The organism is Rhodococcus sp. SBT000017 (genome assembly GCF_003688915.1).
In the GTDB taxonomy this organism is placed as follows: domain Bacteria; phylum Actinomycetota; class Actinomycetes; order Mycobacteriales; family Mycobacteriaceae; genus Rhodococcoides.
Genome location: NZ_REFU01000001.1, coordinates 288,357 through 402,704, shown reverse-complemented (window position 1 = coordinate 402,704; position 114,348 = coordinate 288,357). Strand labels below are relative to the sequence as shown.

111 protein-coding genes, 3 tRNA genes, 1 other RNA gene and 3 pseudogenes (2 of these 118 running past the window's edge) are annotated in these 114,348 nt (G+C 64.5%); 43 read left to right on the top strand and 75 right to left on the bottom strand.

Annotated elements, in window-relative coordinates:
* Positions 1-741, bottom strand: partial view of a type I glutamate--ammonia ligase gene (gene glnA / locus AYK61_RS01725; RefSeq protein WP_032379097.1) — the 5' portion only. It extends 600 nt beyond the left edge of the window; only the first 741 of its 1,341 coding nucleotides appear in the window; the start codon lies at positions 739-741; the stop codon falls past the left edge of the window.
* 102 nt (positions 742-843) lie between these two features.
* Complete coding sequence (locus AYK61_RS01720; protein ID WP_121869571.1) at positions 844-2,412, bottom strand: alpha/beta hydrolase; 1,569 nt, start codon at positions 2,410-2,412, stop codon at positions 844-846.
* 80 nt (positions 2,413-2,492) lie between these two features.
* Here AYK61_RS01720 and AYK61_RS01715 point away from each other — a divergent pair, with 80 nt between their 5' ends.
* From AYK61_RS01715 to pip, 4 genes are all read left to right on the top strand, one after another.
* A complete protein-coding gene (locus AYK61_RS01715) occupies positions 2,493-4,223 on the top strand; it encodes an NAD+ synthase (RefSeq protein WP_121872341.1) in 1,731 nt (576 codons plus the stop codon).
* Positions 4,224-4,341: 118 nt separating this feature from the next.
* Entirely contained in the window at positions 4,342-5,193 is an 852-nt protein-coding gene (gene panB / locus AYK61_RS01710; RefSeq protein ID WP_121869570.1) for a 3-methyl-2-oxobutanoate hydroxymethyltransferase, read from the top strand.
* A 42-nt stretch (positions 5,194-5,235) separates the two neighbouring features.
* Positions 5,236-5,682 (top strand): hypothetical protein, encoded by a 447-nt coding sequence (locus tag AYK61_RS01705; RefSeq protein WP_121869569.1) that lies wholly within the window; start codon positions 5,236-5,238, stop codon positions 5,680-5,682.
* Between the two features lies 1 nt (position 5,683).
* Positions 5,684-6,640, top strand: a complete 957-nt coding sequence (pip, locus tag AYK61_RS01700; protein ID WP_121869568.1) for a prolyl aminopeptidase — start codon at positions 5,684-5,686, stop codon at positions 6,638-6,640.
* Here pip and AYK61_RS01695 read toward each other — a convergent pair.
* The 5 genes from AYK61_RS01695 to AYK61_RS01675 all read right to left on the bottom strand — a co-directional run bounded on the left by AYK61_RS01695 (position 6,630) and on the right by AYK61_RS01675 (position 10,750).
* Positions 6,630-8,075, bottom strand: a complete 1,446-nt coding sequence (locus tag AYK61_RS01695) for an RNB domain-containing ribonuclease (RefSeq protein WP_397485392.1) — start codon at positions 8,073-8,075, stop codon at positions 6,630-6,632. The genes pip and AYK61_RS01695 overlap by 11 nt on opposite strands.
* Positions 8,063-8,245, bottom strand: a complete 183-nt coding sequence (locus tag AYK61_RS01690; RefSeq protein WP_045194843.1) for a hypothetical protein — start codon at positions 8,243-8,245, stop codon at positions 8,063-8,065. Before AYK61_RS01690 ends, AYK61_RS01695 begins: the two co-directional genes overlap by 13 nt.
* Positions 8,246-8,304: 59 nt before the next feature.
* Positions 8,305-8,746: RNase P RNA component class A (gene rnpB / locus AYK61_RS01685), an RNA gene on the bottom strand.
* A 25-nt stretch (positions 8,747-8,771) separates the two neighbouring features.
* Complete coding sequence (locus tag AYK61_RS01680; RefSeq protein WP_121869566.1) at positions 8,772-10,175, bottom strand: MFS transporter; 1,404 nt, start codon at positions 10,173-10,175, stop codon at positions 8,772-8,774.
* Positions 10,172-10,750, bottom strand: coding sequence for a TetR/AcrR family transcriptional regulator (locus AYK61_RS01675; RefSeq protein ID WP_259467893.1), 579 nt, complete (start codon positions 10,748-10,750; stop codon positions 10,172-10,174). Before AYK61_RS01675 ends, AYK61_RS01680 begins: the two co-directional genes overlap by 4 nt.
* Before the next feature lie 70 nt (positions 10,751-10,820).
* On the opposite strand from AYK61_RS01675, the gene AYK61_RS01670 reads away from it, so the two are divergent.
* Positions 10,821-11,345, top strand: a complete 525-nt coding sequence (locus AYK61_RS01670) for a DUF1697 domain-containing protein (protein ID WP_121869565.1) — start codon at positions 10,821-10,823, stop codon at positions 11,343-11,345.
* The gene (locus AYK61_RS01665) at positions 11,342-12,592 is read left to right on the top strand and encodes an SLC13 family permease (RefSeq protein ID WP_121869564.1); all 1,251 of its coding nucleotides are present in this window, start codon (positions 11,342-11,344) and stop codon (positions 12,590-12,592) included. The genes AYK61_RS01670 and AYK61_RS01665 overlap by 4 nt, the downstream gene beginning before the upstream one ends.
* A gap of 119 nt (positions 12,593-12,711) precedes the next feature.
* Here AYK61_RS01665 and AYK61_RS27720 read toward each other — a convergent pair whose 3' ends face one another.
* Both AYK61_RS27720 and AYK61_RS01660 read right to left on the bottom strand, forming a co-directional pair.
* Entirely contained in the window at positions 12,712-12,834 is a 123-nt protein-coding gene (locus AYK61_RS27720) for a hypothetical protein (RefSeq protein ID WP_259467892.1), read from the bottom strand.
* A gap of 587 nt (positions 12,835-13,421) precedes the next feature.
* Entirely contained in the window at positions 13,422-14,279 is an 858-nt protein-coding gene (locus AYK61_RS01660; RefSeq protein WP_259467891.1) for an alpha/beta fold hydrolase, read from the bottom strand.
* A gap of 93 nt (positions 14,280-14,372) precedes the next feature.
* On the opposite strand from AYK61_RS01660, the pseudogene AYK61_RS27715 reads away from it, so the two are divergent.
* Positions 14,373-14,507: pseudogene (locus tag AYK61_RS27715) on the top strand (MarR family transcriptional regulator); the annotation flags it as partial.
* 323 nt (positions 14,508-14,830) lie between these two features.
* Here AYK61_RS27715 and AYK61_RS27175 read toward each other — a convergent pair.
* Positions 14,831-15,739 (bottom strand): heme A synthase, encoded by a 909-nt coding sequence (locus AYK61_RS27175; RefSeq protein ID WP_374700664.1) that lies wholly within the window; start codon positions 15,737-15,739, stop codon positions 14,831-14,833.
* Between the two features lie 462 nt (positions 15,740-16,201).
* On the opposite strand from AYK61_RS27175, the gene AYK61_RS01645 reads away from it, so the two are divergent.
* Both AYK61_RS01645 and AYK61_RS01640 read left to right on the top strand, forming a co-directional pair.
* A complete protein-coding gene (locus tag AYK61_RS01645) occupies positions 16,202-17,197 on the top strand; it encodes a hypothetical protein (RefSeq protein ID WP_121869562.1) in 996 nt (331 codons plus the stop codon).
* The gene (locus tag AYK61_RS01640; protein WP_121869561.1) at positions 17,187-18,650 is read left to right on the top strand and encodes a hypothetical protein; all 1,464 of its coding nucleotides are present in this window, start codon (positions 17,187-17,189) and stop codon (positions 18,648-18,650) included. The genes AYK61_RS01645 and AYK61_RS01640 overlap by 11 nt, the downstream gene beginning before the upstream one ends.
* 113 nt (positions 18,651-18,763) lie before the next feature.
* Here the strand turns inward: AYK61_RS01640 and AYK61_RS01635 are convergent, their stop codons facing one another.
* The 6 genes from AYK61_RS01635 to cobC form a co-directional block, all read right to left on the bottom strand.
* The gene (locus AYK61_RS01635) at positions 18,764-19,300 is read right to left on the bottom strand and encodes a Uma2 family endonuclease (protein WP_121869560.1); all 537 of its coding nucleotides are present in this window, start codon (positions 19,298-19,300) and stop codon (positions 18,764-18,766) included.
* A gap of 77 nt (positions 19,301-19,377) precedes the next feature.
* On the bottom strand, positions 19,378-19,977 hold the full coding sequence (locus AYK61_RS01630; protein ID WP_121869559.1) for a hypothetical protein: 600 nt from the start codon (positions 19,975-19,977) through the stop codon (positions 19,378-19,380).
* A gap of 34 nt (positions 19,978-20,011) precedes the next feature.
* The gene (locus AYK61_RS01625; protein WP_121869558.1) at positions 20,012-21,130 is read right to left on the bottom strand and encodes a bifunctional RNase H/acid phosphatase; all 1,119 of its coding nucleotides are present in this window, start codon (positions 21,128-21,130) and stop codon (positions 20,012-20,014) included.
* The gene (locus AYK61_RS01620; protein ID WP_121869557.1) at positions 21,127-21,864 is read right to left on the bottom strand and encodes a zinc ribbon domain-containing protein; all 738 of its coding nucleotides are present in this window, start codon (positions 21,862-21,864) and stop codon (positions 21,127-21,129) included. The genes AYK61_RS01625 and AYK61_RS01620 overlap by 4 nt, the downstream gene beginning before the upstream one ends.
* A 158-nt stretch (positions 21,865-22,022) precedes the next feature.
* Positions 22,023-23,144, bottom strand: a complete 1,122-nt coding sequence (locus AYK61_RS01615; protein ID WP_121872338.1) for a Nif3-like dinuclear metal center hexameric protein — start codon at positions 23,142-23,144, stop codon at positions 22,023-22,025.
* Positions 23,145-23,158: 14 nt separating this feature from the next.
* Positions 23,159-24,196 (bottom strand): Rv2231c family pyridoxal phosphate-dependent protein CobC, encoded by a 1,038-nt coding sequence (cobC, locus tag AYK61_RS01610; RefSeq protein ID WP_121872337.1) that lies wholly within the window; start codon positions 24,194-24,196, stop codon positions 23,159-23,161.
* Positions 24,197-24,251: 55 nt separating this feature from the next.
* Here cobC and AYK61_RS01605 point away from each other — a divergent pair, with 55 nt between their 5' ends.
* Genes AYK61_RS01605 through AYK61_RS01595 form a run of 3 tightly spaced genes read left to right on the top strand, consistent with a single transcriptional unit; the run spans position 24,252 to position 26,344 of the window.
* A complete protein-coding gene (locus tag AYK61_RS01605) occupies positions 24,252-24,944 on the top strand; it encodes an HAD-IA family hydrolase (RefSeq protein ID WP_121869556.1) in 693 nt (230 codons plus the stop codon).
* Positions 24,941-25,414 carry a low molecular weight protein-tyrosine-phosphatase gene (locus tag AYK61_RS01600; RefSeq protein ID WP_183130127.1) on the top strand — a complete coding sequence of 158 codons (474 nt, stop codon included), beginning with the start codon at positions 24,941-24,943 and terminating at the stop codon, positions 25,412-25,414. The genes AYK61_RS01605 and AYK61_RS01600 overlap by 4 nt, the downstream gene beginning before the upstream one ends.
* A gap of 18 nt (positions 25,415-25,432) precedes the next feature.
* Positions 25,433-26,344 carry an SURF1 family protein gene (locus tag AYK61_RS01595; protein WP_121869555.1) on the top strand — a complete coding sequence of 304 codons (912 nt, stop codon included), beginning with the start codon at positions 25,433-25,435 and terminating at the stop codon, positions 26,342-26,344.
* Here the strand turns inward: AYK61_RS01595 and AYK61_RS01590 are convergent.
* Positions 26,285-27,253 (bottom strand): cobalamin biosynthesis protein, encoded by a 969-nt coding sequence (locus AYK61_RS01590; protein ID WP_121869554.1) that lies wholly within the window; start codon positions 27,251-27,253, stop codon positions 26,285-26,287. The genes AYK61_RS01595 and AYK61_RS01590 overlap by 60 nt on opposite strands.
* A 355-nt stretch (positions 27,254-27,608) precedes the next feature.
* Positions 27,609-28,514: a LysR family transcriptional regulator gene (locus tag AYK61_RS01585; protein WP_121869553.1), complete on the bottom strand. Its 906-nt coding sequence runs from the start codon at positions 28,512-28,514 to the stop codon at positions 27,609-27,611.
* Positions 28,515-28,626: 112 nt separating this feature from the next.
* On the opposite strand from AYK61_RS01585, the gene AYK61_RS01580 reads away from it, so the two are divergent.
* Positions 28,627-30,120 carry a CoA-acylating methylmalonate-semialdehyde dehydrogenase gene (locus tag AYK61_RS01580; protein WP_121869552.1) on the top strand — a complete coding sequence of 498 codons (1,494 nt, stop codon included), beginning with the start codon at positions 28,627-28,629 and terminating at the stop codon, positions 30,118-30,120.
* A 34-nt stretch (positions 30,121-30,154) separates the two neighbouring features.
* Complete coding sequence (locus tag AYK61_RS01575; RefSeq protein ID WP_121869551.1) at positions 30,155-31,324, top strand: iron-containing alcohol dehydrogenase; 1,170 nt, start codon at positions 30,155-30,157, stop codon at positions 31,322-31,324.
* 3 nt (positions 31,325-31,327) lie between these two features.
* Here the strand turns inward: AYK61_RS01575 and AYK61_RS01570 are convergent, their stop codons facing one another.
* Positions 31,328-32,728, bottom strand: coding sequence for an amino acid permease (locus tag AYK61_RS01570; RefSeq protein ID WP_121869550.1), 1,401 nt, complete (start codon positions 32,726-32,728; stop codon positions 31,328-31,330).
* Positions 32,729-32,856: 128 nt separating this feature from the next.
* On the opposite strand from AYK61_RS01570, the gene AYK61_RS01565 reads away from it, so the two are divergent.
* On the top strand, positions 32,857-33,441 hold the full coding sequence (locus AYK61_RS01565) for a winged helix-turn-helix domain-containing protein (protein WP_121869549.1): 585 nt from the start codon (positions 32,857-32,859) through the stop codon (positions 33,439-33,441).
* Between the two features lie 18 nt (positions 33,442-33,459).
* Entirely contained in the window at positions 33,460-34,401 is a 942-nt protein-coding gene (locus tag AYK61_RS01560; protein ID WP_121869548.1) for an NAD(P)/FAD-dependent oxidoreductase, read from the top strand.
* Positions 34,402-34,413: 12 nt separating this feature from the next.
* Here the strand turns inward: AYK61_RS01560 and AYK61_RS01555 are convergent, their stop codons facing one another.
* The gene (locus AYK61_RS01555) at positions 34,414-35,064 is read right to left on the bottom strand and encodes a nitroreductase (protein WP_121872335.1); all 651 of its coding nucleotides are present in this window, start codon (positions 35,062-35,064) and stop codon (positions 34,414-34,416) included.
* A 128-nt stretch (positions 35,065-35,192) separates the two neighbouring features.
* Positions 35,193-36,596, bottom strand: a complete 1,404-nt coding sequence (locus AYK61_RS01550) for a DUF1254 domain-containing protein (protein WP_183130126.1) — start codon at positions 36,594-36,596, stop codon at positions 35,193-35,195.
* Positions 36,597-36,688: 92 nt separating this feature from the next.
* Between AYK61_RS01550 and AYK61_RS01545 the strand changes: the two genes are divergently transcribed.
* Entirely contained in the window at positions 36,689-37,345 is a 657-nt protein-coding gene (locus AYK61_RS01545) for a TetR/AcrR family transcriptional regulator (protein WP_121869546.1), read from the top strand.
* Positions 37,346-37,381: 36 nt separating this feature from the next.
* On the opposite strand, the gene AYK61_RS01540 is transcribed toward AYK61_RS01545, so the two are convergent.
* The 3 genes from AYK61_RS01540 to AYK61_RS01530 all read right to left on the bottom strand — a co-directional run bounded on the left by AYK61_RS01540 (position 37,382) and on the right by AYK61_RS01530 (position 38,457).
* Positions 37,382-37,453 (bottom strand) — tRNA-Val (locus AYK61_RS01540).
* A gap of 87 nt (positions 37,454-37,540) precedes the next feature.
* Positions 37,541-38,002 carry a peroxiredoxin gene (locus AYK61_RS01535; protein ID WP_121869545.1) on the bottom strand — a complete coding sequence of 154 codons (462 nt, stop codon included), beginning with the start codon at positions 38,000-38,002 and terminating at the stop codon, positions 37,541-37,543.
* A 32-nt stretch (positions 38,003-38,034) separates the two neighbouring features.
* Positions 38,035-38,457, bottom strand: a complete 423-nt coding sequence (locus tag AYK61_RS01530; protein WP_032379129.1) for a DUF3052 domain-containing protein — start codon at positions 38,455-38,457, stop codon at positions 38,035-38,037.
* Positions 38,458-38,724: 267 nt separating this feature from the next.
* Here AYK61_RS01530 and aceE point away from each other — a divergent pair.
* From aceE to AYK61_RS01500, 6 genes and pseudogenes are all read left to right on the top strand, one after another.
* A pseudogene (aceE, locus tag AYK61_RS01525) lies at positions 38,725-41,534 on the top strand (pyruvate dehydrogenase (acetyl-transferring), homodimeric type).
* A gap of 87 nt (positions 41,535-41,621) precedes the next feature.
* Positions 41,622-43,001: a CdaR family transcriptional regulator gene (locus AYK61_RS01520; RefSeq protein WP_230596340.1), complete on the top strand. Its 1,380-nt coding sequence runs from the start codon at positions 41,622-41,624 to the stop codon at positions 42,999-43,001.
* Positions 43,002-43,129: 128 nt separating this feature from the next.
* On the top strand, positions 43,130-44,038 hold the full coding sequence (locus AYK61_RS01515; RefSeq protein ID WP_121869544.1) for an ACP S-malonyltransferase: 909 nt from the start codon (positions 43,130-43,132) through the stop codon (positions 44,036-44,038).
* An 88-nt stretch (positions 44,039-44,126) separates the two neighbouring features.
* Positions 44,127-44,471 carry a meromycolate extension acyl carrier protein AcpM gene (acpM, locus tag AYK61_RS01510; protein ID WP_045199610.1) on the top strand — a complete coding sequence of 115 codons (345 nt, stop codon included), beginning with the start codon at positions 44,127-44,129 and terminating at the stop codon, positions 44,469-44,471.
* A gap of 8 nt (positions 44,472-44,479) precedes the next feature.
* A complete protein-coding gene (locus tag AYK61_RS01505; protein ID WP_032403883.1) occupies positions 44,480-45,730 on the top strand; it encodes a KasA/KasB family beta-ketoacyl-ACP synthase in 1,251 nt (416 codons plus the stop codon).
* Positions 45,731-45,859: 129 nt separating this feature from the next.
* On the top strand, positions 45,860-47,293 hold the full coding sequence (locus AYK61_RS01500; protein WP_121869543.1) for an acyl-CoA carboxylase subunit beta: 1,434 nt from the start codon (positions 45,860-45,862) through the stop codon (positions 47,291-47,293).
* 160 nt (positions 47,294-47,453) lie between these two features.
* Here AYK61_RS01500 and AYK61_RS01495 read toward each other — a convergent pair whose 3' ends face one another.
* From AYK61_RS01495 to AYK61_RS01485, 3 genes are all read right to left on the bottom strand, one after another.
* Complete coding sequence (locus tag AYK61_RS01495; protein WP_121872334.1) at positions 47,454-47,900, bottom strand: cold-shock protein; 447 nt, start codon at positions 47,898-47,900, stop codon at positions 47,454-47,456.
* Between the two features lie 91 nt (positions 47,901-47,991).
* Complete coding sequence (locus tag AYK61_RS01490; RefSeq protein ID WP_121869542.1) at positions 47,992-48,504, bottom strand: DUF3145 domain-containing protein; 513 nt, start codon at positions 48,502-48,504, stop codon at positions 47,992-47,994.
* 144 nt (positions 48,505-48,648) lie between these two features.
* Positions 48,649-49,452 carry a serine hydrolase gene (locus tag AYK61_RS01485; RefSeq protein WP_121869541.1) on the bottom strand — a complete coding sequence of 268 codons (804 nt, stop codon included), beginning with the start codon at positions 49,450-49,452 and terminating at the stop codon, positions 48,649-48,651.
* 85 nt (positions 49,453-49,537) lie between these two features.
* On the opposite strand from AYK61_RS01485, the gene AYK61_RS01480 reads away from it, so the two are divergent.
* The 3 genes from AYK61_RS01480 to AYK61_RS27165 all read left to right on the top strand — a co-directional run bounded on the left by AYK61_RS01480 (position 49,538) and on the right by AYK61_RS27165 (position 53,006).
* Complete coding sequence (locus AYK61_RS01480) at positions 49,538-51,673, top strand: molybdopterin-dependent oxidoreductase (RefSeq protein ID WP_121869540.1); 2,136 nt, start codon at positions 49,538-49,540, stop codon at positions 51,671-51,673.
* 69 nt (positions 51,674-51,742) lie between these two features.
* Positions 51,743-51,816, top strand: a tRNA-Ile gene (locus AYK61_RS01475).
* 611 nt (positions 51,817-52,427) lie between these two features.
* Complete coding sequence (locus AYK61_RS27165; protein WP_183130125.1) at positions 52,428-53,006, top strand: GGDEF domain-containing protein; 579 nt, start codon at positions 52,428-52,430, stop codon at positions 53,004-53,006.
* A 212-nt stretch (positions 53,007-53,218) separates the two neighbouring features.
* Here AYK61_RS27165 and AYK61_RS01460 read toward each other — a convergent pair whose 3' ends face one another.
* The 4 genes from AYK61_RS01460 to AYK61_RS01445 all read right to left on the bottom strand — a co-directional run bounded on the left by AYK61_RS01460 (position 53,219) and on the right by AYK61_RS01445 (position 56,541).
* Positions 53,219-53,818: an EI24 domain-containing protein gene (locus tag AYK61_RS01460; RefSeq protein WP_121869538.1), complete on the bottom strand. Its 600-nt coding sequence runs from the start codon at positions 53,816-53,818 to the stop codon at positions 53,219-53,221.
* Positions 53,819-53,829: 11 nt separating this feature from the next.
* On the bottom strand, positions 53,830-54,180 hold the full coding sequence (locus AYK61_RS01455) for a hypothetical protein (protein ID WP_121869537.1): 351 nt from the start codon (positions 54,178-54,180) through the stop codon (positions 53,830-53,832).
* Positions 54,177-55,967: a TIGR03767 family metallophosphoesterase gene (locus AYK61_RS01450; protein WP_121869536.1), complete on the bottom strand. Its 1,791-nt coding sequence runs from the start codon at positions 55,965-55,967 to the stop codon at positions 54,177-54,179. The genes AYK61_RS01455 and AYK61_RS01450 overlap by 4 nt, the downstream gene beginning before the upstream one ends.
* Before the next feature lie 106 nt (positions 55,968-56,073).
* Positions 56,074-56,541 carry a universal stress protein gene (locus AYK61_RS01445; RefSeq protein ID WP_121869535.1) on the bottom strand — a complete coding sequence of 156 codons (468 nt, stop codon included), beginning with the start codon at positions 56,539-56,541 and terminating at the stop codon, positions 56,074-56,076.
* A 114-nt stretch (positions 56,542-56,655) separates the two neighbouring features.
* Here AYK61_RS01445 and AYK61_RS01440 point away from each other — a divergent pair, with 114 nt between their 5' ends.
* Positions 56,656-57,378: a GAF and ANTAR domain-containing protein gene (locus tag AYK61_RS01440; protein ID WP_121869534.1), complete on the top strand. Its 723-nt coding sequence runs from the start codon at positions 56,656-56,658 to the stop codon at positions 57,376-57,378.
* Between the two features lie 10 nt (positions 57,379-57,388).
* Here the strand turns inward: AYK61_RS01440 and AYK61_RS01435 are convergent, their stop codons facing one another.
* The 3 genes from AYK61_RS01435 to AYK61_RS01430 form a co-directional block, all read right to left on the bottom strand.
* A complete protein-coding gene (locus AYK61_RS01435; RefSeq protein WP_121869533.1) occupies positions 57,389-58,855 on the bottom strand; it encodes a DHA2 family efflux MFS transporter permease subunit in 1,467 nt (488 codons plus the stop codon).
* A 52-nt stretch (positions 58,856-58,907) separates the two neighbouring features.
* Positions 58,908-59,060 carry a hypothetical protein gene (locus AYK61_RS27160; RefSeq protein ID WP_183130124.1) on the bottom strand — a complete coding sequence of 51 codons (153 nt, stop codon included), beginning with the start codon at positions 59,058-59,060 and terminating at the stop codon, positions 58,908-58,910.
* 74 nt (positions 59,061-59,134) lie between these two features.
* Positions 59,135-59,602, bottom strand: a complete 468-nt coding sequence (locus tag AYK61_RS01430) for an NUDIX domain-containing protein (RefSeq protein WP_121869532.1) — start codon at positions 59,600-59,602, stop codon at positions 59,135-59,137.
* Between the two features lie 96 nt (positions 59,603-59,698).
* Between AYK61_RS01430 and AYK61_RS01425 the strand changes: the two genes are divergently transcribed.
* A complete protein-coding gene (locus AYK61_RS01425) occupies positions 59,699-60,532 on the top strand; it encodes an oxidoreductase (RefSeq protein ID WP_121869531.1) in 834 nt (277 codons plus the stop codon).
* A gap of 1 nt (position 60,533) precedes the next feature.
* Here the strand turns inward: AYK61_RS01425 and AYK61_RS01420 are convergent, their stop codons facing one another.
* Positions 60,534-61,211 (bottom strand): VOC family protein, encoded by a 678-nt coding sequence (locus AYK61_RS01420; RefSeq protein ID WP_128644713.1) that lies wholly within the window; start codon positions 61,209-61,211, stop codon positions 60,534-60,536.
* Between the two features lie 96 nt (positions 61,212-61,307).
* On the opposite strand from AYK61_RS01420, the gene AYK61_RS01415 reads away from it, so the two are divergent.
* Positions 61,308-61,949: a ScbR family autoregulator-binding transcription factor gene (locus AYK61_RS01415; protein ID WP_121869529.1), complete on the top strand. Its 642-nt coding sequence runs from the start codon at positions 61,308-61,310 to the stop codon at positions 61,947-61,949.
* On the opposite strand, the gene AYK61_RS01410 is transcribed toward AYK61_RS01415, so the two are convergent.
* The 9 genes from AYK61_RS01410 to AYK61_RS01365 form a co-directional block, all read right to left on the bottom strand.
* On the bottom strand, positions 61,927-62,841 hold the full coding sequence (locus AYK61_RS01410) for an AfsA-related hotdog domain-containing protein (protein ID WP_121869528.1): 915 nt from the start codon (positions 62,839-62,841) through the stop codon (positions 61,927-61,929). The genes AYK61_RS01415 and AYK61_RS01410 overlap by 23 nt on opposite strands.
* A gap of 471 nt (positions 62,842-63,312) precedes the next feature.
* Complete coding sequence (locus AYK61_RS01405) at positions 63,313-63,747, bottom strand: hypothetical protein (protein ID WP_121869527.1); 435 nt, start codon at positions 63,745-63,747, stop codon at positions 63,313-63,315.
* Positions 63,748-64,102: 355 nt separating this feature from the next.
* Positions 64,103-64,957, bottom strand: a complete 855-nt coding sequence (gene istB, locus AYK61_RS01400; RefSeq protein WP_008720604.1) for an IS21-like element helper ATPase IstB — start codon at positions 64,955-64,957, stop codon at positions 64,103-64,105.
* Positions 64,954-66,327: a Mu transposase domain-containing protein gene (locus AYK61_RS01395; RefSeq protein WP_008720605.1), complete on the bottom strand. Its 1,374-nt coding sequence runs from the start codon at positions 66,325-66,327 to the stop codon at positions 64,954-64,956. Before AYK61_RS01395 ends, istB begins: the two co-directional genes overlap by 4 nt.
* A 202-nt stretch (positions 66,328-66,529) precedes the next feature.
* Positions 66,530-66,967, bottom strand: a complete 438-nt coding sequence (locus AYK61_RS01390; RefSeq protein ID WP_121869526.1) for a hypothetical protein — start codon at positions 66,965-66,967, stop codon at positions 66,530-66,532.
* Positions 66,964-67,404, bottom strand: a complete 441-nt coding sequence (locus AYK61_RS27585) for a hypothetical protein (RefSeq protein WP_121869525.1) — start codon at positions 67,402-67,404, stop codon at positions 66,964-66,966. The genes AYK61_RS01390 and AYK61_RS27585 overlap by 4 nt, the downstream gene beginning before the upstream one ends.
* 1,048 nt (positions 67,405-68,452) lie before the next feature.
* Entirely contained in the window at positions 68,453-69,082 is a 630-nt protein-coding gene (locus tag AYK61_RS01375) for a hypothetical protein (RefSeq protein ID WP_147458287.1), read from the bottom strand.
* Positions 69,083-69,141: 59 nt separating this feature from the next.
* Positions 69,142-69,357 (bottom strand): hypothetical protein, encoded by a 216-nt coding sequence (locus AYK61_RS01370; RefSeq protein ID WP_121869522.1) that lies wholly within the window; start codon positions 69,355-69,357, stop codon positions 69,142-69,144.
* A 94-nt stretch (positions 69,358-69,451) separates the two neighbouring features.
* Positions 69,452-70,171, bottom strand: coding sequence for a TIGR02391 family protein (locus AYK61_RS01365; protein ID WP_121869521.1), 720 nt, complete (start codon positions 70,169-70,171; stop codon positions 69,452-69,454).
* A gap of 570 nt (positions 70,172-70,741) precedes the next feature.
* Between AYK61_RS01365 and AYK61_RS01355 the strand changes: the two genes are divergently transcribed.
* The gene (locus AYK61_RS01355; protein ID WP_121869519.1) at positions 70,742-70,933 is read left to right on the top strand and encodes a hypothetical protein; all 192 of its coding nucleotides are present in this window, start codon (positions 70,742-70,744) and stop codon (positions 70,931-70,933) included.
* 27 nt (positions 70,934-70,960) lie between these two features.
* Here AYK61_RS01355 and AYK61_RS01350 read toward each other — a convergent pair.
* Positions 70,961-71,033, bottom strand: a tRNA-Asn gene (locus AYK61_RS01350).
* A 138-nt stretch (positions 71,034-71,171) separates the two neighbouring features.
* Between AYK61_RS01350 and AYK61_RS01345 the strand changes: the two genes are divergently transcribed.
* Positions 71,172-71,417, top strand: coding sequence for a hypothetical protein (locus tag AYK61_RS01345; protein ID WP_032394749.1), 246 nt, complete (start codon positions 71,172-71,174; stop codon positions 71,415-71,417).
* On the opposite strand, the gene dnaG is transcribed toward AYK61_RS01345, so the two are convergent.
* The 7 genes and pseudogenes from dnaG to AYK61_RS01310 form a co-directional block, all read right to left on the bottom strand.
* Positions 71,414-73,330, bottom strand: a complete 1,917-nt coding sequence (gene dnaG, locus AYK61_RS01340; protein WP_037193018.1) for a DNA primase — start codon at positions 73,328-73,330, stop codon at positions 71,414-71,416. The two genes, AYK61_RS01345 and dnaG, sit on opposite strands and share 4 nt — an antisense overlap.
* A gap of 52 nt (positions 73,331-73,382) precedes the next feature.
* Positions 73,383-74,657, bottom strand: coding sequence for a deoxyguanosinetriphosphate triphosphohydrolase (locus AYK61_RS01335; RefSeq protein ID WP_121869517.1), 1,275 nt, complete (start codon positions 74,655-74,657; stop codon positions 73,383-73,385).
* Positions 74,658-75,374 (bottom strand): YdcF family protein, encoded by a 717-nt coding sequence (locus AYK61_RS01330; RefSeq protein ID WP_121869516.1) that lies wholly within the window; start codon positions 75,372-75,374, stop codon positions 74,658-74,660.
* Between the two features lie 55 nt (positions 75,375-75,429).
* The gene (locus AYK61_RS01325; RefSeq protein ID WP_094612772.1) at positions 75,430-76,038 is read right to left on the bottom strand and encodes a response regulator transcription factor; all 609 of its coding nucleotides are present in this window, start codon (positions 76,036-76,038) and stop codon (positions 75,430-75,432) included.
* 12 nt (positions 76,039-76,050) lie between these two features.
* Complete coding sequence (locus AYK61_RS01320; protein ID WP_121872333.1) at positions 76,051-77,160, bottom strand: sensor histidine kinase; 1,110 nt, start codon at positions 77,158-77,160, stop codon at positions 76,051-76,053.
* 46 nt (positions 77,161-77,206) lie between these two features.
* Positions 77,207-78,010, bottom strand: a complete 804-nt coding sequence (locus AYK61_RS01315; protein ID WP_121869515.1) for an ABC transporter permease — start codon at positions 78,008-78,010, stop codon at positions 77,207-77,209.
* Positions 78,007-78,935 (bottom strand): annotated as a pseudogene (locus tag AYK61_RS01310) (ABC transporter ATP-binding protein). The gene AYK61_RS01315 and the pseudogene AYK61_RS01310 overlap by 4 nt, the downstream one beginning before the upstream one ends.
* Positions 78,936-79,063: 128 nt before the next feature.
* On the opposite strand from AYK61_RS01310, the gene AYK61_RS01305 reads away from it, so the two are divergent.
* Positions 79,064-81,115 (top strand): TPM domain-containing protein, encoded by a 2,052-nt coding sequence (locus AYK61_RS01305; protein WP_259467890.1) that lies wholly within the window; start codon positions 79,064-79,066, stop codon positions 81,113-81,115.
* Positions 81,116-81,184: 69 nt separating this feature from the next.
* Here AYK61_RS01305 and AYK61_RS01300 read toward each other — a convergent pair whose 3' ends face one another.
* On the bottom strand, positions 81,185-82,570 hold the full coding sequence (locus tag AYK61_RS01300) for a glycine--tRNA ligase (protein WP_121869514.1): 1,386 nt from the start codon (positions 82,568-82,570) through the stop codon (positions 81,185-81,187).
* 249 nt (positions 82,571-82,819) lie between these two features.
* On the opposite strand from AYK61_RS01300, the gene AYK61_RS01295 reads away from it, so the two are divergent.
* Both AYK61_RS01295 and AYK61_RS01290 read left to right on the top strand, forming a co-directional pair.
* On the top strand, positions 82,820-83,218 hold the full coding sequence (locus AYK61_RS01295) for a metalloregulator ArsR/SmtB family transcription factor (RefSeq protein ID WP_310886810.1): 399 nt from the start codon (positions 82,820-82,822) through the stop codon (positions 83,216-83,218).
* Positions 83,215-83,655, top strand: a complete 441-nt coding sequence (locus tag AYK61_RS01290) for a Fur family transcriptional regulator (RefSeq protein WP_121869513.1) — start codon at positions 83,215-83,217, stop codon at positions 83,653-83,655. The genes AYK61_RS01295 and AYK61_RS01290 overlap by 4 nt, the downstream gene beginning before the upstream one ends.
* A gap of 6 nt (positions 83,656-83,661) precedes the next feature.
* Here the strand turns inward: AYK61_RS01290 and AYK61_RS01285 are convergent, their stop codons facing one another.
* The 4 genes from AYK61_RS01285 to recO are packed head-to-tail and all read right to left on the bottom strand — an operon-like array spanning position 83,662 to position 86,725.
* On the bottom strand, positions 83,662-84,654 hold the full coding sequence (locus AYK61_RS01285; RefSeq protein WP_121869512.1) for an iron-siderophore ABC transporter substrate-binding protein: 993 nt from the start codon (positions 84,652-84,654) through the stop codon (positions 83,662-83,664).
* A gap of 50 nt (positions 84,655-84,704) precedes the next feature.
* Positions 84,705-85,124: a hypothetical protein gene (locus AYK61_RS01280; protein ID WP_121869511.1), complete on the bottom strand. Its 420-nt coding sequence runs from the start codon at positions 85,122-85,124 to the stop codon at positions 84,705-84,707.
* Entirely contained in the window at positions 85,117-85,935 is an 819-nt protein-coding gene (locus tag AYK61_RS01275) for an isoprenyl transferase (protein WP_121869510.1), read from the bottom strand. Before AYK61_RS01275 ends, AYK61_RS01280 begins: the two co-directional genes overlap by 8 nt.
* Positions 85,892-86,725 carry a DNA repair protein RecO gene (gene recO / locus AYK61_RS01270; RefSeq protein WP_008715506.1) on the bottom strand — a complete coding sequence of 278 codons (834 nt, stop codon included), beginning with the start codon at positions 86,723-86,725 and terminating at the stop codon, positions 85,892-85,894. Before recO ends, AYK61_RS01275 begins: the two co-directional genes overlap by 44 nt.
* Positions 86,726-86,797: 72 nt before the next feature.
* Between recO and AYK61_RS01265 the strand changes: the two genes are divergently transcribed.
* Positions 86,798-88,219, top strand: a complete 1,422-nt coding sequence (locus AYK61_RS01265; RefSeq protein WP_121869508.1) for an amidase — start codon at positions 86,798-86,800, stop codon at positions 88,217-88,219.
* A gap of 42 nt (positions 88,220-88,261) precedes the next feature.
* Here the strand turns inward: AYK61_RS01265 and era are convergent, their stop codons facing one another.
* The 8 genes from era to hrcA all read right to left on the bottom strand — a co-directional run bounded on the left by era (position 88,262) and on the right by hrcA (position 96,120).
* Positions 88,262-89,176, bottom strand: a complete 915-nt coding sequence (era, locus tag AYK61_RS01260; protein WP_094612778.1) for a GTPase Era — start codon at positions 89,174-89,176, stop codon at positions 88,262-88,264.
* Between the two features lie 17 nt (positions 89,177-89,193).
* Complete coding sequence (locus AYK61_RS01255) at positions 89,194-90,516, bottom strand: hemolysin family protein (protein WP_121869507.1); 1,323 nt, start codon at positions 90,514-90,516, stop codon at positions 89,194-89,196.
* Between the two features lie 40 nt (positions 90,517-90,556).
* Positions 90,557-91,099, bottom strand: a complete 543-nt coding sequence (gene ybeY, locus AYK61_RS01250) for an rRNA maturation RNase YbeY (protein WP_032394543.1) — start codon at positions 91,097-91,099, stop codon at positions 90,557-90,559.
* Positions 91,100-91,151: 52 nt separating this feature from the next.
* Positions 91,152-92,195, bottom strand: coding sequence for a PhoH family protein (locus AYK61_RS01245; RefSeq protein WP_094612780.1), 1,044 nt, complete (start codon positions 92,193-92,195; stop codon positions 91,152-91,154).
* Positions 92,196-92,288: 93 nt separating this feature from the next.
* Positions 92,289-93,044 (bottom strand): S9 family peptidase, encoded by a 756-nt coding sequence (locus tag AYK61_RS01240; RefSeq protein ID WP_121869506.1) that lies wholly within the window; start codon positions 93,042-93,044, stop codon positions 92,289-92,291.
* Positions 93,041-93,814 (bottom strand): 16S rRNA (uracil(1498)-N(3))-methyltransferase, encoded by a 774-nt coding sequence (locus tag AYK61_RS01235; protein ID WP_121869505.1) that lies wholly within the window; start codon positions 93,812-93,814, stop codon positions 93,041-93,043. Before AYK61_RS01235 ends, AYK61_RS01240 begins: the two co-directional genes overlap by 4 nt.
* A gap of 3 nt (positions 93,815-93,817) precedes the next feature.
* Entirely contained in the window at positions 93,818-94,978 is a 1,161-nt protein-coding gene (gene dnaJ, locus AYK61_RS01230) for a molecular chaperone DnaJ (protein ID WP_121869504.1), read from the bottom strand.
* A 98-nt stretch (positions 94,979-95,076) separates the two neighbouring features.
* The gene (gene hrcA, locus AYK61_RS01225; RefSeq protein ID WP_121869503.1) at positions 95,077-96,120 is read right to left on the bottom strand and encodes a heat-inducible transcriptional repressor HrcA; all 1,044 of its coding nucleotides are present in this window, start codon (positions 96,118-96,120) and stop codon (positions 95,077-95,079) included.
* A 133-nt stretch (positions 96,121-96,253) separates the two neighbouring features.
* On the opposite strand from hrcA, the gene AYK61_RS01220 reads away from it, so the two are divergent.
* Positions 96,254-96,559 carry a type II toxin-antitoxin system VapB family antitoxin gene (locus AYK61_RS01220; RefSeq protein WP_027497503.1) on the top strand — a complete coding sequence of 102 codons (306 nt, stop codon included), beginning with the start codon at positions 96,254-96,256 and terminating at the stop codon, positions 96,557-96,559.
* Positions 96,560-96,569: 10 nt separating this feature from the next.
* Here AYK61_RS01220 and hemW read toward each other — a convergent pair whose 3' ends face one another.
* Positions 96,570-97,781 carry a radical SAM family heme chaperone HemW gene (gene hemW, locus AYK61_RS01215; RefSeq protein WP_121869502.1) on the bottom strand — a complete coding sequence of 404 codons (1,212 nt, stop codon included), beginning with the start codon at positions 97,779-97,781 and terminating at the stop codon, positions 96,570-96,572.
* 336 nt (positions 97,782-98,117) lie between these two features.
* Between hemW and AYK61_RS01210 the strand changes: the two genes are divergently transcribed.
* The 5 genes from AYK61_RS01210 to AYK61_RS01190 are packed head-to-tail and all read left to right on the top strand — an operon-like array spanning position 98,118 to position 103,618.
* Complete coding sequence (locus tag AYK61_RS01210; RefSeq protein WP_121872331.1) at positions 98,118-99,836, top strand: nitrite/sulfite reductase; 1,719 nt, start codon at positions 98,118-98,120, stop codon at positions 99,834-99,836.
* Positions 99,833-100,543, top strand: a complete 711-nt coding sequence (locus AYK61_RS01205) for a phosphoadenylyl-sulfate reductase (RefSeq protein WP_121872330.1) — start codon at positions 99,833-99,835, stop codon at positions 100,541-100,543. Before AYK61_RS01210 ends, AYK61_RS01205 begins: the two co-directional genes overlap by 4 nt.
* Complete coding sequence (cysD, locus tag AYK61_RS01200; protein ID WP_121869501.1) at positions 100,540-101,484, top strand: sulfate adenylyltransferase subunit CysD; 945 nt, start codon at positions 100,540-100,542, stop codon at positions 101,482-101,484. The genes AYK61_RS01205 and cysD overlap by 4 nt, the downstream gene beginning before the upstream one ends.
* On the top strand, positions 101,484-102,788 hold the full coding sequence (locus tag AYK61_RS01195; RefSeq protein WP_094612786.1) for a sulfate adenylyltransferase subunit 1: 1,305 nt from the start codon (positions 101,484-101,486) through the stop codon (positions 102,786-102,788). The genes cysD and AYK61_RS01195 overlap by 1 nt, the downstream gene beginning before the upstream one ends.
* On the top strand, positions 102,785-103,618 hold the full coding sequence (locus tag AYK61_RS01190) for a sirohydrochlorin chelatase (RefSeq protein ID WP_121869500.1): 834 nt from the start codon (positions 102,785-102,787) through the stop codon (positions 103,616-103,618). Before AYK61_RS01195 ends, AYK61_RS01190 begins: the two co-directional genes overlap by 4 nt.
* On the opposite strand, the gene AYK61_RS01185 is transcribed toward AYK61_RS01190, so the two are convergent.
* The 6 genes from AYK61_RS01185 to AYK61_RS01165 form a co-directional block, all read right to left on the bottom strand.
* Positions 103,578-104,633 carry a sulfate/molybdate ABC transporter ATP-binding protein gene (locus tag AYK61_RS01185; protein ID WP_121869499.1) on the bottom strand — a complete coding sequence of 352 codons (1,056 nt, stop codon included), beginning with the start codon at positions 104,631-104,633 and terminating at the stop codon, positions 103,578-103,580. The two genes, AYK61_RS01190 and AYK61_RS01185, sit on opposite strands and share 41 nt — an antisense overlap.
* Positions 104,633-105,433: a sulfate ABC transporter permease subunit CysW gene (gene cysW, locus AYK61_RS01180; RefSeq protein WP_121869498.1), complete on the bottom strand. Its 801-nt coding sequence runs from the start codon at positions 105,431-105,433 to the stop codon at positions 104,633-104,635. Before cysW ends, AYK61_RS01185 begins: the two co-directional genes overlap by 1 nt.
* Positions 105,430-106,323, bottom strand: coding sequence for a sulfate ABC transporter permease subunit CysT (gene cysT / locus AYK61_RS01175; protein WP_183130122.1), 894 nt, complete (start codon positions 106,321-106,323; stop codon positions 105,430-105,432). The genes cysW and cysT overlap by 4 nt, the downstream gene beginning before the upstream one ends.
* A 6-nt stretch (positions 106,324-106,329) precedes the next feature.
* Complete coding sequence (locus tag AYK61_RS01170; protein ID WP_121872329.1) at positions 106,330-107,352, bottom strand: sulfate ABC transporter substrate-binding protein; 1,023 nt, start codon at positions 107,350-107,352, stop codon at positions 106,330-106,332.
* A gap of 203 nt (positions 107,353-107,555) precedes the next feature.
* Entirely contained in the window at positions 107,556-107,645 is a 90-nt protein-coding gene (locus tag AYK61_RS28215) for an Ms4533A family Cys-rich leader peptide (RefSeq protein ID WP_310180897.1), read from the bottom strand.
* 118 nt (positions 107,646-107,763) lie between these two features.
* A complete protein-coding gene (locus tag AYK61_RS01165; RefSeq protein WP_121869496.1) occupies positions 107,764-107,997 on the bottom strand; it encodes a hypothetical protein in 234 nt (77 codons plus the stop codon).
* A 147-nt stretch (positions 107,998-108,144) separates the two neighbouring features.
* Between AYK61_RS01165 and AYK61_RS01160 the strand changes: the two genes are divergently transcribed.
* Entirely contained in the window at positions 108,145-110,136 is a 1,992-nt protein-coding gene (locus tag AYK61_RS01160) for a glycoside hydrolase family 15 protein (protein ID WP_237669195.1), read from the top strand.
* A 10-nt stretch (positions 110,137-110,146) separates the two neighbouring features.
* On the opposite strand, the gene AYK61_RS01155 is transcribed toward AYK61_RS01160, so the two are convergent.
* Entirely contained in the window at positions 110,147-111,154 is a 1,008-nt protein-coding gene (locus AYK61_RS01155) for a nitronate monooxygenase (protein ID WP_121869494.1), read from the bottom strand.
* 151 nt (positions 111,155-111,305) lie between these two features.
* The gene (gene lepA, locus AYK61_RS01150) at positions 111,306-113,153 is read right to left on the bottom strand and encodes a translation elongation factor 4 (protein ID WP_374700594.1); all 1,848 of its coding nucleotides are present in this window, start codon (positions 113,151-113,153) and stop codon (positions 111,306-111,308) included.
* Positions 113,154-113,303: 150 nt separating this feature from the next.
* Between lepA and AYK61_RS01145 the strand changes: the two genes are divergently transcribed.
* Entirely contained in the window at positions 113,304-113,873 is a 570-nt protein-coding gene (locus AYK61_RS01145) for a type II toxin-antitoxin system PemK/MazF family toxin (RefSeq protein WP_121872328.1), read from the top strand.
* Positions 113,874-113,922: 49 nt separating this feature from the next.
* Here the strand turns inward: AYK61_RS01145 and AYK61_RS01140 are convergent, their stop codons facing one another.
* Positions 113,923-114,348, bottom strand: the 3' portion of a protein-coding gene (locus AYK61_RS01140) for a transglutaminase family protein (protein WP_183130120.1). 417 nt of this gene lie beyond the right edge of the window; only the last 426 of its 843 coding nucleotides appear in the window; its start codon lies off the right edge, out of view; its stop codon occupies positions 113,923-113,925.

The window sequence follows — 114,348 nt, the reverse complement described above, 5'->3', positions numbered from 1 at the left end:
GTGCGTGTGCATCGCGGAGCCGGCCTGATCACTGAACGGCTTGGGCATGAACGTCGCGCGCACACCCTCCTCGATGGCGACTTCCTTGACCACGTAGCGGAAGGTCATGATGTTGTCGGCCATCGACAGTGCGTCGGCGTAGCGGAGGTCGATCTCCTGCTGGCCGGGTGCGGCCTCGTGGTGGCTGAACTCGACCGAGATTCCCATCGACTCGAGCGCGTCGATGGCGTGCCTGCGGAAGTTCGGGGCCGAGTCGTGCACGGCCTGGTCGAAGTAGCCGCCGTTATCGGCCGGAGTCGGCGGTGAGCCGTCCTGGGGGGCGTCCTTGAGCAGGAAGAATTCGATCTCGGGGTGCACGTAGCAGCTGAATCCGAGGTCCGCGGCCTTGCTCAACTGACGACGCAGCACGTGGCGTGAGTCGGCCCAGGACGGCGAGCCGTCGGGCATGGCGATGTCGCAGAACATCCGCGCCGAGTGCTGGTGACCCTTGCTGGTGGACCACGGCAGAATCTGGAACGTGGACGGATCGGGCTTGGCCACGGTGTCGGCCTCGGACACCCGCGCAAATCCTTCGATGGCGCTACCGTCGAAACCGATTCCCTCGTCGAATGCCCCTTCGAGCTCGGCGGGGGCGATGGCCACCGACTTGAGGTACCCGAGGACATCGGTGAACCAGAGGCGGACGAAACGAATGTCGCGCTCTTCGAGGGTCCGGAGCACGAATTCCTTTTGACGATCCATGAACGCGAGAGTAAGCAAACGGAGTTAAATCTGTGTTACATCGTGAATTCGGTCTCACTTCGTGAAACTCTCAGCGCCCTTCCCAGGTCGTGAGGTAGTACGTCAGCACCGCAATCCATCCCCTGGCGGAACCAGATCGACGAGGTAGTTCACCAACGGATCGTCGATGCACTCGACGCCCGAGAAGGCGACCGTGTGTTGGGTGCCCTCGTACGTCACCAGATCGCCGCGCAGCTGAGCAGCCAACTCCACACCCGCTTGATAGGGCGTGGCCGGATCGTTGGTCGTCGAGACCACCACCAGCGTCGGCAGTCCCTCGACGTCGACGATGTGCGGATCGCTCGTGTTCGGCACCGGCCAGAAGGCGCACAGGTCGAGTGGCGCGTTGCCCGTCGCCCGGCCGTCGTCCAGATACGGCGCGGCGGCGCGGAACCTGGCGTCTGCCTCGTCGGCCGCTGCGCGATCGGTGGTCGGCGGGCCGTCGACGCACCGAACGGCATTGAACGCGTCGTCGATGTTGGTGTAACTGCCGTCCTCGAGCCGTCCGGAGTAAGTGTCGGCGAGCCGGAGCAGCGTGTCGCCCCTGCCGTCGCGCAGTTCGTTCAATCCGGCCCGCAGCAGACGCCACAGCTGCTGCGAGTACAGCGCCTGCTGGGCACCGGTGATCGCGTCGTCGTAGCTGAGCCCGCGAGGGTCGGTCGTCTCGGCCGGCCGGTCGATCAGCGGTTCCACCAGCGATCGGAACTGCTCGACGGCCTGCGCCGGATCGGTTCCGAGCGGGCAGGTCTCGGTCTGTGCGCAGTCCGCAGCGAACTGATCGAATGCGGTCTGGAACGCCGCTCCCTGGGCGACCGCCTCGTCGACGGGTGACTGGTCGGGATCGAGCGCACCGTCGAGCACCATCGCGCGAACGTTGGACGGGAATTCCTCGGCGTACGCGGTCCCGATCCGGGTGCCGTAGGAGTAGCCGATGTACGTCAGCTTCTCGTCGCCGAGAACCGCGCGGATGACGTCCATGTCTCGCACCACTTCCCGGGTGCCGACGTGCTCGAGCACGTCCGCCCCGGTCCGCTCGACGCACTGCGCGGCGTAGTCCCGATGTTCGGCCTCGGTCGCCGCGATGCCTTCGGGGCTGACGTCCACATCGGGTTCGCGACGCTCCTCGTCGATCTCCTCGGACGTCAGGCACCGCACTTCCGGCTCGGATGCTCCGATCCCGCGTGGGTCGAAGCCGATTCGATCGAAGCGATCGGCGACGGCGGTACCTGCGGCCTGCCCGGCGAGGTAGAGCCCCGACGAGCCGGGCCCGCCCGGGTTCATCAGTATCGATCCGATCTTCTCGCCCGTCGCCTTCGTCCGCGAGATGGCGACCTCGATCGTCGTGCCGGTCGGATCGGCGTAGTCCAACGGCACGGTCACCATCGCGCACTCGACGGCGCTTCCCAGCTCGCTGCCGTCGGTGTTGTACCGGTCGCAGGACTCCCACTCCAGCGTCTGGGTGTAGAACGTCTCGAGCCCTGAAGGGATCGGGCCGACGGCGGATGCCGACGAGGAACTGTCGGGCGCAGCGGAGTTCTCGGGAGTGGCTGTCGGCTCGGAGGTGGAGCAGCCGACGGCCAACACGGCGACCGTGGACAGTGCCACGGCCGTGCTCCTGGTGCGCGTTCTCATGGCTCGATCGTGCCAGGTCTTTCGAGCGCTTCGCTCCCGCTGCCGGGCGGGGACGTCGTCCGAGCACTAGCGTGGACGCAGTGCAGGCACTTCGACTCGCCCTCGCCCAGATCAATTCCGTCGTCGGCGATCTCGCCGCGAATTCCGCGGCGATCGTCGAGTGGACGGTCCGCGCAGCCCACGACGGCGCCAATGTGGTGGTGTTCCCCGAGATGGCGCTGACGGGGTACCCCGTCGAGGATCTGGCTCTGCGACCGTCGTTCGCCGCCGCATCCGCTCGCGCCCTGACCGAGTTGGCGACAGCCTTGGACAGTGCCGGGTGCGGCGATCGCATCGTGGTGGTCGGTTATCTCGATCGCGACGCCGAGGGCTCGCGGAACAGCGCCGCAGTGATCGCCGACGGACGGGTGACGACGCGATACGACAAGCACTCCCTTCCCACCTACCGGGTGTTCGACGAGGCCCGCTACTTCGCTCCGGGATCCGGCCTGAGCATCACGACGGTGAACGGCCTGCGGCTCGGTGTCGTTGTCTGCGAGGACATCTGGCAACCGGGCGGGTCCGTGCCCGCCTATGCCGCGGCCGGGGTGGACATGTTGCTCTGCCTCAATGCCAGCCCCTTCGAGCAGGGCAAGGACGAGGTGCGGCGCTCCATCGCCCTGCGCCGGGCCACCGAGATCGGCGCTCCGATCGCCTATGTCAACGTCGTGGGCGGCCAGGACGAGCTGGTGTTCGACGGGGCGAGTTTCGTCGTCGGGCCGGACGGTTCCCTCTGGGGCCGCTCCCCCCAATTCGTCGAGCATCTCCTGATCGTCGACGTCGATGCCCCGACGGCGCCGCATCCGGATGCCGCCGACGTACCGGGCTGGACCATCGATCGGGTGACGCTCCCCGACGTGGCGGTCACCGGCTGGCAGCGAGCCGAGCCGTTCCTCGCAGAGATCGTGGGCACCGAGGAACAGGTGTGGGGTGCACTGGTGACCGGTTTACGAGACTACGTGCACAAGAACGGTTTTCGATCGGTGGCCCTCGGATTGTCCGGCGGTATCGATTCGGCGGTGGTCGCCGCCATCGCCGTCGATGCTCTCGGTAGCGATGCGGTACACGGAGTGTCGATGCCCTCGACGTACTCCTCGGATCACTCCCGCACCGATGCAGAGGATTTCGCGTCGCGCACCGGTATTCATTTCCGCGTCGAGCCGATTGCCGACATGGTTGCCTGCTACGTAGACCAGCTGCACCTGAGCGGGCTCGCCGAGGAGAACATTCAGGCCCGCTGCCGAGGCATGCTGTTGATGGCACTGTCGAACAGCTTCGGCCACCTGGTGTTGGCCACCGGAAACAAATCCGAACTGGCCGTAGGCTATTCGACGATCTACGGAGATGCCGTCGGCGGCTTCGCACCGATCAAGGACGTGCCGAAGTCGCTCGTGTGGGATCTGGCGCGGTGGCGAAACAAGTCCGCTGCCGACCGCGGGGACATCCCACCGATCCCCGAGTCGAGCATCGACAAACCGCCGTCCGCCGAGCTCCGGCCGGGCCAGCTGGACACCGACTCCTTGCCCGACTACGACGAACTGGACGCCATCGTGTTCCGCTACGTCGACCACGATCAAGGCTTCGCGGACATCGTGGCGGCCGGGTTCGACGCGGCGGTGGTGGCGGACATTCTGCGCAAGGTCGACGCGTCGGAGTACAAGCGGCGTCAGTATCCGATCGGCACCAAGGTCACCTCTCGTGCGTTCGGACGCGACCGCCGCATGCCGATCACCAACGGCTGGCGGGACTACACCGCAGTCGACGAGGTGTGACGAATTGCACTGCCGGTAGCGCTCCGGCAGGTCGCGCGCAGTGGCAGACTCGACCACGTCATCACACCCCATCCCGGGGACCCGCCGAGCGGGCCTCGAGGACCAGAAAGGGACAAAGATGTCCGAAACTGCTGTGTACGGCGGGGCTGCTCAGGAAGCGCCCTCCACCGCCTTGACCCGCAAGACCCGCACCCACCATCTTCTGCAGATGAAGGCCGACGGTGAACGCTGGGGAATGCTCACCGCCTACGACTACTCCAGCGCCCGCATCTTCGAGGAAGCCGGCGTACCTGTTCTCCTCGTCGGTGATTCGGCAGCGAACGTCGTCTACGGCTACGACACCACCGTGCCGATCACCGTCGACGAGCTCCTCCCGCTGGTCCGCGGAGTGGTCCGCGGCGCACCGCACGCCCTCGTCGTCGCAGATCTGCCCTTCGGCACCTACGAGGCCTCGCCGCAGCAGGCCCTCGAAACCGCAGTTCGGTTCATGAAGGAAGGGCTCGCGGGCGCAGTCAAGCTCGAAGGCGGTGAGCGCGTGGCCGCTCAGATCGCCGCGATCACTGCCGCGGGCATCCCGGTGATGGCCCACGTCGGCTTCACCCCGCAGAGCGTCAACACGTTGGGTGGCTTCCGCGTCCAGGGGCGCGGAGACGCGTCCGAGCAGCTTGTGGCCGACGCCATCGCAGTCCAGGAAGCCGGCGCGTTCGCCGTCGTCATGGAGATGGTTCCCGCCGACATCGCCGGCCAGGTCACCCGCAAGCTCACCATTCCGACGGTCGGTATCGGTGCGGGGAACGAATGCGACGCGCAGGTTCTGGTGTGGCAGGACATGGCCGGATACACCAACGGCAAGACCGCGAAGTTCGTCAAGAAGTTCGCCGACGTCGGCGATTCACTGCGGACCGCGGCGACCACCTACCTGTCCGAGGTGCGGTCGGGAGTCTTCCCCGGGCCCGAACACAGCTACTGATCGTCCTCGTCTCTGCCTCGTTCGGGTGGCACACTCTGGGGCATGACACTCAGACGGGGTACGACATCCATTGCCGCGAGAAGCGTAGTCGCAGTAGCAAGCGCGGCTGCGCTTCTCGCCGTGTTGGGGGCGTGCAGTACCGACACCACCAACATCGGTTCGTCATCCACCACGACGGTCGCACCGACCACCACGGTCACCGCACCGCCCGCGGACGCAGTGATCACCGACGCACAGAAGCAGCAGTTGTGCACCGATCTCGAGGCGCAGCTGTCCAATTGGCGTGTTCAGGGGCCCACCCTGGGCCGCGGCGGGCTGAACATCCTGGTGCAGACCTGGGCGGCCCAGAGCGGTGTCATCAACCTGCAGGTGGTGCAGAACCGCGCGATCGTCGACGACATCACGACCGAGACGTGCTCGGACGTGCGGGACGAGGCCATCCGCTCCCTCGATATTCCTGATCTGGCATCCGGTCTGGTGGGCTTCTAGGATGCGGACCCTCTACCCCGAGATCGCGCCCCTCGAGACCGGACACCTCGACGTGGGTGACGGCCAACAGATCTACTGGGAAGTCTCGGGCAACCCCGACGGTGCGCCGGTGGTGTTCGTGCACGGCGGTCCGGGCGGTGCCACCAATCCGTTGCAACGCCGGTACTTCGACCCGCAGACCTATCGAATCGTGCTGTTCGATCAGCGGGGCTGCGGGCAGTCGACCCCGCACATCGCCGACGGAGCCGATCTGTCGGTCAACACCACCCACAGCTTGATCTCGGACATGGAGAAGCTCCGGGAGCACCTGGGTATCGACACGTGGTTGGTGTTCGGCGGATCCTGGGGCTCGACGCTGTCGCTGGCGTACGCGCAGTCGCACCGCGATCGCGTTCGGGGGCTGGTACTGCGGGGGATATTCCTGGTGCGGCCGCCGGAGATCGACTGGTACTACGGCGGCGGGGCAGGCCACATCTTCCCCGATCTGTGGGAGAAGTTTCTCGAACCCATTCCGGAGGACGAGCGCGACGGCGATCTCGTTCAGGCGTACCACCGACAGTTGATGTCCGACGACCGCGAGGCCGCAACCCGAGCTGCGGTGGCGTGGTCCACCTGGGAGGCGGCGACGAGTTACCTGCTGCCGAAACCGGATGCAGTGCAGGACAACTCGGATCCACGGTTCGCCCTGGCATTCGCCGGTATCGAGAACCACTACTTCCGCAACAACTGCTTTCTCGAAGAGAATCAACTGCTACGTGACGCCCACCTGCTCGACGGCATTCCTGGCGTCATCGTGCAGGGCCGCTACGACGTCATCTGCCCGGCAACGAGCGCGTGGGCGCTGCACGAGGCCTGGCCCGGTGCCGATCTGGTGATCGTCGACGACGCCGGCCATTCTGCGGCCGAGCCCGGCATCGTGCATCACCTCGTCGAGGCGACGGATCGTTTCAGGCCGTGACGGCCGGGTAGTCGAACCGGACTGTGCGAGAGTCGGTGTCGGCCCGGGTCAAGCGGACCTTCACCGACTCCCCCGCGGGCGGTTCTCCGTCGCACTTTCCGAGAACGATCGGCTGTGACACCAACACCTCGGCGTCCCGCTTTCCCTCGGCACCGCGCAGCACGACCGCAGAGAACTGCTCGCCCACTCGGTCTTTCAGTACGTGCGCTTCGGTGAGGTCGATGCAGGCGCGGTCCACTTTCGACGCCGCGGAATCCGATCCGCGCATGGTGGCGGGCAACTCCGGCAATGCCTGCGCCGCCCAGTCCGGTACCGACGCTCCGGCCACGACGGCCAGGCACACCTCGGTGGCGAAGCGATCGGACAGCCGACGCAGTGGGGCCGTCACATGCGCGTATGGCGCGCCGATTCCCGAATGCTCGACCGATGCATCACTGTCCACTGGGTTCGTTGTGCGGTCGAATGCGAGGTAGTCCGCACCGCGCAGCAAACCGGTCGCCTGGGTCATCATCGCCAGCGTCGACGGCTCGTCGGTGGGCAGTCCGGCCAGCACTGCCCCGGCGGATGCGCCTGCGGGCCAGTCAATTTCGAGTGCTGCTGCCGTCTTCTTCAGTGTGTCCACGGATTCGGACGAGGCGGGTGGCAGGGTTCGCACGATGCCGATTCCGGCGTCGAGCATGATTCTGGCGGCGCACATTCCCGTCAGCAGCGATACTTCGGCGTTCCACCCGTCCACTGCGGTGCGTGGTTGCAGGACGGTGCGCCAGCCCTGCCCGTCGGGCACCACTTCCTGCTCGGGCAGGGTGATGTCGACGGCTCCGCGTCGTCTGGCCGCAGCTGCGCGCTGGGCCCCGAATTCGGCCAGCGCTGCGATGGACGGATGCGGTGTCCCCGCGTCCACATCGGCTTGCACTGCGGCGTAGTCGAGCCGGGCGGTCGATCGAACGAGCGCGCGGGTGACCGTCCACGCAGCCGCCTCGCCGACGTCGTCGAGTTCGATGGTCCACAGCGCGGCGCAGCGAGTCTGCCCCTCCAGCAGGCTGCCCGAACCCTCCGACAGCTCGCGTGGATGCAACGGAACGGATCCGTCGGGGAGGTAGAACGTCTGGCCGCGTCGACGAGTTTCGGCGTCGAGCGCTCCCCCGGGCGTCACCAGTGCGCCCACGTCGGCGATCGCGTAGTGCACCACCAATCCGTTGGACGTCTTCTCGATGTGTACGGCTTGGTCGAGGTCCTTCGAGCCGAGTGGGTCGATGGTGACGAACGGGATGTCGGTGCGGTCGATTCTGCTGTCGGCGTGCAGGTCTCGGGCTTCGACCGCCTCGCGCATCACGTCCGGGTCGAACGCTTCGGTCAGTGCGAACTCGGATCTGATGGCCTCGAAGTCGAAGCCCGGAGCCCTCAGCCGGGTGAGCAGCACCGTCAGTTGTTCCAGTCGTCGTCGGAATCGGCGGCTTTGTTGCGAGCCGCGGCGATCTTCAGAGCCTGTTCCGCGGTGGCCTTGTCCGGATACGGGCCCATGCGGTCGAGGGCGTTGGTCTGCTTGCCCTGTACGACCTGCTTGGTGCTGATGTCGTAGTACCAGGAGGTGTCGTCGTCGGTCATGACTTCCAGTGTGCCCCATGGAGCGACGCCGCAGGAGAACTGCGGAGAAATAGTGAGTGCGAACGAGTCGGCCTGTAAGCCGGATCCTGTCTGCCGTTCCTGCTTTCGCAGGTTCGACGTCGACGACCATCCATCTGGGCACACCGTTGCCGGGTACCTCGAGCAGTCCACCCGCAGGCTCGGGCGAGCAGCCCTCGAGCACCTGCGCAGCTGCACCACTTTCGAGGTGCAGCCTTCGACCTTGCTCCGGGCGGGGTTTACCTAGCCATCCCAGTCACCTGGGATGCTGGTGCGCTCTTACCGCACCGTTTCACCCTGACCTGCAGTTCGATTCCGAAGAACCGATCCGCAGGCGGTCTGTTTTCTGTGGCACTGTCCCGCGAGTCACCTCGGGTTGCCGTTAACAACCGCCCTGCTCTGTGGAGTCCGGACTTTCCTCGGCTCGAAGCGCGACGACACTCGTTCGCCGGTCCTCCGAGCCGCAGCCGTCCGGCCAACTCGTTCGCGGTTGCGTACTCTACTCGTCTCACGTCGACGGCTCGGCGGCTGCCCGGCCACGAAGGACGGTGACGCTCGTGACGGCTGCGGCAGCGGTGACGGCCATGCCGACCCAGGCGGCCGACGTGTACGACCCTTCCGTGGGAAAGGTCGAACCGGCATGCGTTCCGCCGGCCAGAACCAGACCGCCGATCGCACTACCGAACGCGAAACCGACACTGCGCACCACCTGGTTGACGCTCATGGCGCTCGAGGTCTCCCCCGACGGAACCACCGAAAGAACGACGGACGGCATCGCCGCCGAAAAACTCCCGACACCGAAGCCCAGGATCGACATCGCGAGGCAGAGTTCCAGGACGCTGGTTCGGGTTCCGGCGAACAGCGCGAGGGCCCCTAGAACGACGAGTGCGCTGACCGTCAGAGCGTGGGCGGGCCCCACCCGACGTAGTGCGCGGGGCACCAGTTTGCCCGCGAGAAACCCGAACACGGAGAACGGAACCAGGACCAGTCCTGCCGTGAAGACGTCGAGCCCGAAGCCGTATCCGGCACCGGACGGCGTCTGCGCGTATCGCGTCACTATGGTGAGCAGGAGATACATGCCTATGCCGCCCAGGAACATCGCTCCGTTCGCCCCGACCACGGCCCGATGGCGGAGCAACCGGAGATCGACGAGCGGTGCCGAACTTCCGATCTCGATCCGCACCCAGATATATGTTGCGATGGCAGCTGTTGTGGCCATCGCTCCCGCCCACCAGGGATAGCTCGTCCACAGCGCCCTCTCGCTCACGAGAATCAGGACCATCGACAGAACGAGCGCGAGCAGCAGTGCACCGGGGACGTCGATCCGCAGCGAGTGTTTCTGCGCAGCAGCAGGAATGACTCTCAGCGCAACAAGCAGCGCAAGGACGGTGATCACAGCACCGAATCCGTAGGCGGCGCGGATTCCACCGTGCTCGGTCAACAGCCCCGACAACGGGTACCCCACGCCGACGCCCGCCGTCGATGCAACCGACAACAACGCAATGGTCGATCCAGAGCGTCTGTCGGACAGATGATCTCGGGCAACCCCCATCAGCATCGAGGTCAGAGCGAGCCCCACTCCCTGTGCCGCTCGGCCGAGGAGCAACCAGGTGAAGGACAGTGGGAGTGCGGTCAGAACTCCTCCGACCGACACCACGCCGAGTGTCCCGAGAATCGCTGCCCTTCGATGCGGGCCCGATCCGAGACGGCCCAGAATCGGTGTCGTGACGGCACCCGTCAACAGCGCCACCGTCAACGTCCACTGCGCGCTCGACAGCGATACATCGAATGTGGTTGCAACACTGGTGATCAACGGAGCACCGAGGCTGCCGACGGCGGCCACGACCACTCCGACGAACACCAGCGAAGGGACGAGCAGTCGCGAGTCGCGGCACTCGGCGTCGGCGGTCATCGGTTCGTGTCGCTCGTGATGTGGTCGAACAATCCGGCCTGGATGCGAGTGCCCACTCCGTTCGCCCATGGTGCGTCGACGTCGTCGATCTGCAGGGCCGCACCACTGTTGAGCAGCATGCCGAACGCGAGAAATGCTTTCACGGTCACGGCATCGAGCTCGGTGACCTCCGCAACGGTGTTCCACATCCGGCCGAAGCCGGCCCGCACCGCGTCCCGGACCTCGGGATCGCCACATGCAGCGATCCCTTGTAGTTGCAGCAACAGTGAGGTTCGATCCTCGAGCATGGTGTAGTAGCGGTCCCCCATCGACGCCAACGCCCGTTGCCCGGTGTCCGTACCCGCCGCTTCGCGCATTCCGTCCGCCAACCGATCGAAGGACGCGACGACCAATTCGGAGAACAGCGCTTTCTTGGTTCCGAATATCCGAAAGATGTAGGCCTGAGTGATGCCGGCTGTGCGAGCGATCGCCTCGGTCGAACCGCCGTGGAGTCCGGCCGTCGCGAACTCTTCCGCTGCGATCCGCAGGATCTGCTCGCGACGGTCGGGTCCGGTCATCCGTTCCCGCTGCGCCATGCCCAACAAGTTACTGGTTACTAACTACTTACTCAAGGCCTTTGCCGAGCGCTTCACTACAGTTCCTCCCATGAGCGAATGGGTCGTGTTGCTGCGCGGCATCAACGTCGGCGGCATCAACATCAAGATGGCCGATCTCCGCGCGGCTCTGACATCGGCCGGCTTCACCGATGTCCGGACCGTTCTGGCGACCGGAAATGTCCTGCTGCGCTCCCCGCTGACTGCCGCCGGGGTGAAGGCACAGGCGGAGAACACACTGGCCCAGGCGTTCGGCTACCAGGCCTGGGTTGTCGTGCTGGACGTGCCGACACTTCGAGCGATAGTGGAGTCCTACCCGTTCGACGCCGAACGAGAAGGCTGGCATCCTTATGTGGTGTTCGGCAGCGATGATAGCCATTTGACCGAATTGTCTGCTCTTGCAGACGAACTCGACCCCGAGCTCGAAAGGATCACCGAGGGGAACAGCGTGCTCTACTGGGAGGTGCGCAAGGGCAGCACCACCGACAGCACGTTCGGGAAAGCCACGGCGAAAGCCAAGTACAAGGCCACGACGACCACTCGAAATCTGCGGACGCTCGTGAAGATTCTCGCGTGACCGTTCTCGCCGCGGCATTGGTCGCTGCTGTCCTCGTCTTCGCGATCGCGCGCCCTCGTGGTCTGCCCGAGATCGTCGCCGCACTACCGGCTGCGGCGATCGTTCTGCTCGTCGGCCTCGTCAGCGTCGACGCCGCACGAGAGCAAGTTCTCGAACTTGCTCCGACCGTGGTGTTTCTGGCGTTCATCCTGATCCTGGCGCATCTCTCGGACGCGCTCGGCGTGTTCACCTGGATCGCGGCGAAGCTACGACGAGGCGCGAAGGGCAGCTCCCGAAGACTGCTGACCCTCGTGTTCGCGGCAGCGGCGTCGACCACCGCAGTACTGAGCCTCGACGCCACCGTGGTGCTGCTGACGCCGGCCATCATCGGTGCTGCGCGGATCCTGGGGATGTCGCCGCGTCCGCACAGTTACGCCACTGCGCACCTGTCCAATTCGGCCTCGACGTTGCTGCCGGTATCGAACCTGACCAACCTTCTCGCATTCGCCGCGACCGGACTCACCTTCCTGCACTTCACCGCGCTGATGGCATTGCCCTGGATATTCGCGGTGGCCATCGAGCTGGCGGTGTTCCTGATCTTCTTCCGCAAGGATCTGACCCGCACAGCCACACCACCGGAGAACTCGACCCAGCAGAGCGCCGCGGACGTACCCGCACCGAAGACCACTCTCGTCATCCTCGCCGCGACACTCATCGGCTTCGCAGTGGCAGGCCTGTTCGACGTCGAACCGTTCTGGGTGGCGGCGGTGGGGTCGATTGCGCTCGCGATCCCGGCACTTCGAGATCAGCGCACCACGCCTCGCGCCATTCTGCGCGGCGCCGATCTGCCGTTCTGTGGCTTCGTCTTTCTGCTCGGCATCGTCGTTCTCGGCGTCACCACAGGCCCGATCGGCGACTGGCTGACGCGAATCCTGCCGTCCGACACCACCTTCGCGTCGCTCCTCGCGGCCGCTGCCATCGCGGCGGTGGCGTCGAACATCGTCAACAACCTGCCCGCGACGCTGCTGCTGCTGGCGGCGTTCGGAGCCGACGCTCCCCCGGCTCTGTTGTTGGCCATGGTGATCGGGGTGAACCTCGGCCCCAATCTCACCTACGTCGGGTCGCTGGCAATCATGCTGTGGCGACGCGTCGCATCGGCCAACGACGAGCCGGCAGATCTACGCACCTTCACAGTGTTGGGCGTCATTACGACTCCGCTGACCATCGTCAGTGCCGTGGCCGGCCTGTGGCTTGCCCTGCAGGTCTAGGACCGAGAAAACCAGCTACTGGCTCCGATGGGTGCCGGAGTCGCCGATGATCCTGGTGACCCAATGCTCGAGCGGGCATCAGGGGCGGTTCTTTCCAGCGGCGGATGTTTGAGCGTGGCCTAGCTGTCGCTGCCGAAGAACCACCAGGTGAGGGTGATTGCGATGGCGGCCGCGAGTACGAACAGCAGTGCGGCGGTCCAGTGCGGGTTGAAGGTATCGATGTCGTTCAGCGCAAGCGCCATGGGTGCCCCCTTGTCCGTGCGTCGCGGTTTGTCCGCTGTCGGGGCACCCAGTGTGGCACTTCAAGTGAAGGATCTCATGGCTTTCACCTGCTGGCGCGGTCAGCTGGTGACGGAACGAGCGTGCCGGGTTTGACAAAGTCAGTGGTAGACGCCGGGGCCGGGTGTTTCGTTTTTCGCGATGGACGAGCCCTCCGTCTTGGATTTCGCGCACGACGACGATGCCGGGTGCGCCGGGTGAAGCGGTCTCCGATATTTACGATGTCCCCTGTATTGCGGTGCCAACAAGCCGAAGCGCAAGGACGGTTCGGTGAGATCGAGGGCATTGACATCACCCTGACCTTTCTCCGAAACAAACGTAACGCGACAGAACGCCATACCGCATGCACCAAAGAGCCTGGGATGCCGACGATTCGATGAACGATCAGCGCACCGCCGACAACACCCAGGCTCCCGGACGCCGCCAAATGCACCCGAACACGTTCCGCTACCGGATCCACCTTTCCGACGAGATCACCGGAACCGATCTGTCGGATCTTGCTTCTTCATCGCTGCTTCGAACACGGCTCGCGGTAGTCAGTCGCCATGTGTCAGCCCAGGGCGCTCAGCAACACGGCATCGAGTTCCCCGGCCGGCAGCATCGGCAACATGTGGTGACTGCAGCCGGTCAGGACGACGGTGCGTGCGTTCGGGAGAACCTTCCCGACAGTGTCGACAACACGAGAACTGTTGTGCACCTTACTATCACCGGCGAGGACGACGGTAATGTCCGCGGACAGCGTCGCCCATCGATTCCCCTTAGGGCGGCGCGGAACCACCGGTTTCGTCGATGGGAAGTCCGTGCCTCGCTCGGTGAGATCGAGCCAGTCGGCGTCGAGTGCCGCCTTCTGCGTTTCCCACCGGATCAGAGAACGCATTCGTTCGCGAGTCGGTCGCACCAGAAGAGGCACCGCGTGCAGAAGGTACGCCAGGCGCATGCCAGCGAAACACGAAGGGGGATCGAGCAGGACGAGTGTGTCGACGCGCTCCGGCCGGTGCAGCGCGCACTCGAGTGCCACCATCGCCCCGTACCCATGTCCGACCGCCGACGTCCGCACGACCTCGAGTGTCTCGAGAACCTGATCGAGCCAGGACATCAGTTCATCGACTGTGCGTATCGGTTTGCCACCAACCACGCTTCGTCCGGGCTCGCCCATCGGGTCGATTGCGAAGACCCGGTTGCGCCGGGCCAGGGCGGCGACGTTGGCGAACCAAACGGTCGAGGTTGCACCGCCACCGGGCAGTAGTACCACAGGAGGTCCGTCGAGGGGGCCAGAGGCGTTGACTCGGGTTGTGCCGTAGTCGGATTCGACGTCGATGGTGTCGATAGGGAGCGGCCACTTCGCCAGCACGCGGTCGTACGCCGAAAAGAATCCCTCAACTACGGGGCTATCGCTGAACCGACTCACCGAACCTCCTAGTATCTCGATAATCGAGATACTAGATCATCGTGGTATTTTTGGGAAGCACAACCACCGAAGGCTGACACGGTGGACGAAGAGCTGCACGATGCTCCATCTACTGTGCACCGACTACGCGCACTCACCGTTGAACTCGACCTTTTGGGATCGGAGTTCGGTCGCACGAAGGGTCTTCACCCCACGGACGTTCGCGCACTGATCTACCTACTCGGTGCGCCGGGCCTTCGACCCAGGAATTGGCCCGCATTCGGGTTCGCGCGGCCGGTACATTCTTCGTACCGACCGGATTGATAAAGTCACCAATTGCGCTGGCGCTCTTCATCTGCTCAGGTGCCGTGTTCACCGAAGCTGGGATGGCGCCGATGAGCGTCATCGCAATGTGGGCTACTGCAATAGTCGTGTTCGTTGGAGAAGCCAGTCGGCCAGCGGAGAGTGTCGCCGAAAGGCAAGTGTCGCAGTAGCGACAACACCTGCACGCTACCTCCTCCCAGGATCAGGCATCTGGCCATGAACGCGAAGGTTGGGCAACGTCGATTCAATCAACGAATCGCCGGCAACTCACCGGCAGGTCGGGGCTCGTTGATCCGTCCGTAAGCCTCCATCCTGTTGATCTCGAACAAGATCCTGAGGACACCGGCCCAAATCAAAGATGAGCCGAGCAGGTGCAGGACAATCAAAGTCTCGGGTGTTACACCTAGCGCTTGCAGGAGTCCGATTGCACCCTGCGCTAGCAGAAGTACTACGAAGAGGCTCGCAGACCGAGCCAGTTGTGGCGCACCGACATTGCGCACTCGGAGAAACAACACGCCTACTAGGACGGTCACCACGGCAGCCGCGGTACCGTGCACGAGTGTCATCACCGTCCAATCCAGTGGAATCCGATGCACATCTGCTGAATCGCCCGCATGCACACCAGTTCCCGTGACCACGGTGCCAAGCAGCACAAGAGCCGCGGTGGCACCGAGCAGAACTCGGCCAAGGACCTGAAGTCGCATATTGCTGACAGCTGAAGAAGTTGTGTCGGCGCGCTTCTCGACCAAATCATACGTACGCACGGCAGCAGTGAGAAGCAGCATTGCCGCGATGAAGTGGGCCGCCACCATGTATGGGCTCAGCCGTGCCAACACGGTCAGGCCACCGACGATTGCGTTGAGGACTACGATCCAGAACTGCACCCATGCCATACGCAGAACGTCACGACGCAGCGGCCGTTGACATTTCGCTACGACGATGACGACTCCAACCGCTATACACAGAACCCATGTCAGCAGCCGATTTCCAAACTCGATGAGACCGTGAATGCCCATCTCCGGTGTCGGCCCCAGGGATCCGTCGACACAGGATGGCCACGTTGGACATCCTAGCCCTGATCCTGTGACGCGTACGACGGCACCCCCGACAACGATCGCCATTGTGACGACAACAGATCCGATCGCAGCACGGCGCATTGCAGTCGGACCGAACTCGACTTTCGACGCGATCCAACCGAGTGGTGTTTGCATCAGCTGCTCCCCTGTCGCCGTGGCCCACGATGAGCTGCGACCACTTTGGCTATCGTACCGATTGGCCTTGTTCCGACTCCAACCTCTGAGACCGGTGCTACGGGTCGGTACCAATGCCACCGACACGGGTTGACGCGGCAACAACTCGTTGTCGGAGGTGTGCAGTGGGATCAGTCGTATTGCCGCTTGGCCTCGCTAGACCTCCCGACTGAGGCAACGCACTCTGGTTGAGGACCGAATTCTGGGCTTTCTCTGGGTGTGTGTCGTGGGCACGTCCACCCCGCATTTTCCCGATCCCCCGCCGGGAGGAGGCCGCGCTAGGGTCGTGCAAGGGCGGCCCGACAGAGCCAGTCCGTCTTATTCGGTTCGGCTTGTCTGGCTGCCGGTCCACGGAGTTCGGAGATCTCGATGGTTGAACCGGCCAGGGTGGACAAGGCCAAGCAGTGGGGGTTCGACAAGAAAGTCGGTGATCTCGCCAGATTTGCACGCAGTGGCTCGAAGCAGCTGAGTGGGCAGAGCAGCGATTTGAAGGACGCTACGTCGGACACTGTCGAGAAGCCGACGGCGAAGAAGGCTGACCCCTATCAGGAAGCGATAGCCAAGTACAACGGTGCGTTCACGTCAATGAACGACAAAGGCATTTCTCTCCTGCTGCTGCGCGAACGGTCGACAGACCTGATCGAGCTCGTCGAACAGCTGATCAACAGCGTAGTCAACACTCCCAAGTCGTTCGAGACCGACATCGCCAAGATCGACATCGACAAAGCCCAGTTCCTGGGGGCGGAGGAGTTCGCGCGGAAGGATCTCGAAGCCGCCCGACAGTCGGCGGCAGGTGCCACTGCCGGGTTCTCCGCAGGCGCTGCGGTCGCGAGCATGGCACCGACTGCCGCGTTGTGGGTGGCCACCACCTTTGGCACCGCATCGACCGGCACCGCGATCTCCGCACTCTCCGGCGCTGCAGCAAGCAACGCCGCACTCGCATGGCTCGGCGGAGGAGCTGTTGCAGTCGGCGGCGGAGGTACCGCCGCCGGCACTGCCTTGCTCGCCCTCGCCGGCCCCATCGGCTGGACGGTCGCCGGCGCCACATTGCTTGCCTCGATAGCCGTGTTCACCAAGAACAAATTCGACAACCGCGAGGCGAAGCACGCAGCGCTGATCTCGGTGAAGAAGAACACCGCGCAGATCGAAGGCATAGACGCCCAGATCGGTGATCTCCTCGAACGAACCGCGGTCCTCCGGGACAAGCTCCTGCGAAGCTACAGCGCAGCACTCACGTGCTTCGGCGCTGATTTCCTCACATTGCCCGTGCCCCAGCAGTTCCAGCTCGTGGCGCTGGTGAACAACACGAAGGCCTGCGCAGCCCTGCTGACACAGCGCATCGAGGAGGGCACCGATGACGAATGAGGCAGGGAAGCTCGGAAAGAGCAATCAAGAACAGGCTGTCGCCGCCTGGGTGAACTACCTCAACCAGCTCCGGCTGGACAACCTCCTGAGCGCCCTCGACCTGCAGGACAAGAACCTGACGGAGGCGCTTTCCAGCGTCGACGAAGCGATCCGAAAGATCGACCTCGAGGTGGTCACCACCAACCGCGGCGGAGTGAAAGGCATGCACGGCTTCATCGCCGAGGTCGCAGAAGTGGGCATCGGTAACGCTCGACGCCAGATCCACGGCGACAACCCGCACTACCAATGGATTAACAACAACAGCCCCGTCGACCTGATGCGCAGCGGCGTAGCAATTCAGCAGAAATTCGTCGCCGCCGGCGGCAGATTCGGTCTCGGTGCGATCGCCGACCACCTTCAGAAGTATCCCGACTTCGTCGAGAACGGCGGGAAATACCAGATCCCCCGCGATCACTTCGAGGTCATCCAGAAACTGCACGCCATGCCACGCGAGGAAGCAAGCAAACTCCTGACGATCGGCGGCGACGGCCTGTCCCTCAAGGACTGGACGAAAGTCCACGCCTTCTTCGGGGAGGGATCTGTCGGCATCGAATCACTCGAGCCCTCACACCTGAAGTACTCCGAGGTTCAAAAGGGTGCCTACAGCGCGACTCTGCAGTCAGAGGCTGATTCCCTCCACTCGACCGACCAGTCCCTGCGGGACGACGCCTACCAACAAAGCAAGCCGACCCTGCGGCAGGGCGCGAAGGCCACACTTGCGGCCGCCGCCATCGAAGGCGGGACCGCACTCGCGCGGGCCGTGATCGCGAAACGCCGTGCAGGCAAGCAGCTCAAAGACTTCACACGCGACGATTGGACCGACATCGCGGGCGAAGGAGGTCTCGGCACCGCCCAAGGCGGTGTCCGAGGACTCAGCATCTACTGGCTCACGAACTTCTCCGCCACCCCCGCAGCCGTCGCCAGCTCAATCGTCACCGCTGCTTTCGGCGTCGCGGAGCAGGCGAACAAACTCCGTGGCGGTGAGATCGAGGAGGTGACGTTCATCGAGAACTCGGAGCTCGTCTGTCTGGAGACTGCCGTCAGCGCCCTGTCCTCGTTCGTCGGCCAGGCCATTATTCCAGTGCCGGTTCTCGGTGCCGTGATCGGCAATACTGTCGGCGTTGTCATGTACAAGGCTGTGTCGTCTTCGCTCTCCGAGCGTGAGGCGTTGCTGATCGAGCGTTATCTCGGCGAGCAGCGGGTTCTCGATGAGCAACTCGGCTCCGAGTACCAGGAGCTGATCGAGCAGCTCGATGCGAGCATGTCCGACTACCTCGGTGTGCTCGAACGGGCCTTCTCCCCTGACTTGGAGGTCGCTCTCCTCGGATCCATCGAGCTCGCGCTCGAGCTCGGGGTGGCTCCTGACGAGGTCTTGGATTCCGACGAGAAAGTCCTCGCCTACTTTCTCGACTAGCCCGATGCCCCTGAAACGTCAGCAATTCCGTGCCGTCCATTCCTAGAACTGACAGCCATACGTCGACGAGGCAAAAAAGCTGTAGCTCAGTTTCACCGGCAGAGACCGTCGCGTCAGCTCAGCGCAGAGTCGAGATCGATCGTCAGGGGCATCGGGGCCTCGATGACGCACCGCCCTCGACGAACGTGCTCGACGTATCCGTGCGGACTCAGATCCAGCGTTGTGAGCGTGGCAGCATCCGGATCGACAATCCAGTAATGGGGAATCCCCGCGTCGGCGTACTCGCTGCGTTTGGTCACCACATCAGTCCGACGAGACCCAGGCGAGATCACCTCGACGACCAACACGATATCTTCGGCGTGCAGCGCCTCAGGTGAGTCGATTGCGCACACCACCACGTCGGGTACCCGCACCGTCGCCGGCGTCACCGAATCGACGACAACCTCGATTTCCGGTAGCGCTTCGAGCCCATCAGGAAGCTGTTCACCGATCTGAGTGCAGAGCCGAAACAGTGTGCGGGCGTGCGTCTTCGGCGGCCGCGGTGACAAGATCGGCACGCCCTCTTGCATCTCGGCGTGATAGTCGTCCTCACCCAGCGCACGCCACTGCTCGACAGACAGCAGTTTGGGGTGCGCTCTGGCGGCGGTCACTCGTGCAGTCTAACCGCGGTCACTGCCGGCACCACCGACAATGGCCGTGGTGCGGTCCGACGCGATCGGTGCGGGTCTCATTCACGTCGTGCGCGGAGCGTCGAGACCGCCAGGCCCACACCGAACACTGCGGCACCGACCACCGCTCCCATCACCGGCAACAGCACCCCAGCATGCACGGTGTCGAACAACGGCGGACCGCCGTAGATGTCTCGACGCGCAACGCCAGTCGGCCCGAGGTCGTCGAAGGAGGGATCCGCGACCATCCTGACGCGGATCTCGGGAGGTTCGCTCCGAGCCCACCATGCGGTCCCCGCGCCGACGATGCTTCCCGCCACCAGTGGGGCCACCACAAGCGTCAGCCGACCGGTCCCTCGGCCGAGACAGAGCCGTCCGAGAATGACCGAGACGACGCAGCCGATCAGAAGTGCGGCGACTGGAGCGACGAAAGTGATCGGCCACCATGGCGGTCCCGACACATACTGCACGTAGTCGAACACGCGAAAATACCCGGTGTCGCCCGAATCCACAGGCGGTGGGGCATCGGCATCGAGCCAACTCCGCGTCACCCCGTACCGCCACCCGAACGCGACTGCCAGACCGGCAACGGCGGATGCGAACGCCGCCAAGACAATCCAGCGGGCCACCACAGGCTCGCGAATACTGTTCTCGGACATACAGACCGCGCTCTCCTTCGATGCTCCGAAAGGATCAGGCCAGTCGAGTCAAGTGCGAGGTGTCGTTGACCAATCGCACCGAGGCCCCACCGTCGGGGTAGAACTCGGCGATGCTCAGCGAGGCGAGGTCGAGGTGCAGTCGATACAGCAGCGACGGGCCGACATCGAGCGCGAGTTGCAGCAACATCTTGATCGGAGTCACGTGGGTGACCACCAGAACAGTTTTGCCGGCGTATTCGCTCAGCAACCGGTCCAGGGTTGCTTCGATGCGCGTGCGCACCGCGTCGAAGCTCTCTCCGTTCGGCGGTGCTACGGACGTCTTGCCGAGCCAGTCCTGATGCTGCTCCGGGTATCGCTCTTTCGCCTCGCCGAACGTCAAGCCCTCCCAGTCGCCGAAGTCGGTTTCGATGAGGCCGTCGACGGTGGTGACAGGCAATCCGAGGCGGCCGGCTGTCGCTGCGGCAGTCTGTTGTGCGCGCGCGAGCGGCGAGGCCACAATGGCGTCGATGTCGGTGCGTGAACCCAGAACCGTTGCGGCAGAATCAGCTTGATGTCGGCCGAGTTCGGTCAGATCCGGGTTGCCGCGGCCCGAGTATCGACGGTCGACCGACATAGGGGTCTGGCCGTGTCGCAGCAACAACAGGCGCGTCGGCTCCCCCATCGCACCGGTCCACCCCGGCGACGCGGGCTTCGTTGCGACCGACTCGGCGTCGGGCCGAGCCGATAGGTCCTTTCCCTCGGCCGCTGCGTCCATCGCCTCGTTGGCCAGCGCGTCGGCGTGTGAATTCTGCGAGCGCGGAATCCATTCGTAGGTGACGGAGTCGAAGCCGCGGGCCAGTTCGGCGGCTTTGCGCTGAAGCGGAATCATGTCCGGGTGCTTCACTTTCCAGCGCCCGGACATCTGTTCGACGACGAGTTTGGAGTCCATGCGGACGGCAACCTCACGAGCCCCGACATCGCGGGCCGCACTCAAAGCAGCGATCAGGCCGTTGTACTCGGCGACGTTGTTGGTGGCGACGCCCAGCGATGCCCGACGCTCAGCGAGAACCTGCGAGCGATCGGCGCTGAACACCACTGCGCCGTACCCGGCCGGGCCGGGGTTCCCACGCGATCCACCGTCGGCCTCGGCGACGACCCTCGATACCTGACTCAAATTCCGGATTCCTTGGTGCGCACCAGGATTGCGTTACACTCGGAACAGCGAATCAAAGCGTCCGCGGGCTTGTTGGCGATGCTTGCGATCTCGTTGCGATCGAGTTCGATGCGGCACGCTCCGCATCGGCGAGCCTGCAGCAGTGCCGCACCGCGGCCGGTGAGCGCTCGCTGCTTCTCGTAGAGCGCAAGAAGGTCCGCGGGCAATCCCGAGACCAACGACTCGCGGCGCGCGGCGCCGCGCTTCTCGGCGACATCGAGGTCGGCGACGGCGTCGTCGCGGCGACGGCCGGCGTCGACCAATTCGTCTTCGATCTGGGTAAGCTGCGCGCCGGCGTGCTCGTAGTCTCGCTCGCTGGCCTCACGCTGCTCCATGACCTCGAGCAGTTCCTCTTCGAGGATGCCCTGGCGACGTTCGAGGCTGCCAAGTTCGTGCTGCAGTTCGGTCATCTGCTTCGGCGCGATGGTGCCGCTCTCGAGCATCTTCTTGTCGCGAGCCTCCCGCTTCCGAACCGCGTCGACCTCACCCTCGAGCTTGCGGATATCCCGATCGAGGTCGTCCATCGAGATCTGCACCGTCACCGCTGCGTCCTTGCGGGTGGTGCGCTCGGTCTCGAGCTTGTCCACCTCCTGCTGCTCGGGGAGGCTTTTGCGGCGGTGGGCGATCTGCGAGAGTTCGGTATCCACACCGGCCAACTCGAGCAGCGAGGCCTGGACTTTGGGATCGACGTTCACGCTTGATGACTCCTGCGACTATGGAAGTTGGTTCCGATCACCCTACCGGCTGCAGAACGGCGAGAGCGCCGGATACAAGCCATCAGGGTCGATTCTGCAGGCTCCACTCCTGCCCATCAGGGTCGTTTCTGCAGGCTCCACTCCGGCCCAGCAGCCGGTTACAGCGTCCACGGGTCGGTACGGACCTCGGTGACCCGGCTACTCCACCCGTCGGTGTCGCCGAATGCGGCGTCGACGATTCCTCGCGCCTGTTCGCACCACGGGAACTCCGAGGCCCAGTGCGCGGTGTCGATCACCGCGGGGCCGCCTGCGCGCAGGTGCTCGTCGACGGGGTGGTGCCGAAGGTCCGAAGTGACGTACACATCGGCGTCGGTGCGCGCCACCGTGGAAAGAAACGAGTCACCCGCTCCCCCACACATCGCAACCACCGAGACCGTGGCCTCGGGGTTTCCTGCAGCGCGCACTCCCCACGTAGTAGTGGGCAACGCCTCGCGGACGACCTCGGTGAATTCGGCCAACGTCATCGGATTCGGCAGCATTCCGATGCGGCCCAGGCCGGTGCACGACGGTAGGGCCGCGGATTCGAAGACGTCGAACGCGGGCTCCTCGTAGGGGTGTGCCCGACGCATCGCCGAAAGCATTTCTGCACGTTGCCCTTTGGGGGCAACGACTTCGATGCGATCCTCCGCCTCGGTGTGTACCTCGCCCAGAACACCGAGCGTCGGGTTCGCGTTCGGGCCCGGACGGAATTGGCCGAGACCCGCACTCTGCCAGCTCGCTTCGCTGTAGTCACCGATCTGTCCGGCTCCGGCGTCGAACAGGGCCCGCCGCACCGCGGCCGAGTCGGAGGTCGGCACGAAGACCACCCACTTGTCATGTGCGGGAGCAGGAATGGGATCGAGTGGCCGGGTGTCGATCACCCCGAGCGCGAACGCAAGTGCGTCGGAGACCCCGGGATCTGCGGAGTCGGCGTTGGTGTGGGCGGTGAACAGCGCGCAGTCGGCCTTGATCATGCGGTGGATCACCGATCCCTTCGCGGTGTCGGCCGCGACGGTGTCCACGCCTTTGAGCAGCAAGGGATGGTGGGCGACGATGAGATCGGCACCCCAGGCGATGGCGTCGTCGACCACTGCATCGGTGACGTCGACGGTGTACACGACCTGCTGCACAACAGCTTCGGGATCTCCGCACACCAGGCCCACCGAGTCCCAGCTCTCCGCCAGACGGGGTGGGTACGCGTCGTCGAGTACCTCGATGACGTCTGCCAGTGTCACTGCCATGTTCGCTGCTCTCCTCACAGAACGGTGTTCAACGCGTCCACCAGTATGTCGACCTGCTGCGAGTCCCGTACTGCGACGCGCAGGTAGTGACGGTCGAGTCCCGGAAACGTGTCTGCGCGCCGCACCGCGATACCCATGGTGCGCAGGCGTTCTCGAACCAAATCGGCATCCTGGACGCGCACCAACAGAAACGGCCCCCGGGCCGGGCCTGCGACAAAGAGGCCAAGAGCCTCGAGTCGCGGGATCATCGCGATGCGTTCACAGTGGATGCGCTCGGACTCGGCGCGTGCCTGATCGACGGCGAACGGTTCGGTGCAGGCGCGGATCGCTTCGAGTTGCAGACTCCCCAGGGGCCAGTGCGCGCGGCCGTACTGCAGCCTCGCGAGGAAGTCGGGGTGCCCCAATGCGTATCCGCATCGCAACCCCGCCAGCGCCCACGTCTTCGTCAGGCTCCGCAGAACCAGAACGTCGTCCAGGCTCTGTGACGCGACGGATTCCCCCGCCCCGAGCACGGCGTCGGCGAAGGCCTCGTCGATCACCAGTGTGCGGCCGGGTCGACGAAGTCTCAGGACCGTCTCGCGTGGGTGCAGAACCGATGTGGGGTTGGTCGGGTTGCCGAGGATCACCATGTCGGCGGCATCGGGCACGAGCGTCGGATCGAGTTCGAAGGGCGGCGGCAGGATCACTCGGTGCACCGGGATGCCCGCCTGCTCCAGCACCCAGTCGGGCTCGGTGAACGACGGGTGGATCGTCGCAACGAGCTGGGGCCCCAGCCGGGGCAGCATCGCGAAACCCTCGGCCCCGCCGCTGAGCAGCAACACCTCGTCCGGTGAACGGCCGTGGTGTGCGGCAACCTGCTCGCGCGCGGCCTTCTCCGCAGCCAGAGAAGGATACGAACCCAACGAACTCAGTGCCGCGGCCAGCCGATCGCGAAGCCATGCCGGCGGTCCGTCACCGCGCACGTTGACTGCGAAGTCGACGAATCCGGAATCGACCTCGACGTCCCCGTGGTGACGGAGTAGCGCATCGGGATCGGCAGCTGTGTCGGACATCGCGACGAGCGTAGCCGCGCCGTCGTCGAACAGCCCGCACCGATACGCTTCGACCATGTCTGTCGATGCTCCCGCGTCCGTTGTCCTGTTCGATCTCGATGGGACGTTGACCGATTCCGCACCGGGAATTCACGCTGGTTTTCGTCATGCATTGGCGTCGGTGGACGCCCCCGAGCCGACCGAGGAACAGCTCTCGATGGTCGTCGGACCACCCCTGATCGACACGTTGCGCGGCCTCGGCCTGGACGAGGATGCGGCGCAACGTGCGCTGGCGGCGTACTTCGAGCGCTACGACGAGCGGGGCTGGGCCGAGAACACCGCGTTCGACGGTATCGAGTCGGTGTTGACGCGATTGCAGGATCGCGGCGTCCGCCTCGGTGTGGCGACGTCCAAATCGGAGCGATTCGCCGTTCGGATTCTGGACCACTTCGGCCTCTCGCGGTACTTCGAGTTCATCGGCGGTGCCAGCAACGACGGTGCCCGGCGCGCGAAGTCCGATGTGATCGCGCATTCGCTGACCAACCTCGGCATCGACCCGGTGGAGTCCGTGGACGGCGGCACGGCCGGGGTAATCATGATCGGTGATCGTGACCACGACGTGCACGGTGCCGCTCGATTCGGCATTCCCACGGTGTACGTGGAGTGGGGCTACGGCGTCGACGGCGAGAGCGACGACGCCGCGTTCACCGCGTCGAGCATGGACGAACTGGCCACCGTGCTCGAGCAGAACACGGCGGCCGTGCTGTGAACGAGCCACTGCATGTGACGTTCGTGTGCACCGGCAACATCTGCCGATCGCCGATGGCCGAGAAGGTCTTCGCGGGGCATCTGCGCGACGCCGGTCTGGACGACGCGGTGTGTGTCTCGAGCGCCGGGACCGGCGGTTGGCACGTGGGCGACGGCGCAGATCCACGAACCGTCGCCGAGCTCGATGCCAACGGATACGACAGCGAGCACGCGGCAGCGCAGGTCGGACCGGATCATCTGGCAGCAGATCTGATCGTCGCGCTCGATACCGGCCATGCGCGCGCCCTACTGCAGCTCGGCGCTCCGGCAGATCGTGTCGCACTGCTGCGGTCGTTCGATCCCGATGCCGACGACTCGTCGGTGGCCGATCCGTACTACTCGTCCGATTCGGCGTTCACAGAGGTGCGCGAGCAGATCGAAAGTGCCGTTCCCGGCATGCTGGACTGGGCACGGTCTCGACTCTCTCGCTGACCCGGCTACCGTGGTGGAGTGCGAAAGTTAGCGTTCTTGCTGCGACCCAAATGGTTGGTGCTGGCTGCGGTAGTGCTGGCCTTTGCGTTCCTGTGCTTCAGCGTGCTCGCTCCGTGGCAGCTGGGGAAGAACACCTCGACGTCCGAGCGCAACGATCTGATCACCCGATCCGTCGACGCGGATCCGGTGCCGATCTCCGATGTTCTCACCGCAAACGGGTTTCCGGCCGAGGACGAGTGGCGTCGGGTCATCGCACCCGGGTCCTATGTCGCAGATTCCGACGTCCTGGTGCGGCTGCGCAGCATCCGTGATCAGCCCGCATACGAGGTCATCACCCCGTTCGTGATCGATGGCGGGCCCACCGTGCTCGTCAATCGCGGGTACGTGTTGCCGGTGGAGGGAACCAGAGCGCCCGAGTTCGAGGCGGCACCCGCCGGTGAAGTGACGCTGAACGCACGGCTACGCCAAGCCGAGGGCACCTCGCGCGAGCCCGTCGAGGACGACGGTCGGCTGCAGGTCTACAACATCAATCCGGAACAGATCGGCGCAGCGGTCGGAGTCGACGCCATCGACGGATACCTACAGCTCGACGACGAACAGCCGGGCGGTCTCGGCTTGATCGAACTGCCGCAGACCGACGCAGGCCCCTATCTGTCCTACGGTCTGCAGTGGCTGGCGTTCGGCATCATGGCACCGCTGGGCCTGGCGTATTTCGCTCGGGCGGAGATACGGGAACGCCGTAACTCGCGTGCCGAACTCGCCGACGCGACGGCCGGCGAGCCGGACGCCGAACCCGAGGCCGCTCACGACGAGGAAGAAGAATTCACCCTGCCCACACGCCGCGAGAAGCGAGCCAGGGCGCGTGCGGCGTCACGCTCGACGACGCCGTCGGATCCCCGCTTGGCCGATCGCTACGGCAAGAATCGCTGACGCGAGAGCAGACAGTTCCTGTACTCGGCTCGACAGTACGACCGATCGATGAAGGTCGCGTGCAGTCGGCGAGTGGCCGTCACCGAGTGTCGGCCTGATCTCGACGCCGTGTCGGTACTGCGTTCTGCCGCCGAGCTGCAGCCCCAGTGCCCCGGCAGCCGACGCCTCCGCAACACCTGCGTTGGGGCTGGGGTGCTGCGCGGCGTCGCGTCGCCACATCTTCAGCGCTCGGGCGGGCGAACCCTGCACCGAGGGAGCCGCGACGACCGTCGCCACGCCGGTGACGCGAGCCGGCAGCAGGTTCAGAACGTCGTCGATTCGTGCTGCGGCCCAACCGAAGCGCAGATATTTCGGAGACCGGTAGCCGACCATCGCGTCGAGCGTGTTGCTCGCTCGGTAGGCCAGAATTCCCGGCACCCCGGCCAGTGCTCCCCACACCAGCACTCCGACAGTTGCGTCGGAGGTGTTCTCCGCGATGGACTCCAGTGCGGCGCGCGCGAGGCCGTCGGAGTCGAGTGGTTCCGGATCTCGACCGCACAGTGACGGCAGCAGTGCGCGTGCGCTCTCGAGGTCGTCGTTGTCGAGGTGGTCCGCCATCTGCCGGCCCACCTTCGCCAGGGACGTGCCTCCGAGCGTCGCCCAGGTAGCAGCCGCGACCAGAGCAACCTCAGTGGGTGCACCTGCACGACCGGCCACGCGACTCGACCCGACGCCGAGTGCGGTCACCGAGCCGATCAACGCGACTGCGTGGACGACGCCAAGAGCCCGGCTGTCGCGATAGAGGACGTGTTCGACGCGCAGTGCTGTGGTGCCGAATCCTGCAACCGGGTGCCAGCGTTGTGGGTCTGCGAACACTCGATCGAGGCCGTAGCCGACCAGTAAGCCGATCGCTCGGGGGTGTGTCCACATCCCACGAATCTTGCCAACTGCGCACCCGGCGCAGGAATTCGGTATGCCGGACTCAGCGCTGGCGGTACGCGCCCGCCAGCTGGCGACCGCTGAAATTCATGTCGTTTCCGTCGTTGAGCAGTGCAATTGCCATTCCTACGAAGCCGACCGTTGCCATTACGAACAGTGTCATGATTCCCCCAGAATCTCGTGTGGATCCGCCAATGCGGACTTGTCTGTAACAGATTGTTACCCCTATGTTCGCCGATTCCCACTTCTTTGAGGTCGGCGTCACGTGTGTCCGTCATCACGAGACGGCCGTCTCATCGGAACGTCCAAATGCCAACGGCCACCGACACTCTCGGACTGTGCGCATCTACTGTGGTTTCTGTTGCACAGCAAAGAGATGCTGTTCGTCGGTCACGACCGATCTGAGGAATTCGTCGACCACCTTCACCCTCGCCAGACCGGTCAGCTCTCGCGGCACCACGGTCCAGTAGGTTCGCTCCACCGAGACGACTCCGGGCAGCACCGACGTCAGAGCGTCGTCCGGTTCGCCGATGTAACTGGGCAAGGGCGCGATTCCCACACCGGACCTCGCGGCGATCCACTGACCGGTGATGTTGTTGGTCTGTATCCGTGCACGCCCGTCGGGAAGGATGGCGTCCAGTATTCGCAGTGGCGCAACGTCGAGCAGAGCGTCGACATACGAAATGAGAGTGTGTTCTCGCAAATCCTCGACGGTGTCGACAGGGGGCGTCGCAGCGAGATACGGTGCGGCAGCGTAGAGCCCGAGGGAGTACGTCGCCAGCCTGCGAGTCACCACGAATCTCGGCGATGGCCGTTCCAACGTGATCGCGATATCGAACTCCCTGGTGGCCAAAGAATTGTGCTCCGTGGCGGTGACCAACTCGATGTCGAGATCGGGGTGCTTGTCCCTGAGCAGCCCCAGTTTGGGCGTCAGGACGAATGCCCCGAACCCGTCCGGAGCCGCGATACGCACGGTCCCTCGCAACGATCCGGTGTCGGAGGTCTGATCCTCGAACGCGGCGATGAGTGTCGATTCGACGGTCTCCGCGTATCCGACGAGGCGTCGACCCGCCTCGGTGAGTCGCCAGCCCGACGGTGTCCTGTCGAACAGGCGCTGCCCGGCCGATTTCTCGAGCGCCGTGATGCGCCGACCGACGGTGGTGTGGTCCACCCCGAGAGTGTGCGAGGCGTCGGTCAAGCGCCCGGTCCGCGACACTTCGAGGAAGTAGCGGAGATTGTCTGCGTTGAACACCCACCGAGACTAGCGCCGGTGTGCATTTCTGCACAGTGATCTGCGGCTTTGGCCTTTGACATGTGCATCCGTACAAGTGAGACTCGGAACACACCGATGGAAGGATCGAACGTTGACCGACGTCATCACGCACTGGCTCGATGGAATGACATATTCCGGCACCTCCGACCGGACCGCCCCCGTCACCAACCCCGCTACCGGTGAGGTCACCGGCACGCTCACCCTGGCCGACACCGGCGACGCCCGCGCGGTCATCGACGCGGCTGCAGCTGCGTTCCCGGCGTGGCGCGACACCTCCCTCGCCAAGCGAACCTCCATCCTGTTCTCGTTCCGAGAACTGTTGAACGCCAAAAAGAACGAGCTCGCCGAGATCATCACCGCCGAACACGGGAAGGTCCTCTCCGACGCACTCGGTGAGATCTCCCGCGGCCAAGAAGTCGTCGAATTCGCCTGCGGCATGGCCCATCTACTCAAGGGCGGATACACCGAGAACGCCTCCACCGGCGTCGACGTCTACTCCATCCGTCAACCGCTCGGACCGGTCGGCATCATCTCCCCCTTCAACTTCCCCGCCATGGTCCCGATGTGGTTCTTCCCCATCGCCATCGCCGCCGGCAACACCGTCGTCCTCAAACCCTCCGAGAAAGACCCGAGCGCCAGCATCTGGCTCGCCCAGCTCTGGGCCGAGGCAGGCCTGCCCGACGGCGTCTTCAACGTCCTTCAAGGCGACAAGGTGGCCGTCGACGAACTCCTCGAGAACAAGAAGATCAAATCGATCTCCTTCGTCGGCTCCACCCCCATCGCCCAGTACGTCTACTCCACCGGCACAGCCCACGGAAAGCGCGTCCAAGCCCTCGGCGGCGCCAAGAACCATGCCGTCGTCCTCCCCGACGCAGATCTCGACCTCGCCGCCGACGCCATGGTCAACGCGGGCTTCGGCTCCGCAGGCGAACGGTGCATGGCGATCTCTGCCCTCGTGGCCGTGGGAAACATCGCCGACGAACTCGTCGCCAAGATCGCCGAACGCACCACGCCGTTGGTCACCGGCGACGGAACCCGAGGTGCAGACATGGGTCCACTCGTCACCAAGGCACACCGTGACAAGGTCGCCTCCTACGTCGACGCAGGCGAAGCGGCCGGGGCCACCCTCGTCGTCGACGGTCGCACCGTCCAGCCCGACGGTGGCACCGACGGATTCTGGCTCGGCCCCACCCTCATCGACCACGTCACTCCCGACATGAGCATCTACACCGACGAGATCTTCGGACCCGTACTCTCGGTCGTCCGTCTCGACACCTACGACGAGGCGCTGCAGCTGATCAACGAGAATCCCTACGGCAACGGCACCGCCATCTTCACCAACGACGGCGGGGCTGCACGCCGCTTCCAGAACGAGGTCGAGGTCGGCATGGTCGGCATCAACGTACCCATCCCGGTTCCCATGTCGTACTACAGCTTCGGCGGCTGGAAGAACTCCCTCTTCGGCGACAGCCACGCCCACGGCACCGAGGGTGTCCACTTCTTCACCCGTGGCAAAGCCGTCACCAGTCGCTGGCTCGATCCCAGCCACGGCGGCATCAACCTCGGCTTCCCTGAAAACAGCTGAGCCCCGAAAACAGCTAGCCTCGAAGGAGCACACCATGGTCGCCAATATTTCGTTTCCTCGGTTCCTCAAGCTGGGCGGCGGTGCCGTCGAAGAGTTGGGGACGGTACTGACCGACCTCGACGTGTCACGGCCGTTGCTCGTCACCGATGCGTTCATGGCCGGCAACGGCTCGGCGGATCGTTTGATGAAGATCATGACCGAGGCCGGGAAGACGCCTGCACTGTTCTCGGGCACCGTTCCGGATCCGACGACCGATTCGTTGGTCGCCGGTCTCGAAGCGGTTCAGCAGCATTCGGCCGATTCGATCATCGGGTTCGGCGGCGGCAGTCCGATGGACACGGCCAAGGCGCTGGCCATTCTCGCGGTGCAGGGCGGAACGATGCGCGACTTCAAAGCCCCAGTGCTCTCGACCGGCCCGGCACTACCGATCATCGCCATCCCCACCACGGCCGGAAGTGGTTCGGAGGCAACTCAGTTCACCATCATCACCGATGTCGCCTCGGACGAGAAGATGTTGTGCCCCGGCCTGTCGTTCCTGCCGATCGCCTCGATCATCGACTTCGAGTTGACGATGTCGATGCCGGCGCGCTTGACGGCGGATACCGGTGTCGATGCACTCACCCACGCCATCGAGGCGTATGTCAGCAAGAAGGCCAACCCCATTTCCGACGGTTTGGCGCTCAGTGCGATTCGCACGATCGGAACGTCGTTGCTGCGCGCGTATCGGGACGGCGACGACCGGCGGGCGCGCGAGGCCATGATGCATGCCTCGACGCAGGCCGGAATGGCCTTCTCCAATGCGAGCGTCGCTCTGGTGCACGGCATGAGTCGACCGATCGGCGCGCACTTCCATGTTGCACACGGGCTGTCCAACGCGATGCTGTTGCCTGCCGTCACGGCGTTCTCGATCGCCGGGGCCCCGGCGCGTTACGCCGACTGCGCACGCGCACTGGGCGCGGCGTCGGAAAGCGATTCCGATCAGATTGCCGGTGGCAAGTTGCAGGATGCGATCGTCACATTGTGCCGTGAGGTGGAGGTTCCGACGCCGGAGACCTTCGGTATCGACAAGGCGAAGTGGGACCAGCTGTTGCCGCTCATGGCCGAGCAGGCGCTCGCGTCGGGCAGCCCGGGCAACAATCCGGTGGTGCCGACGGCCGAGGAGATCGTCGATCTGTACCGGCAGGTGTATGCGGGAATCCAGTAGGACTCACTCCGATGCGCGGGCGGCAACAATGTCGCGCCGCGCATTTCGGCGCTGCACCGCAATTCCACCGACCACGGTCACGGCCGCAAGCACTGCCGACAGCAGAATGGACGACCGCTGTTCCGGCCGGACCACCATCATCACCAGGACGAACACGATGAACCCGATGGCCAGATAGGTCAACCACGGGTAGAGCCACATCCGAACGGCGGGGCGTTCGCCGTCGCGGTCGAGTTGACGCCGCAGCACCAGCTGGCTGCTGGCGATGGCGAGATAGACGAAGAGCGCGACGGCTCCGGTGGTGGCCAGCAGGTAGGTGAAGAGTTTCTCGGGCAGGATGTAATTTCCGACCACGGCGAGGAACCCGAGCACCATCGAGGCGATCACCGCAATCCACGGCACCCCGTTCGTGGTGATCTTCTTGACCGACTTGGGTGCGTCGCCTCGATCGCCGAGCGAATACAGCATGCGCGACGCGGTGTAGAGCGCCGAATTCAGGCACGACGCGACGGCGGTCAGAATGACGATGTCCATGATGGTCTCGGCGTGCGGGATTCCCATCTTGGACAGCACGAATTGGTACGAGCCCGTATTGGGGTCCAGTTCGTTCCAGGGCACCAACGCGACGATGACGAAGATGGAACCGAAGTAGAAGATCGAGATTCGCCAGATCACCGAGTTCGTGGCGCGGGTGATTCCCTTTGCCGGGTCCTTGGATTCGGCAGCGGCGATGGTGACGATTTCCGAGCCCATGAACGAAAACATCGTCGTCAGCATGGCCGCGATCACCGCGCCGAACCCGAGGGGCATGAATCCGCCCGAGGCCCAGAGTTGGTCCACGCCACTTACTTCCGAATCGGGTAGCCATCCCAGGATGGCTGCGATCCCGAGGCCGATGAACGCGATGATGGCCACGACCTTCACCAGGGCGAACCAGAACTCGAATTCGCCGTAGTTGCCGACGCTGATCAGGTTGGTCGCGGTGAGGGCGATGACGATGAGCAGTGCCCACATCCATTGCGCTCCGCCGAGCCAGTTGGTGAGAATGGATGCAGCCGCGGTCGCTTCGACCGGGATCACCAGCACCCAGAACCACCAGTAGAGCCATCCGACCGAGAATCCGGCCCAATGACCCAGCGCGCGTGTGGCATACGTGGAGAACGAGCCGGTGTCGGGATTGGCCGTCGCCATCTCCCCCAGCATGCGCATCACCAAAATCACGAGTGTTCCCGCGAACAGATACGCCAGCAACACTGCTGGGCCTGCCGTCGCGATGGCGTTCGCCGAACCCACGAACAATCCCGCACCGATGACTCCGGCTATCGAGATCATCGTCACGTGCCGTGGCTTCAGGCTGGTACCGAGTCCGTTCTCGCCGGTGTCCGGCTTCTCTGTAATGGCCATCCCTGTAGTCGAACACAAAGTGAACGCCACTGCAGCTGGTGACCGATATGTCCAGAATGCCTCTGGCGCAGTTCTTTCCACGCACAGCGTGCAGACTTGATATCGTCTCTAACCATGGAGGCAGGCTCGTGATCTTCACCGTCGCCGTCGCTCGAGCTATCGCCGACGGTACGGTCCGCCGGGTCTATCGACGTTGGTCGAGTCCGAAAGTGACTGCCGGGTCGGTTCAGCGCTCACCCTCGGGCATGATTCGCATCGACTCCGTCCGCGAGGTGGATCCTGACGGGCTGACCGACGCGGATGCCCGGGCCGCGGGGGAAATATCGCTCAGTCACCTCGTGAGATCGTTCTTCGGCCCCAGTGCGCATCCCACCTATCTGATCGAGGTCTCCTACCTCGGTGCCGATCCTCGTGATGTCCTGGCCGACGATGCCGCACTGGACGAGACCGCACTGAACACTTTGAGGACAACGCTTTCGCGGATGGACTCTCGGTCTGAATCTGCTTGGACACGTGAAGTATTGACGGCCATCGCCGCCGAACCCGGACGCCGCGCAGCGGACCTTGCCGAGCAGGCCGGACTGGATACGAAGACGTTCAAAGCCCGTGTACGCCGGCTGAAGACTCTAGGGCTGACGATCAGCCTCGAGACCGGCTACCGAATCTCACCCCGCGGTGCCGAATTCCTTCGGCTCACCGACGCGACCGACTGATCCCGGCATACTGGACCGATGAACTCCGAAACGGGCAGCATCACCGATCCGGTCACCATCGTCGGTGCCGGCATAGCCGGTGCGGCCTGTGCGCAGGTTCTCCGCGACGCAGACGTGCCGTTCCGCATCGTCGACAGAGGACGCGCTCCGGGTGGGCGGATGTCCTCGCCGGAGCTACACGGCCGTCGCGTCGATCTGGGGGCGGGCTACTTCACCGTCCGAGATCAAGAATTCTCGACGGTGGTCGCCAACTGGGAGTCCGGGGGCCTGGCCCGTCAGTGGGCAAACACGTTCGGCATCCTCAAACCCGAAACGGTTCCGTGCACGACGACCGGACCGGTTCGCTGGGCGACCCCGAACGGGCTTCGATCCCTGGTACGAAACATGCTCGACGGCTACGACATCCAACATTCCACCGAGTTGACCGACCTTCCCGACGGCCACATCGTGGTGGCGATGCCGGATCCGCAGGCGGCGCGAATGACCGCCGTCCCCGATGCCGTCGATTACGTTCCCGTCATCGCGGTGGCATGCGGGTTCGACGGGCTAGACATTCCCTTCCGGGACGCCGCGTTCGTCAACGATCATCCCGACATCGACTTCGTCGTCGACGACGGTGCCCGGCGCGGCGACGGGGCGCCGGTTCTGGTGGTGCACACGACGTCGGAACGAGCGCAGCAACATCTCGACAACCCCGACGACGCGATCGCCCCGGTTCTCGACGCGCTACGTGAGTTGTCCGTCGTCTCGGCGGCACCCGCATGGACTCACGCTCATCGGTGGACCTTCGCCAAGCCTGCGGCGCAACACGATTCGAACTTCGCACTTCAGCAGCAAGACGGACGCTACGTTGGTTTGGCGGGCGACCAGTGGTGCGAATCCGGAGTGCCCAGAGTGGAGAGCGCCTGGCGTTCGGGAACGGACGTGGGCAGAGAACTCGTGCGACGCCTCTCGCACTGACGCCGGATTTGCTCAGCTGACGAATCTCACAGTCTCGTCGAGCGGCGCTCGGCTGGTACGGAATCCGTTGATCGGGTGAGTTTCGTCGGGATAGCCGAAGGAGATGCCGGCCACCACTTTTCGGGTGTCCGGGATGTCGAACCATTCGTGCAGAAACGGCGAGTATGCGGCGAGCGCTGCCTGAGCGATGGCTCCGAGACCGAGACTCTGCGCGGCAAGCAGGAAAGTTTGGAGATACAGCCCGCAGTCGACCGCCCCGTACACACCCAGATCGGCGTCGGTGGTGATGATGGCCGCGTGCGGGGCGTCGAACAGTTCGTAGTTACGAATGAATTGGCGAGTCGTCGCCTCGGTGTCGGACTTGACCACTCCGATGCTCTCGTACAGCGCGCCACCGCATTCGCGTCTGCGCGCTCGGTGCAGGGCGTTGTAGTTGGCCGGGAACGGAAAGTCCGGTTGCGGCACACCGGACGCCACGTGCTCCACCAGTGCGTCGGAGAACTTACGGGTGGCATCGCCCTCGGTCACGATGATCTGCCACGACTGAGTGTTGGACCAGGACGGAGTTCGCTGCGCAGCCGCCAACAGTTGTCCGAGCACCTCCCGTGATACCTGCTTCGGCAGGAATTGCCGGCACGAGTGCCGCTGGTCTAGCAGTGTCATCAGGGACTCGAACTCGTTCACCAGATCCACCTCAAGTCGTCGAAAGCTCTTTTCGCAAGCGAATCTAACACCGGTGGATCAACCCGCTGCGTACAGTTTCGACGGCTCAGGTGACCGCGCGCCTGCGGCTAGCGGTTCCACCGTTCGATTCCGGGCGGGGACCAACTGCCATCGAGCACAGCGGACCCTGGAACGTACATGCGGAGATATACGCGAAATGAACCATCCGGCAGCGGAAGCCAGTTCGCACCGGGCACTCCGGGATCCTCCCGGGAAAAGACCATATCCAGTGAGCCATCCGGCTGATAGACCAGGCCGGGTCTGCTGTCGCTGATGCTGTGACGGTTCCCGGGGACCGACGGCAAAAAGCCGTCCCCGTCGTAGACCGTGATGGAGAAGAACGCGTCAGCGGGAGGTTGCCCACCGGGCGGGAAGTGCAGCCGATAGCTGTTCGCCCCGTTGAGCGGCAGTCCATTTCGGTCCAGCAACGCGGTGACGTAAGCCGCTTCCTGCGGTGTGTTGGCTCCGAGTCCGATCTCTGCCACGCCCGCCCTGGTGACGTAATCGGTTCCGTAGTCACCAATGGTGTCCGGCGGTGACGACCACCCCTGACTGCGGAGCGCGCCCGCATACTGCGAGCCGCTCACCACAGCCGGCAACGAGGACTCTGCAGCACGCACGGCTTGATCTAGTGCGCGGAATGCGACCGGACTCAGGCCCGCATCGGCAACGCGCAGTCCGGGTCCGACGCCGATGCGCGCTAGTTCGGCAAGCTCGGCTGCGTCGCGAATCGGAGGCGGATTCTGTTCCATGGCAGCGCTGATGGCGTCGAGAAGCGCGGTTCCCTCCGGCTTCGGCGGCTCCACGGGAACGAAGGGCGCGCAGTCGGTGAACGTCTGCGGACCCGCGGGAGGTGTGACCGTGTATTGGCTCATCAGCGCGAATGCATCGGCGCGGTCGGCTTCGTCGCCGGCAAGTGTGCGTCCGAGCAACCAGATCCTGCTGTCCGACACGGTGATGGTGGTGACACCGGGGACTTCAGGGCCAGGCGCGCCGGACCAGGTGATCGCGAATTTTCCGGCATCTGAACCACTGGTGCGAGAGCCCACGTAACCGACCACGTTCGTGTACGAGTCCATAAGCTGAAAGTTGAAATATCGGTCTCCCATGTCCGGATGCGACAGCACCACCGGACCGTCGCTCAGATCCAGATGCGCCATGGAGTACAGCGTGTCGACGTTCGGGGCGACCACGAGTTTCTCGTCCGGCGCGATGAAGGCGGGACGCGAGGAGATCGCGTTCACCGGAGCGAGGCCGCGGTCGTCCGGACACGGAACACTGGTGGCCGTGTCACGCACACGCAGCAATTCCAACAGCGGATTGCCGTAGATGAAAGCTCGCGCCCCCAGGGCAGCTGCCTGAACCGGTCCCGGAGCGGGTCCGACCGCACTCGCAGTCCCGGCACCGATCACGACCAACAGCGTTGCAAGACCGATCCGCGACGCGAGACGGAAGATGTGTCGTTTCGTCATGCGCCACATTAAACACGCATGCATGTCCAAAGGGAAGCAGGGCCGGATGATTGGATGAGGATCACACGACACACATCTGCGAGGAGGTACTGATGTCGGACACGGAAACCGGTGCAACTCCGCTCCCTCGTGGACGGCACAAACTCGGAGCCGAGGAAGTCAAGGCCTCGCAGCGCGCCCGGTTGTTGCAGGCAATGGAAGACCTGGTCGACGAGGTCGGCTACTCGAAAGCGAGCGTCCCCAAAGTGGCCCGTCGAGCCCGGGTGACCGATCGCGCGTTCTATGCCCTGTTCTCCGACAAGGCCGAGTGTTTCATCGCCCTGTGCGAGCAGCATGGCGACGCGCTACGGGAAGAGCTGAGCGACGCCGCCCGCGAGATGTCCGGGGCCGAGGACATGTTCGCCGCTTTCGATGCCGGACTACATCGTTATCTTCGGTGGTGGATGGAGCGGCCCGGTGGCTCGCGCGCCTTCTTCGTGGAGATCCTCACCGTGGGCGATCGCGCACACACTTCACGCGACTCACGGGCCGCACTGTTCGCGCAGACGCTACGTGGGATCGGGACGTTGCTACGCGCTCAAGCGGGCATCGACGGAGCTCCGGCCGAGATCGACGCTACTGCCGCTGCGGCCCTCGCTACCGAACTGGTTGCGCGCGAGGTACGCGCAGGCCGAATACAACGCCTACCCGAGCTTCACGCGGATCTGCGAAGAGTCCTGCTTTTGTTGCTGCTCGGCCGCGAAATGTAGCGACCGGAACGTCGAGTGCCGAGGATGCGGCAGGGGTGGGCGCAGAGGGGTTCGAACCCCCGACCGCTGGTGTGTAAAACCAGAGCTCTACCGCTGAGCTATACGCCCGAGTACCGGTGGCCTGGGGACAACCCCGGGCCACCGGAACGCTTGGAGAAATTTATCGTGTCTGATCTCTAACTACAATTCCGCAGGTCAGCTCACCTGTGCGAGAGCCTCGGACCACGACGAACTGTCGCGAGCCTCGCCAGGTCCGTTCATTTCGGCGAACCTGATGATTCCGGATTTGTCGACCACGAACGTTCCGCGATTGGCGAATCCTGCTGTGTCGTTGAAAACCCCGTAGGCCTGAGCAACCTCACCGTGCGGCCAGAAGTCCGACAGCAGCGGAAAGGTGTAGCCCTGTTCTGCAGCCCAGATCTTGTGGGTCGGAGGCGGACCCACCGAGATCGCCAACACCGCGGTGTCGTCGTTCTCGAAGGTCGGTAACTCGTCGCGTACTTTGCACAGCTCGCCCTGGCACGTGCCGGTGAAGGCCAGTGGATAGAACACGAGCAGAACGTTTTTCACGTTCCTGTACGACGACAACGTGACCAGTTGGTTGTTCTGGTCTTTGAGGGTGAAGTCGGGCGCAACCGCGCCAACCTCGATCGGCATCTAGAACCGTCTTCCTGTGTCGAGCATCTCCCCTACCGCTTGGTGGCGGGGGTCTTGGGCTGAACCAATCGACTTCCGATCCAGTCACCGAGGTTTGCCGCAGAGGTCTGCGTCAATCCTGCGGTCGGGGCGGACTCGGCAATCTCACTGGGTTCGACGTGACCGGACATGCCGGTTTTGGGGCTGAGGACCCACACGATGCCATCGTCCGAGAGCGGACCGATTGCATCCATGAGTGCATCGACCAGGTCACCGTCTCCGTCGCGCCACCACAGCAGTACAACGTCGATCACCTCGTCGGAATCCTCGTCGAGGGTCTCGCCACCGATCGCATCTTCTACGTCGGCGCGCAGATCATCGTCGGTGTCCTCGTCCCAGCCCAGCTCCTGTACGACCATGTCGCGAGTGATGCCAAGTTTCTGAGCGTAGTTCTGAGCGTCCGCCGCGGCGACCACGGTGGTGACCTCCTTGAATTGTGGGTGCAGTAGACAAAGCGAACAGTGTCGAAGCCGTTCGCGCAAGCTGACCGCGCCGAAATTGCGTACATAAATTTCTACTGGTGGGTATCGGGCCTCTGTACTACCAGAACCGACAAGATGTAGCAGGATTGGGGAGGAATCACGAGAACGAGGAAAGTAGACCGCCGTCACAGGGGCGGGTCTACCGGGACCGGACGCCACACCGAGCGTCCGCCACATTGAGGAGTGCACACGTTGTCCGAAGTGAACAGCGGCGAACGGCAGAACACATCGTCTGCAGGCAAGAAGGGCTCTGACGGCCGGGTCCGCGTCATCCGTGAGGGTGTCGCGTCGTACCTGCCCGATATCGACAACGACGAGACCAACGAATGGATCGAATCGTTCGACGGCCTGTTGGAGAGGTCCGGCCCCAACCGCGCTCGCTACCTGATGCTCAGGTTGCTCGAGCGCGCCGGCGAGCGCCGCGTCGCACTGCCGTCGCTGACGTCGACGGATTACGTCAACACCATTCCCACCGAGAACGAGCCGTGGTTCCCCGGTGACGAGTCGATGGAACGCCGCTACCGTGCCTGGATTCGCTGGAATGCCGCGATCATGGTGCACCGCGCGCAGCGTCCCGGCGTCGGAGTCGGTGGCCACATCTCCACGTACGCCTCGTCGGCTGCGCTGTACGAGGTCGGCTTCAACCACTTCTTCCGCGGCAAGGACCACCCGGGCGGCGGCGACCACATCTTCATCCAGGGTCACGCCTCCCCCGGCATCTACGCCCGCGCCTTCCTCGAGGGCCGCATTCCGGCCGAGCGCATGGACGGCTTCCGCCAGGAGGCCAGTCACGTGAACGAGGGCGGCGGACTGCCGTCGTACCCGCACCCGCGTCTGATGCAGGACTTCTGGGAGTTCCCGACGGTATCGATGGGTCTCGGCCCGATGAACGCCATCTACCAGGCCCGCTTCAATCACTACCTCAACGACCGCGGCATCAAGGACACCACCGATCAGCACGTGTGGGCGTACCTCGGCGACGGCGAGATGGACGAGCCGGAATCGCGTGGACTCGCGCACGTGGCCGCCACCGAGGGCCTCGACAACCTCACGTTCGTCGTCAACTGCAACCTGCAGCGCCTCGACGGCCCGGTCCGCGGCAACGGCAAGATCATCCAGGAACTGGAGTCGTTCTTCCGCGGTGCCGGCTGGAACGTCATCAAGGTCGTCTGGGGCCGCGAGTGGGACTCGCTGCTGCACAAGGACCGCGACGGCGCACTGGTGAACCTCATGAACACCACGCCCGACGGCGACTTCCAGACCTACAAGGCAAACGACGGCGGGTACGTCCGCGATCACTTCTTCGGCCGCGATCCGCGCACCAAGGAGCTCGTCAAGGATCTGTCCGACGACGAGATCTGGAACCTCAAGCGCGGCGGCCACGACTACCGCAAGGTGCACGCTGCCTACGCGGCCGCGATGTCGCACAAGGGCCAGCCGACGGTCATCCTGGCGCACACCATCAAGGGCTACACCCTCGGCAAGCACTTCGAGGGCCGTAACGCCACGCACCAGATGAAGAAGCTGACACTCGACGATCTCAAGACGTTCCGCGATCTCCAGCACATCCCGATCTCCGACGAGGAGCTCGAGAAGGATCCGTACATGCCGCCGTACTACCACCCCGGCCCGGATGCCCCGAGATCCAGTACATGCTCGATCGTCGCAACAAGCTCGGCGGATTCGTCCCCGAGCGCCGCGTCGACGTCAAGCCGCTGCCGCAGCCGGGCGACGACACGTACAAGACGCTGCGCAAGGGCTCCGGCAAGCAGGAAGTCGCCACCACCATGGCGCTCGTGCGTGTCATGAAGGAGCTGTTGCGAGACAAGGAGATCGGCCACCGAATCGTGCCGATCATTCCCGATGAGGCCCGCACCTTCGGTATGGACTCGTGGTTCCCGTCGCTGAAGATCTACAACCGCAACGGCCAGCTGTACACCTCGGTTGACTCGGAGCTGATGCTCGCCTACAAGGAGAGCTCGGTCGGCCAGATCCTGCACGAGGGCATCAACGAGGCCGGTTCGACGTCGTCGTTCACCGCGGTCGGTACTTCGTACGCCACGCACGGCGAGGTCATGATCCCGCTGTACATCTTCTACTCGATGTTCGGATTCCAGCGCACCGGCGACGGTCTCTGGGCGGCAGCAGACCAGATGGCTCGCGGATTCGTGCTCGGCGCCACCGCAGGTCGCACCACCCTCACCGGTGAGGGTCTGCAGCACGCCGACGGTCACTCGCTGCTGTTGGCGTCGACCAACCCGGCGGCCGTGGCCTACGACCCGGCGTTCTCGTACGAGATCGCGCACATCGTCAAGGACGGTCTGCGACGGATGTACGGCGGCACCGAAGGCGTGGAAGGGTTCGGCGGCGAGAACATCTTCTACTACATCACCCTCTACAACGAGCCGTACGTACAGCCGGCCGAGCCGGAGAACCTGGACGTCGAGGGTCTGCTCAAGGGCATCTACCGGTTCGCTGCTCCGCAGGAGGGCGACGGACCCGAGGCGCAGCTGCTGGCGTCGGGCGTCGGCATGGTCTCGGCCCGCAAGGCGCGCGAGCTGCTGTTCGAGGAGTGGGGCGTGCGTTCGGCCGTCTGGTCGGTGACCTCATGGGGCGAACTGCGCCGCGACGGCGTCGACGCCGAGAAGGAGTCCCTGCGCAACCCGGGTGCCGACAAGCGCGTTCCGTTCGTCACCTCGGCTCTGGCCGACGCCAACGGCCCGGTAATCGCGTCCTCGGATTGGATGCGCGCCGTTCCGGACCAGATCCGTCAGTGGGTTCCGGGCGATTACGTCACCCTCGGCACCGACGGCTTCGGGTTCTCCGATACCCGTCCGGCCGCACGTCGGGTGTTCAACGTCGACGCCGAGTCGATCGTCGTCGCCACGTTGTCCGCCCTCGCCGCATCCGGTGAGATCGAGAAGTCCAAGGCTGTCGAGGCTGCGGAGAAGTACAAGATCGACGACGTCACCGCGGCTCCGACGTCGTTCGCCGATACCGGTTCCGCGTAGGTTCCACCCTTGATCGCCCGACCCCCGTCCCACGTCGCGAAGTACGTCCATCGCGATGTGGGCGGGGGTCGGGCGTAGGTTCTCCCTATGTCCGATGCGAAGCCCGGTTCACCGGACAGTGCGTCCGCACGCGATGTGTCCCGACGCGACGCCTACCGTGAGGCGTTGCGTGAGTCGTTGACCTCGGACAACGAAGTGCATCTTCCGGTCGCCTCACTGGCTCCCTCACGCCAGAAACGCGATCCACTGCCCGATGCCCTGCTGCGACGCGTCAAGCAGTTCTCCGGCCGACTCTCGACCGAGGCCGTCACCACCATGCAGGGCCAGCTGCCGTTCTTCGGTGATCTCGACGCCGCCCAACGTGCCAGCGTCCAGCTGTTGATTCAGACAGCCGTCGACAACTTTCTCGAATGGCTGAAGAACCCCAACAGCGATATTCGCTTCAGCCTCGACGCATTTCAGGTCATCCCCCAAGACCTTGCCCGACGCCTCACTCTGCGCCAGACGGTCGACATGGTGCGGGTGGCGATGGAGTTCTTCGAGCAATGGCTTCCGGCGCTGGCCCGCAACGACCAGCAGTTGGTGGCCCTGACCGAGGCCGTATTGCGGTATGGGCGCGAGCTCGGCTTCGCGGCCGCGTCGGTCTACGCCAGCGCCGCCGAGTCCCGTGGAGCCTGGGATACCCGCCTCGAGGCCCTCGTGGTCGACGCGGTGGTGCGTGGAGACACCGGCTCGGACATGCTCTCGCGCGCCGCCACGTTGAACTGGGACGCCACGGCACCCGCGACGGTACTGGTCGGCACTCCTCCCGACGACCGAGGCGTCTCGGTGGTCGGAACCGTGCACGCCGTGGCGCAGAAGCACGGCCGCGCGGCACTTGCCGTGGTGCAGGGAACGCGGCTGGTGATGGTGGTGAGCGGTCAGCTCGACGACACTGCCACGCATCGCGCATTCATCGACGACATGCTGCAGAACTTCTCGGACGGCCCCGTCGTCATCGGCCCGACCACTCGCACTCTCGGCGCGGCGCACTCGAGCGCGGTGGAGGCCTTCGCCGGGATGCAGGCGGTGGCGGGTTGGCGGGGTGCGCCGCGTCCGGTGCACGCAGGTGAGTTGCTGCCCGAACGCGCACTGCTCAACGACGGCGCAGCGATATCGGCGTTGAACGATCACGTGGTGGTTCCGTTGGCGGCGGCCGGTTCCGGTTTGGCCGACACGCTCGACGCCTATCTGGACTGTGGTGGTGCCGTGGAAACCTGCGCACGGCAGCTGTTTGTTCATCCAAATACGGTCCGATATCGCCTCAAGCGAATCGCCGAGGTCACCGGTCGCGACCCCACTCACCCGCGCGATGCGTACGTGCTCAGGGTCGCGGCAACGGTAGGTAGGTTGGCTCGAACCCATCACGAACCGCCCCATCCTGCCCCATATGTCACACAGGTCACATTCGGAGAAGTGGTCACGTAACGCCGACCCACCCTCCGGCGATAGCGGATACCCACGAGGCAATTTGTAGGGTTCCCACAAATTGCTTGTCGAGAGTTCATCGAGCGCGACATCACTCATTCGGCACCCGACGGTGTTCTCTTAACCCTGTGATTGCGTTGCTTGCGCCCGGTCAGGGCTCCCAGACTCCCGGCATGCTGTTGCCTTGGCTCGAATTGCCAGGCGCGGCAGACCGACTCGCGTTGTGGTCGAAGGCCTCCGGTCTCGACCTCGTCCGCCTCGGCACCACAGCTACCGCCGAGGAGATCACCGACACCGCGGTGACCCAGCCCCTGGTCGTCGCGTCGGCCCTGCTCGCATTCGAAGAGATCGCATCTCGTGGCCTGTTCCCCGAGGACGCCATCATCGCCGGACACTCGGTGGGCGAACTCGCCGCCGCTGCGATCGCAGGCGTCATCTCCTCCGACGACGCCGTGTCACTCGCTGCCGTCCGTGGCGCAGCAATGGCCAAGGCGTGCGCACTGGAGCCGACCGGCATGTCCGCCGTGCTCGGCGGCGACGAAGCTGCCGTCCTGGCGCGACTCGAAGAACTCGACCTCGCCCCGGCCAACGTCAACGCTGCAGGCCAGATCGTCGCAGCCGGATTGCTCACCAAACTGGCCGAGTTGGCCGAGAGCGCGCCCGAGAAGGCTCGGGTTCGCGCTTTGCCGGTCGCAGGCGCATTCCACACCAAGTTCATGGCATCTGCGGGCGACACCGTTGCCGCAGCCGCTGCCGCCATCACCCCGTCGGAGCCGACGCGGACGCTGCTGTCCAACTCGGACGGTCAGCCGGTCGCCTCCGGTGCCGATGCACTGAACAAGCTTGCCGCTCAGGTCACTCGCCCCGTGCGATGGGATCTGTGCAACGCCTACCTGCGCACCGCGCAGGTCACCGGACTTGTGGAACTGCCCCCGGCAGGCGCATTGGTCGGCATCGCCAAACGCGAACTGCGCGGCGTTGCCAATCTCGGCCTGAAGACACCGGCGGACATTTCCGCAATGGCCGAGCTCGGTTAGCTCGACCCACACACTCCGCAGTCACAGCACTGCGGATCGCACTTCCACTCCCCGAGTGGCAGAAATGCACAATCGCGTCTCGAAGCACATGACTTCGGCGTTCTACACAGAAGAGAAGGGAGCCACAACAGTGGCCAGCCAGGAAGACCTCATCGCCGGACTTGCAGAGATCATCGAGGAGGTCACGGGCATCGAACCGTCCGAGGTGACCATCGAGAAGTCCTTCGTGGACGACCTCGACATCGACTCACTCTCCATGGTCGAGATCGCAGTGCAGACCGAGGACAAGTACGGCGTGAAGATCCCCGACGAGGACCTCGCAGGTCTGCGCACCGTCGGCGACGCCGTCAACTACATCCAGAAGCTCGAAGCGGAGAACCCCGAAGCCGCAGAAGCTATCAAGGCCAAGCTCGACGACTCCGCGAGCGAGTGACACGGCCCATGACCAACCCATCCACCGCCAACGGACGCTTCCCCAGTGTCGTCGTCACCAGCCTCGCTGCGACCACGTCACTCGCGGGTGACGTCGATGCCACGTGGAAGGGTCTGCTGAACGGCGACAGCGGAATCGCAACGCTGGAAGACGACTTCGTCGCCGAGTACGACCTGCCCGTGCGGATCGGCGGCCACCTCGCGGTGAACCCGCAGAGCCTGCTCTCACGGGTCGAGATTCGTCGCCTGAGCTACGTGGAGCAGCTGGCCACCGTGCTCGGTCGTGAGGTCTGGAAGAACGCCGGCACTCCCGACGTCGATCCCCTTCGCCTCGGTGTGTCGATCGGTACCGGCCTCGGTGGCGGCGATTCACTGATCGACGCGAACGACAAGATGAAGGCCGGCGGCTACCGCAAGGTGTCTCCGCTCGCCGTTCAGATGGTCATGCCGAACGGCCCCGCAGCGGTCGTCGGACTCGAGCTCAAAGCACAGGCCGGCGTCATCACCCCCGTCTCCGCCTGCTCCTCGGGATCGGAAGCCATCGCACACGCGTGGCGGATGATCGTGATGGGCGACGCGGACATGGTCGTCACCGGCGGCGTCGAGGGATACATCGACGCGGTTCCGATCGCCAGCTTCTCCATGATGCGGGCGATGAGCACCAACAACGACAATCCGAAGGGTGCGTCACGTCCGTTCGACAAGGATCGTGACGGCTTCGTCTTCGGTGAAGCGGGTGCGCTCATGGTCATCGAGACCGAGGAGCACGCCAAGGCACGCGGCGCAACGATCCACGCCCGCCTGCTCGGTGCCGGAATCACCTCCGACGGGTTCCACCTCGTGGCTCCCGACCCGGAGGGCAAGGGTGCCGCGCGCGCTATGCAGCGTGCGATCGAGACCGCAGGTCTGCAGAAGTCCGACATCACCCACGTGAACGCCCACGCAACGGCAACTCCCATCGGAGACACCGCCGAGGCGCTGGCGATCAACAAGGCCGTCGGCAATCACGCAGCGGTGTACGCACCGAAATCCGCTCTGGGCCACTCGATCGGTGCCGTCGGCGCTCTCGAGTCGGTTCTGACGGTGCTGGCAGTGCGCGAGGGAATCATCCCTCCCACACTGAATTTGGAGAATCAGGATCCCGAGATCGATCTCGACGTCGTCAAGGGCGAGCCCCGCGTCGGACAGATCGATTACGCGATCAACAACTCGTTCGGATTCGGTGGGCACAACGTAGCGCTCGCCTTCGGAAAGGCGTGATGCACTGAGTCGATTCTTCGACTCAGCGAATCTCGCTCTCGCAGTGCATGATCCGGGCTGGGGCCGTTCCCAGGGAACGGCCCCGGTTCGGGCCTCGCCCCCGCCAGGGGCCCTGAAGAAGGACAAGCGATGACCATTCTGGCCCCTGTCACACGATCCGGTACCTCCACCGATCCCCGCGATCCACTCGCCCGCCTCGAGAACCTGTTCGACGCCGGAACCACTGTGCCCCTGCACGATCGGGACAAATCCGGCATCCTCGCCGCATCCGGTGAAATCGACGGCGTCCACACCATCGCCTACTGCTCCGATGCCACCGTCATGGGCGGTGCCATGGGAGTAGACGGCTGCAAGCACATCGTCGCCGCCATCGACACGGCCATCGAGCAGCGCGCTCCGATCGTCGGCGTCTGGCACTCCGGAGGCGCTCGCCTCGCCGAGGGCGTCGAAGCTCTCCACGCCGTCGGACTCGTCTTCGAGGCCATGGTTCGAGCATCCGGCCTCGTCCCCCAAGTTTCCGTCGTCCTCGGCTTCGCAGCCGGCGGCGCCGCCTACGGTCCTGCGTTGACCGACGTCGTCATCATGGCTCCCGAGGGACGCGTGTTCGTCACCGGTCCCGACGTCGTCCGCAGCGTCACCGGTGAGCAGGTCGACATGGCCTCGCTCGGCGGCCCCGACACCCACCACAAGAAGTCCGGCGTGTGCCACATCGTCGCCGACAGCGAGATGGACGCGTTCACCCGTGCCCGCCGTCTGGTGTCCATGTTCTGCGAGCAGGGCGAATTCGACATCGCCGCCGCCGAGCACGGCGACACAGACCTCCGGGCGCTGATGCCCGAATCCAACCGTCGCGCATACGATGTGCACCCGATCGTGCACGAATTGCTGGACAACGTCGAAGGGGAATCCACCTTCGAGGAGTTCCAGGGCGGCTGGGCTCGCAGCATCGTCATCGGCCTCGGACGCATCAGCGGCCGCACCGTCGGCGTCATCGCCAACAATCCCATTCGCCTCGGCGGTTGCCTCAACTCCGAAAGCGCCGAGAAGGCCGCACGTTTCGTACGACTGTGTGACGCGTTCGGCATCCCGCTCATCGTGGTCGTCGACGTGCCCGGTTACCTTCCCGGCGTCAGCATGGAATGGGAAGGCGTCGTCCGCCGCGGCGCAAAGCTGTTGCACGCCTTCGCCGAAGCCACGGTCCCCCGCGTCACCCTGGTGACCCGCAAGATCTACGGCGGCGCATACATCGCGATGAACGCTCGCGCACTCGGTGCCACCGCCGTCTACGCCTGGCCCGGTTCCGAGGTCGCCGTGATGGGCGCGAAGGCCGCCGTCGGCATCCTGCACAAGAAGGCGCTCGCAGCCGCTCCCGAGGAGGAGCGTGAGGCACTGCACGATCGCCTCACCGTCGAGCACGAAAACATCGCCGGCGGCGTCGAGCGTGCCGTGGCCATCGGTGTCGTCGACGAGGTCATCGAGCCGAGCAAGACTCGCAGCACCGTCGCCAAGGCCCTCGCTGCTGCGCCCGCGGCACGCGGCAACCACAAGAACATTCCGCTCTGATCGCTTGGTTTCGCTTGCGGCCCTGACTCAACACCCCGCCCCGGTTGTTTGCCCGCCCCCGTTGGGATCAATGCGACTCCGAGGCGCTCTGAATGCAACAAAGCCACATTCATCCGGAACCGAGCGGGCTCCAGGGCGCGATGAAGCGGCTACGCGTCGGTCAGTTCTCGATCCACTTGTGGTCGTGAGCCACTCGCAGCATCGCTGATCGGATGTCGAGGATCTGCGCTGCCGTCACGGTTCCGTTGGCTGTCAGCAGCGCCTCGGTCACTTCGGCAGTGAAGTCCGCTTCGGAGAGCACGTCGCAGATGACGTCTTCGAGCTGCTGGTGTTCGCTGACCGGAACGTCGTGGAACGGCACGTCGGGCTTGCGTCGGGTGACCAGCGCGGTCGATGCCGGACCGTCGATGATCTGTACCTGAGTGGCCTTGAGTCCTCGGTCGCCGTCGACGGCCACGTATTCGACGCGAACCCCCGGTGCCAGCAGCCTTTTGTCGAAATCCAGATCGTTGACGTGGATGAACACGTCCTCGCCGCCCTCGTCCGGCGCTACGAATCCGTACCCCTTGAACTCGTCGAATCTGATCACTTTTCCGGTCGACAACATCGAACTCACCACTCCACGGTCGTTCCCACATGCCTACCCCAGGCACGCACGCGAAACTACCGCGACACCGAACCCCCAGCAACTCCCACGACTAGCCGACGTTGCGGCTCAACCACGTCACTTCGGCTCCGGCACCACCGGTGCGGAACGGCTCGAGGGCGGCGTCCCAGTCCGAGCCGAGAGCATGCTCCACGGCCGCGGTGAGGTTGCCCTGGTTGTTCTCCATGAGGGCTCGCAGACGCATCTCGCCGAGGACCACGTCACCGTTCGCGCTTGTAGATCCACGCCACAGCCCCAGACCGGGTACGTGCGAGAACCGTTCGCCGTCGACGCCTTCGCTGGGGTCCTCGGTCACCTCGAAGCGCAACATCTGCCACGAGCGCAGGATGCCGGCGAGGGTCGCTCCGGTGCCGACCGGGCCGATCCAGTCGGTGGTGGCGCGCAGCTGCCCGTCGGAGGCCGGCTGCGCAGACCACTTCAAATTCGCACGGCAATCGAGGGCGTCGGACAACGCCCATTCGACATGCGGGCACAACGCCGCGGGCGACGAGTGGATGTACACGACACCCGACGTCGCTTCTGCGAATTGATTCGATCCACGCATTGCACTACCTCCAGCTTCGACGAGGGACGTCTTCCCCAACGACCTCGACATGCTTCGGCTGGCTGCAGTGAATCAACACGTATGTGTACTAGTGTGCCCCGAGTTACCCCTGTTGCGCCAGTGCAATCTGTGAACGGTCGGTATTCACCCTGCAAGGACGGCGTCGGACAGTTCGGGCCACAGCGGTTTCGCCCAGTCTCCGAAGGCTCGGTCGGTCAACACCACGCATGCCGTTCGCACGGACGGGTCCACCCACAGGAACGTTCCGGCCTGCCCGAAGTGCCCGAACGTGGCCGACGAGTTGTCACTTCCGGTCCAGTGTGGGGTCTTCTCTCCGCGCAGCTCGAACCCGAGTCCCCAGTCGCACGGCTTGTGCGATCCGTACCCGGGCACGATTCCATTGAGGCCGGGGAACTGGACGGCTGTCGCCGACGAGAGGGTCTGCGACGCGAGGAGCGTCGGTTCCAACAACTCGGCCGCGAACTTCTTCAGGTCCGCCAGGGTGGAGCTGGCACCGTGGCCTGCCGATCCCGGTAGCGCGGTGTTCGTCATCTGCAGTGGCCGGCACACGGCCTCGTCGAGGTAGTCGGGAAAGGCGATGCCTGCCTCGGTTTCGATCAGTTCGGCCAGCACCTCGAACCCAGCGCTCGAGTAGATCCGCTTGGTACCGGCCGGTGCCTGGACTGTGCGGTCGCCGAACGCAAGTCCCGACGCGTGTGCCAGCAAGTGACGCACCGTCGACCCTTCCGGCCCTGCGGGTTGATCGAGCTCAACCGCACCTTCCTCGACGGCGACGAGAACGGCGTACGCACTGAGCAGTTTGGTGACCGAGGCCAGCTCGTAGACGCGATCGGTGTCGCCGACCTCTTCACGAACTCCGGAGTCGGTGACGACTGCTGCACTGACATGGTCGACGGGCCAGGAGGCCGTGAGATCGAGGGTGGTCACGATTCACGAGCCTAATTGTCGGTCGATGACGGTGCCCCGGTCCCCCGCCGGGCTACGCTCGCAGCACATGAGTGGGAGGAATGCGATGTCGGTTGTGTATGGCTCGTGCAATCTGTGCGAAGCGATCTGTGGGCTCGAGTTCACGGTGGAGAACGATGCGGTGACGGCCATCCGCGGTGACGAGAAGGACCCTCTCTCCCGCGGTCACATCTGCCCGAAGGCTCTGTCGCTGATCGACCTGCATTCCGATACCGATCGACTCACCACACCGGTCAAACGCGTGGGTCAGAAGTGGGAGAAGATCGGGTGGGACGAGGCGTACGACCTCGTGATCGACGGTCTGATCTCGACGCGTGAGAAGTACGGCCGCAATGCGGTCGGCATCTATCAGGGCAACCCCAACGTGCACTCGATGGGCGCGATGACCCACGGCATTCCCTTCACCTCGCTCCTGCGGACACGCAATCGATACTCCGCGACCTCGCTGGATCAACTCCCACATCAGCTCGTCGATCACCTGCTGTACGGGCATCAACTGCTGCTGCCGATCCCGGACATCGATCGAACCGACTTCTTCCTCGTCCTCGGCGGCAACCCGATGGCATCGAACGGTTCCATGATGACCGTCCCCGATTTCGCCAGACGAGCACGGGCACTGCGTAAACGGGGCGGACGGCTGGTCGTGGTGGATCCGCGCAAGACCGAGACCGCCGACATCGCAGACACGCACTTCTTCGTTCGCCCCGGCACCGATGCACTGCTACTGCTCGCGATGATCCACATCATCGTCGCCGACGGCACCGTGCGCGTGGCCGACTACATCGACGGGGCCGATCGCCTCGCAGACCTCGTCGCCGAGTTCACTCCCGAATCCGTTGCTCCGGTCGTGGGGATTGCGGCGGAAGAGATCTCGACCCTGGCACGTGATTTCGCCTCGGCGAAGTCCGCGGTGGCGTACGGCCGAATGGGGGTCTCGACCCAGCAGTTCGGCACCGTGTGCCAGTGGGCAATTCAGGTACTGAACATCATCACGGGCAATCTCGACCGCCCCGGCGGTGCCATGGTGACCGATCCCGCGATCGATCTGATCAAGCAGGGCATCGTCGGCCGCGGTCATTTCGACAAGTGGCGCAGCCGCGTTCGCGACCTGCCCGAGTTCGCAGGCGAATACCCCTGCTCGACGCTCGTCGACGAGATCACCACCGAGGGCAAGGATCAGATCCGCGCGATGGCGGTTCTGTCCGGTAATCCGGTGTTGTCGATGCCCGGCGGCACCACCTTGAACGACGCGTTCGCAGGCCTCGACTTCATGGTGTCGTTCGACTTCTACATCAACGAGACCTCGCGTCACGCACACGTGATTCTGCCGCCGACGATGTCTCTCGAACGTGACCACTACGACCTGATCTTCAACTCCTTCGCGGTACACAACACTGCCAAGTACATGCCCGCGGTGGTGCCCAAGAAGGCCGAGGCAAAGCATGATTGGGAAATCTTCCGAGATCTGTCGCTGCGCTACAAGAGCCGGATGGCCGGTTCGACGATCGGTCGACTGAAGTCACGATTGACTCCGAAGAGCGTGATCGGCGAGGCACGCCTGCGACTTTCCCCCGCCCGCACCCTGGACATCCTGCTCCGCAGCCAACGAAAAGGATTGTCGCTCAAAAAACTTCGAGCCAACCCACACGGTGTCGATCTCGGACCACTGCGTCCCGGCTTCCCGCAGAAGCTGAAGACTCGGGACAAGCGGGTACAGCTGATTCAGGACATCGTTGTTGCCGAACTTCCCGCATTGGTGGACCTGATGCATTCGAGCGCCGTTGCGACCGGCGATGAATTGTTGCTGATCGGTCGTCGACACCTGCGCAGCAACAACTCGTGGATGCACAACACCGCCCGGCTCACCAAAGGCAAAGCGCGACATCAGCTTCTGGCCCACCCGGACGACCTGCAACACCGCGGCATCGAGGACGGGGCGATGGTTTCGGTGACCTCCGCCGCCGGGACCGTCGACATCGAGGTGGCGGCGTCGGAGAAGATGATGCCGGGTGTGGTGAGCATGCCGCATGGGTTCGGACATCAGCGCCCCGGCGTGGAGCTGTCCGTCGCCACGACGGTGACCGGCCCCAGTGTCAACGACATCACCGACCCGAGCCGTGTCGACGCCGTCTCGGCGAACGCGATCCTCAACGGCGTCCCGGTGCAGGTCCGAGCGAAATAGCTGCCCCGATGCACCGACGAGGCTGCGTGATTCTGTACGATTCTGCAGGCTCGTACCTGGTACGGGCATGGGGCGGTAGCTCAGTCGGTTAGAGCCGTGGACTCATAATCCATTGGTCGCGGGTTCGAGCCCCGCCCGCCCCACACCCGGTTGACCACTGTGGCTCGACTTGTCGAAGAACAGACCATTTTTGGGCAACGTTGTCGTCGGCGCAGGATCGCGGATTCTGCACGGTGCGATCCCGACAGCCGAGGATGGTCGGATAAGTTCCAGAGTGACGTCGTAGACCATATTTCGGCGCAACCGACGAGCCCGCGTCTTGTGAGGCATGTTCTTGCCGTGTGTGGCGTTGCTTACTGACCGGTAGTATTTTGTTCGCGGCAATTCCCGTCGGTTTACCCTGGACAAGGTGGAGGCACGTGGAAGCGAGGGTGTGCCACGGATAGCTAGCGCGCAGCAGATCGTCGCCGCTATCCCACTTCCCGCGCTTGTTCACGACACCAGTTTTCACATCCTGGCCGTCAACACCGCGTGCCGAACGTCTGCGAACCTATCCCGCACATACAGCGACACCCGCGATGTCTTTGCCTTCGTGCACCCAACGGAGCATGCGGCGATCCGGGCCGTATCAGAGGATCTACTGACCGACTTCGCTCGAACAGGGGAATCGTCGCAGACGCCAGTCTCCGCGATGCGACGGCTCCACCAAGACGACGAGGTGTCGGTGTCGTGCTGGACGCACACCGGACTCGCGGTGATCGACGGCATGCCTCTCATCGTCGTTGCCCTGGATCTTGCGAATCCTATTGTCCGTGAGGCACGAACGTGGCGAGAGCTCGCAGAACGCGACGACCTGACCGGGCTGTACCGTCGCAACGTGGCGGTCTCGGTCATCGACGATTGGATTGCAGCCGGCGACGAAGTAATGGTGATGTTTGCCGATGTCGATCACTTCAAGCAAGTCAACGACGGCTACGGCCATGCCGCCGGAGACGCAGTCCTGTCAGCGATCGCCGACCGACTTCACGCCCTGTCGCACGACGACAGAATCGTCTGCCGGTATGCGGGTGATGAGTTCCTGATCGCTTCCCGCCCATCCGTGTGGCCTCACCGAGGCTTCGTCTGGCAGTTCGACGAACAGCGTTACCTACACGACTACATCGCAGCGGCGGCAGAGGCAGCAACGCACCCCCTTGGAATCGATGGGCATGAGCGTGTATCCATAAGCACAGGTGAGGCAAGACGACGACCCGCCGATTCGGCCGCGACGCTCATTCATCGGGCCGACACCGCGATGTATCGGAACAAGGCACATCGCGTGCGGGAGCGATGAGCTCGGCAATCGGGCAGCTCAATTGCTGCGCGAACCGACACGCCGTCTTCGAGTGTCCCGTCGAGCGATCGTGTATTCGACATCATCCATTGCGTATGTCGAATTCCGAAAGATCTAGGGCGGCCAGCGAAGATCGCCCGCGACGTGGGGTACGGCTCGGACAGCGCTTTGTCGGTGGCGTTCGAGCGTGTCATCGGCGTCTCACCCGACGACTACCGCCGCTCGGCGACGTCTGACTCCACTTCGTAGCGGACCGCCCTTCGATACAACCGCGACCAATACACCAGCAGCACAGCAGCATTCGCCCCGAACCACAGCCACGTGAGGAGCGCCGCCAGGACACCGGTGACGAAGAAACCCAGTACCAGTGCCACGACCCAGGCAAGGACATAGGCCAGAATCGTGACGACAGCCGCGACTGCGCACCGCCCCGGGGACCGCCGGACCATAGCCGACGCTGCGCGGAACGGATGTCGTTGTCCGTCGGCCACGCCCGGAAGTATCAGCAGCGCAACCACAATCACGATGACCGGAAGCAGCGGGTAAAGAATTGCCAGCGCAACGGCCACCCCGGTCAACGCCACGCACCACACCAGGACGCGCGGCCGTCGCCATGCCCGACCCAGCGCACCGCGGACGTTGCCGTCCACCACATCGAGTGCTGTCGATGCGGTGATCCACAGCGCGAATACCACCGCGGCAGCAGAAGCCAGAACCAATGCCGCGAACCCGACAGAGGACGTGGGTACGGGATCGCCCAGGACTGTCAGAGCCTGAACCAGAGCAGACACGACCACCACGGCAACAAGCACCGCACTCCCTCTCACGGCGCACCGACCGTCGAGTTGCGGTCGAGCACGTCCTGCACGGAACCCGAGTAGAGAACCTCCGTACCGACCTTGATCTCGACGGTGCTCGCGTCGTCCGACGTTGCCGAACCGGTAATCGCCTCGTTGTCGGTTGTCTCCCCGGCACATTCGATGTCTGCTCCGGCACCCGAGCACACCGGCGCGACCAATATCTCGATTCCCTTCTCCAGCAGAACGTCGTTCACGGCGTAACGCAGATTTCCGAGTTCGGCACCGCCGACCGGGGCAAGCGCAGCGGTCTGAGAACACCCCGCACAGACCATCACAGCGAATACGGCGAGGAGCTTTCTGCAAAATCCGTTCATCGGCCCTGCCTCGTCTCGTAAGCGATCAGTCTCGCGTGCTCGTCGAGGTGTTGTTTCTCGAGAGCGGCGTCGGTGATGGTGCTCAGATCGAACGGAGCCGGCAGGAGCAATTCGGTATTGCGATCCAGACGCGACCCACGCCGCATCAGCGGATTCTCGGCCCAGTCGTTGGCCGCCAACTCGCGGCTACGCGACGCCAGATCCAGGTAGCTGCCGCTGTTTCCGGGCGTGACCGGAGACGCGTGATCGAGAACCGTGGTGAACAGCGACAGGGTCCCGTCTCGGTTGTCGACGATCTCGACCACTTGCTGCTGCTGCGGGAAATCGATGCACGACGCGGTCGTGATCTCCCAGAATCCTCGTCCGTCTCGCGAGTGCGCCAGAATCTGATTCTGGTGGGTGTGGCCGTTGAGCCAGCCGATCACCACCGGATACTTCAACAGCAGATCGATGAATTCGTCTGCGCCGTAGAGCTTCACCGATTGCCCAGGCCTCTGTGCCCGGTTCTCCAACGTCAGGCTGTTGTGGTGCGTGTAGATCAGCACGAGCTTGTTCTCGGCCTGCGCCCGCTCCAATTGCTGGGTGAGCCAATCGAATTGGTTCTCCGGAACCGCACCGTCGGGCCCGGCCACAGCGTTGCAGGTGTCGAGACCGAACGTGCGGATGTTCGGGGTGGGGTCTGCCGTCCACCAGGTCTCGCCCGAATCGAGGTTGTGTTGGGTGAAGCCGTGACCGATCGGACCCGGTGTCGGCGTGGTCTCGAAGTGCTCCTGCATGAACTCGCGTTGCTCGAACAGGTACCGCGCCGGATCGGCCGAGACTGCGCGAAACCCCGGTCGCGCACCGGATCCCACGCCCAGCGCATCGACCATTCTCTGCAACGGACTGGCCGTCGACGCGTAGCCGGCCAGTGCCGAGGTGGCCGTCGCCTCGAGGGTGTACGCCTTGCGACCCCCGACGGCGAGCGCGTGCAGCTGCGAGGACAGATCGAAGGTGCCGAGCAACAGTGTGTCGTGGTTGCCGTACACCGAATACCACGGCACCGGCAGCCCCACCGATTCCACGGTTCCAGACATTGCCTGCTCGAGGAGGTCGGGAAGCGTCGGGAATCCGTAGTCGCCGAACGAGCCTCCCGAGGGATCACCGGGCCGGTAGGCCCACTGCGCCTCCGGCCAAGCCTGAACACCCTCGAAGACCTTCGAGTCCCCGCTGGTCGGCCGAACCGGAACGCCGTCGAGAACGTCTACGTACCAGCGTAGTTCGAGGTGCGAGTGCATGTCGGCGCTGTCCCCGGTGACCACTGCCGCTCCCATCGGTGCGCCGGTAACCGGGCTGATCCGCGCGTCCGCGAACGCCTTCACCATCGCCGCGGTGACGTGCACCGTGAGCGGATCCTGCGGGTGGAACGCCGAGCCCCATGCTGCGTGGTCGGAGACGATCATGGGCTCGATCCGTCCGGGCGACTGCGCGTCGATGACGTGCATGTCCGACAGGTGCCCGAGATAGAGCAACGACCGTCGCGACTGGACCCTCGACGGATTCGGCGCTCGTCCGAGAACGTCCAGCCGAGCAACGTACGGCTCCCCCGGTCCGGCACCGAGCACGCGGTACTTCCCCGGCCCGGTCGAGGTTCGCAGAATCGTCTGCGCGAGCGTTCCGGTCCCGTTCGTTTGCACAGGCTGGGCATGCGCAACGAGAGCCTTACCCAGCACGTGGGGTGCAATCCCCCACGCCGCGGCAAGAGCCCCCACTCGAGCAATGAATTGTCGACGCGACAGCCCTGCCATGGAACTCCTCGGATCCTCGAGAACGGCACCACGTGCGCCTCGCATCCGACGAGGTGACTGCCTATTTTTACAGGCCAGACCGCGGATCGGCTCGCTTTCGGACCGTTCAGGGCACCACGGTCACCGGCCAGCGGCCCGCTTTGACCAACCGCACCGCCACCGAACCGGCGATTCGATGCCCCGCATTCTCGGATGCGCCCACCACTACCGCGTCGGTGCGCAGTTGCTCTGCCACGGCGATCAGTCCGTAGTACGGGTCACCCTGCGCGGTGCGGAACTCCCACCGCACGTGCTCCCGATCTCCGAATCGGGCAGCAGAGGTCCGGACGTAGTCGAGCAACTCGTCGGCGATCTGCTGACCGGTTTCGACGAGTGAGATGCCGGCCTGGCCCCACGACGCCGTCGCAATGGGTTGGACGTACACCAGCACCAGCAGCGACCGCTGCCTGCGAGCGAGTCCCGCTGCATAGGCTGCGGCACGCCAGGAAGAATCGGAACCGTCGACCCCCACCACGATCGACTTGGGACCGTCGTGGCCGTACTCGAAACCGGTGGATTCTTGCGCATCGCTCACGAGTCGAGGCTACTGCCGGTACCCGCATGTTCGAACACCCCATCCCGTGGCGGTACGGTTGGTTCACTTCGAGTGCCGGTCGCTCGAACACCGACACTGGACGGGAGTAGCCAAGTGAACGAAGTCACGCAGCACGACGGCCCGTCGACCGATCCGGCCACCGTGTTCGCCGCGCTGGCCGACATCGTGTATCGAGGCAGCAGCGCGGAAGAGATCTACACCGCAATCTGCAACGCCGCCGTACTGGTTGTTCCCCACTGCGACCATGCGAGCTTGATGCTGATGCGCCACGGAAAGCCGGTCACCGTCGCGGCCTCCGACGACATCGCTCGTGTCGTCGACGATATCGAGCGCGCCACCGGCGAAGGCCCGTGTCTGGACGCGATCACCAGCGAGGCAGCGCAGCTCGAGGCCGACTTCCGAACTCCGACGCAGTGGCCCGCGATGGCCCGCGGTGTGTTGAACCGCACGCCGGTACGAGGGGCCATGGGATTTCGGCTCAACGTGGACGATCAGAAGGTCGGCGCGCTCAACCTGTTCACCGACAAGCCGGGTGTGTTCGATACCGACAGCGCGAGCAAGGCGATCATTCTGACGGCGTTCACGGCTGTCACCGTTGCTGCGGTCATGAACGGTCAAGAGGCGTCGACTCTGCGTGACGGGCTCGAGAGCAACCGTGAGATCGGCAAGGCGATCGGCCTGATCATGGCCCTGCACGACGTGTCAGGCGACGAGGCGTTCGCCCTGCTGCGTAAGTCCTCTCAGGACCTCAACGTCAAGATTGCCGATCTCGCAGCAACCGTTGTCGATCGGCACAGCAAGGGCTTGAACCGCTGAGCATGTGCGCTCAGTGCGCGCGCTGAACCTTCTTGGGAAGCGCGAAGACCAAAGCCAGCGCCACCACACTGAACGCTGCACTGACTGCCATTGCCATCGCCGCGCCGTGCAGAAAGCCCGACCCGACGGTGTCGGGGCCGGTGATGTCCAGAGACCCGAACAGCACACTGCCGATCACGGCAATACCGATCGCCGAGCCGACGCGCTGCATGGTGGAGATGACCCCGCTCGCGGCTCCCGCGTCGTCGCGATCGACGGTGGCGACGATGAACTGGGCGTTGGGTGCGATGAAAGCGCCGTTGCCCAGACCCGCGATGAACAGTGGAACCAACAGCGTCCAGTGCGAGATCGTGTCGGCCGAGCTGGTCGCGAGGATGATCCACAGCCAGATCAGCCCGATCGAGACGAGCGACGCGCCGAGTATCAGAACGGTGCGACCGAGACGGATCGTCAGCCTGTTGCTCTGCGAGGCGGCAATGATGCTGCCGATCGCGAACGGTATGGACACCAGTCCCGATGCCAGTGCCGTGTTGCCGAGTCCGGTCTGCCACAGCAACGAGATGGTGAAGAAGATGCTGGTAAAGGCCGCGAAGTAGACGAGCGCGAGGATGACACCGCCGGTGAACGCCGGACGGGTGAACAATCGAGGTGGCACCAACGGATTCTGTCCGCGGCCGCTCCGAATCACTTCCCACCAGCCGAACAGCGCGATGAGGCCGATTCCTGCGGCGATCGTCAGGTAGGTCCACATTGGCCAGCCCAATTCCTGGCCCTCGATCAGCGGAACGAGCAGTGCGATGAGACCTGCGGAGATGAGTACCAGCCCGAGCCAGTCGATTCCGGGGCGGGCCGCCGGCTCGGCATCGGTCTTGTTCGGGAGCAGCACTGCAGCCGCGACGAGACCGACGATTCCGATCGGCAGGTTGACCCAGAAGACCAGTCGCCAGCCGTTCTCGTCGCCGAAAGCCTGGATGATCAGGCCACCGACGATGGGACCGAGCGCTGTCGAGACTCCGATGACCGCACCCATGATGGCGAATGCCTTGCCCCGCACCGGTCCTGGGAACAACAGCTGAATGAAGGCGGTGACCGCCGGGACGAACATGCCGCCCGCCAAGCCCTGAACGACTCGCGCGACGACAAGCTGCAGATCGTCCTGAGCCAGCCCACACGCGAAGCTTGCGAGGGTAAAGAGTGCGAGCCCGGTGAAGAAGACCCATTTGTGGCCGATCCGGTCGCCCACCTTGCCCGCCGGGATGAGAGCCAAGCCGAAGGCGAGTGCGTACCCCGAGATGATCCACGACAGAACCGATTCCGACGCGTCCAGCGTGGTGCTGATCGTCGGTAGTGCCACGTTGACGATGGTGGTGTCCAGCAGAGCCATGAACATGCCGAGCAGCAGAACCACGAGCGCTTTCCAGGCGCGTGCGGGCACCTCTGTCCCCGGTGGAGTTGCAGAGGCAATGCCGTCGGTCACTGTGCCGTCCTTCGTCGTTGTCGCCGAGCAGTATCGGCCGACCGATCCTGGGTCACTGTCCGATCATTGCCGTCGCCACGAAGACCCACGACAGTCCGGTGGCCAAGACCACGAACGCCGATGCCACAACTCGGCCACCCCACACGGTCTCCACGAGAGCAGTCTCCGCGTGAGCAGTCGCGCCCGCCGTACCCGTTGGTGTCATGATCGATTTCCCACCCTGCATCCGCGACCCTCGTCATTTCCGGCCGGTGGATACCCCGGGAACCGACGCCGAAACTACGGCGCTGCGACAACCGCCTCCAGTGCGTCCAGAAAGGGGTGCTGGGAGACGAGCAGCTTCGTTCTCGCCTGCGCCACCGGGAACCACTCGACGCGGTCGACCTCGGGAAACGACTTAATGAGACCGGATTTCGGGGGCCACTCGATCTCAAATGTGTTGCTCACCGCATTCGAGACATCCAGATCGGCCTCGACGCCGAACGCGGTGACGATCTTTCCGCCGCGCTGTGTGACGGTGCCCAGTTCGACGGGTTCTCCGGCCGGCACATCGGTGCCGACTTCCTCTCGAAATTCCCGCTGGGCCGCCGTCCAGGGATCTTCTCCATCGGTGATCAACCCTTTGACGATCGACCAAGCTCCGTCGTCCTTGCGCGCCCAGAACGGTCCGCCGGGGTGAGCGATCAGGACATCCGGGCCGTCGACACCGACGCGATACAACAGGATTCCTGCACTCGTATTGACCATTGCCTCAGCCTGCCATCAATTCGGTTGCTCTCCGTCATTCGCCGTCACTACCGTTATCGCGGCTCACGACCACGCATATTCGAGAGGTAGGGCGACATGGACACGACGGGATCGGACAGGGTCTGGTTGATCACCGGGGCCAGCTCGGGTTTCGGCCGTCAATTCGTCGCTGCCGCATTGGACGCGGGTGATCGAGTGTTGTCCACCGCCCGCAGCGTCGCCGATCTCGAGGGGCCCGAAAGCGATCGGTTGCTTCACGCACAGCTCGATGTGACCGACCGAGATTCGATCGACTCCGCCGTGGCCTACGCTCTCGACCGGTTCGGACGCATCGACGTCCTGGTCAACAACGCCGGTGTGGGCCTGCTCGGCGCGTTCGAGGAGATCGACGAACCCGACTTTCGCCACAACCTCGAGGTCAACTTCTTCGGCCCATTGGCCGTCACCCGGGCGGTGCTGCCTTCGATGCGGGCGCGCCGTAGCGGCCACATCGTGCAGATGTCCTCGGTTATCGGCGTGGTACCCGGTCCGGGCGGAACCGCGTATGCAGGAGGCAAATTCGCGCTCGAAGGCTTTTCGGAGGCTCTCGCCGCGGAGGTGCGTCATCTCGGTATCGGTGTCACCATCGTCGAACCGGGCCCGTTTCGCACCGACGCGAGCGGACGGTCGATGCAATGGGGAACCCCTCTGGACGACTACGCCACCCTGATCGGACCGGCTCGAACCGCTTTCGAAGCCACCCACGGCCATCAGCCCGGCGACCCACGCCGCGGTGTCGATGCCGTCATCGCCGCGATTTCTTCGGAAACTCCCCCACTGCGGCTTCCGCTGGGCTCGAAGTCCTTCGAGTGGATCGAGACCTACCTCCAGGGTCGGCTCGATCAAGCCCGCGACGTTCGCCCTGCGGGTTCCGATACCGACCACAGGTGACTCACCCAGTCACGAACACACAGAACTCGTTGCCCTCCGGGTCCGCCATGACCGTCCATTCGATGTCCGAGTCCGGTCGCCGGAGCACCCGTGCGCCGAGGGATTCCAATTCGGCGATCGCGTCGACGGAATCGACCTCGATGTCCCAGTGGACACGGTTCTTGCCGGTCTTGGCTTCGGGAACCTGGGCGAAGACCATCGACTCGAACGGCACTCCGGCAGCGCCCTCGATCGCGTGCCAGCCTTCCTCGCTGACCTCTGTCGTTCCGCCGAGTACCTGCGACCACCAGCTGGCCAGAGTCTTCGCGTCGAGAGCGTCGACCACCAGTTCGTACATCCTGTAGGGGCCGACTTCCGGACGGACGAAGGCGCAGAACTCCCCTCCGTCGGGATCGGCCATCACGCGCCAGCCGAATTCGCCCGGGGCGGAAAGAGGCGTGGCACCGGGAAGTTCGGTCGTTGTCACGTGCGCGTCCAGATGGACACGATTCTTGACTGCCTTGAATTCCGGTACGCGATTGACCCAGATGGTCTGTGTGGGCTCGCTCCCGCTGAGCTTCACGATGTCGGGCGAGCCCGTACGAACGACATCGAGTCCGATGGTGGCCGACCAGAAGGTCACCATTGCCTCGAGATTCGTTGCATCGATACACAGATCCTTGAATCTCGCTGTAGTCACCGCGCCGATCGTACGCACCCGTCCAGGACTGTTTTGCAGCGCGAACGGCCTCCACTCCGCCGTGCCGCGAACCCGGGCAACAGTTATTGTCTACCGATGCAGGAGCGTGCAGCGTCCACCAGGCAGGCCGTACTCGAAGGGGCCGCCGCCAGTTTCGAGAAGTTCGGTTACGGCACAGCAAGTTTGAGCACCATCATCGCCCATGCCGGGGTCAGCAAGGGCGCGATGTACTTCCATTTCTCGTCCAAGGAAGACCTGGCGCAAGCAGTGATCGACGCGCAGCTGGCCATGGCGGCGAGTGCGAGCGCCATCGTCATCGAGCAGACACCGAAAGCGCTGGACGCCCTGATCCTGGTGAGCAAGGAGTTGGGACGCCAACTGCAGACCGACTCCATCGCCCGCGGGGGTATGCGGTTGACGCTGGAGTCGGCCATCGTCGACAGCCCCAATGCGCGAGCGTTCGAGGACTGGATCGGAAAGATGGGCGATCTGGCCGCACGCGCTCAGGCCGAGGGCGACATCGTCGACGGTATGGACGCACTCACGCTCGGTCGATACATCGTCGCGTCGTTCACCGGCGTGCAGACGGTGTCGGAGATGTTGACCGGACGCGCCGATCTACAGCAAAGGCTGACCGAGATGTGGCAGATGTTGCTGCCCGCGGTGGTGCCGCGCCGACGCCTCCCGCGGGTGATGGCGATCGCCGAAGACGCCCTTATCGACTGGAGCGATCGGTAGGCGCCAACCACGGTTCGGACGTCACCGTGACGGACATCGCCGACAGCACCTCGCCGTCGTGCTCGAACTGAATGCGGTAGAGGCCGTCGGTGGAGGCCGTGTCGACGATCACCGAGCACGGATTGGTCCACTCGGCGAAACCCATGAACCTCACCTCGCAGGAGGTGAAATCCAGCGCCGGTGTTTCGGTGGCCAAGCGCAGAGCCTGGCGTGCCGCCTCGAGCATCGTGACGCCCGGCAGGTACTCGACCGAGTGATCGAACATCGCCAGGTTGCGCGGATCCGGCGCGACGACGATGGTCCCGTCGGATGTGTGCCGTGCCAGCACCACGTCGGACGGATCGAGACGTCCGACGGAGGACGGCGGGACCACCTCGGTTCCGGCCGGCAGGAAACGGAAGTGGGGGTCGGCAATGGTCGACTTGCGGAACTGCGAATACACCTCGGGTCCGATGGTCCGGACCGACGCCGTCCCCGACGCGACGAGGTGGGTGCCGTTCAGGAGTCGGGCGGAGAGCTTCATGTTGTCCAGCGACTCGTTCTCGAACGTCACGTCGGTCGTGATCGACTCTGCGACAAGCGAATCGTCGATGTCGTCGACCGAGAGCGGGTCCAGGATCTCGAAGCGGGAGTGCTCGATGAACACCACGTGATCGAGTGGCACGCCGTGGTTGACGTGGCAGAAGAGGCTGATCGCTTGGCGCAGAGCCTCGGCCACCATCAACGAGTCGTGGGTTCGGCGCACCGGCGCGAACATGCGATGCGACGTGGGGAACTGCACCGCCGCCCGATGCGTACCGTCGACGGTCTCGTAATCGGTCAACAGAACGTCGCCCGGCGACCTCCGATGCACGAGGTGACGCGGAACTGTTGCTGCGTAACTCAAACTCATGAAGCCCCTTAAAACCGACCGACCCGGCTTTTTATAGCACTGTTGAGCCACCGGGATCGCTCGCTCAGTATGTAGCGGGCGACCGACAAAACTGGCATCGGTCGAAGGGATTCATTCAATCGATATACAGAAATAACTGTCACGATCTGTTAACTAACTCGAACTCCCGGTACCACATGTCCGGTACGTTCACGGGCCGCGCCGGGGGCTCGTGTGGCACACTCCCGACAGCAAAAATCCCGGCCCGGGCGAACCGGACGGGGACTGCGCTCCCCCACCTGGACTCGAACCAGGAACCCTTCGTAGCTGCATCCAAGAATTTTCGCTGACCGCAGATGTTCGCCTTTACCCACCCTGAACTGCAGTTATATGCGGTTCAAGTGGTTGCGGTCTATCGCAACGAGTCGTCAGTTTTCGGGGCTGATTGGGGCTGAAAGTGTTGGGAAAGTGTTGGGTACAGACTCCCCTGAGCTACTCCCGAACGGTCAATTTGGCTGTCTGCATCGTGCTGTCGACGGAGTTCATCGAACCGCCCCTAAGTCCGTCGAGCAGCCGCACAACCTGTAGCTCGTGACGGTCGACCGTCCGGTTTCCGTCAGGCCAGGGGACGACACTTCGGCCACCATCGGGACCCGCGTATTCAACCCGATGGACCAGCGAGCCATTCCAAAAGAAATCGATCTGCTGATTGTGGACGGTCTTATCCAAAACATCCCACCACCACTCCTCGGCACCGTCACCCACGCCGTCCGCGTCCCGTCCCCACGCCACGGTGAGGCCCGTATCGGGGATATACACGGCGGTGCCGTAGTGGCCATCTCGGTGGGTGTGTCCCGCCCTCTCGATGACGTGCCAGCTCTCCGAGTCCGCCTCTTCCAAGATTCCAAGCAGTGCGTCGTAGTTCACAATCCAGCCTCTCTCTTTTTGGTTTGCACGAACGCGTCGAACCCCAGTGACGCTTGGTAAGTCCTTGCGCCACTTCCCGGCTGGGTGAGTTGCTTGACCCCAAGCAAATAGGGCAAACCTGCCGATTCGAGATGGGGCGAAAGCTCGACCGGCAGCGGTTTGTCCAAGTCGGCTGCGAGCAGTCGCTCTCGGGCTGGAGTGGAAAGTTCTCGCCATACGGACTATGGGCTGATCACGGGAGAAACGCTATCCGCAACCACCGACAAGTCCTTCGAGCTTCGCTCTCTTGACGGTGATGGCGCTCATCGAAAATGCTCAACTTCGCTCAGCGAAAGTGCTCACCCGGTAGCGGTGATCACTGTAGCGGTTGACGGGTCCCGGTGACGGCTTTGCGGAGCTTCTCCGATCGTGCGTTGTGATCGCGGAGCCGGTAGGAATCACCGGACATATCGAGGACTACCGATCGATGCAGGAGACGGTCGAGCATGGCTGCTGCGACGGTGTCGTCACCGAGAACCGTTCCCCACGATCCGACACCACGATTGCTGGTGATCACGATCGATGTCTTCATATACCGTTGCGAGACAACCTGAAACAACGCCGAAGCCGCCTCTCCCGGCAACGGAAGATACCCGAGTTCGTCGATCACCAACAGTGTCGGCCCGGCGTAGAACCGCATCGTCGTCGCCCATCTGCCTTCGATCGCAGCCCGGTGACATCGAGCGGCGAGATCGGCGGCGGTGGTGAAATACGTCCGATACCCGGCATGCGCAGCAGCCCGCGCCAACCCGACCGACAGATGCGTCTTCCCGACCCCCGGCGGGCCGATGAGCAGCACATTGGTAGCGGTCTCCAAATATCTGCAGGTCGCGAGCTCGTCGATCAGCTTCTTGTCGACCCCGGCGGCGTTGTCGAAATCGAAGTCCTCGAGCGATGCCGGGGTCGGCAGGCACGCGAACCGCAACCTGCCTGCCAACCGCCGCGCTTCGGTGGCAGCAACCTCGATCGAGAGCAACCGCTCCAGCGCCGCCGTCATCGACAGCTCCTCCGCCGCGGCCTGGTCGAGGACCGCCGGCAGTGCTTCGGCGGCGTCGGCGAGTTTGAGGACCCCGAGATGGCCACGCAAACGTTGGTAAAGGCTCGCTGCTTCCGCGGTGTTCGGTGCGGGAAGTCGATCGGCAGCGGCACCTCCTTTCGGTGTTTCACTCATGCGAGAGTGTTCCTTCCCCGTGCAGCCCGCTCGTAGGCCGAGAGGTCGATGACATCCGATGATGCTGCCGCGGAATCGGTTTCAGCTGCTCCTGTCGAGTAGTTCGTACTATGGAAACTGCTGCCACGCAATACTTCTGCCGCCCTGAGCGCATCAGGCCCGGGTGGTATCCGTTCTTTGCGGCGGTGCGGTTTGCCGGTGTTCGCGGTCGCCATCGCGGCCCGTTCGAGTGCGACGACATGACCGCTGTCGCGGACGATCATGCCGAGACCGTCGGCGGCGACCGCATGCCTGGCGACAGTGATGCCGGAGGCGGTGACGATGTCGAGATGACTACCGCCGACGGGGCGGGTGACGGTGACCTGCGCGGACGCCAACTCCGGCGGGACGGAGTACTGGTTGCCGCGGTAGGACACCAACGCTTGCCGCGACGCCGTCCGACTGTCGCCGAGAATCACCGGATACGCCGTCGCCGGCGGTTCCTGCAGGGGTTCGGCCGCTGCGAGGTCGGCGACAGTGCTGGTTCCGTCCGGGGTGTGGCGGGTGCGACTGTCGGAGATGGCGGCACAGAAGTTGTCGAGATGCGCTTGGGCCTGCTCGACGCTCATGTCCGGTAACGACCGCCACCAGCGTTGTGCTGCAGTGTGATTCGCTTTCTCGACGACACCTTTGCGGTTCCCTCTCCGCGGTGGGCAGATCGCGACCGAGACCCCGTAGTACTTCGCGACGCCGGCGAAGCTGGCGGTCACCGCACCGGACTCGGGGTGGCAGACAGTGGCCATCCGGTCGAAACGCCAGACTCGGGTGGTGCCGCCGAGAGCGCGGACAACGCGGTCGAGATTGTCGACCAGATGTGGTTGATCCATCGACGGGGTCAGTACCGCCCGCCATTTCCCCGAGTGTGCGAGGGAGCCGACCCACAGGTGTGCTGTTCTGCCCCAACCCCATTCAGTCGGCGGGTTCGGTAGATCGACGTAGTCCCATTGGGTTTCTTCGCCCGGTGGGTGGTCGATGATGGCGTTGGCTCGGTCGGTTGCGGTCCTGCAGGCCAGGCAGATCGGGCGTAGTTTCTGCTGCCGGATCTTGCGGGTCATCGTCGGATAGGACAGTGCGAAGCCCAGGGCCAACAGTTCGTCGAACAGGGCGACCGCCCACAGGTGCGGGTCCTCGGTGAATCGGTAGCGGATGTAGTCGATGAAGTCCTCGAACGGGTCCGTCGTGGACTTTCGTCGCACACCTGGGGTGGTGGTTCCGTTGATGTAGTTGCGGACGGTGCGGCGGTTGCGGCCGGTATGGCGGGCGATGTCCGAGATCGACATGCCTCGTTTGTGCAGTGCGGATATCTCCATGTCCTCTTCCCATGTAAGCATGAGATCGCGGGTCTCCTTCGGGGCGCTGGTGTGTGGTCAGAGACCATCAGCATCGGAGGAGGCCCGCCCTCATTGGCGGAGCCACACGGGTGAGCACTTTCAGAGATCAGATCTGGGCACTTTCACTGAGCGCCGTCAACGGTCCACGAAACTGCTTTCGGTCTTCACGGGCGGTTTTCGAAAGTGTTGTCTGCCTTCAGACCTACAAGCCCATCTGTGTAGTGAGAACCGAGGTGAGCACTCCAGTCAACACAGCGCCACCACCGTCAGCCACAGCGTCCAACATCCTCCGCGCACGAGTCCGGGTGTCCTCACCCGCATTTTCGTCGTTTGCGAGCTGCTTTAGGCGATCAACAAGTTCGCTTGTGATGTTCTCCGGCGTCGGCCATGCTCCGACCTCACGCCGAGCCTTGCTCGTCGCGCTGAGCACGAAGTCGATGTGCCCTCCGGCGTTAGGCGTGGAAACCCGGATGTAACCGCCATCCGAGTCGAGCGCTTTGATCGCACGCTGGACATCCTCGGGGCTGAGATCGGTGTCTTGCTCGATCTCATCGAGCCCGACCTCGTGGCCACTCTCGTCGGTCCGCCGAACGATCGACTCCAGCACGAGGAAATCACGGTCGGCCCAGGTGCTGTTCATGACCCGATGATCCCTGCGCTCAGGGCTGAACCGGCAGCACCTACCAGAATGTCCCTGCCAGCCCCCAGAAACGCTGTGAGGCCTGCCTTGGCCCTCTCACGGGTTTCCGGCTCGGCCGTCTCATCATTAGCCAAGTCTTGAAGGCGCGCAATCAACGAGTCGGCCAGAGTCTCTGGCGTAGGCCACGCGCCCGCTGCCCGCCTGGCCTTCCCCGTCACCCCGGCGACCGCGATGACGTGGTTCGACCCCCGCATAGTCTTGACCAAATAAGGCGGCTCGTCGGCGTCAAGAGCACGGAGTGCTCGCTGAACCAGATCGTCGTCTAAGCCCGTCAATGCGACTAACTTGGATGCACGGACAGGATGCCCAGTCCGATCGATCTCTTCGACAACCGCGGTGAGAACAGGCAGGTCTCTCGGACCCCATGTGTCTTCCATGCGGCGAACCTACGCCTGGACAGCGACATTCTGAGATCGAACTGCTCAACTACCGGGGCAAGGATGGGCGGACCCTCTTGATTTACGGAGCGCCGTGATTCTTGCTGACCTGTGCAAGGTGGAGACCCTCAGGCCCCGAACTGGCCTGCGATCACAGCAGTAATGACCCCGCCCACCACTTGCCCGCCACCCTCTGTCGGAGCATCTCGGATCTTTCGAGCGCGAGACCTGGTGTCCTCTGTCTGAGAGTCGTCCCTCTCGGTCTCAACGAGCTGCTGAATAAGCGCCTCCAGCACAGACTCTGCGCTGGGCCACTGACCAACCTCCCGTCGCGCTCGTTCTGTCGGCCGAGAGAACAGGACGACCCCGAACTCGTCGTCGTCTGAGTGGCCGAAGAATGGGGGTGTGGCTCCCGCAAGTGCGTCGAAGGCATGGCGCATCTCCTTGTAATCCAAGCCTGTCACATCCGTGAGGTCATGCCACCTCACCACTTGGTGCTCGTCGCAGTACGCGACTGCTTCAACCAGGACCGGTCGATCTCGTTCGCTCCATTGGGTTCCCATGGGCAGAACGTACCCAGTGGCTCCGACACCACCAACGAGTACCGCCAGCGGAGTAGCCAACCAACCAGCAGGGTTACAACGAAGAAGGCCCCGTCTGCATGACGGGGCCTTCGTTGTATGCCTCACGATGGAACGTCAGGCGTACACCTGGGGTGACTCCCAGTGAAAGTGCAATGCGTTGACCCAGTACCACGGGATTGCGAACATGCTGTCTCCGATCGTTGCGGCCTAGCACCTTGGACCACACGAGCGTATGAGCGGAGGGCCCTGCCAGGCCATCCCCCGATTGCATGACGCCAATACTGGGGGCATATCGAGGATTTTGAGCCTGGGGGCCAGATGTCTGTCCATTTCTGCTGGAGACCACAACCTGACCGGAGTCCTCACGGGCGATCTGACCTGACCGAGTCCTCACGGACACGCCCGACACTCGCGTGGCCTCTCACGCGTAAAACGCGGGTGCGCAAACAAGTTGACCGTCGTGGTTACCGTGGTCCTGGCGGTCGCAGTCGGCGTTTCGCTCCTGTGGGTTGGTTCGGCAACAGTCCGATGGGGCCATGGTCCTTCTGCAGTGGGTGATCTCTATATCGTCTCCACCGTCCTAGAGGTTCCGGACTCATGCCGCGCTTCGATTCCCACCAGAGACGAAGCCTGAAGAAGCGGTTCCACTCCCATAGATACAGTCCGTCGTCTGGAATGTTCTTGGCAATAGCGTTGGTCCGCAGCCCTTCTCCGTAGGGGTCGACCCAGGACACCATGAAGTAGGCGTGACGGACCAAGTCAACCTCGGCATCGAACCCCCACTCAATCGGTTCCGACTCGCACGTCATAATCGGGCGCGTCGGCGGCATTCCGATCGGGTCGCAACCAAGCCCAAGGACGCGGACATCGACGTTGTGCCGGACACCTGGACCGATCAGCTCCACCTTGCAGAACACCTGGACGGTCGGTGCCCCGCCGTTGACGGAACTCACGATTCCACCTCGTGTTGCCTCGATGTTCATACCGCGACCGCCAGCTGTGTTCCGAGCTATCTCAAGCTGCCTGCCCATCACCAGGAGACCAAGCCCAGAGAACACTGCTGCCAATGCCGTGAGCACGAATTTTGCGTCCATGACTCGGGACGCTACACACGGATGGTTTCAAACTGACCGCTCGACAATCTGCACACCGGCTACTCCCCGGTGCCTGTGACCCTTCCGCTGCCCAAGCCTGCTTCGATCCAGTCGTCACCCTTGCGCCACTTGAGTTGAGCGCCGGTTCCCAGGGCCACCTCAGGGTGATCGCGGCCAACCTGATCCCTGGCGCTCGTGTCGTCACGTGCTTCGAACTCCTGGACCACGACGGAGCCGTTGGCGCTCACTACCCGGTAGCTCTTCATCTCTGTCATGTGGCGATCATGACAGACCATCACAGCGGCCACCCGTAGATTGGAACTGCCCTCAGCCGCAACTGCTGAACTGGATGACAGCGTGTCTGCTCTTTCAGCTAGCGCTGGAGTCTCGCTGCTCGATCAGCTCAGCGTGGGCATGTCTCATCTGGGTGAGCAGAAGACTCGCCAGACCCAAGACGCCCACTGCGTACCTCTTCAGATCCGGACGTATCTGGACGTGGTGCCGGTCCACGTTGCTGGTGGCCTGTGCGAACCCCATGCCCAGGTTGCGCCAGCCTTCCCATTCGTTCGACTGCGCGCCCAGCCGTAATTCCCCTGCATTGCTCAGCGCGTGTGCGTACATGTTCTTTCCCACGACTGCGCCGTCCTGGTTCGACCACTTGCGCACCTTGTCCTCGGTGAACACGGCGGCTTGCGTCGCAACCTTTCCCCAATCACCCGCGTCGACCAGACCACGAACGTGCGCCCACAGCTCGGGATCGAAACTGCTTTCATCTACGGGTTCATCGACTTCTGCGGCCAGTCCGAGTGCATAGATCGCTGAGGCGATCAACTGACGAGTCTGCTCGACCATCTCAAGTCGCATGTGGAGTAGGTCAACTTCCGTGTAATCGCCATACATCGGACCTGATCTCCAAGCGTGCTCTAGTCGCTCAAGTAGAGCGTGGTCCTTACCAAGCGCTCGACCAACGACCTCATTGATGTTCGCTCGCCAGCTCCCGATCTTTGCCCAGTGATTTGGGGCATCAGCTACATCGTGACCGACGTTCTTCAGGGCTTCGAGCTTCTCGATAGCAAGGTCAGGTCTCATCACCTCAGGTTATGTAGAACCACTGACACGTCGACAGCGCCACACCGTGGGCACCACCCCCTCTCCTAGCCACACCAGCACCAGCTCCTACGGTCGGCATAGAGGCTGAGGCTCTCTACGGGTCTGGGAACTCCAGCAGCCCCTCGGTGTTAGAGCAACTTCATGGCGGCGTCCTGCACGGACTGACGACTCCAAGGAGGCGATCACGATGGCTGGACGTGGACCGGGACCCAAAGACCCCTCTCGCAGGGCACGCACGAACAAGGACCCGATCCAACTTGGAGTCATCCACGCCGATCCAGTCGAACAGCCGGCACCCACCGCAAGGGTGACGCTCCCCCGCTGACGATTGTGATCCTGGAATTCGCCGTGGACATCCTCGGTCGACGCCGAGAGGCCCTCACGTTCAACACCCCGAACGGCGCCATCTCCGTCACCTTAACCGGCAACTGGGTCTCGCCTGCCAACGTTCGAGGGTGGCCGCGAGGTGCACTCGGCATGCACTTCGATTGGGTGACACCCCACAGCTTCCGCCGGACCGTGGCGACACTCGTGAAGGCTTAGTACGGAGTGGAGGCGGCGCAGGCTCAGCTCGGCCACGCCAACACCGCTGTGACGGAAGCGCACTACATCCGGCGGATGAACTCGGCACCGGACATGACCGAAGCACTCAACACTTTCGCACCGTCAGAGCGGCAAAGTGTTGGATACGTGTTGAGTTCGGCAACCTTCGGCCTGAAACAGAAAGAGCCCCTCACCTGATCTGGCAGGTAAAGGGCTCTTCTTGCGCTCCCCCACCTGGACTCGAACCAGGAACCCTTCGATTAACAGTCGAATGCTCTGCCAATTGAGCTATGGGGGATTACCTCGCGGCGTCACACTCTCGTGCGAGCCGTTGGAAACAATAGCGCACACCCCCTGCCGAGTACCAAATCGCCCTGCTCGAGGTTCGTCGGGCAAGATGGAAGAACAGCCGCACGCTCTAGGGAAGGACCTACTGATGATTCGTTTGGTACTGGCGGCTGGAGCTGCGTATGTGCTCGGTGCCAAGGCAGGACGTGGCCGGTACGAGCAAATTCGCAAGACTGCGAGCGCCGTCGCGTCGAGCCCGGCCACCAAGAAAGCGATCGAGGTCGGCCGTCAGAAGCTGTCCGATTCCCTGAACACTCAGCCACGACTGGAGCCGATGAAGCCGATCGACGACGAGACCCAGGTCTTCGTTCCCCGCGATCAGCTGCGGCGCTAACCGACCTCGGCCACACTTCCGACGGCGAGCTCGAGCAGACTGCGGCGGTACTGCTCGAGGGCGATGAGGTCGCCGAACAACGCGTTGTAATCGTCGGGCTTCTCCACCGGTGACATGCGCTGAAGTTTCGATTTGAGCTCGGCCACCTGTTGGCCGACCCACACTTCCTGGAGCCGTGCGAGTACGCCGGAGATGTAGCGGGTGAGAGCGTCGTCGGCCACGCGCATCGGGTCGACGGCCAACTCGGTGACCAACGACACGACTACGGCGTCCTTGGCCTGTTTGGCGACGGCGTCGACCCACTCCCCTCCGCCCAGTCCTGCAGCGGTGCCGCCGGCAGCGGCCACCGCGTCGCGCACAGCCGAGTACGCCGGGTGATGGAAGCTTTCGGGCGGAAGCGAATCGAACACCGTGCCTGCCATCGCAGGCATCTGCAGTACCGCCTTGAGCGCTTCCCGTTGCGGCCACAGAGACGGATCGGTGGGATTGGGACGTGGAGGACCCGTGGGGGCCTCCACCGGAGCTGCCTGCCGCTTCTCGAACGGAACGCGTTTGCCGCTCGTGTCGCCCCTGGCACCCTTCTTCGCCTCGTCGCGCACGCGGGCGAGCACCATCGCGGTGTCGTCCCACCCGGTCCAGCCGGCGAGCTGCCGCGCGTACTCGTCCCGAAGCGACGCATCCTTGATGCGGGCGACCACGGGAACGGTTCGCTTCAACGCCTCGACGCGCCCCTCGGGTGTGTCCAGATCATGCTCTCGGAGCAGCGATTTCACGACGAAGGCGAACATCGGGGTTCGCCTGGCCACAAGATCGCGAACGGCGTTGTCGCCGGATTTCAAGCGAAGATCGCACGGGTCCATTCCGTCCGGAGCGACTGCGACGAAAGTCTGTCCGGCAATCTTCTGATCACCCTCGAACGCCTTCATCGCGGCGGCCTGGCCGGCTTCGTCTCCGTCGAAGGTGTAGATCACTTCGCCCCGAAAGTAGCTGTCGTCCATCATCAGTCGGCGCAGCATTGCCAGGTGATCCTCGCCGAATGCGGTTCCGCAGGATGCCACCGCAGTCTTGACGCCGGCCAGATGCATCGCCATCACGTCGGTGTACCCCTCGACGATGACGGCCTGATGCGACTTCGCGATCTCCTTGCGCGCCAGATCGAGGCCGAAGAGCACCTGAGACTTCTTGTACAGCATGGTTTCCGGGGTGTTGATGTACTTACCCGGCATCGTGTCGTCGTCGAACAGTTTGCGTGCGCCGAAGCCGATGACGTCGCCGCTCTGACTGCGAATGGGCCACACCAGACGCCGCCGGAAACGGTCGATCGGCGTTCCGCGCTTGCCGGGTGTCGCCAGCCCCGCGTCGACGATCTCCTTGGCCTCGAAGCCCTTGCCCAGCAGGTGTTTGGTGAGGGTGTCCCAGCCGTCGGGTGCGTACCCGCAGCCGTAGGCCAGGGCAGCGTGCCCGTCGAAGTTGCGTTCGGTGAGGTAGTCCCGCGCAGCCTGGGCGTCAGGGCCGCTGAGCCTGCCCGCGTAGAACTCCTGCGCTGCCGCGTTCGCAGCGATCAGGCGCGCTCGGGTGCCGCGGTCACGTTGAACCGACGGCCCTCCGCCCTCGTAGGAGATCGAGTAGTTCAACCGGTCGGCCAATTGCTCGACGGCCTCGACGAAGGAGATGTGCTCGATCTTCTGGAGGAAGGAGTAGGCGTCACCGCCCTCGCCGCAGCCGAAGCAGTGATAGTGACCGTGATTGGGGCGGACGTGGAACGACGGAGACTTCTCGTCGTGGAAGGGGCACAACCCCTTCATGGAGTCGCCGCCCGCGCGCTTGAGAGAGACGTAGTCGCCGACTATGTCTTCGATCCGTGTGCGTTCGCGAATGGCGGCGATGTCGCGTTCAGGAATTCGGCCGGCCACGAAGGGCAGTCTAGTCCCGATCCGGACCCACCCACATTCGGTCGCGGCGCGGTCAGCCCCAGCTGGCCTGAGCTCCGAGCGAACGCTTGTCGATCAGTTCGAGTCGACTTTCGGTGTACGACGCGATCTGGTCGACCACCACTCGGGTCCGTTCGGCATCGCTGCCCGCCCGCTGCCAAGCGGGCACCAGAATGGGGTCCAGTTCGCCCGGAGCCGAGCGCATCAACCACTCGGCGACGCGGTGGATGCGGTCGCGTTGACGCTCCTGCCGGATCTTGTGCCCTGCATCGGACATCACGTACCGCAGGGCCATGGTCTTGAGCAGCGCAACCTCCGAACCGACGATCGACGGCACCACGAGATCGGCGTCGTAGCGACTCAGGGGCGCAGTGCCGTACTTCTCGTGGGTGCCCTCGATGGCGGCGGTGGCGAAGCGGCCGACCAGTTCACTGGTCATGTGCTTGAGCGCTACGGAAGCGGCGAGAGTTCCGTCGTAGCGTCCGACCGCGACGACGACGGGCATCCTCGACAGGCGATCTGCGGCCTCGATCAATTCTTCGACATCGAGTCCGCGAAACTCCGACACGCCGAGTTCGGCGAGGGCGCGTCGCTCGATCGGATCGGACAGCGCCCGTAAGTCGATTCGAGCATCGATGACGCCGTCCTCGACGTCGTGCACCGAGTACGCGACGTCGTCGGACCAGTCCATGCTCTGCGCTTCGAGGCATTTGTGCTTGTCCGGAGCGCCGTCACGCACCCAGCCCAGAATGGCGGAGTCGTCGTCGTAGGCACCGAATTTCGCGCCGGGGGCGGGCCTGATCCACGGGTACTTGGTGGCGGCATCGAGCGAGGCTCGCGTCAGGTTGAGTCCTGCGCTGCGGCCGTCGGCATCGAGAATTTTCGGCTCGAGTCCGGTGAGAATGCGCAGGTTCTGCGCATTGCCCTCGAACCCGCCGCAATCCTGGGCCACTTCGTCGAGGGCGCGTTCACCGTTGTGTCCGTACGGCGGGTGGCCGATGTCGTGCGCCAGTCCGGCGAGGTCCACCAGATCGGGATCACTGCCGAGACCCTCGGCGATGCTGCGGCCGATCTGCGCAACTTCGAGCGAGTGAGTCAAGCGCGTGCGCGGGGTGTCTCCGTCTCGCGGGCCGGTGACCTGTGTCTTGTCGGCGAGCCTGCGCAGTGCGGCGCAGTGCAACACGCGCGCTCGATCCCGCGCGAAGGCGCTTCGATGCGAGGCGTTGTCTGCCCCGGCCCGCAGTCCTGCGGTCTTGGGAGGTTCGGTGACGAATCGTTCGACGTCGTGAGCCGAGTATGTGCCGGTCATCTACTGGCCTGCCGTGTAGGAGAAGTCCGCGGTGAAGTGGGTCAGCTGGTACCACAGCAGAGCGCCCGTCTCCCTGGCGATCCCGTGTGCCTGGGATTCTCTGGTGTAGACGGCGGGACCGGTGCGCGTCGGCGAGGTCCAGGCGTCGAGGCCGGCATCGCGCGCCATGGTGCGGGTGCGTAGTGAATGCCACGGATCGCTGACCAACACCACCGACGACTTTTCCTGTTCGCGCAGTGTGTTGCTCACTGCCTCGATGCTCTGAAGAGTGTCCGAGCCGGTCTCGACGGCAATGATGGCGTCGGCGGGAACTCCCTGATCGATCAGATAGTTGCGGCCCGACGCGGCCTCGGTGAACAGGTCGCCCTCCTGCTTGCCGCCGACGGTGACGATCTCGGGGGCGATTCCCTGCTCGTACAGAGACGCGGCCTGGGACAGTCGTGCCTCGAACACCGTCGAGGGTGTACCGCTGTACTGCGCAGCACCGAGCACAACGATGGCGTCCGCCTTGGAATAGTCGTCGATGCGCGCCACCTGCCATACCCGCACCGCTGTTCCCGCGACCAGCACCAACGACATCAGCACCACTCCCGCGACCAGCCGACCGGTCCAGCGTCCGAGCGTTCCGAAGAAGCCCAGGCGCTCGGGACCGGGGTCCGGGGCATACCGATCGTCGTACGGATCGCCGTACGAATCTCGGTCGAGAGTTGAATTCACCCCTCGAGTTTGCCAGGCCTGCTCGACGGCATGGTCACGGCGCGCCCCGAACGGCCTACAGCCACCCTCGATCCTCGGCCACTCGGACCGCCTCGGCCCGGGTGCTGGTGCCGGTCTTCCCTATCGCCGACGACAGATGATTGCGTACCGTGCCCTCCGAGAGGTGGACCTGAGCAGCGATGGATCCTGCCGTCCCGCCCCGGGCAGCCGCGCGGAGAACCTCCTGCTCTCGGGCCGTCAGTGGAGAGACACCGTCGGTGAGGGTTTCCGTCGCCAGCGTCGGATCGACCACGCGAAGCCCCATGTGTACGCGGCGAACGGCGTCGGCCAGTTGCTTGGCGGGGGTGTCCTTGACCACGAAACCCGACGCACCCGCATCGATGGCGCGTCGCAGGTAGCCGGGTCGCCCGAACGTGGTGACGATCAGCACTCTCGACTGCGGGGCGACGAGCGCCAGTTCGGCGGTGACCTCGATACCGTTCTTGCCGGGCATCTCCACGTCGAGCAGGACGACGTCGGGTCGATGTTCGAGAACGGCAGCGGCAACCTCGTCCCCGCGTCCCACCTCGGCGACGACGTCGAGATCGTGTTCGAGCCCCAGCAGAGCTGCCAGTGCACCCCGCACCAGAGCCTGATCGTCGGCCAGTAACAGTGTGATCGTCATTGCGCCTGAGTCCTATTCACCGTGTACCTCCACCTTGAACCCACCGGTCGGCACCCGGGCGATCGTCAGTGCACCACCCGCGGCAGCCACTCGCTCACCCAGCCCACGTAGACCGTTGCCGCCGGACTGCTTGTCTGCCGGTCCCACTCCGTCGTCGACGATGGAGATGCTCGATGCCGTCAGTGTCACCCGGCACTGTCGCGCGCTCGAGTGTCGAACCACGTTGGTCACCGCTTCCCGGATCACCCAACCGAACAGTTCTCGGTGCCGCAGTGGCACCACGTCGGCGTCACCGGGAAGATCGGCGTCGATTCCCGCAGCGTTCAATGCCGTTCGTGCACTGGCCAATTCGGATCCGATGTCGACCTGCCGCATGCCCCCGACGGTGCTGCGCACATCGGCAAGTGCTTGCCGGGCAAGGGTTTCCAGTTCGGCGATCTCCACGGCCGCTCGGGCGGGGTCGATCTCGATGAGCCTGCCGGCCAGTTCGCTCTTGACGGTGATGACGGTCAGGGAATGGCCGAGGATGTCGTGCACGTCCCGGCTCATGCGCTCGCGTTCGGCCACGACGGCCAGATCTGCCAATTGTTGCCTGGCCACGGCCAATTCGTGATTGCGCTGGAAGACCTGGGTGATTCCCCATGCCGCGGCCGCGCTGATCAGGAGTTGGAATGCGAAGAAGGTGTCGGGCACCCAGGACGAGATCAGGCGCGGTGCCAGTTCTACGATCACCACCATCACCGCGACCAACGTCCACGCGTGTCGGACGGGCAGGGTCATCATCGCCAGGACGGCAATGTAGACGGTGGCGCCGAAGCCGGTAGTTCCCACCAGGGCACTCATCGCGACGGTCAGGGCGACCATCCCCCCGAGCGCGATCCATGCCTGCGACGTGGGTAACGGATTCCCTCGACGATGGCCGTTGCGGAAACGCCAGAAGGTGGTCGTGAACACCGCACCGAAACAGACGATCGCAACGATCCCGGCGACCCGTTCCGCCACCGAGGCCAGAGCGAGAATCTCGTTGAGCGGGTAGATCAGGTAGATCAGCCAGATGGCTCCGAACATCCAGCCGAACCGCCAGACCCGCCCCTCCGGCAGGTCGGCGGTGAACGTGGTCATGTCGCCCACGGTATCCCTGTGGGCGACACGATCAGCGGTTTCGGTCTCAAGCACGCGTGGTGTCTCTCCGGAACAGCATCGCCGCGCCGGCGATGAAGATCGTCGCCCAGACCACCAGATTGATCACGGCGATCAGCAACGTTCCGGTTTCGGTCCCGGCGAACGCGGCCCGGGATACGGTGGCCAGCCCGTAGAGCGGGGTGAACTGGGCCAGCATCGGGAACCAGCCGCTGTCACCGAGAGGAACGAAGAGTCCGCCCGCCAACGCCAGGAACGCGAGCACGGGTCCGAGGATCTGCATCACGTTCTCCGACGGCAGCAGGTAGCCCATGAACAGTCCGAATGCGGCGAACACCGCCGAGCCGATCCAGCCGATCAGACCGCTGACGATCCACACCCAGATCGGCATGTCCGCCCCGAGGAACTTCGCGACGACGAACACCACGACGATCGAGGCTGCACCCATCGTCATGGCCACGAGGACCTTGGTGACGATGTAGGCGACGGGCTTCAGCGGGGTCAACCGCAACTGCCGGCTCCACCCCTGAGCTCGTTCGACCGAGACCATCGCTCCCCCACTGGTGGTGGCGAGCATCGCGCCGTAGACGGCCATGCTGATGGCGATGTAGCCGGTGACGTTTCCGTGCGCGAAAGGGTAATTGGTCCGGTAGTCGGACTGCGTGCCGAAGATGACGAAGAACACCGGCGGCATCACCAAGGTGAAGATCAGAGTTCGCTTGTTCCGGAAGAGCCTGCGGATCTCGAGTCGGAGGAATGTGGGCGAGAAGCCGCCCCAGGCAACAGCTCTGGCAGGTGTGCGGGTGGTCGTGGACGGCGTGGTCGTGGTCATCGGATGCTCCCGGCGAGTTCGTTTTCGGCTGTGTCGTTTTCTGAATCGGTGGTCAGGGCGAGGAATGCGTCCTCGAGGTTGCGCGAGACGATTTCCAGATCGGTCGCGTGCGCGTCGTTGAGCAGGTATCGGGCCACTGCATCGGAGTCGCGACCGTGCACGATCACCCGATCGCCGCGCGTCTCGACGCGGTCCACTCCTGGCAGAGAGAGCAACATCGACTGGTCGACGCCGGGCAGCGTGGCGGTGACGGTGCGTCCTGCCGCCAGGTTCTTCACCTCGGCGGCGCTGCCGTCGGCGACGATCTTGCCGTGCCGCACCAGCACGATGCGGTCCGCGTACGCGTCGGCTTCATCGAGATAGTGCGTTGCGAACAGCACCGTTCGGCCGGTGCTGGCGTCCTGGCGGATGGCGTTCCAGAAGTCGCGACGCCCCTCGACGTCCATGCCGGTGGTCGGCTCGTCGAGTACCAGCAGATCCGGATCGGGCAGCAGTGCGAGCGCGAATCGCAGTCGCTGCTGCTGCCCGCCGGAGCATTTTGCCACTCGGCGATCTCCGATGTCGGCGATGCCGGCCCGGGTGAGAACCTCCTTGACCGACCGAGTCCGGGCGAACAGTACCGACGTCAGCTCGACGGTTTCGCGGACGGTCAGATCGCGAAGCAGACCGCCGGTCTGCATGACGGCCGAGATGCGGCCCTGGGCGATCGCGTCGGCGGGCGTTCCCCGAACACCGACACCGAGCCGGTGGTGGGTGTTGCCAGGCCGAGCATCATGTCGATGGTGGTCGTCTTTCCCGCTCCGTTCGGTCCGAGAAATGCGACGACCTCGCCCGGTTCGATGGACAGGCTGAGTCCGTCGACCGCCCGGACCGAGCCGTAGGTCTTGGTGACGTTTCGCAGTTCGACTGCCTTGGTTGTGGTCATGGGAATCACTCTGCTGCGACCGAGCGGCTCCGACCTCGTTCGACCGTCACGATTGCGAGGTGACAACTGTCATGCATCCGCATCGACCTGCTCGATCTCCTCGCCGCCCAGCCGGTAGATTTCAGTGCATGGCAGTCCAGCACCGGCGGCACAGCAGCGCCACAGTCGTTCGAAAGTCAGCCGTCCGAAGCTCGGTCCATCGATTTCGTCGTCTCGCCGCCGTGGGTGCCCTGACCCTGTTCGCAGCGGTCCTGCTCGCGCCGGGGGTTGCATCCGCAGAGGCTCCCTCGCGGCTGGCCACGCAGATCACCGACAACGTCCAGGCACTCGACCCCGATGCACTCGCCGAGGTGCAGACCTCGATCGACGACCTGTACGGCAGCAGCCAGGTCCGGTTGTGGGTCACCTATGTCGCGGACTTCGACAACCTGTCGGCCGCCGACTGGGCCGAGCAAACTGCGTCGAGAAGTGACCTCGGTCAGCGTGACGTTCTGCTCGCCGTGGCGACCGTCGACCGTTCGTACTACCTCGGTGTGAACACCGGACTGTCTCAGGTCACCACCTCCGAGCAAGATTCGATCCGTGTCGACGACGTCGAACCTGCACTGCGCGAGGAAGATTGGTCCGGTGCCGCCATTGCGGCAGCCGGTGCACTCGGCGACGCGTACGCCTCGAGCGGCAGCGGCGGCTCGTCGGCACCACTGCTGATCGGCGTCGGCGCACTGGCCGTGGCCGGTGGCGGAGCCGTCGTCTACTCGTCCCGGCGCAAGAAGGCCCGCGTTGCAGCCGAGGTCGAGGCCGTGGCGAAGATCGACCCGAGCGACCCGGCCGCACTCGCTGCCTTCCCGATCGACGTCCTCGACACCCGGGCCAAGGAAATTCTGGTCGAGACCGACAATGCCGTACGCGCCAGCGAGGAGGAATTGAACCTCGCCCGTGGAGAGTTCGGAGATTCTGCGGCCGCACCGTTCATCTCCGCCCACGACAACGCCAAGCGGGCCCTCGCGTCCGCCTTCGAGATCCGTCAACGCCTCGACGACGCCATTCCGGAAACTCCCGATCAGCGGCGCGCAATGCTCGTCGAGATCATCTCCTCCTGTGGCCAGGCCGATCGCGAACTCGATTCGCGAGTGGAGGAATTCGACGGTTTCCGCGATCTCGTGATGAACGCCGACGCCCATCTCGACGAGCTGACCCAGGCGATCATCGGTTTGACGGTGAGGATTCCGCAATCGGAAACCCTGCTCGCTCAACTGCATTCGGAGTTCTCCGAGACGGCACTGAAATCCATCGCCGACAACGTCACGATGGCACAGGAGCGACTCGCGCTGGCCGAGGACAACATCGAGGCCGGCCGCAAGGCGACAGCACTCCCGCCCGGAAAGCAGGGGCCTGCGGTCACCGCTATTCGCACGGCCGAACGAGCCGTCGACCAGGCCAAGACCCTGCTCGACGGCGTCGACCATGCCCGGGACGACATCAGGCACGCCATCGCCACCCTGCCCGACGCCATCGCGGACGTTCGCCGCGACATCGAGCAGGCACGTGGTTTGACCGAACACGGCGGTGCCGAACTCCAGTCGGCCATGACTGCGGCGCAGACGGCGCTGCAGGGGGCGGAGACGGCCCAGTCCTCGGATCCACTCGGCAGCTACACCGCCCTCGCCGAAGCGGATGCCGAACTGGAGAAGATCGTCGACGAGGCGTCGGCGGAGAAGGCTGCCGAGGACCAACTGCGAGCCCGTCTGGATCGCGATATCGCGGCCGCTCAGGCGCAGATCACCGCTGCAGCGGACTACATCTCGACCCGTCGCGGCGGAGTGGGTGCCGACGCCCGAACGCGCCTGTCCGAGGCCGAACGCCACCTCGGCGCGGCGCGCCAGCTGGGCGACGAGAACCCCGACGAAGCCCTCAAGCATGCTCACGCCGCCAGCCAATTGGCCTCGCGCGCATCGCAGATCGCCCAAGCCGATGTACAGAACTGGGAAAATCGTCACGGCCCTCGCGGCGGCAGCAGCGGAGGCAACATCGCCGGCGCGGTGCTCGGCGGCATCCTGATCAACAGTGTGCTTCGCGGCGGCGGGGGTGGCGGAGGCTTCGGTGGCGGATTCGGTGGCGGCGGGGGCTTCGGCGGAGGCGGCGGTGGCGGCGGATTCGGTGGTGGTGGCGGCCGCTTCTGACCCACCCCTCGACAGCCGAAAGGGCCCGATCTCATCGCGAGATCGGGCCCTGTCGGGTGAGTGAAGCTCCTACGCGCCGATCAGACGAGATGCGATGTAGCCCTCGACCTGATCGAGTGCCACACGCTCCTGCGCCATCGTGTCGCGCTCGCGGATGGTGACGGCATGATCGTCGAGGGTGTCGAAGTCGACGGTGATGCAGAACGGGGTGCCGATCTCGTCCTGGCGACGGTAGCGGCGACCAATGGCTCCGGCGTCGTCGAACTCGACGTTCCAGTACTGACGCAGTTGCTGCGCAAGATCTTTCGCCTTGGGCGTGAGGTCCGCGTTGCGCGAGAGCGGGAGCACCGCGACCTTCACCGGAGCCAGACGACGGTCGAGCTTGAGAACGACGCGCTTGTCGACGCCACCCTTGGCGTTGGGTGCCTCGTCCTCGGTGTATGCGTCGACGAGGAATGCCATCAGCGACCGCGTCAGACCGGCCGCAGGCTCGATGACGTACGGGGTGTAGCGGGTGTCGGTGGCCTGCTCGTAGTAGCTCAGGTCCTGGCCCGACGCCTTCGAGTGCACCGAGAGGTCGTAATCGGTGCGGTTCGCCACGCCCTCGAGCTCGCCCCACGCACTGCCCTGGAAGCCGAACTTGTACTCGATGTCCACGGTGCGCTTGGAGTAGTGCGACAGTTTCTCCTTGGCGTGCTCGTAGAGCCGCAGGTTCTCCGGGTCGATACCGAGATCGGTGTACCACTTCATGCGGTAATCGATCCAGTACTGATGCCACTCGTCGTCCTCGCCCGGCTTGACGAAGAATTCCATCTCCATCTGCTCGAACTCGCGGGTACGGAAGATGAAGTTTCCGGGGGTGATCTCGTTACGGAAGCTCTTGCCGATCTGGCCGATGCCGAACGGCGGCTTCTTGCGTGAGGTGGTCAGCACGTTGGCGAAGTTGACGAAGATGCCCTGTGCGGTCTCGGGACGCAGGTAGTGCAGGCCCTCTTCGTTGTCGACCGGGCCGAGGAAGGTCTTGAGCAGGCCCGAGAACGCCCGCGGTTCGGTCCACGAGCCCGGTTCACCGGTCTCGGGATCTCGGATGTCGGCCAGGCCGTTCTCCGGCGGGTGGCCGTGCTTCTCCTCGTATGCCTCGATGAGGTGGTCGGCGCGATACCGCTTGTGCGTGTGCAGCGACTCCACCAGCGGGTCGGAGAACGTCTCGACGTGGCCGGACGCCTCCCATACCTCACGCGGCAGGATCACCGAGGAATCCAGCCCGACGGTGTCGTCGCGGCTGGTGATCATGTTGCGCCACCACTGCTTCTTGATGTTCTCCTTGAGCTCGACGCCCAGCGGACCGTAGTCCCAGGCAGACCTGGTACCGCCGTAGATCTCGCCGCACGGGTAGACGAGGCCTCTGCGCTTGGCGAGGTTGGCGACGGTTTCGACTTTGGACTTGGGTGCCACTGGCGGAGCTCTCCATCTTCGGTTACATCGTGTAAGAGGTGACTTGGGCGGTTTTCGCCCTGATCAGACTATCTGGCTCGGCGAGCGAAACCGAACAGCGGTCGAGTGCGAAAGTTGACATGCGCACCTGTGCATATCACAATGAATACGATTTGCAATAACAACTACTGCACTAACCTGGTACCAAGACGAAAGATCGCGCAGGGAGACACCGCCGGCAACGAACCGGCGACCGAAGGAGCCGCAACCGTGTCCACGGACTCGACAGTGGAAGCCAGTTCGACCCACCGGCAGGACCCCGAACATCCGTTGCACTCCGGCGATCCGTTCGCCGCCGCTCCCCCGGCTCACATCCCGCCGAAGGAGACTCTGACCGCGGCGGGCGACATCCTGCGCGCACTCGCGGCCCCGGTGCGCATCGCCATCGTGCTGCAGCTGCGCGAGTCCGAGCGGTGCGTCCACGAACTCGTGGTCGCCCTCGGTGTCACGCAACCGCTGATCAGCCAGCACCTTCGGGTACTCAAGGCAGCGGGTGTGGTGCGCGGAGAACGCAACGGACGCGAGGTCCTGTACCGATTGGTCGACGATCACCTCTCCCACATCGTCGTCGACGCCGTGGCCCACGCCGAGGAAGGCCGGAACCTGTGACCGACAAGTCCACCGATACCGCCACACCCAGACGACCCGTCGTCGTCGGAGTGCGGGCCACCAAGCAGCGCAGTGCGATCTCGGATCTGCTCGACACCATCGAAGAGTTCAAGTCGGCACAGGATCTGCACGACGAATTGCGCAAGCGTGGTGAAGGTATCGGCCTCACCACGGTGTATCGGACACTGCAGACCTTGGCCGACGCCGGGACGGTCGACGTACTGCGCACCGACAACGGCGAGTCGGTCTACCGGCGCTGCTCCTCCGGACATCACCATCACCTGGTGTGCCGCTCGTGCGGTTTCACCGTCGAGGTGGAAGGACCCACCGTCGAGAAGTGGTCGCAGAGTGTGGCCGAATCCAACGGCTTCAGCGACGTGAGCCACACGATCGAGATATTCGGCACCTGCAGTCAGTGCAGCGCTGCCGGTCGCTGAGCCCGCTCAGGCGACGGCCTCTGCCACGCGAGGTACCAACGCGTCGATGGCGAACGGAATCGACAGCACAGAGTTGTACGTGATCGCTCCACGCTGATCGGTGGACAACGGAACGATCGCATCGCGCCGTGCAGCATCGAGCGTTCCGAAGATCGGGTTCTCCGCCACCACATCGATGTCGTCGCCGGTACCGAGATAGAGCACCAGGTCCGCGGCGAGCATCGAGATGTTCTCGGCCGAGACCGGAACGAAGAAGTTGGTGCCGTCGTCCTGGGCGCGGATCGATTCCGGGACCTCGAAGCCCAGCGAGGTGACGAACGTGCCGCGGGCATCACCGGGCAGATATGCGCCGAATTGGCCGTCGTACGGAAGCACCACTGCGGCAGTCCTACCCGAGAACTCGGGGTGTTCGTTTCGAGCCTGCTCGAGCGCGTCGTCGGTCTGCGCGTTCAACTCTTCGCCGCGGTCGCGTTCACCCATCGCGCGAGCGATGGTGTCGGTGGCCACCTCACGATCGACGGCGTAGGCAGCCGATCCTGCCGGTCGGGCGATAGTCGGCGCGATGCCGCTGAGCCTGTCGTACGTCGCCTCGTCGAAACCCGCATTGAGTCCGGTGATGAGATCCGGTGCCAGAGAGGCGATCAGCTCGAAGTTCGGCTCGGACTCCGAGCCCAGCAGCGTCAGCGGCGCGTCACCGACCAGTTCGTCGGTCCAGGGACCCAGTCCGGTCTCGTAGAACGTGTACCCGGTGTTCCCGACGGGAACGGTACCGAGCGCGATGACGGCATCGGCATCGGACACCCCGAGCGTGACGATGCGGGTCGGCTTCTCGGCGATGGTCGTGCTGCCGTAGATGTGATCGATGACGACCGGGAATGCACCGTCCGCCGACTGAATCGCCGTGTCGCCGGTGTCGGCCGTGGAGCAGGCCGACACGGCCACACCGAGAGCGATCACCGCCACCGCTGCCGTGAGCATTCGGGTCCACCGCACAGTCATCGCATCCGCCTCTACTGGGAAGTAAGTACAGGCAAACCTTAGCTGACCGGTCAGGGCAGTAGACCCTCGCGCGCCTTCTCCACTCCGGCGAGCACCAGAATGAGCATCGTCAACATCGCCTCGTCGTCCAGGCCGTTGGCGGGAAAGGTGTAGCGCAGCAACACATCCGCGAGCTTGTCGTGGGTGTTGACCGAGATCGCGCCGAACTGCGAGTCCGCATTGCGGTCGGCAACCTTCTTGTGCAGAGCAGGCTTCAGCGGCCGGTCCCACGCCAGGACAGCAGTGAGCGAGAGCACCTCGAGTTCGGGCGAGAGTCGAACGGCACGTAGCGAGCACAGAGCACCCGCGTAGTCGAAACCGAGAGAACCTTCCTCGCCGAGTGTGACGGTCGCGAACTGCGAGAGTGCCAATTGGGCACGGGCCTGCAGCGAAAGCCCCTCGTCCGGTGTCCCGTTCGCGTTCTCACTCATATTTGACTCCACCGAATCGACGGTCCCGAGAGGCGTATTCGATACACGCCTCCCACAGATCCCGACGGTCGAAATCCGGGAACAGCTTCTTCTGGAACACGAACTCAGCGTAGGCGGACTGCCACAGCAGGAAGTTCGACGTCCGCTGCTCCCCCGACGGACGCAGGAACAGATCCACGTCGGGCATGTCCGATTCGTCGAGGTACTTGGCGACGGTGGCCTCGGTGATCTTCTCGGGGTTCAGCTTGCCCGCAGCCACCTGTCGCGCGATTTCCCTTGTGGCGTCGGCAATTTCGGCCCGGCCACCGTAGTTGACGCACATCGTCAACGTCATCACGGTGTTGCGTTTCGTCAATTCCTCGGCAACTTCGAGTTCCTTGATGACACTGCCCCACAACCTCGGTCGACGGCCGGCCCAACGAACCCGGACGCCCATCTCGTTCATCTCGTCGCGTCGACGACGAATGACGTCACGGTTGAAGCCCATCAGGAACTTGACCTCGTCGGGACTGCGCTTCCAGTTCTCCGTCGAGAATGCGTACGCGGACAACCACTGCACCCCGATCTCGATGCATCCGCACACGGTGTCCATGAGCACCGCTTCACCCTGCTCGTGCCCCGCGGTGCGCGGCAGACCGCGATCCTGCGCCCAACGGCCGTTGCCGTCCATCACCAGAGCGACGTGGCGAGGAATGAGTTCCGGCTGCAGGATCGGCGGCCGAGCGCCCGACGGATGCGGATCGGGAGGGCGCACTGCCGACTGTTCGTCAGGCCGGGGTTGCGGCTCTCGTCGTCGAATCACGGTCCCCATCCTGCCCGACGGTGTCGGCGAACACGGAGTCAGGTTGCGCCAGCGGCACCTGATGCGGGTGCGAGCGTTCGATGAGCGGAAGTGTGCGCAACTGTCGTTCCAGATGCCATTGCAGATGCGCCGCCACCAGTCCACTGGCCTGCTTGCGGACGGCATCGGAGGTGGTGACGGTGTAGTCCCACTCCCCCCGCTCAAGCGCGACCATCAGATCGAGAACCCCGGTCGACGGCGTCGCCGAGCCCGGCGGTCGGCAATGCACGCACACGGCTCCACCGGCAGCGACATGGAAAGCGCGATGTGGCCCCACCGCTGCGCACCGCGCGCAGTCGGTCAGTGCAGGAGCCCATCCGGCGAAACCCATCGCGCGCAGAAGATACGCGTCGAGCACCAGCTCGGGAGGCCGGACGTGCTGCGCGAGGGCGCGCAGGGCACCGACGGTCAACTGATGCAGCCGCTGGGCGGGTGCATGCTCCTCACCTGCCAGTCGTTCGGCGGTCTCGAGAACCGCGCAACCGGTGGTGTAGCGACCGTAGTCGGCCACGATGTCTCCGCCGAACGCGTCGACCGTGTGCACTTGGGTGACGATATCGAGGTTGCGTCCCGGATAGAGCAGAACGTCGATGTGCGCAAACGGCTCGAGCCGCGCACCGAACTTGGATTTGGTGCGCCGAACCCCTTTGGCAACGGCCCGCACGATCCCGTTCTCCCTGGTCAACAACGTGACGATGCGATCGGCCTCACCCAGCTTGTGCTGGCGCAGGACGACTGCGTTGTCACGGTATGGCCTCACGTGATCCAGTGTCCCACGCGCGCAGCAGCGGTGACCGTTCCCGCGCTGACGAGAAGTCGATACTGTGCAGGCGTGGATTTTCATCGGTCGACTCTCGTTGCCCAGGCCGACGCTCTCGCGTCGGGTCGCATCACCTCGGTACAGGCGGTCGCCGAATCGCTCGATCGGATCGAGAAGAGCCAACCCGTGCTCAATGCGTTCCGACTCGTGCGCCGCGACGCCGCTCTCGCCGAGGCAGCCGAAGCAGATCGGCTGCGCGCCGCAGGCACCACCGCTCCCCTGCTCGGCGTTCCCGTTGCCGTCAAGGACGACGTGGACGTCACCGGGGAACCGACCGCCTTCGGTTGTGCAGGCGACTTTCCACCTGCCACCACGGATTCGGAGGTGGTGCGCAGACTGCGTGCGGCAGGAGCGGTCATCGTCGGGAAGACCAACAGCCCCGAACTCGGCCAGTGGCCGTTCACCGGCGGCACCTTCGGGCACACCCGCAATCCATGGGACCGCGAGCGCACTCCCGGCGGCTCCTCGGGTGGCAGCTCTGCCGCAGTGGCTGCCGAATTGGTCTCTGCCGCTCTGGGTTCCGACGGTGCAGGCTCGGTTCGAATTCCGGCCTCGTGGACGAATCTCGTGGGGATCAAGCCGCAACGCGGACGCATATCGTCGTGGCCGGAGGCCGAGGCGTTCAACGGCATCACCGTCATCGGCCCGCTCGCGCGCACCGTGGCCGACGCGGCACTGCTCCTCGACGTGGTCTCCGGTAGTCATGACGGCGATCTGCATCGTCCGGTACCGCTGACCGTCTCCGATGCCGTCGGACGCAACCCCGGCTCGCTGCGAATCGCGCTCAGCCTTCGTAAGCCCTTCATCCCGACGCCCGCACCACTGGATCCGGAGATCGCGGCGGCGGCGTACGAGATGGCGGCGGTGCTGCGATTGCTCGGACACCGAGTGGTCGTCGACGACCCCGCCTACGGAATGCTGTTGGGGCTCAACTTCTTACCCCGCTCGCTGGCAGGTGTGGCGGCCTGGGTCGACCGTCTGCCCGATCCGTCTCTCGCCGACCCGAGGACCCGAGCCAATGCCAAGAGCGGCCGGGCTCTCGCCGGAGCGCCGCTGCGCGCAGCACGCGCTGCCGAGCCACGAATCGGCCGTCGTATCGGCCGGTTCTTCGACGAGTACGACATCGTGCTCGCGCCGACGACGGCCACCCCGCCGCCTCGAATCGAAGCCATCGACGGCATCTCCAACGCCGATACCGATCGGGTCATCACCGAGCACTGCCCGTACACCTGGCCGTGGAACGTGCTGGGGTGGCCGAGCGTGAACGTGCCTGCAGGATTCACCGCCGGTGGCCTTCCCATCGGCCTGCAACTGATGGGCCACGAATCTTCCGAGCCGCTACTGGTGTCGGTGGCCGCTCAACTCGAGAACGTGCTGCAGTGGCACCGCAAGCGCCCCGATCCCTGGTGGACCCAGGTGAGCGAAACCCCGTAGCCCACTACGAATTGCCGTGCACATGCGGCGCAGCCGCTCCGGTCAGAATCCGAGCTTGCCCATTTGCTTCGGGTCGGTCTGCCAGTCCTTCGCGATTTTGACGTGCAGGTCCAGGTAGATCCTGGTACCCAGCAGCTTCTCGATCTGCAGTCGCGACGCCGTGCCGACCTCTTTGAGTCGCGAACCGCCCTTGCCGATGATGATCGCCTTCTGGCTCGATCGCTCTACGTACATGATGGCGTGCACGTCGAGCATGTTGTCGTGGCCCTCGCGGGGGGTGACCTCGTCGATGACGACGGCCAGCGAGTGCGGCAACTCGTCGCGGACCCCTTCGAGCGCGGCCTCACGGATCAGTTCGGCCATCAGGATTTCCTCGGGCTCGTCGGTCAGCTCCCCGTCGGGGTAGAACGCCGGGCCCTGCGGCAGCTCGGAGGCCAGCAGGTCGACGAGCTTCTCGATCTGCTCGCCCGATTCGGCCGACACCGGGATGACATGCGAATTCTCACCGAGCAGCTTCGACAGCGACATCAGCTGCTGTACGACGCGTTCCTTCTTGACCTTGTCGATCTTGGTCACGATGCCGATGAGCGTCGTCTTGGGCGCGATGTGCCGCACCTGTTCGAGAATCCACCGGTCGCCGGGCCCGATCTTTTCGTCTGCGGGGATGCAGAGTCCGATGACGTCGACCTCGGAGTAGGTGTCCTGCACCAGGTCGTTGAGACGTTGACCCAGCAGTGTTCTCGGTCGGTGCAGGCCCGGGGTGTCGACCAGAATCAGCTGGGCGTGCTCCCGGTGCACGATGCCGCGAATGGTGTGCCGTGTCGTCTGGGGACGCGAGGACGTGATGGCGATCTTCGATCCCACCAACGCATTGGTCAGCGTGGATTTGCCGGTGTTGGGTCGGCCTACGAAACAGACGAATCCGGATCGGAACTCACCGTTGTTCTGCTCGGACACAAGAGCACCTCCAGATTTCAGTGTTGGCGAGTGACGTCCGACGAGTCGTCGGCCTCGGTGGTTTCTTCGTCGGGTTCGAGCTTTTCGACCAGGACCGTGGCGATGCGGACGCGTCCCTTGGGGTCGGCTCCACCTTCTCCGCGCAGCAGGAGTCCGTGGGTGATCACCTGCGAACCGGGCAACGGTACTCGGCCGAGTTCGTAGCCGAGGAGTCCGCCGACGGTGTCGACTTCCTCGGATTCGATGTCGATGCCGAAGATCTCGCCGAGGTCCTCGAGCGGCAGCCGCGAGGACAGCCGATAGCGTCCGTCGTCGAGTTCCTCGATGGGCGCAACCTCGTCGGAGTCGTATTCGTCGGCGATCTCGCCGACGATCTCCTCGATCACGTCCTCGATGGTCACCAGCCCTGCGATGCCTCCGTACTCGTCGACGAGCAGGGCCATATGGTTGCGATCGCGCTGCATCTCGGCGAGCAGACTGTCGAGTGCCTTGGAGTCGGGAACGAAGACAGCCGGACGCATCAGTTCGGACACCTGCACTCCGCGGCCACCGTCGGTGGAGTAATACGTCTGCTGCACAAGGTCTTTGAGGTAGACGACACCCACTACGTCGTCCACGTTCTCGCCGATCACCGGGATACGGGAGTGGCCGCTGCGCACGGCCAGCGAGGTGGCCTGTCCTGCCGATTTGTCGGACTCGATCCACACCATCTCGGGGCGCGGGACCATGACCTCACGGGCGGAGGTGTCCCCCAGCTCGAACACCGATTGGATCATCCGCCGTTCGTCGTCGGCCACGACGCCGCGCTCGCGGGCCATGTCCACCAGTTCTCGGAGTTCGATCTCGGAGGCGAAGGGGCCGTTGCGAAATCCCTTACCGGGGGTGATCGCGTTGCCGATGAGGATGAGCAGTCTGCTGATCGGTCCGAGAAGCCACCCGAGTGCACGCAACGGCAACGCGGCCGCCAAGGCGATCGAGTACGCGTTCTGCCGACCGAGGGTTCGCGGACCGACACCGATCACGACGTAACTGACCAACACCATGGCCACCGCGCTGATCACCAATGCTGTGGTGGAGTCGATCAACTGCGTCAGGCCACCCGCGAGCAACACGGTGCCGCCGATTTCGCACAGAATGCGCAGCAGCACCATGAGATTGACGTACCGCGGACGGTCGCCGACCACCACGACGAGGCCGGTGGCACCGGGGCGCTCGTCCTTGACCATGTCGTCGATTCGCGCACGTGAGACCGTGTTCAGCGCGGAATCGACGGCAGCGAACAGGCCTCCGAGAGGCACGAGAAGGGCAGCGAACACGATGAGCGCAACAGCACTGCTCACGCGCCAGGACCCAACACTTCCACCTGTTCGACGACGCTGATCATCGATCGAGTCCGTCGACGAAGCCGGCCTTGCCGAGGAGTCGGGCATCGCGGGCGGCCTGTTCGGCGGCCTGCTCCGCGCGCCTGGCGTCCTCGTACCACTCGGCCAGGAGCCGGTTCTGCAGCTCGAACATTTCCTTCTCTTCGTCCGGCTCGGCGTGGTCGTAGCCGAGCAGGTGCAGCACGCCGTGCACGGTCAGCAACGCCAGCTCGTGTTCGAGCGAATGCCCCGCTGCAGCAGCCTGATCCGCGGCGAACGACGGGCACAGCACGATGTCGCCGAGCATCGCCGGTCCGGGCTCGGGCGCATCGGGACGACCGCCCGGCTCGAGCTCGTCCATCGGAAACGACATCACGTCGGTGGGGCCGGGCAGATCCATCCACCGCATGTGCAGATCTGCCATCGTGGCCGAATCGACCAGCACCATCGACAGTTCCGCGGCGGGATGCACGTCCATGCCGGCGATCGCGAACCGTGCGACCGAGACCAGCTCGGGTTCGGAGATGTCCATCCCCGACTCGTTGGACACTTCGATACTCATCTAGCCACTACCACGCTCTCGTTGCCTGCATATGTCGGCCGGAATGCCTGAATCATCTTCTCGCCGAACGTGGTCCACCGGTCCGGCGTTGCGCGCGGTTGGGAATGACGCCTTCCGATGTCGACTCGAACCGCTCGTAGGCGTCGACGATCTCGGACACCAGTCGGTGTCGCACCACGTCGCTGCTGGTGAGCTGCGCGAAGTGGATGTCGTCGACGTCGGTGAGGATCTCGGACGCCGCACGCAATCCGGACCGCGCACCTCCGGGAAGGTCGACCTGGGTCACGTCGCCGGTGACGACGATCTTCGATCCGAATCCGAGTCGCGTCAAGAACATCTTCATCTGCTCGGCGGTGGTGTTCTGAGCCTCGTCGAGAATGATGAATGCGTCGTTGAGGGTCCGGCCACGCATGTAGGCGAGCGGGGCGACCTCGATGACCCCGGCCTGCATCAGCTTGGGAATGGCTTCGTCGTCCATCATGTCGTGCAACGCATCGTGCAACGGCCGCAGGTACGGGTCGATCTTCTCGTGCAGCGTTCCGGGGAGGAATCCCAGCCGCTCCCCCGCCTCCACTGCCGGACGCGTCAGAATGATGCGGCTGACCTGCTTGGTCTGCAGCGCCTGCACGGCTTTCGCCATCGCCAGGTACGTCTTGCCGGTGCCGGCCGGGCCGATGCCGAACACGATGGTGTTGGCGTCGATCGCGTCCACGTATCGCTTCTGGTTCAGCGTCTTGGGCCGGATCGTCTTGCCGCGGCGCGAGAGGATGTCCAGGCTCAGCACCTCGGCCGGCGAATCGGCGACGCCCTCGGTGAGCATGGCGATCGATCGGCGCACAGCATCGGGAGTCAGTGGCTGAGCGCGCTTGGCCAGCGCGGCCAACTCGGAGATCACCCGTTCGGCCAGCGCAACGTCGGCCACTTTCCCGGTGAGCGTCACGGCGTTTCCTCGTACGTGGATGTCTGCCGTCAGCATCTGCTCGAGTGCCCGCAGGTTCTCGTCGGACTGTCCCAGCAGTGGCATCACCGCTTCGGGGGCGAGTTCCAAGGTGGACCGAACGTCACGCTCGGCGGGAAATTCGCTGTGTTCACTCACGTGGTGGCTATGGCCTGCTCTCTGGTGTCGGCTTCTCGGACGTGCACTTGGTATGGATCGAGTTTAACGCCGCAGCAACGATGCGCATTCCCATTACTCGCTGGTGGCACCGAGCACCGCGTCGAGCGAGAGGGCCCAACACCGGGAATCGGGATTCAGGAAAGCGAAGTGGTCTTCCCCCGGCACGATCGTCAGCCGTGCGTCGTCTCCGGCAGCGCGCGCCAGCGCGACGTACCGCTCGCTCTGCGCCGCGGGGACCTGGATGTCCTCGGATCCGTGCAGGGCGATCGTCGGGATGCCGATGGGTACACGGGCCGCGGGTGAGGCCGAGCGGTACAGGTCGGGATCGTCCTCGTACCGGGCCTGCAACAGAGCCTCGACCGCCGGGTTGGTTCGTCCCGACGCACCTCGAGGTTCGAGATCGAGAACGCCTGCCTGCGAGACGATGCGCGACGGGCGGACCTTCGTGCCGGTCTCGCCGCCGAGCCACACTGCCAGGTGCCCTCCTGCCGAGTGCCCGATGACGCGTACGTCGTCGACACCGACCGGGGCGTGCTGCTGCAGTTCCCCGGCGACGACGTCGAGTGCCGCGGTCACATCGGAGCGCATCTCCGGCCAGTGCCCGCCCGCGCCGACGCGTCGGTACTCGATGTTCCACGCCACCGCTCCGGCTCCGGCGACTGCGCGGGCGAACTGGGTTCCCAGATTGGATCCGTACTGTCCGCTCCAGAACCCACCGTGCACCACCACGACCACCGGCGTCCGGTGATCCATCGGCTCGGCCGGCAGGTAGAGGTGGCCGAACTGCTCCGGGTGATCGCCGTACGCGATCTTGATCCGAACGCTCATGCGTTCTGGAAGTCGGGTGGTAGTTGAGTCCACCGCGAGGTCAGGACGCCCAGCGCGCCGAGAGCCACAGCTCCTGCCGTCGAGGTCCGCAGCACCGTCGGGCCCAGCACCACCGGGGTCGCACCCGCCTCGGTCAGAGCGGTCACCTCTCGGTCGTCGAGCCCGCCCTCGGGTCCGACGACGATCGCGACCTCGGGCACCGAGTCGAACGGCAGGTCCCGGAACGCCGAGGTGGCTGCCTCGTGCAGCACAGCGACGATTCCGCCGCGCTCCACGACGCCGCGCACGAAGGCGTTCACCTCCCGCGAATCGTGCAGCTCGGAGACCTCGGGGATGTATGCCCGACGCGACTGCTTGGCCGCTTCTGCCGCGGTGCTGCGCCACTTCGCGACGCCCTTGGCTGCCTTCGGGCCCTCCCACCGTGCGACGCACCGCCCGGACTGCCAGGGCACGACCGCATCGACGCCCGCTTCGGTGGCCAGCTCGACTGCCAGCTCCGACCGGTCCGCCTTCGGCAATGCCTGCACGAGCGTCACGACCGGGGTGGGTCGCGGCATCTCGCTGCGCGACTGCACGGTCAGTTCCAGCCGGTTCTTCTCCGCTGCGGCCACGACCGTGTCGGCCAAGCCGCCCGCTCCGTCACCGAGCAACACCCGCTCGCCGACGCGGATGCGTCGCACGGTCGCGGCGTGGTGCCCTTCCTTGCCGTCGAGCACGGCTAGCTCCCCGACGTTCGGCAGGGGCGAGAGGTAGAAGACCGTGGGGGCCATGGATCAGCGACCGCTGAAGGCTTCCCGCAACCGCGAGAACAGGCCGCCGCTGTGTGCCGAACCGGTGGTGACGACCTCGGCCGAGTCGCGGTCGCGCATCGACCTGAGCTGTTCGAGCAGGTGGGTCTGCTTGCTGTCGAGCTTGGTCGGCACGATGACCTCGAGGTGCGCGTGCAGATCGCCGCGAATACCGGACCGCAGCTTGGGCATACCGTGACCACGCAGTACCGTCGTCGAATTCGGTTGTGTGCCTTGCTCGATCGAGATCTCGGTGGGTCCGTCGATGATCGCGTCGATGTTGACCGAGGTGCCAAGAGCTGCGTCGACCATCGGGACGCGGACGGTGCAGTGCAGGTCGTCACCGTCGCGCACGAACACCTCGTGCTGCTGTTCGACGATCTCCACGTACAGGTCACCGGCGGGTCCGCCGCCTGGACCGACCTCGCCCTGTGAGGCCAGTCGGATCCGCATGCCGTTGCTTACGCCGACCGGCACCTTGACCGAGATGTCGCGACGCGACCGAACGCGACCGTCGCCGCCGCACTTGCGGCAGGGGTCGGGGATGGTCTCGCCTGCGCCGCGGCAGGTGGGGCACGGACGGCTGGTCATGACCTGGCCGAGGAACGAGCGCTGCACCGACTGCACTTCACCGGCACCGCCACAAGTTTCGCAGCGCACCGGCTTGGAATCACCGTTGGTGCCCGAGCCCGTGCACAGGTCGCACAGAATCGCCGTGTCGACGGTGATGTGCTTGGTCACGCCCGTGGCGCACTCGTCGAGGGTGAGCTTGGTACGCAGCAGCGAGTCCGCTCCCGGCTGCACGCGGCCCTTGGGCCCACGCTGCGATCCGCCCGCGCCGCCGCCGAAGAACGCCTCGAACACATCTCCCAGGCCGCCGCCGAATCCGGCTCCACCGAATCCACCACCACCGCCGCCTCCGCCGCCCTGCTGCAGCGGGTCGCCGCCGAGGTCGACGATGCGACGCTTCTCCGGATCGGAGAGCACCTCGTACGCGGTGGAGATGTCCTTGAATCGAGCCTGCGCGGCCTCGTCCGGGTTGACGTCCGGGTGCAGTTCTCGCGCCAGCTTGCGGTAGGCGCGCTTGATCTCCTGGTCCGTAGCCTGCTGGCCGACGCCCAAAGTCCCGTAATAATCCCGTGCCACGTCGTCTCTTTCGTCCTAGAAGATGTATCTCGTTCGATGAAGCTGTGTTCCGGCCGCCCGTGCCCCCGCCGCCTGCGTTCGATCGGTTCTCGCTCGTCTCAGCGCTCGGCCAGGACCTCGCCGATGTACCTGGCAACCGCGGCGACCGACGCAATTGTTCCTGGGTAGTCCATTCGGGTCGGCCCGAGAACACCCATTCCTCCGAGGACCATGCCAGCCGACCCGTATCCGGTGGAAATCACCGATGTCCCGCGCATCTCCTCGACCTGGGTTTCCTCGCCGATCCGCACCGTGACGGTGCGGGTGTCCTGCGTCACGGCGAGGAGCTTGAGGACGACCACTTGCTCTTCCAGCGCCTCGAGTACCGCTCTGAGCGATCCGGGAAACCCAGCGTCGCCCGCGAAATCCGCGGCGTTGCGCGTCAGGTTCGCCGTCCCGCCGAGGACCAGGCGTTCCTCGGGGTGCTCGACGAGTGATTCCACCAGCACCGTTGCCGATCGAATCATCGCGTCGCGCAGCGCGGGCGGAGCGTTCTCGGCCAGTTCGGCCACCGCAGCCGACGCCGCCGCCAGCCGCTTGCCCTCCAGCGCACTACCGAGCAGACGCCGCAGCTGAGCCAGATTCTCGTCGTCGATCACGTCACCGAGTTCGACGATGCGCTGATCGACTCGCCCGGAGTCGGTGATGAGCACCAGCAGCAACCGGGCCGGGGTCAGCGCCACCACTTCCAGGTGGCGAACCGAGGACGCCGACAGCGTGGGGTACTGCACCACGGCTACCTGACGGGTGAGCTGAGCCAGCAACCGGACACCGCGTCGCAACACGTCGTCCAGGTCGACGCCGTTCTCGAGGAACTCCAGGATGGCGCGACGTTCGGCCGCCGACAGCGGCTTGACGTCGGCTATCCGGTCGACGAACTGCCGATAGCCCTTGTCGGTCGGCACCCGGCCGGAACTGGTGTGTGGCTGGGCGATGTAGCCCTCGGCCTCGAGCACGGCCATGTCGTTGCGCACCGTCGCACTGGACACTCCCAGGTTGTGGCGCTCGACCAGGGCACGTGAACCGACGGGTTCCTGGGTGGACACGTAGTCCGCCACGATCGCTCGTAGAACCTCGAACCGCCTGTCGTCGGTGCTCGACATCGGTGCCCACCTCCGTTCTCGTTTCCAATCGTCGCTCGAGTCTAGTAGCCGGCGAACGCATGCTCGTGCAAGGCCTTACTGTGGTCCGAGTGGAAACGTTCTTTCGATTCGGTTCAGCGGCTCGAGGCTCGCGATGATCTTCAAAGGTGTTCGTGACGGAAAGCCGTATCCCGAGCACGGTCTGTCCATCCGAGACTGGTCGAGAATTCCGCCACGCCAGCTCCGTCTGGACGAGATCGTCACCACCACCAAGGTGCTCGAGCTGGACAGGTTGCTGTCCGAGGACTCCACCTTCTACGGCGACCTGTTCCCCCACGCGGTGCAGTTCCGCGGCGTCATCTATCTAGAGGATGGCCTGCATCGGGCAGTGCGTGCGGCTCTGCGCAGTCGAACGGTGTTGCACGCCAGGGTGTTCGACTACGACGCTCTTGGCGCCTGACCCAGGTTCTTCAGGCGGCTGCGATGGTGCGCACCACCGCGTCGGCCAGCAATCGGCCCCGATCGGTGAGCACGAGTCGTTCCCCGCGCTGCACCATCAACCCGTCCGCGACGGTCTGCTCGGCAGCGGCGCGCTCGGCCGGCCCCAGCAGAGTTTTCGGCACTCCCGAGCGGAGCCGCACGGTCAACATCAGCTCCTCGAGGTGTCGGTCCTCGGCGCTGAGCAGTTCGCTGCCCAGCACCGGTAGGTGTCCTGCGGCGAGGCGATCGGCGTACGCGGCCGGGTGCTTGACGTTCCAGAACCGCGTGCCGCCGATGTGGCTGTGCGCACCGGGTCCCGCGCCCCACCAGTCGCCGCCGTCCCAGTAGCCGATGTTGTGGCGGCACTGCGCTGCGGCGTCGGTGGCCCAATTGGACACCTCGTACCAGGACAGGCCTGCGGCGTTCAACGCCGTGTCGATGCGCTCGTATCGGCTCGCCAGTACGTCGTCGTCGGGTGCGGGCAGCTCACCGCGCCGGACCTTACGGGCCATCGCGGTGCCGTCCTCGACGATCAGTGCGTACGCCGAGACGTGGTCGACGCCGGCGTCGAGCACGGCGGCAAGAGACTGATCCAGGTCACCGTCACGCTCGCCCGGGGTGCCGTAGATGAGATCGAGATTGACGTGGTCGAATCCTGCCGCACGTGCTTCCTTGGCCGCGGCGACCGCGCGACCCGGTGTGTGCGTGCGATCGAGCACGGCGAGCACATGTGGTGCGGCGGACTGCATTCCGAGCGAGATTCGAGTGAAGCCCGAATCGCGGAGCCGGTCGAAGAATTCCGGTGACGTCGATTCCGGGTTGGACTCCGTGGTCACCTCGCCGCCGTCGGTCAGGCCGAAACTGAACCGCACCGCAGCCAGGACGTCGGCCAGACCGTCGCCCCCCAGCAATGACGGCGTGCCACCGCCGACGAAGACGGTGTCTGCCGTCGGAACGCGACCCGTGCCCGCCTGGATCAGCTCCGCGGCGGTGTCGAGTTCACGTCGCAGGCCCTCCAACCAGGACTGCGGCGACGCCGACGTGCCCAGTTCTCCCGCCGTGTAGGTGTTGAAGTCGCAGTACCCACACCGCGTGGCGCAGAACGGAACGTGCACGTAGATCCCGAACGCGCGGTCCCCCACCCCGTCGAATGCCTCGACCGGCAGCTCGAAGGTGGACGGGACGGGTACGACGGTATTCACGCCCTCCAGTCTCCCAGAGTCCGGGCCCACCCGATCCCACTCGTCCTGCCAGCCTATTTACCCCGAAATCGGGGTAAATAGCCGCCGCGGTCGTCCGTCGCCCCGATGACGTGGCACAATGGCTCCCGTGACCGACTCAGGAATTCGACTCGTGGCGCGCCGCCATGTCGATCTCGGCCGTGTCTGCAGCGCGTCGTGTCGACACACGACCGGCTGCTGACCAGCCCTCCTTCGAGCACGTCCATTCGATCCACCGGTTTCCCACTGTCGTCGAGAGCGCAATTGCCTGCGCTCCCGTCCTGGGAACCGGCCAGCACAAAGATGCAGGAGCAATGCATGTCGTCGACCAGCGACGCGACCACCGACACTGCCTCCGTCACACCACGGGAGCGCACGCCGCGGCCGACCAAGCGCCGGGCCGAGGGGCAGTGGGCACTGGGGTACCGGGAGCCACTGAACGCCAACGAGCAGTCCAAGAAGGACGACAACCCGCTCAACGTGCGAGCCCGCATCGAGAACATCTACTCCAAGCAGGGTTTCGACAGCATCGACAAGGGCGATCTTCGCGGCCGTTTCCGATGGTGGGGTCTGTACACCCAGCGCGAACAGGGCTACGACGGCACCTTCACCGGTGACGACAACATCGACCTGCTCGAAGCCAAGTACTTCATGATGCGCATCCGCTGCGACGCGGGAGCACTGAACCTGGAGCAGTTGCGCGTCCTCGCAGGCATTTCCCAGGACTTCGGCCGCGACACCGCCGACCTCTCCGATCGGGAGAACGTGCAGTTCCACTGGATCGAGGTGGAGAACGTCCCCGAGATCTGGCGTCGGATCGAAGCAGTCGGCCTGAAGACCACCGAAGCGTGCGGCGACTGCCCCCGCGTGGTGCTCGGGTCCCCGCTCGCGGGCGAGGCCGTCGACGAGATTCTCGATCCCACGTCCGCCATCGACGAGATCGTCGAGCGCTACATCGGCAAGCCCGAGTACTCCAATCTGCCGCGTAAGTTCAAGACGGCGATCTCGGGCCTGCAGGACGTGGTGCACGAGGTCAACGATTGCGCCTTCATCGGTGTGAACCATCCCGAACACGGCCCCGGCCTCGACCTCTGGGTCGGCGGCGGACTGTCCACCAACCCCATGCTGGCGCAGCGGGTCGGCGTCTGGATTCCTCTCGAAGAGGTGCCGGACGTGTGGGAAGGCGTCGTCTCGATCTTCCGTGACTACGGCTACCGTCGGCTTCGCACCAAGGCGCGCCTGAAGTTTCTCATCAAGGACTGGGGCATCGAGAAGTTCCGCCAGGTCCTCGAGGACGAGTACCTGCACCGCAAGCTCATCGACGGTCCGGCCCCCGAGAAGCCCGCTCGGCCCCGCGATCACGTCGGGATCCAGAAGCTCAAGAACGGGCTCAACGCCGTCGGCGTGGCACCCATCGCGGGCCGCGTCTCCGGCACCATCCTCGCTGCCGTCGCCGACGCCGCCGAGAAGGCCGGGTCGGATCGCGTGCGGTTCACGCCGTACCAGAAGCTGATCGTCCTCGATGTTCCGGACGAGACGCTCGAGCAGCTGATCTCCGACCTCGATGCGCTGGGCCTCCCTGCCCGGCCCTCGCACTGGCGCAAGAACCTGATGGCATGCAGCGGCATCGAGTTCTGCAAGCTCTCGTTCGCCGAAACCCGCAAGCGTTCACAGGTTCTAGTACCGGAGCTCGAAGAGCGCTTGTCCGACATCAACAGTCGGCTCGACGTTCCGATCACGATCAACATCAACGGCTGCCCCAACTCGTGCGCGCGGTCGCAGATCGCAGACATCGGCTTCAAGGGTCTGCTGGTCGACGACGGGGCCGGGAATCAGATCGAGGGTTTCCAGGTTCATCTCGGAGGCAGCCTCGGACTGGACAGTGCCTTCGGCCGAAAGTTGCGCCAGCACAAGGTCAACAGCTCCGAGCTGGGAGATTACATCGACAGAGTGGTGCGCAATTTCGACAAGCACCGCGAGGACGGCGAACGGTTCGCTCAATGGGCCGTGCGAGCAGACGAGGCGGATTTGCGATGAGTACCAGGCTGAATTTGACGGTAGAGGAATTGAAGGACATCGCCGAGCGCGGTGCCCGCGAACTCGACGAGGCGAGCCCACTGGAGCTGTTGCAGTGGACCGAGGACAACTTCGGTAACGACTTCATCGTTGCCTCCAACATGCAGGACGGGGTTCTCGTTCACCTCGCCGCGCAGGTTCACCCCGGTGTGGACGTGCTGTTCCTCGACACCGGCTACCACTTCGCCGAGACCATCGGAACGCGCGACGCCGTCGAGGCCGTCTACGGCGTGCACGTCGTCAACGCCCGCGCCGAGAAGACCGTTGCGGAACAGGATTCGATCGAGGGCAAGGACCTGTTCGCCCGCGAGCCCAACCGGTGCTGCGCGATGCGCAAGGTTGCACCCCTGAAGAAGGAACTGGCGAACTACAGCGCCTGGGTCACCGGTATCCGGCGAGTCGAAGCACCCACCCGTGCCAACGCCCCGCTCATTTCGTTCGACGACGCCTTCGGCCTGGTCAAGATCAACCCGATCGCACCGTGGTCGGACGAGCAGATGCAGGCCTACATCGACGAACATTCGATTCTGGTCAATCCCCTCGTCGACGAGGGATATCCGTCCATCGGGTGCGCACCGTGCACCGTCAAACCTGCCCCCGGAGCCGACCCGCGTAGCGGTCGTTGGGCCGGCAAGGCCAAGACCGAATGTGGGTTGCACGCCTCATGACACTCGACCTCACCTCGGCCACCGTCGGTCGAACCCATCTCGACGCAGATCGGTTCGACACCCTCGACGCACTCGAATCCGAGGCCATCCACATCTTCCGCGAGGTGGCGGGCGAGTTCGAGCGCCCCGTCATCCTGTTCTCCGGCGGCAAGGACTCGACCGTCCTGCTGCACCTGGCGATCAAGGCGTTCTGGCCCGCTCCCCTGCCGTTCGCGCTGCTCCACGTCGACACCGGTCACAACCTGCAGGAGGTGCTGGACTTCCGCGATCACGTGGTCGCCAAGTACAACCTGCGCCTGCACGTGGCCAGCGTCGAGGAGTACCTCGCCGACGGACGCCTCACCGAGCGTCCCGACGGCATCCGCAACCCGCTGCAGACCGTGCCCCTCCTCGACGCGATCGCCGAGAATCGGTTCGACGCCGTCTTCGGCGGTGCCCGACGCGACGAGGAACGAGCCCGCGCCAAGGAGCGAATCTTCTCGCTCCGCAACGCCTTCGGCCAGTGGGAGCCCAAGAAGCAGCGACCCGAACTGTGGAACCTGTACAACGGCAAGCATTCCCCCGGCGAGCAGGTGCGGGTGTTCCCGCTCAGCAACTTCACCGAACTCGACATCTGGCGCTACATCGCCCGCGACGACGTGGAACTGGCGAGCATCTACTACGCCCACCAGCGCCCCGTCTACCAGCGCGACGGCATGTGGATGACCCCCGGAGTGTGGGGCGGACCGGCCGAGAACGAAGAGCTGCAGACCCGGTCGGTGCGGTACCGCACCGTCGGCGACGGATCCACCACCGGTGCCGTGCTGTCCGAGGCCGCCGACAACCAAGCAATCCTCGCCGAGGTCGCCGCGTCCCGGCTCACCGAACGCGGAGCCACTCGCGGCGACGACCGCGTCTCCGAGGCTGCAATGGAAGATCGCAAACGAGAAGGATACTTCTGATGAGCAGCACAGGAACTCAGCTCCTTCGCCTCGCCACCGCGGGTAGCGTCGACGACGGCAAGTCGACCCTCGTCGGACGGCTGTTGTACGACACCAAATCGGTTCTGGCAGACCAGATCGATGCCGTCACTCGGGCTTCGGTGGACAAGGGACTGGCCACACCGGACCTGTCCCTGCTGGTCGACGGCCTGCGCGCCGAGCGTGAACAGGGCATCACCATCGACGTCGCATACCGATACTTCGCGACGCCGCACCGCTCGTTCGTACTGGCCGATACCCCCGGCCACGTGCAGTACACCCGCAACACCGTCTCCGGCGCGTCGACGGCTCAGCTCGTGATTCTCCTGGTCGATGCCCGCAAGGGTGTCATCACTCAGACCCGCAGGCACGCAGCGGTTCTCGCTCTGCTCGGCGTTCCGCGCCTGGTACTCGCGGTCAACAAGATCGATCTGGTCGAGGACCCCGCAACGGTGTTCGCCGAGATCTCGGCCGAGTTCAACTCACTGACCTCCTCCCTCGGCTGGTCCAGCGAGGACGTCATCGAGATCCCGGTGTCCGCACTGCACGGCGACAACGTCGCGGTGAAGTCCGACAAGACCCCGTACTACGACGGTCCAACCCTCATCGAGCACCTCGAGTCGGTCCCGGTCGACGCCGAACCGCACCGGGTCGGTCTGCGATTCCCCGTGCAGTACGTGATCCGGCCGCGCACCGCGGAGTTCCCGGACTATCGCGGATATGCAGGCCAGGTCGCGGCGGGCTCCGTCGACGTCGGCGACGAGGTCGTCATCCTGCCCTCCGGTACCCGAACGACGGTCGAACGCATCGACACCGCCGACGGAGAATTGCGTACCGCCCATGCCGGACGCAGCGTCACCCTCGTCCTCGCCGACGACGTCGACGTCTCCCGCGGCGACACCATCGCCTCACCGCAGGACGCACCCGAGCCGATCGGCGACTTCGAGGCCACCGTGTGCTGGCTCGCCGAGAAACCGCTTCGCCCGGGCGCTCGCCTGTTGCTCAAGCACGGCACTCGCACCACCCAGGCCATCGTCGGGACACTGATCGAACGGTTCGACGAGCAGGAGCTCACTGCGCAAGAAGGCCCCGAGTCGTTGGAGCTCAACGAGATCGGCCGAATTTCCGTGCGCGTCGCCGAGCCCATCGTGGCCGACGACTACGCCGTCAACCGGCACACGGGCAGCTTCCTGCTGATCGATCCGGCCGGCGGCAACACGTTGGCTGCCGGGCTCGTGGGCAACGCTCTGGCTGCCGTCGAGCTGGGGTCGGCAGTTCCGGCGTGAGCGCACTGATCGCGGTTGCCCACGGCAGCCGTGACCCGCGCTCGAGCGCCACGATTCACCGCGCCGTCGACGCTCTGCGTCGGCGGCGACCGGATCTCGACGTCCGCGTCGCATTTCTCGATCTGTCCGAGCCCGGCGTCGGTCAGGTGGTCGACGACCTGGCCGGTGCCGGACACCGACGCATCGTCGCCGTTCCGATGTTGCTGGGCAAAGCCTTTCACGCGAAAGTCGATCTGCCCGAGCTGTTGCACGCAGCGAGGACGCGACACCCGCACGTATCGATAGCGCAGGCCGACGTTCTGGGAGACGACCGACTCCTCATCGAGGCAGTTCGCGATCGGATCGTCGATACCGGTGTGGCGGTCTCCGATTCGACTGTCGGCATCGCCCTGGCAGCCGTCGGCTCCTCGGTGGCACCGGCGAATCAGCGCACCCGAGTGATCGCACAGAAACTGCTCGCCGGAACGGGCTGGGCCGGAGCCGTGACCTGCTTCGCGACGTCGGTCTCCCCGTCCCCCACCGATGCGATCGCACAGCTGCGCACACTGGGAGCCGACCGCATCGTCGTTGCACCCTGGTTCCTGGCCCCGGGACTGCTCACCGACAGGATCGAAGCGTCGGTCGCAGGCCTACCGAACGTGGCGCATGCCGAGGTCATCGGAGCGCATCCGGCGCTGGCAGATCTGGTGTCGCGGCGCTACGATTCCGCAATCTCAATGGGTCGTTCTGCAGGCTCCACTCCTGTGGCACGCACTGTGTCGACAGAACCGAACGTCCTACCGCACCGGTTCAGCGAACCGGTGCACCAGCAATCGCATCGGCATCGCTAGCGTCCGCAATTTTCGGCACCCGAGTCGCTCGCGCGTACACCGTCTCGCCCTCGCGAAGACCGAGCGCCTCACTGTCACCGCGGGTGATCTGCGCTGCGAACAGTTCACCGGTGGCCGCATTCTTCATTTCGACCTTCACCTCGAAGCCGAGGTGTACCACCCGCTCGACGACGGCCCGCGTCACGCCTGCCGATTCGGCCGTCCCGCTGGCCTGAGCCTGCGCCAACGACGGATCGCGCCCGACGCGAATGTCGTGCGGCCGCACCAGAAGTCCGTTCAGCTTGGCGACCTGACCCAGGAACGACATCACGAAGTTGTTGGCCGGGCGATCGTAGAGATCCTCCGGGCTGCCGACCTGCTCGATCCGGCCCTTGTTGAGCACCGCGATCCGATCGGCGACATCGAGCGCCTCCTCCTGATCGTGAGTCACCAACACGGTGGTGACGTGGACCTCGTCGTGCAGTCGACGCAGCCACGTACGGAGATCGGCACGCACCTTGGCGTCGAGCGCGCCGAATGGCTCGTCGAGCAGCAGCACCTGCGGGTCGACGGCGAGTGCGCGGGCCAACGCCATGCGCTGTCGCTGGCCACCGGACAGCTGCGCCGGGTAGCGACTCTGGAATCCGGCGAGCCCGACGATCTCGAGCAACTCGTCGACCTTCTTGGCGATCTCGGCCTTGGGCCGCTTGCGAATCTGCAGGCCGAAGGCGACGTTGTCTCGCACTGTGAGGTGCTTGAACGCGGCGTAGTGCTGGAAGACGAATCCGATCTCGCGGCGCTGCGGGCTGACCCACGTGACGTCCTGGCCTGCGAGCACCACACGGCCGGAATCGAGTTGTTCGAGCCCGGCGATGGAGCGCAGCAGCGTGGACTTTCCCGAGCCACTGGGCCCGAGCAGCGCCGTCAACGATCCCTTGGGAATGTCGATGCTGACATCGTCGAGCGCTGCGAAGTCGCCGTAGTGCTTGTTGGCACCGACGACGGAGATCTCGATCTCGGGGGATGTGTCGGTCATTACTTCGTCCTCTTCTTGTCGAGGGCCGTCATCAACAACAGCACGACGACGGCGATCGCCATGAGCAGTGTGGACGCGGCATACGCGCCCTGTTGATTGAAGTCCTCGTACCGTGAATTGACCAGCAGAGTGAGCGTTTGGGAGATGCCGGGCAGATTGGTCGAGACCATGATGACCGCACCGAACTCGCCGAGCGAACGTGCGACGGTGAGTACGACGCCGTACGTGAGGCCCCACCGGATCGCCGGAAGAGTGATGCGCCAGAACGTCTGCCACGACGACGCACCGAGCGTCGAGGCGGCCTCCTCCTGCTCCTCACCGATTTCGTAGAGCACTGGTTCGACCTCGCGCACGACGAACGGCAGGGTGACGAAGATCGTCGCGATGACCATGCCGGGCAGCGCGAAGATGACCCTGAAGCCGAGGCTTTCGACCCCGCCGAACCATCCGTTGGCACCCCACAGCAGGATCAGCGCGACGCCGGTGATGATGGGCGACACCGCAAAGGGCAGATCCACGATGGCTTCCAGGACACCCTTGCCTCGGAACCGTCCTCGCACGAGCGCGAGGGCGGTGACCACACCGAACACGATGTTGATCGGAACCACGATCGCGACGATCAACAACGACAGCTGCAGTGCCGACTGCGCGGCCGGTGTGGTGATCTGCTCCCAGAACGCGACGACGCCGTCCTCGAACGTGCGAAACAGAATGGCGCCGAGCGGAAAGAGCACCAGAACTGCGAGGTACAGCAGAGCGACGGTACGCAGCGTCAGTTTGATCGGCAGACCGATTTTCACGAGATCTGCTCCTCACGGCGAGCCAGGCGATTTCCTGCCACGCGAAGCACGAACAACACCGCGAAGGCGATCGCCAGCAGCACCACGGAAATCGCCGCGGCGTCGGTGGTTCGGTCGTATTCGATGAGCTCACGGATGTACTGCGACGCGACCTGCGTGTCGTTGGGGATGTTGCCTCCGATGAGCACCACCGACCCGAACTCGCCGATCGCGCGGGCGAACGCGAGACCGCCGCCCGACAGCACGGCGGGCAACAGCACCGGCAGGACGATGCGACGGAAGATGGTCCAGTTGTTCGCGCCGAGCGACGCTGCCGCCTCCTCGACGTCCTTGTCCAGTTCGATCAGCACCGGTTGCACCGCGCGCACCACGAACGGCAACGTGACGAACAGCAGCGCGACGATCACCGCAGGCTTGGTTGCGTTGAACACCAGTCCGATCGGACTCGCCGGTCCGTAGAGAGAGAGCAACACCAGGCTGGCCACGATGGTCGGCAACGCGAACGGCAGATCGATCAGGGCGTTGACGAATCGCTTACCCGGGAACTCGTCCCGCACCAGGACCCACGCGATCAGGGTGCCCAGGAACAGATTGATCACCGCGGCCGCAACGGAGACCAGGAGGGTCACCTTGAACGTGGCCACTGCACGCGGCACGGTGACCGCATCCCAGAAGCCGGCCAGACCGTTGTCGAAGGACTGAACCGTCAACGCGGCCAACGGAAGCAGCACGATCACGCTGAGCCACAGTACGGCGACTCCGAGACCGAGCGGGCCCACAGATCCCGGACCCCTGAACTTTCGGCCTTCCCGCCCGGCACGAAACCGTGGTCTCGTGCCGGGCGAGACGGTCGAACCCGCTTCTGCGGCTTCGGTGGTCGAAGATGACATCGATCTCTACCGAGTACTTTCCTGATAGATCGTCGTGATCGCACCGTTGTCGCCGAACAGGTCGGCATCCACCTGGGTCCAACCACCGAGATCATCGATCGTGTACAGCTGGTCGGGGGTGAAGAACTTCTCGGAGTACTCCGACGCGATGTCCGGGTTGGTCGGCCGGAAGCCTGCCTCCGCCCAGATCTTCTGGCCCTCGTCGGTGTAGAGGAAGTCGTTCAGAGCGTTGGCGCGATCGAGATTGGCGCTGTCGTTGATCACTGCCACGGGATTGTCGATGCGGAAGGTGACAGGAACGTCGACGTGCTCCACCTCCTGTCCCTGTTCCTCGATCAGGAGCGCTTCGTTCTCGTAGCTGAGCAACGCATCACCCTGTCCCTGCAGGAAGGCTTCGGTTGCGGCGCGGCCGGATTCGGGCTGAACCGGGAAGTGATCGGCGACGAGGGTACGAACGAAGTCGAGACCGGCCTGCTTGTCCTGCCCGCCGTTGCTCTTCGCCGCGTAGGGGGCGAGCAAGTTCCACTTGGCCGAACCCGAGCTCAGTGGGCTGGGGCTGATGACCTGAACGTCCGGCTCGAGCAAATCGTCCCAGGTGCGGATGTTCTTGGGGTTGCCCTTGCGTACGACGACGGTCACCACGGAGCCGAACGGCACTCCGCCGTAGGCATTCTGATTCCAGCTCTCGTCGACCTTGCCTGCCTGCACCAGACGGGTGATGTCGGGCTCCACCGAGAAGTTGACGATATCGGCGGGGGCACCGTCGGCCACCTTGCGCGACTGGTTGCCGGACGGGCCGTAGTCTGCGTTGATCGCCGTTCCGTCCCCGTCCTCGGTTGCGGCGAAAGCCGGACCGATTGCGTCCCAACCATTCTTGGGGACGGCGTAACCCACCAGAGTCAATGCGGGGCCGCTCGCGGTGTCCGGCTCACCGCCGACGACGTCGCTCGAGCCACCGTTGCATGCTGTGAGTAGAAGGGTTCCCACAGCCGCGAACGTGGTCAGCAGGTAGCGAGAGCTGTGCCTCATCGAGAAAAGGCCTTTCATGATGGTGTGCAGTGAGTACGAGCTGGGCACGGTCGACCTCCCCGAAGTCGAACCGGAGCACCACCGCAGCCGCGTGTCATCGCGGGATCACCGTGGACGGCAGAGAGTAGGTCGTGAACCGCCCGACCGCGAGAAGTAGACGCGTGGGCAACGGATCGACGGAACCGATTCGACGAGGGAAAGAATCAACAACAGTCGATATCGGCCACTGCCAGCATGCCTACAGCAATCAACGCCAACTGATGGCGGACGCGGTACTCGGCGGCAGAAGACACGGTCAGAAATCTAGCAGAGGATCCGGACCGACTCTAATCGGCTATCGAGTGAGCAACCAGGCGATGACAACCAGCACCAAGAGCGCGATGAGCGCCAACGTGACCCGAGACCGTGGCATTACTGTCCATCCTTCGTCGTAGTGGTGGCCGCACCCGTCAGCTCCGCGTCACGAGCGGCCCGTGCATCACGCCCGAGCAGGTGCAGAACCACCGCGAGCACGCGATCGAACACACGCGCCAGCAGGAACGCTGCAGGCACGATGACCAGCAGCACGACTACCGACTGTGGCACGAACGGCAAACCCGTCACCCACAGTTCGACGCCGTCCCACCAGCGTGCGATCGATTCCACCCTCGCAGCTTAAACCAGCTCGTTCCGCTCTCACGCCACGCCGACCGACGACCAGCAGTGGACGCATGCCATGTATCGGTCGATGATTACGCCATGACGGCATACGAAGATGTTTCGCCAGTGCCCCCTGTGGCCGACGAGCCCCCCATGGGGTCGGGGCACCCAGGTTTGGGTGGGATCGAGGTTCAGGGAGCGTTGGGCAGCACCGACTCACCGGTGTCCACTCTGACGTCCTATCGAAGTGCCTTTCCGCCGATCGACGACTACGCATTCCTCTCGGACTGCGAGACGACCTGCCTGATCGCTCGCAACGGATCGGTCGAATGGATGTGCGTGCCTCGTCCTGACTCCCCCAGCATCTTCGGAGCGGTTCTCGATCGCAGCGCAGGCCATTTCCGGGTCGGGCCGTACGGTCAATCGGTGCCCGCGGCGCGTCGGTATCTCCCCGGTGGCCTGATCGTCGAGACGACGTGGCAGACCGAAACCGGTTGGCTCGTGGTCCGCGATGCACTCGTCATGGGACCGTGGCACAACACCGATCAACGCTCTCGTACTCACAAGCGCGCACCGAGCGACTGGGACGCCGAACACATCCTGCTGCGCACCATCAAGTGCGTCAGCGGCACTGTCGAACTCGAGATGAGCTGCGAGCCGGCCTTCGACTACCACCGCGCGCCTGCGAAGTGGGAGTATACCGGCAAGGTGTACGAGGAAACCACCGCCACCTGCGAGGCCAGCGCGGGTGGTGATCAGCCCACGTTGAAGCTGACCACCAACCTCCGCATCGGCATCGAAGGACGCGAAGCCCGCGCCCGCACCCGAATGACGGAGGGCGACAACGTGTTCGTCGCTCTGTCGTGGTCGGATCTGCCTGCGCCGCAGACGTTCGAGGAGGCCGCGGACAAGATGTGGCGCACGTCCGAATGCTGGCGCCAGTGGATCACGATCGGCCGGTTCCCCGATCACCCGTGGCGGGGCTACCTGCAGCGCAGCGCCCTGACCCTCAAGGGTCTGACCTACGCCCCCACCGGTGCACTGCTGGCTGCGTCGACCACATCACTTCCGGAAACGCCCGGTGGAGAACGTAACTGGGACTACCGCTACACGTGGGTACGTGATTCGACGTTCGCACTGTGGGGCCTCTACACACTCGGACTCGACCGCGAGGCCAACGACTTCTTCGCCTTCATGTCCGATGTGGCGACAACGGCGAACGGCGAGGTCAATCCACTCCAGGTCATGTACGGCATCGGCGGCGAAAAAACGCTTGACGAGAGCGAGCTGCCACACCTGTCCGGATACGACGGCGCACGTCCGGTACGTATCGGCAACGGAGCCTACGACCAAGAACAGCACGACATCTGGGGCACGATGCTCGACTCGGTGTACCTGCACGTCAAGTCGCGCGAGCACGTCCCCGAATTCCTGTGGCCCCTGCTCAAGCGCCAGGTGGAGGAGGCGATTGCCAACTGGCGCAAGCCCGATCGCGGCATCTGGGAGGTGCGCGGTGAACCGCAGCACTTCACGTCCTCGAAGCTCATGTGCTGGGTTGCGCTCGACCGCGGAGCCAAGCTCGCCGACATCCACGGCGAGACGGAGTATTCGGCCAAATGGAACGAGATCGCCGACGAGATCAAGGCGGACATTCTCGAGAACGGCACCGATTCTCGGGGTGTCCTCACTCAGCGCTACGGTGACCCGTCGCTGGATGCGTCACTGCTGCTGGCACCGCTGCTTCGATTCCTGCCTGCCGAGGACGAACGTATCCGCGCGACGGTGCTCGCCATCGCCGACGAGTTGACCGAGGACGGCCTGGTCCTGCGCTACCGAACCGACACCACCGACGACGGTCTGGCGGGTGAGGAAGGGACGTTCACGATCTGCTCCTTCTGGCTCGTATCCGCGCTGGTAGAGATCGGCGAGCTCCCTCGCGCCAAACACCTCTGCGAGCGTCTGCTGGGGTACGCGAGCCCACTCAAGCTCTACGCCGAGGAAATCGACCACCGCACCGGCCGTCATCTCGGCAACTTCCCGCAGGCGTTCACTCACCTCGCACTCATCAACGCGGTGGTGCACGTCATCCGCGCCGAGGAAGCTCAGGTGGCAGGGCACTTCCAGCCTGCCCACTCCAACCCCTGAGCGCGAGGGCTCAGCGGCCGAGTTGCCTCGCCCATTCGGCGACCAGCTCGGCCGCGGGCTTCGCCTGCACACGGCGAAAACCGGTGCCGGCCCACATCGACAGTCCCGACGGATCGCCCGCCGCCGCGGCCTTCGCCCGCATCGGCGCGGTCAGGTAGTGCAGATCGGGATACGCCAGCGGTGCCGCTTCGGAGTTCTCCCGCATGAACTCGTTCACCAGCCCCCGCGCCGGTCGTCCGGAGAACGCCTTGGTCACCGCGGTGTCGGGAGCAACCGTCAGTTGCTCCCGGTGCACCGGCTTGGTGCCGGCCTCGGGTGTGTTCAGAAGCGCGGTACCGAGCTGCGCGGCATGCGCGGCACCCGAATCCAGCAGCGGCGCAATGTCGTTGCCATCCATCAGTCCGCCCGCGGCGATTCGCGGTAGATCGGAGATCTCCCGCACTGCGGTCAGCAGTTCGGTCAGCGGCTCGTCGGGAGCCGAGCCGTCGAAGGTGCCTCGATGCCCGCCCGCTTCGGGTCCCTGCACCACGAGCGCGTCCACACCGTTGGCGGTGGCCACAGAGGCGTCCGACGCGGTGGCGACGGTAGCCCACACCTCGGTCCCAACGGCATGCAATTGAGCGACCTCGTCCGCGTCGAACGTCGCGAACGTACTCGACACCAGCGGTACCGGGTGCGCGAGCAGCCAGGCGAACTTCTCGGCGTAGAAGTCGTCACGTCGCACCAGCTCCCCAGGCTCTGCGTCGAAACGCTCGAACCAGGACGCAAGGTGCTCGGCATAGGACTCCACATCCGCACCCGATGGCTCCTCGGGCAGGAACAGATTGACGCCGAACAGCAGACCGCGCACCGAATCGATCTGCGTCGCAAAGGCTTCGGGTGTCAACAGTGCACCGGCGATCATGCCGAGCCCACCCGCCTCCGATACGGCGCGCGCGAGTTCGGGAGTACTCGGGCCGCCTGCCATCGGCGCACCGACAACGGGAACACGCAACTGCTTCAGAATCGGCGTCGTCACAGCTTCGAAATGTACTCGCCCGCAATTCGCGACCGAGTTCGGTGGGGACCGCGCGCCCCTACTGCCGACTGCGCACCCCTGCTCCGATGCGAGCGGGGGCGCGCGGTCGACAGAAAAGGTGTGAGGTTGCTGTCGGCAACCAGGAGCTGCCCTACTTCTTCGGCTTGTCCGACGAGGATTCCGAGGACAGTGCGGCGACGAAGGCTTCCTGCGGCACCTCGACGCGACCGATCGTCTTCATCCGCTTCTTGCCTTCCTTCTGCTTCTCGAGCAGCTTGCGCTTACGGCTGATGTCGCCGCCGTAGCACTTGGCCAGCACGTCCTTGCGGATCGCGCGGATGTTCTCGCGGGCGATGATGCGAGAGCCGATGGCGGCCTGGATCGGCACCTCGAACTGCTGACGCGGAATCAGTTCCTTGAGCTTGGTCGTCATCTTGTTGCCGTAGGCCGCGGCATTGTCCTTGTGCACGATCGCCGAGAACGCGTCCACGGCCTCACCTTGGAGCAAGATGTCGACCTTGACCAGCGCACCGGCCTGCTCGCCGATCTCCTCGTAATCGAGGCTGGCGTATCCACGCGTTCGGGACTTCAGGATGTCGAAGAAGTCGAAGATGATCTCCGCCATCGGAATCGTGTAGCGCAGCTCGACTCGGGTCTCGGACAGGTAGTCCATGCCGCCGAGCTCTCCGCGTCGTCCCTGGCACAGTTCCATGATCGAACCGATGAACTCGCTGGGCGAGATGATGGTGCACTTGACCATCGGCTCGAACACTTCCCGTGCCTTGCCCTCGGGCCAGTACGACGGGTTGGTGACGATGTGCTCGGCACCGTCTTCCATCTCGACGCGGTAGACCACGTTCGGTGAGGTGGAGATCAGGTCCAGGTTGAACTCTCGCTCGAGCCGCTCGCGGGTGATCTCCATGTGCAGCAGACCGAGGAAGCCGCAGCGGAAGCCGAAGCCGAGCGCCACCGACGTTTCCGGCTCGTACGTCAGGGCCGCATCGTTGAGCTGCAGCTTCTCGAGAGCATCGCGCAGGTCGGGGTAGTCCGAACCGTCGAGCGGGTAGAGGCCCGAGTACACCATCGGACGGGGCTCGCGGTAGCCGGTCAGCGGCTCGGTCGCGCCCTTGCGGAAGGTGGTGACGGTATCGCCGACCTTGGACTGGCGGACGTCCTTCACGCCGGTGATGAGGTAACCCACCTCGCCGACGCCGAGGCCCTTGGTCGCTTTCGGATCGGGTGAGACGATGCCGACCTCGAGCAGCTCGTGCGTGGACCCGGTCGACATCATCGTGACCTTCTCGCGCGGATTGAGTGCACCGTCGACGACGCGGACGTAGGTGACGACGCCGCGGTAGGTGTCGTAGACCGAGTCGAAGATCATCGCGCGGGCAGGCCCGTCGGGATTGCCGACAGGTGCCGGAACCAGCTTGACGACCTCGTTGAGCAATTCCTCGACGCCCACGCCGGTCTTGCCGGACACACGCAGCACGTCGTCGGCCTCACACCCGATGATGTGGGCGATCTCGGCGGCGTAGCGGTCCGGGTCGGCGGCGGGCAGGTCGATCTTGTTGAGCACCGGGATGATGGTGAGCTCTTTGTCGAGAGCCAGGTACAGGTTCGCGAGCGTCTGCGCCTCGATGCCCTGCGCGGCGTCGACGAGCAGCACCGCTCCTTCACAGGCCTCGAGTGCACGCGATACCTCGTAGGTGAAGTCGACGTGGCCGGGTGTGTCGATGAGGTGCAGGACGAATTCGTCGCCGTCGACGACCCACGGGAGCCGGACGTTCTGTGCCTTGATGGTGATGCCGCGCTCGCGCTCGATATCCATCCGGTCCAAATACTGAGCACGCATCGACCGGTCGTCAACGACGCCCGTGAGCTGCAACATCCGGTCGGCCAGCGTCGACTTGCCGTGGTCGATGTGGGCGATGATGCAGAAGTTCCTGATCCTGGACGGATCGGTGAACGTCGTGTCGGCGAAGCTGGGCACTCGTATCCTTCGGCTGGCGTGTTCGAAATGAGCGAACGGGTTTCCCTATCGTCCCACGCCGAGAACGGTGCGCCGTCCCCGGCTGTCCGACTCGGGTGTTCACGTCGCCGCGGTTCGGGCGATGAGCAGCAGGGTCTGCATCGCTACACTCGCCGCATGGCTGGCAACTGGAGCAGATTCGGCAAGGAACTGGGCAAGATCGCGATGCGCGAGGGTCCGCGGCTGCTGCGTCAATTGCAGAAGTCCGGTGCGGTGCAGAAGGGCAAGGACGCGATCAGCGGGACGGCGACGCGCACATCCGGTCCGGCACCTCGTCCGGGCCGCCCCGTGGCGTCGCAGACCAGGCCTACGGCACAACGCGCCCGCACCATCGAGTACTCCCCCGACCTGGACGGCAAGGCCGACCCCGGCGAAATCGTCTGGACCTGGGTCACCTACGAAGAGGACGCCAGCCAAGGCAAGGACCGTCCCGTTCTGGTCGTCGGACGCGAGGGCAACGATCTGCTCGGCCTGATGTTGTCGAGCCAGAGCAGCCGCGACGGAGACCGTGACTGGCAGTCGATCGGGTCCGGGTCCTGGGATGCCGAAGGCCGACCGAGCTGGATTCGTCTGGACCGAGTGCTCGACGTGCCCGAGGACGGCATCCGACGCGAGGGCGCAATTCTGAGCAAGCCCCAATTCGATTCCGTCGCAAACAGATTGCGCCGAGACTTCGGCTGGAACTGACCGTCGTGCGCGTTTTGCGTAGCCACAGCTACGCAAAACGCGCACGGCGTCAGGCGAGGCGGGTGATTTCCACGACCACGTCGAGAGCCGTCGAACCGCCGCCGGAGAAGATGCCCTTGAGCGGTGGCACGTCGGCGTAGTCGCGGCCGAGTCCGACCGACACATGCTGCTCGTTGACGGCGATGGCGTTGGTCGGGTCGTAGCCCCACCACGCGCCGGTCCAGGCCTCGATCCACGCGTGGCTCTGGCCCTCCACCGTGGCACCGATCGCAGCCTGCTTCTTCGGGTGCAGGTAGCCCGAGACGTAACGGCTGGGGATACCGACGCTGCGCAGCATCAGCAACGTCAGGTGGGCGTAGTCCTGACAGACGCCCTTCTTCTCCGACCACGCTTCCACGGCCGAGGTGTGCACGCCGGTGGTGCCCGGCACGTAGGACATCTCCTGGTTGACCCAGTTGGAGATCTCCACCACCGA

Bases quoted from the DNA above. Each gene is read 5' to 3' on its own strand.
- AYK61_RS01410 (WP_121869528.1), bottom strand. From the start codon at position 62,841: ATGAGTTTGAGTTACGCAGCAACAGTTCCGCGTCACCTCGTGCATCGG.
- AYK61_RS01640 (WP_121869561.1), top strand. From the start codon at position 17,187: ATGACGAATGAGGCAGGGAAGCTCGGAAAGAGCAATCAAGAACAGGCT.
- AYK61_RS01450 (WP_121869536.1), bottom strand. From the start codon at position 55,967: ATGGCAGGGCTGTCGCGTCGACAATTCATTGCTCGAGTGGGGGCTCTT.
- AYK61_RS01365 (WP_121869521.1), bottom strand. From the start codon at position 70,171: ATGAGACCTGACCTTGCTATCGAGAAGCTCGAAGCCCTGAAGAACGTC.
- AYK61_RS01390 (WP_121869526.1), bottom strand. From the start codon at position 66,967: ATGAACAGCACCTGGGCCGACCGTGATTTCCTCGTGCTGGAGTCGATC.
- AYK61_RS01345 (WP_032394749.1), top strand. From the start codon at position 71,172: ATGATTCGTTTGGTACTGGCGGCTGGAGCTGCGTATGTGCTCGGTGCC.
- AYK61_RS01335 (WP_121869517.1), bottom strand. From the start codon at position 74,657: ATGACCGGCACATACTCGGCTCACGACGTCGAACGATTCGTCACCGAA.
- AYK61_RS01145 (WP_121872328.1), top strand. From the start codon at position 113,304: ATGGCTGGCAACTGGAGCAGATTCGGCAAGGAACTGGGCAAGATCGCG.
- AYK61_RS01645 (WP_121869562.1), top strand. From the start codon at position 16,202: ATGGTTGAACCGGCCAGGGTGGACAAGGCCAAGCAGTGGGGGTTCGAC.
- AYK61_RS27175 (WP_374700664.1), bottom strand. From the start codon at position 15,739: ATGCGCCGTGCTGCGATCGGATCTGTTGTCGTCACAATGGCGATCGTT.
- cobC (WP_121872337.1), bottom strand. From the start codon at position 24,196: ATGTCCGACACAGCTGCCGATCCCGATGCGCTACTCCGTCACCACGGG.
- AYK61_RS01560 (WP_121869548.1), top strand. From the start codon at position 33,460: ATGAACTCCGAAACGGGCAGCATCACCGATCCGGTCACCATCGTCGGT.
- AYK61_RS27585 (WP_121869525.1), bottom strand. From the start codon at position 67,404: ATGGAAGACACATGGGGTCCGAGAGACCTGCCTGTTCTCACCGCGGTT.
- AYK61_RS01320 (WP_121872333.1), bottom strand. From the start codon at position 77,160: ATGACCACGTTCACCGCCGACCTGCCGGAGGGGCGGGTCTGGCGGTTC.
- cysD (WP_121869501.1), top strand. From the start codon at position 100,540: ATGACACTCGACCTCACCTCGGCCACCGTCGGTCGAACCCATCTCGAC.
- AYK61_RS01205 (WP_121872330.1), top strand. From the start codon at position 99,833: ATGAGTACCAGGCTGAATTTGACGGTAGAGGAATTGAAGGACATCGCC.
- AYK61_RS01615 (WP_121872338.1), bottom strand. From the start codon at position 23,144: ATGGCAGTGACACTGGCAGACGTCATCGAGGTACTCGACGACGCGTAC.
- AYK61_RS01545 (WP_121869546.1), top strand. From the start codon at position 36,689: ATGTCGGACACGGAAACCGGTGCAACTCCGCTCCCTCGTGGACGGCAC.
- acpM (WP_045199610.1), top strand. From the start codon at position 44,127: ATGACTTCGGCGTTCTACACAGAAGAGAAGGGAGCCACAACAGTGGCC.
- AYK61_RS01325 (WP_094612772.1), bottom strand. From the start codon at position 76,038: ATGACGATCACACTGTTACTGGCCGACGATCAGGCTCTGGTGCGGGGT.
- AYK61_RS01705 (WP_121869569.1), top strand. From the start codon at position 5,236: ATGACACTCAGACGGGGTACGACATCCATTGCCGCGAGAAGCGTAGTC.
- AYK61_RS01555 (WP_121872335.1), bottom strand. From the start codon at position 35,064: ATGACACTGCTAGACCAGCGGCACTCGTGCCGGCAATTCCTGCCGAAG.
- AYK61_RS01500 (WP_121869543.1), top strand. From the start codon at position 45,860: ATGACCATTCTGGCCCCTGTCACACGATCCGGTACCTCCACCGATCCC.
- AYK61_RS01605 (WP_121869556.1), top strand. From the start codon at position 24,252: ATGTCTGTCGATGCTCCCGCGTCCGTTGTCCTGTTCGATCTCGATGGG.
- AYK61_RS01550 (WP_183130126.1), bottom strand. From the start codon at position 36,596: ATGACGAAACGACACATCTTCCGTCTCGCGTCGCGGATCGGTCTTGCA.
- AYK61_RS01455 (WP_121869537.1), bottom strand. From the start codon at position 54,180: ATGAACGGATTTTGCAGAAAGCTCCTCGCCGTATTCGCTGTGATGGTC.
- AYK61_RS01305 (WP_259467890.1), top strand. From the start codon at position 79,064: ATGGCAGTCCAGCACCGGCGGCACAGCAGCGCCACAGTCGTTCGAAAG.
- AYK61_RS01575 (WP_121869551.1), top strand. From the start codon at position 30,155: ATGGTCGCCAATATTTCGTTTCCTCGGTTCCTCAAGCTGGGCGGCGGT.
- AYK61_RS01220 (WP_027497503.1), top strand. From the start codon at position 96,254: ATGATCTTCAAAGGTGTTCGTGACGGAAAGCCGTATCCCGAGCACGGT.
- AYK61_RS01495 (WP_121872334.1), bottom strand. From the start codon at position 47,900: ATGTTGTCGACCGGAAAAGTGATCAGATTCGACGAGTTCAAGGGGTAC.
- AYK61_RS01285 (WP_121869512.1), bottom strand. From the start codon at position 84,654: ATGACTGTGCGGTGGACCCGAATGCTCACGGCAGCGGTGGCGGTGATC.
- AYK61_RS01210 (WP_121872331.1), top strand. From the start codon at position 98,118: ATGTCGTCGACCAGCGACGCGACCACCGACACTGCCTCCGTCACACCA.
- AYK61_RS01160 (WP_237669195.1), top strand. From the start codon at position 108,145: ATGGGGTCGGGGCACCCAGGTTTGGGTGGGATCGAGGTTCAGGGAGCG.
- AYK61_RS01675 (WP_259467893.1), bottom strand. From the start codon at position 10,750: ATGGCGCAGCGGGAACGGATGACCGGACCCGACCGTCGCGAGCAGATC.
- AYK61_RS01690 (WP_045194843.1), bottom strand. From the start codon at position 8,245: ATGACCGACGACGACACCTCCTGGTACTACGACATCAGCACCAAGCAG.
- AYK61_RS01425 (WP_121869531.1), top strand. From the start codon at position 59,699: ATGGACACGACGGGATCGGACAGGGTCTGGTTGATCACCGGGGCCAGC.
- AYK61_RS01480 (WP_121869540.1), top strand. From the start codon at position 49,538: ATGTCGGTTGTGTATGGCTCGTGCAATCTGTGCGAAGCGATCTGTGGG.
- AYK61_RS01415 (WP_121869529.1), top strand. From the start codon at position 61,308: ATGCAGGAGCGTGCAGCGTCCACCAGGCAGGCCGTACTCGAAGGGGCC.
- AYK61_RS01275 (WP_121869510.1), bottom strand. From the start codon at position 85,935: ATGGGGACCGTGATTCGACGACGAGAGCCGCAACCCCGGCCTGACGAA.
- AYK61_RS01670 (WP_121869565.1), top strand. From the start codon at position 10,821: ATGAGCGAATGGGTCGTGTTGCTGCGCGGCATCAACGTCGGCGGCATC.
- panB (WP_121869570.1), top strand. From the start codon at position 4,342: ATGTCCGAAACTGCTGTGTACGGCGGGGCTGCTCAGGAAGCGCCCTCC.
- AYK61_RS01370 (WP_121869522.1), bottom strand. From the start codon at position 69,357: ATGACAGAGATGAAGAGCTACCGGGTAGTGAGCGCCAACGGCTCCGTC.
- AYK61_RS27720 (WP_259467892.1), bottom strand. From the start codon at position 12,834: ATGGCGCTTGCGCTGAACGACATCGATACCTTCAACCCGCACTGGACC.
- AYK61_RS01195 (WP_094612786.1), top strand. From the start codon at position 101,484: ATGAGCAGCACAGGAACTCAGCTCCTTCGCCTCGCCACCGCGGGTAGC.
- AYK61_RS01375 (WP_147458287.1), bottom strand. From the start codon at position 69,082: ATGGACGCAAAATTCGTGCTCACGGCATTGGCAGCAGTGTTCTCTGGG.
- AYK61_RS01395 (WP_008720605.1), bottom strand. From the start codon at position 66,327: ATGCTTACATGGGAAGAGGACATGGAGATATCCGCACTGCACAAACGA.
- AYK61_RS01720 (WP_121869571.1), bottom strand. From the start codon at position 2,412: ATGAGAACGCGCACCAGGAGCACGGCCGTGGCACTGTCCACGGTCGCC.
- cysT (WP_183130122.1), bottom strand. From the start codon at position 106,323: ATGTCATCTTCGACCACCGAAGCCGCAGAAGCGGGTTCGACCGTCTCG.
- istB (WP_008720604.1), bottom strand. From the start codon at position 64,957: ATGAGTGAAACACCGAAAGGAGGTGCCGCTGCCGATCGACTTCCCGCA.
- AYK61_RS01490 (WP_121869542.1), bottom strand. From the start codon at position 48,504: ATGCGTGGATCGAATCAATTCGCAGAAGCGACGTCGGGTGTCGTGTAC.
- AYK61_RS01235 (WP_121869505.1), bottom strand. From the start codon at position 93,814: ATGGCCCCCACGGTCTTCTACCTCTCGCCCCTGCCGAACGTCGGGGAG.
- AYK61_RS01430 (WP_121869532.1), bottom strand. From the start codon at position 59,602: ATGGTCAATACGAGTGCAGGAATCCTGTTGTATCGCGTCGGTGTCGAC.
- pip (WP_121869568.1), top strand. From the start codon at position 5,684: ATGCGGACCCTCTACCCCGAGATCGCGCCCCTCGAGACCGGACACCTC.
- AYK61_RS01570 (WP_121869550.1), bottom strand. From the start codon at position 32,728: ATGGCCATTACAGAGAAGCCGGACACCGGCGAGAACGGACTCGGTACC.
- AYK61_RS01315 (WP_121869515.1), bottom strand. From the start codon at position 78,010: ATGACCACGACCACGCCGTCCACGACCACCCGCACACCTGCCAGAGCT.
- ybeY (WP_032394543.1), bottom strand. From the start codon at position 91,099: ATGAGTATCGAAGTGTCCAACGAGTCGGGGATGGACATCTCCGAACCC.
- AYK61_RS01520 (WP_230596340.1), top strand. From the start codon at position 41,622: ATGTCCGATGCGAAGCCCGGTTCACCGGACAGTGCGTCCGCACGCGAT.
- AYK61_RS01680 (WP_121869566.1), bottom strand. From the start codon at position 10,175: ATGACCGCCGACGCCGAGTGCCGCGACTCGCGACTGCTCGTCCCTTCG.
- AYK61_RS27160 (WP_183130124.1), bottom strand. From the start codon at position 59,060: ATGACACCAACGGGTACGGCGGGCGCGACTGCTCACGCGGAGACTGCT.
- AYK61_RS01240 (WP_121869506.1), bottom strand. From the start codon at position 93,044: ATGAGCGTTCGGATCAAGATCGCGTACGGCGATCACCCGGAGCAGTTC.
- AYK61_RS01170 (WP_121872329.1), bottom strand. From the start codon at position 107,352: ATGAGGCACAGCTCTCGCTACCTGCTGACCACGTTCGCGGCTGTGGGA.
- AYK61_RS01185 (WP_121869499.1), bottom strand. From the start codon at position 104,633: ATGACCGACACATCCCCCGAGATCGAGATCTCCGTCGTCGGTGCCAAC.
- AYK61_RS01630 (WP_121869559.1), bottom strand. From the start codon at position 19,977: ATGTCCGAGAACAGTATTCGCGAGCCTGTGGTGGCCCGCTGGATTGTC.
- AYK61_RS01280 (WP_121869511.1), bottom strand. From the start codon at position 85,124: ATGAGTGAGAACGCGAACGGGACACCGGACGAGGGGCTTTCGCTGCAG.
- AYK61_RS01590 (WP_121869554.1), bottom strand. From the start codon at position 27,253: ATGTGGACACACCCCCGAGCGATCGGCTTACTGGTCGGCTACGGCCTC.
- hrcA (WP_121869503.1), bottom strand. From the start codon at position 96,120: ATGTCGAGCACCGACGACAGGCGGTTCGAGGTTCTACGAGCGATCGTG.
- AYK61_RS01505 (WP_032403883.1), top strand. From the start codon at position 44,480: ATGACCAACCCATCCACCGCCAACGGACGCTTCCCCAGTGTCGTCGTC.
- AYK61_RS01535 (WP_121869545.1), bottom strand. From the start codon at position 38,002: ATGCCGATCGAGGTTGGCGCGGTTGCGCCCGACTTCACCCTCAAAGAC.